Source organism: Pseudodesulfovibrio sediminis (genome assembly GCF_020886695.1).
GTDB lineage: Bacteria > Desulfobacterota > Desulfovibrionia > Desulfovibrionales > Desulfovibrionaceae > Pseudodesulfovibrio > Pseudodesulfovibrio sediminis.
Map to the genome: position 1 here is coordinate 2,037,497 of NZ_AP024485.1, position 114,697 is coordinate 2,152,193.

At 53.8% G+C, this 114,697-nt stretch carries 113 protein-coding genes, 3 pseudogenes and 1 riboswitch (1 of these 117 only partly in view); of the genes and pseudogenes, 64 read left to right on the forward strand and 52 right to left on the reverse strand.

Annotation, left to right across the window (positions count from 1 at the left end):
* Positions 1 to 99 precede the first annotated feature (99 nt).
* The 9 genes from SRBAKS_RS09795 to argJ form a co-directional block, all read right to left on the reverse strand.
* The gene (locus SRBAKS_RS09795) at positions 100 to 579 is read right to left on the reverse strand and encodes a metallophosphoesterase family protein (RefSeq protein ID WP_229590695.1); all 480 of its coding nucleotides are present in this window, start codon (positions 577 to 579) and stop codon (positions 100 to 102) included.
* A 26-nt stretch (positions 580 to 605) separates the two neighbouring features.
* Positions 606 to 1,391, reverse strand: a complete 786-nt coding sequence (locus SRBAKS_RS09800; RefSeq protein ID WP_229590696.1) for an MlaA family lipoprotein — start codon at positions 1,389 to 1,391, stop codon at positions 606 to 608.
* A 34-nt stretch (positions 1,392 to 1,425) separates the two neighbouring features.
* Entirely contained in the window at positions 1,426 to 2,052 is a 627-nt protein-coding gene (locus SRBAKS_RS09805) for a Tgt2/MlaC family protein (protein ID WP_229590697.1), read from the reverse strand.
* A gap of 27 nt (positions 2,053 to 2,079) precedes the next feature.
* Positions 2,080 to 2,517 (reverse strand): outer membrane lipid asymmetry maintenance protein MlaD, encoded by a 438-nt coding sequence (mlaD, locus tag SRBAKS_RS09810; RefSeq protein ID WP_430708870.1) that lies wholly within the window; start codon positions 2,515 to 2,517, stop codon positions 2,080 to 2,082.
* Positions 2,514 to 3,374, reverse strand: coding sequence for an ABC transporter ATP-binding protein (locus tag SRBAKS_RS09815; protein ID WP_229590699.1), 861 nt, complete (start codon positions 3,372 to 3,374; stop codon positions 2,514 to 2,516). The genes mlaD and SRBAKS_RS09815 overlap by 4 nt, the downstream gene beginning before the upstream one ends.
* 9 nt (positions 3,375 to 3,383) lie before the next feature.
* The gene (locus SRBAKS_RS09820; protein WP_229590700.1) at positions 3,384 to 4,190 is read right to left on the reverse strand and encodes an MlaE family ABC transporter permease; all 807 of its coding nucleotides are present in this window, start codon (positions 4,188 to 4,190) and stop codon (positions 3,384 to 3,386) included.
* Positions 4,191 to 4,339: 149 nt separating this feature from the next.
* Positions 4,340 to 4,954 carry an HD domain-containing protein gene (locus SRBAKS_RS09825; protein WP_229590701.1) on the reverse strand — a complete coding sequence of 205 codons (615 nt, stop codon included), beginning with the start codon at positions 4,952 to 4,954 and terminating at the stop codon, positions 4,340 to 4,342.
* 11 nt (positions 4,955 to 4,965) lie between these two features.
* Positions 4,966 to 5,163 (reverse strand): 4-oxalocrotonate tautomerase DmpI, encoded by a 198-nt coding sequence (gene dmpI, locus SRBAKS_RS09830; protein WP_229590702.1) that lies wholly within the window; start codon positions 5,161 to 5,163, stop codon positions 4,966 to 4,968.
* A gap of 9 nt (positions 5,164 to 5,172) precedes the next feature.
* The gene (gene argJ, locus SRBAKS_RS09835) at positions 5,173 to 6,354 is read right to left on the reverse strand and encodes a bifunctional glutamate N-acetyltransferase/amino-acid acetyltransferase ArgJ (protein WP_229590703.1); all 1,182 of its coding nucleotides are present in this window, start codon (positions 6,352 to 6,354) and stop codon (positions 5,173 to 5,175) included.
* A gap of 119 nt (positions 6,355 to 6,473) precedes the next feature.
* On the opposite strand from argJ, the gene SRBAKS_RS09840 reads away from it, so the two are divergent.
* Together SRBAKS_RS09840 and SRBAKS_RS09845 are read left to right on the forward strand one after the other, a co-directional pair.
* Entirely contained in the window at positions 6,474 to 7,208 is a 735-nt protein-coding gene (locus SRBAKS_RS09840; protein WP_229590704.1) for a sulfite exporter TauE/SafE family protein, read from the forward strand.
* Between the two features lie 63 nt (positions 7,209 to 7,271).
* Positions 7,272 to 7,748, forward strand: a complete 477-nt coding sequence (locus tag SRBAKS_RS09845) for a DUF3124 domain-containing protein (RefSeq protein ID WP_229590705.1) — start codon at positions 7,272 to 7,274, stop codon at positions 7,746 to 7,748.
* A gap of 51 nt (positions 7,749 to 7,799) precedes the next feature.
* Here the strand turns inward: SRBAKS_RS09845 and SRBAKS_RS09850 are convergent, their stop codons facing one another.
* The 3 genes from SRBAKS_RS09850 to SRBAKS_RS09860 form a co-directional block, all read right to left on the reverse strand.
* The gene (locus SRBAKS_RS09850) at positions 7,800 to 8,678 is read right to left on the reverse strand and encodes a carbohydrate kinase family protein (protein WP_229590706.1); all 879 of its coding nucleotides are present in this window, start codon (positions 8,676 to 8,678) and stop codon (positions 7,800 to 7,802) included.
* Positions 8,679 to 8,682: 4 nt separating this feature from the next.
* Entirely contained in the window at positions 8,683 to 10,038 is a 1,356-nt protein-coding gene (locus SRBAKS_RS09855; protein ID WP_229590707.1) for a tetratricopeptide repeat protein, read from the reverse strand.
* Positions 10,039 to 10,194: 156 nt separating this feature from the next.
* Positions 10,195 to 11,820 (reverse strand): flagellar hook protein FlgE, encoded by a 1,626-nt coding sequence (locus tag SRBAKS_RS09860; protein WP_229590708.1) that lies wholly within the window; start codon positions 11,818 to 11,820, stop codon positions 10,195 to 10,197.
* Positions 11,821 to 12,137: 317 nt separating this feature from the next.
* Between SRBAKS_RS09860 and SRBAKS_RS09865 the strand changes: the two genes are divergently transcribed.
* Positions 12,138 to 12,713: an OmpH/Skp family outer membrane protein gene (locus SRBAKS_RS09865; protein ID WP_229590709.1), complete on the forward strand. Its 576-nt coding sequence runs from the start codon at positions 12,138 to 12,140 to the stop codon at positions 12,711 to 12,713.
* 69 nt (positions 12,714 to 12,782) lie between these two features.
* Here SRBAKS_RS09865 and SRBAKS_RS09870 read toward each other — a convergent pair whose 3' ends face one another.
* Together SRBAKS_RS09870 and SRBAKS_RS09875 are read right to left on the reverse strand one after the other, a co-directional pair.
* On the reverse strand, positions 12,783 to 13,127 hold the full coding sequence (locus tag SRBAKS_RS09870; RefSeq protein ID WP_229590710.1) for an Hpt domain-containing protein: 345 nt from the start codon (positions 13,125 to 13,127) through the stop codon (positions 12,783 to 12,785).
* Between the two features lie 111 nt (positions 13,128 to 13,238).
* The gene (locus SRBAKS_RS09875) at positions 13,239 to 14,378 is read right to left on the reverse strand and encodes a hypothetical protein (protein ID WP_229590711.1); all 1,140 of its coding nucleotides are present in this window, start codon (positions 14,376 to 14,378) and stop codon (positions 13,239 to 13,241) included.
* Positions 14,379 to 14,810: 432 nt separating this feature from the next.
* Here SRBAKS_RS09875 and SRBAKS_RS09880 point away from each other — a divergent pair, with 432 nt between their 5' ends.
* Positions 14,811 to 15,302, forward strand: coding sequence for a 3D domain-containing protein (locus SRBAKS_RS09880; protein WP_229590712.1), 492 nt, complete (start codon positions 14,811 to 14,813; stop codon positions 15,300 to 15,302).
* A 421-nt stretch (positions 15,303 to 15,723) separates the two neighbouring features.
* Entirely contained in the window at positions 15,724 to 16,305 is a 582-nt protein-coding gene (locus SRBAKS_RS09885; RefSeq protein WP_229590713.1) for a hypothetical protein, read from the forward strand.
* Between the two features lie 79 nt (positions 16,306 to 16,384).
* On the opposite strand, the gene SRBAKS_RS09890 is transcribed toward SRBAKS_RS09885, so the two are convergent.
* The 3 genes from SRBAKS_RS09890 to SRBAKS_RS09900 are packed head-to-tail and all read right to left on the reverse strand — an operon-like array spanning position 16,385 to position 18,234.
* Positions 16,385 to 17,188 carry a nitroreductase family protein gene (locus SRBAKS_RS09890; RefSeq protein ID WP_229590714.1) on the reverse strand — a complete coding sequence of 268 codons (804 nt, stop codon included), beginning with the start codon at positions 17,186 to 17,188 and terminating at the stop codon, positions 16,385 to 16,387.
* A gap of 33 nt (positions 17,189 to 17,221) precedes the next feature.
* Positions 17,222 to 17,788, reverse strand: coding sequence for a hypothetical protein (locus tag SRBAKS_RS09895; protein WP_229590715.1), 567 nt, complete (start codon positions 17,786 to 17,788; stop codon positions 17,222 to 17,224).
* 14 nt (positions 17,789 to 17,802) lie between these two features.
* Complete coding sequence (locus tag SRBAKS_RS09900) at positions 17,803 to 18,234, reverse strand: hypothetical protein (protein ID WP_229590716.1); 432 nt, start codon at positions 18,232 to 18,234, stop codon at positions 17,803 to 17,805.
* Positions 18,235 to 18,398: 164 nt separating this feature from the next.
* Between SRBAKS_RS09900 and SRBAKS_RS09905 the strand changes: the two genes are divergently transcribed.
* The 3 genes from SRBAKS_RS09905 to SRBAKS_RS09915 all read left to right on the forward strand — a co-directional run bounded on the left by SRBAKS_RS09905 (position 18,399) and on the right by SRBAKS_RS09915 (position 22,279).
* Positions 18,399 to 18,857 (forward strand): hypothetical protein, encoded by a 459-nt coding sequence (locus tag SRBAKS_RS09905; RefSeq protein ID WP_229590717.1) that lies wholly within the window; start codon positions 18,399 to 18,401, stop codon positions 18,855 to 18,857.
* Between the two features lie 20 nt (positions 18,858 to 18,877).
* A complete protein-coding gene (locus tag SRBAKS_RS09910; protein ID WP_229590718.1) occupies positions 18,878 to 19,669 on the forward strand; it encodes a GGDEF domain-containing protein in 792 nt (263 codons plus the stop codon).
* A gap of 192 nt (positions 19,670 to 19,861) precedes the next feature.
* Positions 19,862 to 22,279, forward strand: coding sequence for an EAL domain-containing protein (locus tag SRBAKS_RS09915; RefSeq protein WP_229590719.1), 2,418 nt, complete (start codon positions 19,862 to 19,864; stop codon positions 22,277 to 22,279).
* 32 nt (positions 22,280 to 22,311) lie between these two features.
* Here SRBAKS_RS09915 and SRBAKS_RS09920 read toward each other — a convergent pair whose 3' ends face one another.
* Positions 22,312 to 23,070 carry an RNA methyltransferase gene (locus SRBAKS_RS09920; RefSeq protein WP_229590720.1) on the reverse strand — a complete coding sequence of 253 codons (759 nt, stop codon included), beginning with the start codon at positions 23,068 to 23,070 and terminating at the stop codon, positions 22,312 to 22,314.
* Between the two features lie 371 nt (positions 23,071 to 23,441).
* On the opposite strand from SRBAKS_RS09920, the gene SRBAKS_RS09925 reads away from it, so the two are divergent.
* From SRBAKS_RS09925 to SRBAKS_RS09935, 3 genes are all read left to right on the forward strand, one after another.
* Positions 23,442 to 24,410, forward strand: coding sequence for a TAXI family TRAP transporter solute-binding subunit (locus SRBAKS_RS09925; protein ID WP_229590721.1), 969 nt, complete (start codon positions 23,442 to 23,444; stop codon positions 24,408 to 24,410).
* A 216-nt stretch (positions 24,411 to 24,626) separates the two neighbouring features.
* The gene (locus SRBAKS_RS09930; RefSeq protein ID WP_229590722.1) at positions 24,627 to 26,831 is read left to right on the forward strand and encodes a TRAP transporter permease; all 2,205 of its coding nucleotides are present in this window, start codon (positions 24,627 to 24,629) and stop codon (positions 26,829 to 26,831) included.
* Positions 26,832 to 27,029: 198 nt separating this feature from the next.
* Positions 27,030 to 28,094: a TAXI family TRAP transporter solute-binding subunit gene (locus SRBAKS_RS09935; RefSeq protein ID WP_229590723.1), complete on the forward strand. Its 1,065-nt coding sequence runs from the start codon at positions 27,030 to 27,032 to the stop codon at positions 28,092 to 28,094.
* Positions 28,095 to 28,147: 53 nt separating this feature from the next.
* Here the strand turns inward: SRBAKS_RS09935 and SRBAKS_RS09940 are convergent, their stop codons facing one another.
* Complete coding sequence (locus tag SRBAKS_RS09940) at positions 28,148 to 29,071, reverse strand: sensor domain-containing diguanylate cyclase (RefSeq protein WP_229590724.1); 924 nt, start codon at positions 29,069 to 29,071, stop codon at positions 28,148 to 28,150.
* A 356-nt stretch (positions 29,072 to 29,427) separates the two neighbouring features.
* Between SRBAKS_RS09940 and SRBAKS_RS09945 the strand changes: the two genes are divergently transcribed.
* From SRBAKS_RS09945 to thpR, 3 genes are all read left to right on the forward strand, one after another.
* Positions 29,428 to 30,747 (forward strand): malic enzyme-like NAD(P)-binding protein, encoded by a 1,320-nt coding sequence (locus tag SRBAKS_RS09945; RefSeq protein WP_283816448.1) that lies wholly within the window; start codon positions 29,428 to 29,430, stop codon positions 30,745 to 30,747.
* A 101-nt stretch (positions 30,748 to 30,848) separates the two neighbouring features.
* Entirely contained in the window at positions 30,849 to 31,028 is a 180-nt protein-coding gene (locus tag SRBAKS_RS09950; protein ID WP_229590725.1) for a hypothetical protein, read from the forward strand.
* 2 nt (positions 31,029 to 31,030) lie between these two features.
* On the forward strand, positions 31,031 to 31,588 hold the full coding sequence (gene thpR, locus SRBAKS_RS09955) for an RNA 2',3'-cyclic phosphodiesterase (RefSeq protein ID WP_229590726.1): 558 nt from the start codon (positions 31,031 to 31,033) through the stop codon (positions 31,586 to 31,588).
* 95 nt (positions 31,589 to 31,683) lie between these two features.
* Here the strand turns inward: thpR and rimO are convergent, their stop codons facing one another.
* Positions 31,684 to 32,979: a 30S ribosomal protein S12 methylthiotransferase RimO gene (gene rimO / locus SRBAKS_RS09960; RefSeq protein ID WP_229590727.1), complete on the reverse strand. Its 1,296-nt coding sequence runs from the start codon at positions 32,977 to 32,979 to the stop codon at positions 31,684 to 31,686.
* Positions 32,980 to 33,101: 122 nt separating this feature from the next.
* Here rimO and SRBAKS_RS09965 point away from each other — a divergent pair, with 122 nt between their 5' ends.
* Positions 33,102 to 34,583, forward strand: coding sequence for a two-component system sensor histidine kinase NtrB (locus SRBAKS_RS09965; protein ID WP_229590728.1), 1,482 nt, complete (start codon positions 33,102 to 33,104; stop codon positions 34,581 to 34,583).
* A 44-nt stretch (positions 34,584 to 34,627) separates the two neighbouring features.
* A complete protein-coding gene (rdgB, locus tag SRBAKS_RS09970; RefSeq protein WP_229590729.1) occupies positions 34,628 to 35,236 on the forward strand; it encodes an RdgB/HAM1 family non-canonical purine NTP pyrophosphatase in 609 nt (202 codons plus the stop codon).
* 319 nt (positions 35,237 to 35,555) lie between these two features.
* Here the strand turns inward: rdgB and SRBAKS_RS09975 are convergent, their stop codons facing one another.
* Positions 35,556 to 36,725, reverse strand: coding sequence for a BaiN/RdsA family NAD(P)/FAD-dependent oxidoreductase (locus SRBAKS_RS09975; RefSeq protein WP_229590730.1), 1,170 nt, complete (start codon positions 36,723 to 36,725; stop codon positions 35,556 to 35,558).
* Positions 36,726 to 36,836: 111 nt separating this feature from the next.
* On the opposite strand from SRBAKS_RS09975, the gene SRBAKS_RS09980 reads away from it, so the two are divergent.
* The 3 genes from SRBAKS_RS09980 (at position 36,837) to SRBAKS_RS09990 (ending at position 38,763) form a co-directional block, all read left to right on the forward strand.
* Positions 36,837 to 37,019, forward strand: a complete 183-nt coding sequence (locus SRBAKS_RS09980) for a hypothetical protein (protein WP_229590731.1) — start codon at positions 36,837 to 36,839, stop codon at positions 37,017 to 37,019.
* A 122-nt stretch (positions 37,020 to 37,141) separates the two neighbouring features.
* The gene (locus SRBAKS_RS09985; protein WP_229590732.1) at positions 37,142 to 37,729 is read left to right on the forward strand and encodes a DJ-1/PfpI family protein; all 588 of its coding nucleotides are present in this window, start codon (positions 37,142 to 37,144) and stop codon (positions 37,727 to 37,729) included.
* 266 nt (positions 37,730 to 37,995) lie between these two features.
* Positions 37,996 to 38,763: an exodeoxyribonuclease III gene (locus tag SRBAKS_RS09990; RefSeq protein ID WP_229590733.1), complete on the forward strand. Its 768-nt coding sequence runs from the start codon at positions 37,996 to 37,998 to the stop codon at positions 38,761 to 38,763.
* A gap of 96 nt (positions 38,764 to 38,859) precedes the next feature.
* Here the strand turns inward: SRBAKS_RS09990 and SRBAKS_RS09995 are convergent, their stop codons facing one another.
* Positions 38,860 to 39,333 carry a hypothetical protein gene (locus SRBAKS_RS09995; protein ID WP_229590734.1) on the reverse strand — a complete coding sequence of 158 codons (474 nt, stop codon included), beginning with the start codon at positions 39,331 to 39,333 and terminating at the stop codon, positions 38,860 to 38,862.
* Between the two features lie 272 nt (positions 39,334 to 39,605).
* Here SRBAKS_RS09995 and SRBAKS_RS10000 point away from each other — a divergent pair, with 272 nt between their 5' ends.
* The 4 genes from SRBAKS_RS10000 to serS all read left to right on the forward strand — a co-directional run bounded on the left by SRBAKS_RS10000 (position 39,606) and on the right by serS (position 43,177).
* Positions 39,606 to 40,046, forward strand: a complete 441-nt coding sequence (locus tag SRBAKS_RS10000; RefSeq protein ID WP_229590735.1) for a universal stress protein — start codon at positions 39,606 to 39,608, stop codon at positions 40,044 to 40,046.
* A gap of 72 nt (positions 40,047 to 40,118) precedes the next feature.
* The gene (gene hisC, locus SRBAKS_RS10005; protein WP_229590736.1) at positions 40,119 to 41,219 is read left to right on the forward strand and encodes a histidinol-phosphate transaminase; all 1,101 of its coding nucleotides are present in this window, start codon (positions 40,119 to 40,121) and stop codon (positions 41,217 to 41,219) included.
* Positions 41,212 to 41,907: a (d)CMP kinase gene (gene cmk, locus SRBAKS_RS10010; protein WP_229590737.1), complete on the forward strand. Its 696-nt coding sequence runs from the start codon at positions 41,212 to 41,214 to the stop codon at positions 41,905 to 41,907. The genes hisC and cmk overlap by 8 nt, the downstream gene beginning before the upstream one ends.
* Complete coding sequence (gene serS, locus SRBAKS_RS10015; protein WP_229590738.1) at positions 41,900 to 43,177, forward strand: serine--tRNA ligase; 1,278 nt, start codon at positions 41,900 to 41,902, stop codon at positions 43,175 to 43,177. The genes cmk and serS overlap by 8 nt, the downstream gene beginning before the upstream one ends.
* Before the next feature lie 87 nt (positions 43,178 to 43,264).
* Here the strand turns inward: serS and SRBAKS_RS10020 are convergent, their stop codons facing one another.
* Positions 43,265 to 43,816 carry a hypothetical protein gene (locus SRBAKS_RS10020; RefSeq protein WP_229590739.1) on the reverse strand — a complete coding sequence of 184 codons (552 nt, stop codon included), beginning with the start codon at positions 43,814 to 43,816 and terminating at the stop codon, positions 43,265 to 43,267.
* Between the two features lie 308 nt (positions 43,817 to 44,124).
* Between SRBAKS_RS10020 and SRBAKS_RS10025 the strand changes: the two genes are divergently transcribed.
* The 4 genes from SRBAKS_RS10025 to SRBAKS_RS10040 all read left to right on the forward strand — a co-directional run bounded on the left by SRBAKS_RS10025 (position 44,125) and on the right by SRBAKS_RS10040 (position 49,144).
* The gene (locus tag SRBAKS_RS10025; protein WP_229590740.1) at positions 44,125 to 45,390 is read left to right on the forward strand and encodes a hypothetical protein; all 1,266 of its coding nucleotides are present in this window, start codon (positions 44,125 to 44,127) and stop codon (positions 45,388 to 45,390) included.
* Between the two features lie 12 nt (positions 45,391 to 45,402).
* Positions 45,403 to 46,593, forward strand: a complete 1,191-nt coding sequence (locus SRBAKS_RS10030; RefSeq protein ID WP_229590741.1) for a THUMP domain-containing class I SAM-dependent RNA methyltransferase — start codon at positions 45,403 to 45,405, stop codon at positions 46,591 to 46,593.
* Positions 46,594 to 46,707: 114 nt separating this feature from the next.
* Positions 46,708 to 48,069: a protoporphyrinogen/coproporphyrinogen oxidase gene (locus tag SRBAKS_RS10035; protein ID WP_229590742.1), complete on the forward strand. Its 1,362-nt coding sequence runs from the start codon at positions 46,708 to 46,710 to the stop codon at positions 48,067 to 48,069.
* A gap of 7 nt (positions 48,070 to 48,076) precedes the next feature.
* Positions 48,077 to 49,144, forward strand: coding sequence for a M24 family metallopeptidase (locus SRBAKS_RS10040; protein WP_229590743.1), 1,068 nt, complete (start codon positions 48,077 to 48,079; stop codon positions 49,142 to 49,144).
* A gap of 150 nt (positions 49,145 to 49,294) precedes the next feature.
* Here the strand turns inward: SRBAKS_RS10040 and SRBAKS_RS10045 are convergent, their stop codons facing one another.
* The 4 genes from SRBAKS_RS10045 to SRBAKS_RS10060 form a co-directional block, all read right to left on the reverse strand.
* Positions 49,295 to 50,206: a DMT family transporter gene (locus SRBAKS_RS10045; RefSeq protein ID WP_229590744.1), complete on the reverse strand. Its 912-nt coding sequence runs from the start codon at positions 50,204 to 50,206 to the stop codon at positions 49,295 to 49,297.
* 69 nt (positions 50,207 to 50,275) lie between these two features.
* Positions 50,276 to 50,863, reverse strand: coding sequence for a WbuC family cupin fold metalloprotein (locus SRBAKS_RS10050; protein ID WP_229590745.1), 588 nt, complete (start codon positions 50,861 to 50,863; stop codon positions 50,276 to 50,278).
* 43 nt (positions 50,864 to 50,906) lie between these two features.
* On the reverse strand, positions 50,907 to 51,779 hold the full coding sequence (locus SRBAKS_RS10055) for a GNAT family N-acetyltransferase (protein WP_229590746.1): 873 nt from the start codon (positions 51,777 to 51,779) through the stop codon (positions 50,907 to 50,909).
* A 97-nt stretch (positions 51,780 to 51,876) separates the two neighbouring features.
* Positions 51,877 to 52,647, reverse strand: coding sequence for a polysaccharide deacetylase family protein (locus SRBAKS_RS10060; RefSeq protein WP_229590747.1), 771 nt, complete (start codon positions 52,645 to 52,647; stop codon positions 51,877 to 51,879).
* 104 nt (positions 52,648 to 52,751) lie between these two features.
* Here SRBAKS_RS10060 and SRBAKS_RS10065 point away from each other — a divergent pair, with 104 nt between their 5' ends.
* The 3 genes from SRBAKS_RS10065 (at position 52,752) to SRBAKS_RS10075 (ending at position 56,402) form a co-directional block, all read left to right on the forward strand.
* On the forward strand, positions 52,752 to 53,858 hold the full coding sequence (locus tag SRBAKS_RS10065) for a radical SAM protein (protein WP_229590748.1): 1,107 nt from the start codon (positions 52,752 to 52,754) through the stop codon (positions 53,856 to 53,858).
* A gap of 106 nt (positions 53,859 to 53,964) precedes the next feature.
* The gene (locus SRBAKS_RS10070) at positions 53,965 to 55,134 is read left to right on the forward strand and encodes a glycosyltransferase family protein (RefSeq protein ID WP_229590749.1); all 1,170 of its coding nucleotides are present in this window, start codon (positions 53,965 to 53,967) and stop codon (positions 55,132 to 55,134) included.
* Positions 55,131 to 56,402: a glycosyltransferase gene (locus SRBAKS_RS10075; RefSeq protein ID WP_229590750.1), complete on the forward strand. Its 1,272-nt coding sequence runs from the start codon at positions 55,131 to 55,133 to the stop codon at positions 56,400 to 56,402. The genes SRBAKS_RS10070 and SRBAKS_RS10075 overlap by 4 nt, the downstream gene beginning before the upstream one ends.
* Before the next feature lie 320 nt (positions 56,403 to 56,722).
* Here SRBAKS_RS10075 and SRBAKS_RS17860 read toward each other — a convergent pair whose 3' ends face one another.
* Positions 56,723 to 57,037: a transposase gene (locus tag SRBAKS_RS17860; protein ID WP_347339469.1), complete on the reverse strand. Its 315-nt coding sequence runs from the start codon at positions 57,035 to 57,037 to the stop codon at positions 56,723 to 56,725.
* 118 nt (positions 57,038 to 57,155) lie between these two features.
* Here SRBAKS_RS17860 and SRBAKS_RS17900 point away from each other — a divergent pair, with 118 nt between their 5' ends.
* On the forward strand, positions 57,156 to 57,458 hold the full coding sequence (locus SRBAKS_RS17900) for a hypothetical protein (protein ID WP_347339428.1): 303 nt from the start codon (positions 57,156 to 57,158) through the stop codon (positions 57,456 to 57,458).
* Positions 57,459 to 57,464: 6 nt separating this feature from the next.
* Positions 57,465 to 57,770 (forward strand): GyrI-like domain-containing protein, encoded by a 306-nt coding sequence (locus tag SRBAKS_RS17905; RefSeq protein WP_347339429.1) that lies wholly within the window; start codon positions 57,465 to 57,467, stop codon positions 57,768 to 57,770.
* A 458-nt stretch (positions 57,771 to 58,228) separates the two neighbouring features.
* Here SRBAKS_RS17905 and metW read toward each other — a convergent pair whose 3' ends face one another.
* From metW to SRBAKS_RS10130, 9 genes are all read right to left on the reverse strand, one after another.
* Positions 58,229 to 58,831 carry a methionine biosynthesis protein MetW gene (gene metW, locus SRBAKS_RS10090; RefSeq protein WP_229590752.1) on the reverse strand — a complete coding sequence of 201 codons (603 nt, stop codon included), beginning with the start codon at positions 58,829 to 58,831 and terminating at the stop codon, positions 58,229 to 58,231.
* Positions 58,828 to 60,012 (reverse strand): homoserine O-acetyltransferase MetX, encoded by a 1,185-nt coding sequence (gene metX, locus SRBAKS_RS10095; RefSeq protein ID WP_229590753.1) that lies wholly within the window; start codon positions 60,010 to 60,012, stop codon positions 58,828 to 58,830. The genes metW and metX overlap by 4 nt, the downstream gene beginning before the upstream one ends.
* A gap of 80 nt (positions 60,013 to 60,092) precedes the next feature.
* Positions 60,093 to 60,503 carry a MarR family winged helix-turn-helix transcriptional regulator gene (locus SRBAKS_RS10100; RefSeq protein WP_229590754.1) on the reverse strand — a complete coding sequence of 137 codons (411 nt, stop codon included), beginning with the start codon at positions 60,501 to 60,503 and terminating at the stop codon, positions 60,093 to 60,095.
* A 12-nt stretch (positions 60,504 to 60,515) separates the two neighbouring features.
* The gene (locus SRBAKS_RS10105) at positions 60,516 to 61,301 is read right to left on the reverse strand and encodes a HoxN/HupN/NixA family nickel/cobalt transporter (protein ID WP_229590755.1); all 786 of its coding nucleotides are present in this window, start codon (positions 61,299 to 61,301) and stop codon (positions 60,516 to 60,518) included.
* A 106-nt stretch (positions 61,302 to 61,407) separates the two neighbouring features.
* The gene (fosX, locus tag SRBAKS_RS10110; protein WP_229590756.1) at positions 61,408 to 61,818 is read right to left on the reverse strand and encodes a FosX/FosE/FosI family fosfomycin resistance hydrolase; all 411 of its coding nucleotides are present in this window, start codon (positions 61,816 to 61,818) and stop codon (positions 61,408 to 61,410) included.
* Entirely contained in the window at positions 61,815 to 62,216 is a 402-nt protein-coding gene (locus tag SRBAKS_RS10115; RefSeq protein WP_229590757.1) for a rhodanese-like domain-containing protein, read from the reverse strand. The genes fosX and SRBAKS_RS10115 overlap by 4 nt, the downstream gene beginning before the upstream one ends.
* Positions 62,217 to 62,219: 3 nt before the next feature.
* Positions 62,220 to 63,059 carry a GNAT family N-acetyltransferase gene (locus tag SRBAKS_RS10120; protein ID WP_229590758.1) on the reverse strand — a complete coding sequence of 280 codons (840 nt, stop codon included), beginning with the start codon at positions 63,057 to 63,059 and terminating at the stop codon, positions 62,220 to 62,222.
* 32 nt (positions 63,060 to 63,091) lie between these two features.
* Positions 63,092 to 63,958 carry a UbiA-like polyprenyltransferase gene (locus tag SRBAKS_RS10125; RefSeq protein WP_229590759.1) on the reverse strand — a complete coding sequence of 289 codons (867 nt, stop codon included), beginning with the start codon at positions 63,956 to 63,958 and terminating at the stop codon, positions 63,092 to 63,094.
* Positions 63,959 to 64,004: 46 nt separating this feature from the next.
* A complete protein-coding gene (locus SRBAKS_RS10130) occupies positions 64,005 to 64,448 on the reverse strand; it encodes a DMT family transporter (protein WP_229590760.1) in 444 nt (147 codons plus the stop codon).
* Between the two features lie 227 nt (positions 64,449 to 64,675).
* On the opposite strand from SRBAKS_RS10130, the gene SRBAKS_RS10135 reads away from it, so the two are divergent.
* Positions 64,676 to 65,023: a TraR/DksA family transcriptional regulator gene (locus SRBAKS_RS10135; protein WP_229590761.1), complete on the forward strand. Its 348-nt coding sequence runs from the start codon at positions 64,676 to 64,678 to the stop codon at positions 65,021 to 65,023.
* A 27-nt stretch (positions 65,024 to 65,050) separates the two neighbouring features.
* Positions 65,051 to 67,480 carry a glycosyltransferase gene (locus SRBAKS_RS10140; RefSeq protein ID WP_229590762.1) on the forward strand — a complete coding sequence of 810 codons (2,430 nt, stop codon included), beginning with the start codon at positions 65,051 to 65,053 and terminating at the stop codon, positions 67,478 to 67,480.
* Between the two features lie 318 nt (positions 67,481 to 67,798).
* Here the strand turns inward: SRBAKS_RS10140 and rfaE2 are convergent, their stop codons facing one another.
* Both rfaE2 and SRBAKS_RS10150 read right to left on the reverse strand, forming a co-directional pair.
* On the reverse strand, positions 67,799 to 68,281 hold the full coding sequence (gene rfaE2, locus SRBAKS_RS10145) for a D-glycero-beta-D-manno-heptose 1-phosphate adenylyltransferase (protein WP_229590763.1): 483 nt from the start codon (positions 68,279 to 68,281) through the stop codon (positions 67,799 to 67,801).
* A 12-nt stretch (positions 68,282 to 68,293) separates the two neighbouring features.
* A complete protein-coding gene (locus SRBAKS_RS10150) occupies positions 68,294 to 69,088 on the reverse strand; it encodes a YkgJ family cysteine cluster protein (RefSeq protein WP_229590764.1) in 795 nt (264 codons plus the stop codon).
* Positions 69,089 to 69,982: 894 nt separating this feature from the next.
* Between SRBAKS_RS10150 and SRBAKS_RS10155 the strand changes: the two are divergent.
* Positions 69,983 to 70,967: pseudogene (locus SRBAKS_RS10155) on the forward strand (IS1595 family transposase).
* Positions 70,968 to 70,977: 10 nt separating this feature from the next.
* Here SRBAKS_RS10155 and SRBAKS_RS10160 read toward each other — a convergent pair.
* From SRBAKS_RS10160 to SRBAKS_RS10175, 4 genes are all read right to left on the reverse strand, one after another.
* Positions 70,978 to 71,349, reverse strand: coding sequence for a hypothetical protein (locus SRBAKS_RS10160; RefSeq protein ID WP_229590766.1), 372 nt, complete (start codon positions 71,347 to 71,349; stop codon positions 70,978 to 70,980).
* Positions 71,350 to 71,604: 255 nt separating this feature from the next.
* On the reverse strand, positions 71,605 to 72,483 hold the full coding sequence (gene hisG / locus SRBAKS_RS10165) for an ATP phosphoribosyltransferase (protein WP_229590767.1): 879 nt from the start codon (positions 72,481 to 72,483) through the stop codon (positions 71,605 to 71,607).
* A complete protein-coding gene (hisI, locus tag SRBAKS_RS10170) occupies positions 72,483 to 72,833 on the reverse strand; it encodes a phosphoribosyl-AMP cyclohydrolase (RefSeq protein ID WP_229596949.1) in 351 nt (116 codons plus the stop codon). The genes hisG and hisI overlap by 1 nt, the downstream gene beginning before the upstream one ends.
* A gap of 169 nt (positions 72,834 to 73,002) precedes the next feature.
* Positions 73,003 to 73,635, reverse strand: a complete 633-nt coding sequence (locus SRBAKS_RS10175; RefSeq protein ID WP_229590768.1) for a hypothetical protein — start codon at positions 73,633 to 73,635, stop codon at positions 73,003 to 73,005.
* A 217-nt stretch (positions 73,636 to 73,852) separates the two neighbouring features.
* Here SRBAKS_RS10175 and SRBAKS_RS10180 point away from each other — a divergent pair, with 217 nt between their 5' ends.
* Both SRBAKS_RS10180 and SRBAKS_RS10185 read left to right on the forward strand, forming a co-directional pair.
* Entirely contained in the window at positions 73,853 to 75,016 is a 1,164-nt protein-coding gene (locus SRBAKS_RS10180) for a DegT/DnrJ/EryC1/StrS family aminotransferase (RefSeq protein WP_229590769.1), read from the forward strand.
* Positions 75,009 to 76,019 carry a DUF3089 domain-containing protein gene (locus tag SRBAKS_RS10185; protein WP_229590770.1) on the forward strand — a complete coding sequence of 337 codons (1,011 nt, stop codon included), beginning with the start codon at positions 75,009 to 75,011 and terminating at the stop codon, positions 76,017 to 76,019. The genes SRBAKS_RS10180 and SRBAKS_RS10185 overlap by 8 nt, the downstream gene beginning before the upstream one ends.
* 7 nt (positions 76,020 to 76,026) lie before the next feature.
* Here the strand turns inward: SRBAKS_RS10185 and SRBAKS_RS10190 are convergent, their stop codons facing one another.
* Positions 76,027 to 77,172: a GGDEF domain-containing protein gene (locus SRBAKS_RS10190; protein WP_229590771.1), complete on the reverse strand. Its 1,146-nt coding sequence runs from the start codon at positions 77,170 to 77,172 to the stop codon at positions 76,027 to 76,029.
* A gap of 679 nt (positions 77,173 to 77,851) precedes the next feature.
* A riboswitch (cyclic di-GMP riboswitch) is annotated at positions 77,852 to 77,930 on the forward strand.
* A gap of 91 nt (positions 77,931 to 78,021) precedes the next feature.
* Between SRBAKS_RS10190 and SRBAKS_RS10195 the strand changes: the two genes are divergently transcribed.
* From SRBAKS_RS10195 to SRBAKS_RS10295, 23 genes and pseudogenes are all read left to right on the forward strand, one after another.
* Positions 78,022 to 79,800, forward strand: a complete 1,779-nt coding sequence (locus SRBAKS_RS10195) for a ShlB/FhaC/HecB family hemolysin secretion/activation protein (protein WP_229590772.1) — start codon at positions 78,022 to 78,024, stop codon at positions 79,798 to 79,800.
* A 9-nt stretch (positions 79,801 to 79,809) separates the two neighbouring features.
* Positions 79,810 to 86,829, forward strand: coding sequence for a hemagglutinin repeat-containing protein (locus tag SRBAKS_RS10200; RefSeq protein ID WP_229590773.1), 7,020 nt, complete (start codon positions 79,810 to 79,812; stop codon positions 86,827 to 86,829).
* Positions 86,830 to 86,832: 3 nt separating this feature from the next.
* On the forward strand, positions 86,833 to 87,156 hold the full coding sequence (locus SRBAKS_RS10205) for a hypothetical protein (RefSeq protein WP_229590774.1): 324 nt from the start codon (positions 86,833 to 86,835) through the stop codon (positions 87,154 to 87,156).
* A 174-nt stretch (positions 87,157 to 87,330) separates the two neighbouring features.
* Positions 87,331 to 89,196 (forward strand): DUF637 domain-containing protein, encoded by a 1,866-nt coding sequence (locus tag SRBAKS_RS10210; protein WP_229590775.1) that lies wholly within the window; start codon positions 87,331 to 87,333, stop codon positions 89,194 to 89,196.
* A 10-nt stretch (positions 89,197 to 89,206) separates the two neighbouring features.
* Positions 89,207 to 89,416, forward strand: coding sequence for a DUF4926 domain-containing protein (locus SRBAKS_RS10215; protein ID WP_229590776.1), 210 nt, complete (start codon positions 89,207 to 89,209; stop codon positions 89,414 to 89,416).
* A gap of 239 nt (positions 89,417 to 89,655) precedes the next feature.
* Positions 89,656 to 92,625 carry a hemagglutinin repeat-containing protein gene (locus SRBAKS_RS10220; RefSeq protein WP_283816560.1) on the forward strand — a complete coding sequence of 990 codons (2,970 nt, stop codon included), beginning with the start codon at positions 89,656 to 89,658 and terminating at the stop codon, positions 92,623 to 92,625.
* A complete protein-coding gene (locus SRBAKS_RS10225) occupies positions 92,622 to 93,674 on the forward strand; it encodes an Imm42 family immunity protein (protein ID WP_229590777.1) in 1,053 nt (350 codons plus the stop codon). The genes SRBAKS_RS10220 and SRBAKS_RS10225 overlap by 4 nt, the downstream gene beginning before the upstream one ends.
* 173 nt (positions 93,675 to 93,847) lie before the next feature.
* On the forward strand, positions 93,848 to 94,900 hold the full coding sequence (locus SRBAKS_RS10230) for a DUF637 domain-containing protein (protein ID WP_229590778.1): 1,053 nt from the start codon (positions 93,848 to 93,850) through the stop codon (positions 94,898 to 94,900).
* Positions 94,901 to 94,963: 63 nt separating this feature from the next.
* Positions 94,964 to 96,123 (forward strand): IS3 family transposase gene (locus tag SRBAKS_RS10235; protein WP_229590779.1). Its coding sequence is split into 2 segments (ribosomal slippage): positions 94,964 to 95,234 and positions 95,234 to 96,123, totalling 1,161 coding nucleotides; the frame shifts between segments, so codons are not numbered across the junction.
* A 42-nt stretch (positions 96,124 to 96,165) separates the two neighbouring features.
* Positions 96,166 to 97,332: a hypothetical protein gene (locus tag SRBAKS_RS10240; protein WP_229590780.1), complete on the forward strand. Its 1,167-nt coding sequence runs from the start codon at positions 96,166 to 96,168 to the stop codon at positions 97,330 to 97,332.
* Between the two features lie 13 nt (positions 97,333 to 97,345).
* Complete coding sequence (locus tag SRBAKS_RS10245) at positions 97,346 to 97,735, forward strand: hypothetical protein (RefSeq protein ID WP_229590781.1); 390 nt, start codon at positions 97,346 to 97,348, stop codon at positions 97,733 to 97,735.
* A 101-nt stretch (positions 97,736 to 97,836) separates the two neighbouring features.
* Positions 97,837 to 99,624, forward strand: a complete 1,788-nt coding sequence (locus SRBAKS_RS10250; RefSeq protein ID WP_229590782.1) for a DUF637 domain-containing protein — start codon at positions 97,837 to 97,839, stop codon at positions 99,622 to 99,624.
* Between the two features lie 27 nt (positions 99,625 to 99,651).
* The gene (locus SRBAKS_RS10255) at positions 99,652 to 100,071 is read left to right on the forward strand and encodes a hypothetical protein (protein WP_229590783.1); all 420 of its coding nucleotides are present in this window, start codon (positions 99,652 to 99,654) and stop codon (positions 100,069 to 100,071) included.
* Between the two features lie 106 nt (positions 100,072 to 100,177).
* Complete coding sequence (locus tag SRBAKS_RS10260; RefSeq protein ID WP_229590784.1) at positions 100,178 to 101,293, forward strand: hypothetical protein; 1,116 nt, start codon at positions 100,178 to 100,180, stop codon at positions 101,291 to 101,293.
* A gap of 9 nt (positions 101,294 to 101,302) precedes the next feature.
* Complete coding sequence (locus SRBAKS_RS10265) at positions 101,303 to 101,536, forward strand: hypothetical protein (protein WP_229590785.1); 234 nt, start codon at positions 101,303 to 101,305, stop codon at positions 101,534 to 101,536.
* A 249-nt stretch (positions 101,537 to 101,785) separates the two neighbouring features.
* Complete coding sequence (locus SRBAKS_RS10270) at positions 101,786 to 102,529, forward strand: REP-associated tyrosine transposase (RefSeq protein ID WP_229590786.1); 744 nt, start codon at positions 101,786 to 101,788, stop codon at positions 102,527 to 102,529.
* A gap of 251 nt (positions 102,530 to 102,780) precedes the next feature.
* A complete protein-coding gene (locus SRBAKS_RS10275; RefSeq protein ID WP_229590787.1) occupies positions 102,781 to 103,191 on the forward strand; it encodes a hypothetical protein in 411 nt (136 codons plus the stop codon).
* 2 nt (positions 103,192 to 103,193) lie between these two features.
* On the forward strand, positions 103,194 to 104,165 hold the full coding sequence (locus SRBAKS_RS10280) for a hypothetical protein (protein WP_229590788.1): 972 nt from the start codon (positions 103,194 to 103,196) through the stop codon (positions 104,163 to 104,165).
* 152 nt (positions 104,166 to 104,317) lie between these two features.
* The gene (locus SRBAKS_RS10285; protein ID WP_229590789.1) at positions 104,318 to 104,554 is read left to right on the forward strand and encodes a tRNA (adenosine(37)-N6)-threonylcarbamoyltransferase complex ATPase subunit type 1 TsaE; all 237 of its coding nucleotides are present in this window, start codon (positions 104,318 to 104,320) and stop codon (positions 104,552 to 104,554) included.
* A 42-nt stretch (positions 104,555 to 104,596) separates the two neighbouring features.
* The gene (locus SRBAKS_RS17955) at positions 104,597 to 104,938 is read left to right on the forward strand and encodes a hypothetical protein (RefSeq protein ID WP_430709123.1); all 342 of its coding nucleotides are present in this window, start codon (positions 104,597 to 104,599) and stop codon (positions 104,936 to 104,938) included.
* A 10-nt stretch (positions 104,939 to 104,948) separates the two neighbouring features.
* Positions 104,949 to 105,188, forward strand: coding sequence for a hypothetical protein (locus SRBAKS_RS10290; protein ID WP_229590790.1), 240 nt, complete (start codon positions 104,949 to 104,951; stop codon positions 105,186 to 105,188).
* A 210-nt stretch (positions 105,189 to 105,398) separates the two neighbouring features.
* Positions 105,399 to 105,596, forward strand: a pseudogene (locus SRBAKS_RS17960) (colicin immunity domain-containing protein); the annotation flags it as partial.
* Between the two features lie 640 nt (positions 105,597 to 106,236).
* Positions 106,237 to 106,518, forward strand: a pseudogene (locus SRBAKS_RS10295) (integrase core domain-containing protein); the annotation flags it as partial.
* A gap of 109 nt (positions 106,519 to 106,627) precedes the next feature.
* On the opposite strand, the gene SRBAKS_RS10300 reads toward SRBAKS_RS10295, so the two are convergent.
* Complete coding sequence (locus SRBAKS_RS10300) at positions 106,628 to 106,843, reverse strand: hypothetical protein (protein WP_229590791.1); 216 nt, start codon at positions 106,841 to 106,843, stop codon at positions 106,628 to 106,630.
* Between the two features lie 288 nt (positions 106,844 to 107,131).
* On the opposite strand from SRBAKS_RS10300, the gene SRBAKS_RS10305 reads away from it, so the two are divergent.
* The 4 genes from SRBAKS_RS10305 to SRBAKS_RS17965 all read left to right on the forward strand — a co-directional run bounded on the left by SRBAKS_RS10305 (position 107,132) and on the right by SRBAKS_RS17965 (position 109,651).
* Complete coding sequence (locus SRBAKS_RS10305) at positions 107,132 to 107,818, forward strand: response regulator (RefSeq protein WP_229590792.1); 687 nt, start codon at positions 107,132 to 107,134, stop codon at positions 107,816 to 107,818.
* A 378-nt stretch (positions 107,819 to 108,196) separates the two neighbouring features.
* Positions 108,197 to 108,571: a tetratricopeptide repeat protein gene (locus tag SRBAKS_RS10310; RefSeq protein WP_229590793.1), complete on the forward strand. Its 375-nt coding sequence runs from the start codon at positions 108,197 to 108,199 to the stop codon at positions 108,569 to 108,571.
* A 76-nt stretch (positions 108,572 to 108,647) separates the two neighbouring features.
* Entirely contained in the window at positions 108,648 to 109,232 is a 585-nt protein-coding gene (locus SRBAKS_RS10315; RefSeq protein WP_229590794.1) for a tetratricopeptide repeat protein, read from the forward strand.
* A gap of 173 nt (positions 109,233 to 109,405) precedes the next feature.
* A complete protein-coding gene (locus tag SRBAKS_RS17965; RefSeq protein ID WP_430709125.1) occupies positions 109,406 to 109,651 on the forward strand; it encodes a tetratricopeptide repeat protein in 246 nt (81 codons plus the stop codon).
* 331 nt (positions 109,652 to 109,982) lie between these two features.
* On the opposite strand, the gene SRBAKS_RS10320 is transcribed toward SRBAKS_RS17965, so the two are convergent.
* From SRBAKS_RS10320 to hpt, 7 genes are all read right to left on the reverse strand, one after another.
* Positions 109,983 to 110,615: a redox-sensing transcriptional repressor Rex gene (locus SRBAKS_RS10320; RefSeq protein WP_229590795.1), complete on the reverse strand. Its 633-nt coding sequence runs from the start codon at positions 110,613 to 110,615 to the stop codon at positions 109,983 to 109,985.
* 115 nt (positions 110,616 to 110,730) lie between these two features.
* A complete protein-coding gene (locus SRBAKS_RS10325) occupies positions 110,731 to 111,039 on the reverse strand; it encodes an ATP synthase F0 subunit C (protein ID WP_229590796.1) in 309 nt (102 codons plus the stop codon).
* Positions 111,040 to 111,114: 75 nt separating this feature from the next.
* Complete coding sequence (gene atpB, locus SRBAKS_RS10330; protein ID WP_229590797.1) at positions 111,115 to 111,837, reverse strand: F0F1 ATP synthase subunit A; 723 nt, start codon at positions 111,835 to 111,837, stop codon at positions 111,115 to 111,117.
* 27 nt (positions 111,838 to 111,864) lie between these two features.
* A complete protein-coding gene (locus SRBAKS_RS10335; protein ID WP_229590798.1) occupies positions 111,865 to 112,278 on the reverse strand; it encodes an ATP synthase subunit I in 414 nt (137 codons plus the stop codon).
* The gene (locus tag SRBAKS_RS10340; protein WP_229590799.1) at positions 112,262 to 112,555 is read right to left on the reverse strand and encodes an AtpZ/AtpI family protein; all 294 of its coding nucleotides are present in this window, start codon (positions 112,553 to 112,555) and stop codon (positions 112,262 to 112,264) included. The genes SRBAKS_RS10335 and SRBAKS_RS10340 overlap by 17 nt, the downstream gene beginning before the upstream one ends.
* 315 nt (positions 112,556 to 112,870) lie before the next feature.
* Positions 112,871 to 114,241, reverse strand: a complete 1,371-nt coding sequence (locus SRBAKS_RS10345) for a DUF3426 domain-containing protein (protein ID WP_229590800.1) — start codon at positions 114,239 to 114,241, stop codon at positions 112,871 to 112,873.
* Between the two features lie 37 nt (positions 114,242 to 114,278).
* Positions 114,279 to 114,697, reverse strand: partial view of a hypoxanthine phosphoribosyltransferase gene (hpt, locus tag SRBAKS_RS10350; RefSeq protein WP_229590801.1) — the 3' portion only. 109 nt of this gene lie beyond the right edge of the window; the window shows 419 of its 528 coding nt (coding positions 110–528); its start codon lies off the right edge, out of view; it ends in the stop codon at positions 114,279 to 114,281.

Sequence of the window (114,697 nt, forward strand, 5' to 3'; positions counted from 1 at the left end):
CAACCGGGCACATATGTTGCGTGGCGGAGACAGGCGGGAAACAAAGAGAAGAAGGGAAATAAATACAAAGAAACAGACGGAACCGAGGAAAAGATACAATCAGTTGGCGTCCACGAAGGAACAGTCCATTGCGCCATCGCCGTCCACAGAGACAATGGCCAGCGAACCGAACTCGCCAAGAGAGCCGGGGTTGAGCAGTTGCACGCCATTGCGAACGGACCAATCACGGGCATGGGTATGCCCATAGCAAACCAGATTGAACTCCGGGCCAAACGCTTCGGCCACTTTGACAGGTACCTGAGAGCGTGATCCCCAACCATGGGTGACGCCGAGACGCACCGGGCCAAGCTCCGCACTCAGCATGGGTTCCAACTGATCCACAAGCTGCGGGTCCCAGTCGCAGTTACCGCGCACACACAGAAAATTGTGGTGCTGCATAAAGTAGGACCATGTTTCAAAGGAGGTGATGTCCCCACAGTGAACCAGCGCATCAGCGGGTTCGAGCCATGTGCGATAGACCTGATCAAGCCAGGCTGGAGGCGCCCCCATATGAGTGTCGGAGATAACGGCGATCTTCATTGAGGCAGCCCCGGGGGCAGAGAGAACTACTCTTCGACCTTTTTGGCCCTGTAGCGGATGTACGCGTCACGGACGGCTGCGTACTTGTCCACAGCGCCTTCGGTCAAAGCTTCATACTCGTTGCCCTGAAGCTGAAGAGAAAGGGTGTTCAGGTTGCTGTAGGCTCTGATGGCGACAAATTCGAGGAAGGTGAACCGACCGTAGGTCAAGGGGTCCATATAGGCGTCACCAACCCAACCCACGGACTCGCGGATGGAGCTGGGACCGATCAACGGCCAGTACAGATACACGCCATGGCCAATACCGGCCTTGCCAAGAGTCTGGCCGAGACCGTCCGCTGTGGGCCGTTCCGGCTCCCAGTTTCGCGGCATGCCCCCGGTCACGTCACCGAAACCGAGCACACCGAACGAGGTATTGGCGATAAACTTGGACGTCTCCATATAGGCGGCGTCGAATTTACCTGTCAGTATGTTGTTGACGAACCGAACAGGGAAAAGCAGATTGGTAAAGAAATTGTCCACCCAGCGGCGAGGTCTGACCGGAATCAGCCACGCGTACCCTTCGGCCACTGGTTTGAAGGCATTGAAATACAGGAAGTCGTTGATGTTGAACCAGGTCAGGTTCCAATAGTAAAGAGGATCGGCAACCAACTCTTCGTCGCTGTAGTCCGAGTCAAAGTCATCAAACTCGTCACCGCCCTCTCCGGTATCAACCGTCTGGGCCAGAAGAATCTGTTTCGGCGCGGTATCAGCAGCAAAAGAAGCCCCCGTCATTCCCAGAAGGAAGACGAGCACCAAGAGCGCTGCTGCCAATCGACAATCTGTTGAGATGCCTGTTTTCAAGAAATTACTGCCCCTCGCTCTTCTGAACTTCATCAATTTTTTCAACTTTTTCGTTGATCAAACGAAGCAAATCTTCCGGAGTGCCACTGTCCAGGACAGCGGAAAATTGGCTTCGATAATTCATCACCAGGCTCACACCTTCGGCGACGACATCGTATATCATCCACCTTCCATCTACGATTCTCAAGCGAAATTCAACAATTATTTTCTTATCTTTGTCAAAAATTTCGGTCAACACCTTAGCTTTTTTACCGGAAACGACCTCATTTTTGTACTCGATCCGCTGTCCTTCGTAGGCTGGAATCCTCTTCAGATAGGAACGTTCAAGCAGTCGAACAAAGGCGTTGGTCAAGTCCGTGCGCATCTGCGGACTCATGTCGAGCCAGGGTCTGCCAACGGCAAATTTCGTGACCAGGCCGAAATCAATAAACTGCTCAGCCACTTTCCTGAGTTCGGCAATGGCTTCGTCATGATGTTCGGGTTCCTGCATTTTCGGATCGGACAACATGGCAATGAGGTTGTCCATTCCTTCCTGAATCCTGGCTTTCGGGGTCTGCGCATCCTGTTCCTGTGCGGCAGCAGCGCCGACTAGGAGACACACCAAAACAAGAGTCAGTATCAGTTTCTTCATATGCATATATCTTCCTTAAATTCCAACTTATATTTCACCAAAAGCAAACTTACTGATCAAGGCTTCCAGATCAATTGCCGGCTGCGTGTCAAAGAGGGTATCACCGGGTTTGACCGGATCTCCCAGGCCGCCGGGCACGAGCTTCAGATATTTGTCACCGATCAGACCATTGGTCTTGATGGCTGCAATGGCGTCATCCGTGAGCTCCACCTCTTTGGAAACCATCATGGACACGACGGCCATGCCTTTCTTCTGATCCAGCCCGATATCACTGACAAACCCGATTTCAACACCATACATCTGAACCGGAGCATTGACCTTGAGGCCGGTAATATCCGAAAAACCCGCTTTGACAAGATAGTATTTGTCCGAGAAGAGCTGCACATTGCCCAGTTTAACGGACATGTACACCACGGCCAACAGGCCCATAATCACAAAAATACCTACAGCGGTCTCTTTCTTCATTTTGAACACCTGTTATCCTTTCGGATCGTGGTTTTCACGTCAAGTACCTTATTGCAGTCGATTTTCATCATGGACGGGTCCAATGGAGGCAGGGTCAGCCTGGGGGCATCCCGCTCATCAGTGGTCCTGTCCAGGAAATTGCGCAGGTACGGATCGGTCGTTACTTCAAGCTCTTCCAGCGATCCCTGAAACAGGCATTTCGCCTCACCCAGGATGACCACATGATCAGCCAATGCGCGCATGCTCGCAAGGTCATGGGTGACGACGACCATAGTCATGTCAAAATGACACATCATTTCAAGCAAGAGTTGGTCCAACTCTGCGGACATGACCGGATCCAGCCCGGAAGTGGGTTCGTCGCAATAGAGCACCTGCGGGTCCATGACCAGCGCGCGGGCCAATCCGGCCCGTTTCCGCATGCCCCCGGAAAGTTCGTTGGGATAGAGTTCCATGGCGTGTCCCAGCCCCACCAGCTCAAGGCGATCCTGCACAATGTGCATAATCTGCTCATCACCGAGCCGTGTATGCTCACGCAGAGGCAGAGCCACGTTGTCCTTGACCTTCAGAGACCCGAGCATGGCACCATCCTGAAAAAGCACGCCGGTACGCTGACGAATGCAGTGCATCTTCTTGCGCGACATCTGGCTGAGATCATTCTCACCCACGAAAATCTTACCGGAAATAGGCGGCTGGAGTTGCAGGATGTGCTTGATCACGGTGGACTTGCCGCAGCCGGAACCACCAACAATCATGGACAACTCTCCACCCGGAAAAGTAATATTCAGATCACTGATAATGGGTTTGCCGCCATAGCCCACAGTCAGATTCTCAAGTCGTATACCCGGTGCAGATCCCATAGTTCACCATTACCACAGCAAGGAGGTCAAAAGATAATCCGCAGCAAGGATGGCAACACACGACTTGACCACGGCATTGGTCGTGGACTGGCTGACGCCCTCGGGACCGGCATGCCCGGAACGGAGGTGCGTGTAATATCCTTCAAAGCAGCAGATGGTGCAGACCACCAGGCCGAACACAATGGACTTGATAAACCCGCCTTCGATGTCGCTCCAATTCAGCGAACCATCCACGCGGGCCCAGTACACACCGGCATTGGCTCCCAGCAGTTTGACACCGGTCAGCCACCCGCCCCACAGGGCGATAAGATTGAAAAATGCGGTCAGCAACGGAAAGCTGATGATACAGGCGGCCAACTTCGGAGCCACCAGATAGCGCATGGGGTTGATGTCCATAATGGTCAGGGCATCGATCTGCTCCGAGATGCGCATGACCCCGATCTCGGCGGTCATGGCCGAACCGGCCCGACCGGTGAGCATGATGGCGGAGAGCACCGGCGCAAGCTCGCGAACCATGGACAAGGCAACGCCAGCGCCCAAAAAGCCGTCCGCACCAAAGGCGGACAGGGCAAAATAGAGCTGCATGCCCATGACCATGCCGGAGAACAGCCCGATGAGAGCGATGACCGAGATGGACTGGACACCGATAAAATATATCTGCCGGACGATCTTGTGGAACTGGCCCCATCCGGCAAACACCAGACGCAAGGCATCGAGGAAAAAGAGGAAGAGACCTCCCGCTTCGTCCACAACGTTCCTGCATATCTTGCAGGGGAAAATTTTCGGCATCGCTATTTCACGAACTTTTTCTGCCATCGTCTCCCCGCTCCAGCGGATTGAGTTACCTATTAAAGATTAAAAAATATAAGCTTCCGCTATGTACTCAATTCATACTTCTTCTGCAAGTAGGTTACCATTACTGATAGATAGAATGAATCGTTTTCTGTCCTTTGTCGGCAAAAAATCTATTTTTTCTTGTTCTTGCCATTTTTCCGAATCCACCACTCAGGGTCCGGCCCCAGAAACCACCAATCCTTGTGGTCCGTTTTGGTAATGGCTTCAGCTATTTCCTGCCCCCACTGGGTACGAACCCGCTGCACGGCGCTTTCCAGCCATTGTCCGGCATAGGCGTTGCCCATGTCGAACTCTTCCTTGAGAATAAGGATGAAATCGAGTTGATCCGCATCCTGAGCCAACCGGGCTTCCAGAGTCACGGTCTCTTCCAGCTCATCCCAGTACCCCAGGATATCCTCTTCCAATCCCGTCCCGCCCGTGGCGTGTTTGAGCGCCTGAACCCGGTCGGAGTTGTTGTAGATACGGTTCACGTAATTGAAATCGCCGGTACGCGCCTCGTGCAGATCATGAAACAGACACATGTACGTGGTCCTGGCCACATCCGCGTCCGCCATCAACGCCAGAACGTGACCGATGACCGCTGTTCGAAAGGAATGCTCTGCCACTGTCTCGCTGCCGGTCCCCAAAAACTGGTATCCCGTGCGCGGTGTTTTTCGCAGCATGCCGCATTCATTAAAAAAATCCACAATGCGCGTCAGTTTGTCGCGCCCTTTCATATTTTCCATCAGGTCCTCGGTTACGTGTCTGGAAACCGCTCGGAACAGAGTTCTCCTGCGGCGCCCCAGTTTTCCTTGGGGACTTCTTCTATAATGACTGTCACGGCTTCGGGCGGGCAGTCGAGGATACGCACGGACTCGCGGGTCAGGACCTCGACAAAGTCGCGCTTCTGTTCCCTGGATATCCCGGCCCAGGTTTCCACTCTGAGTATGGGCATGCCTTTCTCCTAGCTCCGATAGTCCGCATTGATGCTGATATATTCTCTGGTCAGATCGCTGGCCAGCAGGCGGCACGCGCCGGGACCGGTGCCCAGCTCGATACCGATGACGATGTCCCGCTTGCGCATTATGGGACCGAGCAGATCATCCATATCGCCGGGTTCGGGGGTACCATTCTGGAAGACAAGCACACCGCCGATCTCAAGCTTGAGGTCCTCGGCCGCAAACTCCGCACCCGAGTAACCGGCCGCGCAGATGATCCGGCCCCAGTTGGGGTCCGAGCCGAAGAGCGCGGTCTTGACCAGCGGCGAATTGCCCACGGCCCGCGCCACCAGCTCGGCGTCCGCATCCGACTGAGCGCCGGAGACTTCGATAAAGGCGACCTTGGTACCGCCTTCCGCATCCATGACGATCTTGTATGCCAGCTCTTCAAGGACCGTATGCAGCGCACCGCGCAACAGTTCACGATCTTCATCGGTAGCGACGTCCACACCGGAGGCACCGTTGGCCAGGGCAATGACAGAATCATTGGTGGAGGTGTCGCCGTCAATGGTCACGCGGTTGATGGTCCGATCCACACAATCCACCAGCATGGCTTTCCAGGCAGCGGCGTCAATGGCGGCATCACAGGTAATGAAAGACAGCATGGTCGCCATTTTCGGGGAAATCATGCCCGCGCCTTTGCACATGCCGAGCAGGCGCACATCGCCCCCTGCCAGCGAGACCGTCACACCGGCCAGCTTGTGCACCGTGTCCGTAGTCATGATCGCCTTGGCCGTGTTTTCGGCAGAGTCTACGGTCATGGACTGGGCCAGACCGGGCATGGCCGCCTCCCACTTGTCCATATCAAACTGTGCGCCGATAACCCCTGTGGAGGCGGGCAGCAGTTCGTCAGCCGGGACATCAAGCGCCTTGGCAGCCAGATTCAGGGTCTCGCGACAATTGGCGCGTCCCAGGTCGCCGGTGCAGGCATTGGCCTGTCCCGAGTTGATCAGAAAGCCGGAAAATTTTCGGCCCGTATTCAGCATTTCCTGACATTGCAGGACCGGTGCTGCCTTGAATTTATTGGTGGTGAACACGCCTGCGGCCACAGCCGGGGTGTCGCTGACGATGGCTCCCAGATCAAGCTTGCCCTGCTTCTTGAAGGAAGCAGCCACGGCGCCGAACCGGTATCCCTTGGGTATATTCATTGTCGGTACTCCAAAACAGGTATTTCTCTACAGTGCCCATGCCATACCGCAGAGTTGCCCAAGTGGAAAGAGGGAATCCGTTGCCAGGATCCCGACCAGGGTGTACTGACTCAATTGAAATGGAACCACTCATCATCGCCTGCATCCTTGCCACCTTTTTCTTCGCCGCCTTTCTCAAAGGCACGGCAGGTCTCGGTTTCGCCACCACCTGCCTGGGCATCATGGCCACCTATATCGACCTGCGGCTGGCCATCCCGCTGGTCATCATCCCTTCCCTGATCTCCAACACGATGGTCATGATAGACGCGGGCGGCTTCGTGACCATCTTCAAGCGCTTCCGGATTCTGTACGCCACCTGCATCCCCGGACTCATACTCGGTCTCTGGATACTCGGCAGCGGAGACACCGTCCTGCCCCGGACCGTGCTTGGTGTGTCCATGGTCCTCTACGGAAGCTGGGGCCTGTGGGGCGGTACCGCGCGCCTTGAGCACTCGCCACTGCTGGATTCGACGATCGGGCTGCTGACCGGACTGGTCAACGGCCTGACCGGCTCACAGATCATGCCCATCCTGCCCTACCTCATGTCACTGGACATCACCAAGGACGAGCTGGTTCAGGCCATCAACACCTCGTTCACCATCTCAAGCCTGATCATGCTGTTGGGGCTTGGCAAACTGGGGCTGGTCAACACCGAAGTCATGCTCATCTCCGCAGTGGGCACTCTCCCTGTCGGAGCGGGCATATGGCTTGGCGGTCGCGTGCGACGCATCCTGCCCGAAGCCGTCTTTCGCAAAGTGATGCTGACCATGATCACCCTGCTCGGCCTCGGCCTCGTGGTTCGTGCCATACTGTAACTCTTGCAATAAGAACACTGACAGTGCATTCTTGTGCTGAATTCGAACTCCAAGGAGCTTCCCATGCGCCTCTCAAATCTTCGCCTTTTTCTGGCCCTGGCCCTCAGCCTCTGTCTGGTCATGCCCGCTTTTGCAGGACGCCAGCTGAACAAGGCCAACGGCCAGACCGTATATGTTCCGGTGTATTCGCACATCTACCAGGGCATCAAAGGCAGACCGTACAACCTGTCCGCCCTGCTCTCCATCCGCAATGTGGACGCAATGCATTCCATCGTGGTGACGTCTGTCAAATATTACGATTCCCAAGGCGTGGTCGTGAAGGAACATATTGTTGAACCGATGGTCATCGGTCCCATGTCTACAGGGGAATTCCATGTCCCGGAACGCGACATTTCCGGTGGCTCCGGCGCAAACTTCACGGTCAAGTGGAAAGGCACAGACACGGTCACGACTCCCATCATCCAGGCCGTCATGATCGGCACGGCCTCCACGCTGGGCATCTCTTTTGTCTGCGACGGTGTGGTCGTCGAAGAAGATTAATCCTTACAGTGCGAGCATACGGACTCGGGCTGACCGGACGGAACGAACTCGCTAGAGAATGCGCAGGTTTTCAGGCATTTCCGGCATGGCGCCGGGCTGACCGCAGACAAAGGCCGCCACGTCCGTGGCCCTTCGATTGATCGCATCCAATGACCAGCCGGAGAGATATCCCAGCACCAGCGCAGCGGTAAAGGCATCCCCCGCCCCGATGGTGTCCACCACCCTGGTGGGCTGGCCCGGCAGATCAGACACGCCTTCACGAGAAAGAAGCAGGCTCCCCTTCTCCCCACGGGTCAAGACGGCCAGACGCAGATCATAGGTCTCCCGCAACGCCGCCAGCGCATCCTGCTCATCCGCAGGCAGTGCGAACATTTCCGCAACGAGGGAGAGTTCGTCATCATTGATTTTGAGGACATCGGCCAGCCCGAGGGAAGACTCGATGATCTCCCTTGAATAAAAGTGCTGCCGCAGATTGATGTCATACACCTTGAGCGCACCCTGTGCGGCGTCAAGAAATGTCTGCACGGCAGAGCGGGATGTGGCAGAACGCTGGGCCAGCGTACCAAAACAGACCGCATCCGCCTTGGCGGCCAACGACAGGGCCAGGTCATCCATGCCCATGAAATCCCAGGCCACGTCATCCGGAAAAACATAGGTGGCCACGCCCTTGTCATCCACCAGCGCATCCACCGTGCCGGTGGGGTGCTCCGGGTCCACGGCAACCGCGTCGACGATCACCCCTTTTGCGACCAGAATGGAGAGCGCTTCACGACCCAGGGCGTCATCACCCAATCGGGAAACAGGCACCCCTGCGCCGCCGAGCGCATTGACCTGATAGGCGAAGTTGGCGGGCGCACCGCCGAGCAGCCGTGTGTCGGGCAACACATCCCAGAGAATCTCGCCGAGACCGATGGCAAGGAAATGTTTCATTCGATCACCCCCCCCGTTCCACGATCTGTTGCAACCGGGCCTCTGCACGTTCGCGGAAGGCATCGCTGCCCGGCGTGGCAACCACGGTTTCAAGAAGTGCGATGAAATTATCCAGAGCGGATTCCATGAGCGGATGGTTCGGGCCCAGCGCGGATTCGTAAGCGGCCAACCCCTTGTCATAGTAATCAAAGGCTTCGTCCCGACGCTCTCCCGAGGCCAGGAGCAATGCCAGATTGCACAGGGCCTGAGCGGTCTCCGGGTGCTGGGAGCCGAAGACCTGTTCGCGAATATGCAGGCTGGCGCGGAAGTGTTCTTCGGCACCGGCGCTATCTCCCAGACGATCGAGCAACAGGGCAACAGTGGTACAATCTTCAGCCACATCAGGGTGCATGTCGCCAAACAGCGCCCGATTAATGCCAAGGGATTTCCTGGCCAGCTCAAGGGCTTCATCAAGACGGTCCATGGCCTCGTACAACAACGCCATGTTGGATAGACAGGATGCGATGGCCGGGTGCGCGTCATCATGCGCCAACCGCAGGATGCGCAGACACTCCTCAAAGGTCGCCTCTGCACCGGAATAATCGCCCAGCCCCTGACGTACCACGGCCAGACTGTTGAGCACCGGGGCCGTGGCCGGATTGTCTTCGGTAAAAATCGTCTTCTGCAATTCAAGGCAGGCGGCAAAGGTCTGTTCGGCGCGGGTCAGGTCACCGGCTGCCCAGTGCACCGTGCCCAGCCCCTCCATGTCGGCGACGATATCCGGGTGCTGCTCCCCCTTGAACGCCACGTCCACGGCCATGGCCGCCTCCAGAAATCCGATGGCGTCCTGATACCGCTCCTGGTGATACAGGGAAAAACCGGTCTGATGGAGCACACGGTTGGCCGCGGCGGTGTTCACATCGAGTTCGGTCACCAGCGCGCGGCAGACCTCGATATGGGGCATGAGCCACTGCACCGTGTTCCAATGCTGTGGTTCGGCATCGGGCAACACGAGGTTCATGGCGTAAAGGGCGCGACTCGCCCATTCTCGGGCCTGCGCATCGTCCATGGCGTTGCGCAGGGTCGTCCTGACATCCTCTTTGAGCTGAAAAATCTGACTGTCCGCATCCACAACGATCAGATCGCGAGTAACCAGCGGATCAATGGTGGCCGTAGCCGCGAAAAACGCGGCGGCCGGGTTGATCAGGGAGGGATTGTGAGCCGTGCCGTCAATGGACAGGGCAAAATCGTATGGCAGCGGAGAATCCGCCAGCATGGCGGCCATGTACAGGGCCTCGGCCCCGCCGGGAGCTTCGTTCTCCACTGCGGAAATGGCGCTCATGATAGTCGCCTGGCTACGGTGTTCACTGGGGTCTGTCACGGATACGCTCCTTGGGTTACCTGACGTTCCCGTGTCTCTATCCGGTTTGACAGGGGAATTCAAGAAACGGAACGGGGGTGACAGGCACCCCAAACACACGCGACCGCCGCCGGGAATGTCCCGACGGCGGTCGTATGCGTTTACTGTTCCTGTCGGCTATCGCTTGGTGGAAATGGCGGTGTTCAGCAGCCCGTCCGCCGTGGTAATGATCTTGGTATTGGCCTGGAACCCGCGCTGGGTAATGATCATCTTGGCAAATTCCTCGGCCATGTCGACGTTGCTTTCCTCCAGGGTGTTCTGGTTGATGACACCCCGGCCACGATCCCCGGCCGTTCCTTCGATGGCGTTGCCTGAGGCGGCCGTTTCCACGAAGTTGGTATTGCCCGAACGCCTCAGCCCCCACGGGCTGTTGAACCGATATATGGCCAACTGGTAGATCTGCTCTTCCTGACCATTGGTAAAATGACCGTTGAGAAAGCCGTCCCGGTCCACACTGACGTTCTGCAGATACCCTTCTGCGTAGCCGTCCTGGGTATGAAACATGGTGGACGAGGGCAGATCGTAACTGGTGGTCACACGCGCATCGCGCTGCATGCCGCTCATCTCCTGAAGGTTGTTCACGTTCAACCCCACCGAAGCGGCTGTTCCCGCACTGGACCCGACCCATGAGGCATCACCTGAGTTGAGGCCGAAATCATAGGATATGGTCTGCGCGTCGCCGATGGCCGAGCCATTACTGCCAAAGGTCGCTGTCACCTGCGGCAGGCCGTCTTCGTCAAAGGTGGCGGGTATCCACGACCCGAGGCTCTTGCCTCCGCCGCTGGCAGTCTCATTAAGGGAAAACGCCGCTTGCCCGATCATCTCGCCCTGATCATTGAATGTCAGGACGCCCATTCCGGCCAACCCGGCGGCGGAGGTGCCATAGGCAGCCGACCCGTCCTCGGTTCCGGGGAAGGCGACAAGATATTCCCAATAGGAATAGCCCGGCACGGCATTGGACAGCGTGTCCGAACTGACCGGATCAAAATAGACTGTCATGTCGTGCCCGTTGCCATCTTCATCATAAACAAGAATGCTGGAAGAATATTGCGGCAGCGTGTCTCCGAAAGGCGTGGAGGCGTTGCTCAGCGAGGAGTCATAGGCCTCGTGCATGGCGAAAAATGGATTGTTGATGCTTGTGAACGTGTCCGTACCGGAGGCGTCAAGGTTGGTGACCATCTCCATGGATGTGGTGGCTCGCGGCTCCGACCGGACCAGCCGGTAGTCCTCGCCGTCTATGGTCAGGTCCTCGTAGGGCAACTGGATGGCAGACACGGTGGTGGCGATCTCCCCGGTCTCTCGGTCCACTGCATACCCTTGCAACTGATACCCGCTGGCGTCCACCAGATAGGCATCGCGGTCAAAACGGAACGCACCGGCTCGCGTGTAGTTGGTGGGACCGGACCCACTGCCGGAGGACGCGGTATTATAGACCCCGAAGAACCCTTCGCCCGTGATGGCGAGATCAGTGGCGGTGTTCGTATTGGCCAGACTGCCCTCTTTGAAGATCGTCCGAATCTCGGAAATGCCGACACCCTTTCCGATCTGACTCATGGACACACTGCCGGACTGGTACTGCGCGCCACCCGTTGCGAGCTGTTGACTCATGAGGGTGCCAAACTGCATATCCGCCTTTTTGTACCCGTTGGTACTCACATTGGCGAGGTTGTTGGCAACGACCTGCATATTTTCATTGTGGGCGACCACACCCGTGGCCCCGACATACAATGCGCTAAAACTCATACGTCCTCCAATCCGACTCTGCCGGATATGGCGGGAACTTCCAGGAGACCCATTCCCGGAAAAAAATTCCCGATTCCTTCTCACCTAGTAACTGAGCAAGTGGCATGCCATATAGATACACTTTACATTTCAATTAGATATGGATAACAATCGCTCGGCACAAGCTGCCGAACACACCGTTTTGGCCTTGAATATGCGCAACAACCTGCACCGAATCAGATTATTCATGTTTCCCCTTGCAAGGAAGTGGCGGCGCGTATAGGCTTGCGCGACTTTTACATGTTAGAATCAAAACGAAACAATGGAGAAATATCATTATGAAAAGAATCATCCCCTTGCTGACAGCTCTGGCTTTGTGCCTTGTCCTTATTGCCGGTTGCAACCAGCAGGAACCAGGCGTCAAGATCGGCATTGTGGACGAAGCTGCTGCTTTCAAGGACAACCAGGTTGCCAAGAAAGCCATGGACTATCTCAAGGAAGTAGGAACCCCGTTGCAGACCAAAGCCGAGGCAGCATACAAGGCCATGCAGGCTAATCAGACTGAAGAGACCGTGGCCGCATACAAAGCCGCCATGGGTGAACTGCAGAACACCATGAACCAGGAACAGCAGCGCGTTGTCGCTCTGGTCGAGGCCAAGTTCAATGATGTGCTGAACACCTACCGCTCCGAGAAAGGCCTGACCGTCATCCTGAGCAAGCAGTCCGTCATCTCCATGAGCGACGCTGTTGATATCACCGCCGACATCGTGGCCGCCATGGACGCTGTCGATCTGGAAATCACTCCCGCCGCACCGGCCGAAGAAGCAGTGGAAACACCTGCCGAAGCACCGGCCGAGACGCCGGCTGAAGCACCGGCCGAGACCCCTGCAGAAGCTCCGACCGACGCAGAATAAGTTCCATACAAACGACAAAAAAAGGCCTGTCCACTGTTGTGGACAGGCCTTTTTCATTGCATAATCCGGTTAGTTCTCAAGATAGTCGTGCATCAAGCCGTACACCTCATCAATGAGCTGCACGAACTGAGCGAATTGAACGCGCACCTTTTCCAGGTCCCCGTTCCTCGCTGTCAGTTCCATGCTCAGCGCCAGATTTGAAAGATCGGAAGAGCGCACGACGCCGCACATACCCTTGAGGGAATGGGCCAACTTGGACACCAACAAGGCGTCACCGGCTTCAAGAGCGGCCTCTATGCTTCCGGTTCGAAGCGGTCCGTCCTCAAGGAAGGCATCAAGAAGATCGCGAGCCAACTCGTCATCATTGGCCAGACTCGCTAAAAACTCGGCCTTGTCAAAAAGATTGTCAGACATGCGCTTCTCTCCATACTGGGTGTTGCATAGTTAGCACGATGTACCATCTGTCTAATTGGTTGGAAAGGAATATCACACCTTCAAAAGTGCTTGCTCACGATCTCCCGTCTGTCAGGAACAGACACACCCTCCACCTGCCAGACATGTCCAGCGTCCATCGTGAAAAACGAGGAGGATTTCATTCACGGTGCGGTGCATGCAATTATGCAGGCAGACCGTATTCTGCTGTGCCCTGAACAAATTCGAGACACGCCTCTTATAAGAGTAATGGGTGCGCACCCAGATATCCTTTTCAGGCTGCCTGGACACGATGCGCCCATAGGCCGCCTCCATGGCTATCCCTCCCTGCTTTGGGGCGGTGATGACCGTGGGCCTGTCCAGCACCAACGCTGTGCCCCTCTTCAGAAAAGCCATTCTGGCGTGCCCGCCGAACAACACCCCGCATTCCGCCGTGCCGTACTGATACACCAGCCCTTCATCGTCATTAGAGATCTTTTTGACCTCCACGGCCATGGCCGCAGGCGTCATCGTGCGCGATAAAGGCTGAGGCAAGGGGACTTCCATCCCGTTGAGACATTTGAAAGGGTGATTGGCAATGAACTGGTTTTCGCGCTTTCCGGTCTGACGGAAAAACCGCACACGGGCTGCGCATCGCAGGCTCTGCAACGCGGTCATGGCCGCCAGGGCCAGACTCTGTACCACCATCCTGCGCCCACTCATCTCCTGGATGGGCATGGATGCCGCCTCGGCATACAGCATTCGTCCGCACACCATCCCCAGCTCCAGTTGGTCGCCCCCACTGGGAAGCACCCGACACAGGGCGTGCATGCCGTGACTCACCGACTCCGCGCCATGCCCCCAACGCCCGGCAACGCGGACAGCGACCTCCTCGAAAAGATGCAGCATAAGCTCCAAGGGATCATGCATGATCTCGTTTTCTGGAACCCAGCCAAAGGCCGCCCCCATGCCCAACCCCAGCAACATGGCCGCGCCCTGTGCGCTCCGGTCAGACGAAGACGCTTCTGTTTCCCAAAGGGCAGGAGCGGGGGTGCGTGCCGGCACCGACCAGCCCCACCGGGCACACCAGCCAGCCCAGTCGCCATTGAAAGCCCGGGCATGCTCCGTCATGACCGCGAGGCTCTCCGGAAGCCAGTATTCAGACACATGATGCCCGGATTCCATGAGGTCCACGACCCCACCCAGGCGCTCCGGGGACGGAAAAGTACACACCACCGCACGTAATTTGCGCACCTGCCGTTCTCGCAACAGTGCAGGCAGAAACCCGGAAAGTACCCCACCATCCAGCAGGTAACTTCCCCGTTTGCTCCTGAGTAAATATGCGTCTCCCTGTGGTGTCGGAAGTACTCTGAACTGCGTCAACCCTACCTAATCCTTACATAGTTGGATGAGAAAGGATGAATTAGGTCATATTATATTTATTCTGTCAATCTATATTGAATTACACTAAATAACACTTGGTACAGATTCCTGAAAACTGACAGCATTTCAACAACATGCATATTCGCATTTAAGGGCGAAAAGCCATCCACCCACAAAATAAAGCATAAATTCAACAAGATACCATGTCATGGTCTGCGCTTTGCAGAGCACAGGGAACAAGTTGACAAGGTTTAAATCGACGCCTATATGCCACCGAGTCAAAAACAAAGGGAGCAATCCATAATGAAAATACTCATCAACTACACCCTCACTCCGGTCCTCTGTGCGGTCCTCGTGATCATGGCTGTGGTTGTGGTCGTCAAGGATCAGAAGATCGACGATCTCACGCATAAACTCGTGCTGGTCCAAAAGACCGCCGAGGCTCGCAAGGAACTGGTGGAAGAAGCCCGCCTGTTGCAAAAAGCCGTATCAACGCCAGTCCGTGACGTTACTGTCACCGCATACAACCCCCAGACCGACCAGTGTGACGATGATCCGCTCATCGCGGCATCCATGCGCAAGGTTCGCAGCGGCACCATCGCCGTATCACGCGATCTGTTCAACCAGGGCTGGGTTTTCGGACGCAAGGTCCGCATCGAAGGCTATGGCATCTTTGAAATCAACGACCTCATGAACAAGCGCTTTACCAAGCGCATCGATATCTTCATGTGGGACGAGGGCGAAGCGCGTCAGTTCGGCTCAAAGAGCATCAAGGCCGCACTCCTCGAAATATAACAACAGACACTTGACTGATTCAAAGGCTCCGCATCTGTGCGGGGCCTTTTTTTGTTATCCCCCCAATCCGACTTGTACAGTCGGCTTTCAACAGCACCCTCACGCACAGCACCTGGCGAACAGCATATAGAGTGGATACCATTGTAAACAGTGATTGCTCTACAGGTTCTTACCGTATACTGATTTTAACATTACAGAGTATGTACTACAGAGACTTTTCTCTGACAGACGAACCATCACAACATCAGCATGTACAATCAACGAAAGATTTACCCTGTAATGTGGGTGATTAACGCGACAAGGAGTATCCATGTTTATCCGTACTGTACTAGTATTGCTTCTTATTCTTCTTTGTGGCTGCATAGGCCAGAAAGCGAACAATAACGCCTCCACCACATACACTTCAAAAGATGATGTGAGCATGTTCTCACACCCTACCGACAAAGAGGAACTATCAAAGCGGATTGTCGATGAACAGCAACTGGAAAAAGTGTTGAATGCGCAAATAGCAAAAGGAAACTACAACCTGACAGCAAGAATTGCCGCAGGCGCTCCACAGCAATATGATGCATTCATCATGACATGGATTCAACAGAACATCACCGAACTCCCAGCTCCATTTTTTTATGTCATGTCCAGAAAGCTGGATGCTACAGACAACAAGGCAGCCCTGCGCTGGTACACTCGGGGATATGTGCTGGCCATGGTTGATCGAAAACTGTGTATCGACAAGAGTGCCCGTCAGGGCATCGAGTACCTCAACTATATCCTCGGAGACGAGTTGAAACAGAATATCGGCTCGTACCAGGAAAGCGGCCTGATCTATCAGGAACGGGTCGCGGCCATAGAGTATGCCGGCACACTGAAACAGAACTACGATCCCATGTGGATTTGCTCCCATGGAGTCAGTACGTTTACAGAAGAGGGGAACAGTGGATTCGAGCCGTTGGAAAAACGCAAGGACAAACTCGATGAGCTGGCTCAATCCCTGCCAAAGAAGTAGTCTTTAATAAATGAGCACACCATAAGAAAGGCCGCCTGTTGGCGGCCTTTCTGCATAGCAACAATTTACAATCACCGGCCTAATCCAGCCAGGTGATTTCGACATCCCTGCGGGTGGGAATGCGTCTGTACCGGTATTTGGGATAGCCCAGCATGAGAGCGGCGTAGACGCCATGGCCTTCGGGGATGCCGAGCATCTCGCGGATGGCGCAACACCCTTCGGCCACTTCCATGAGGAACCCGGCCCAGCAGGCACCGATGCCGTGGGCATGGGCGGCCAGTTCAAGATAGGCGGCTGCCAGGGAACAGTCCTCTGCCGGGTTGAAGCCGTCTTCGGGAGCGTGGGCCACGGCCACATGCGGTGCGCCGTGCAGAATCTTGTCGATGCCCTTTTCCCAGTTCCTGACCACGCCGGGCAGGACCGAGTTGGTGGCCATGTATTCCACGGTCAACCCTGCCAGCCGACGCGTGGCCAAAGGCGTACGAGTGACGATCCAACGGGCGGGCTGGCCGTTCTTGGCGCTGGGCGCAAAAGTCGCAACGTCCATAAGGTGGGCCAGTTCATCCTCGGACACCACCTTGTCCTTGTAGGAGCGGATGGACCGACGACCGCGCAGAAACTGCTCTGCCTGCTCAGTGGATATCTTCAAATCCTTTGCCAGCGGCAGGCAGTGCTCCGGGGCCAACTGTTCGGCCACGGGCATCTCTGGTAACGTAATGGCGGACACCGGGCACACGGCCACGCAATGGCCGCAGGCGATGCAGGTCTTCTTGGCCGCCAGCCGGAGCTTGGGAAAGCCTTCCCTGTCCTCGACAACGAGGTCAAAGGGGCATTCATCCTGACAGGCGCCGCACCGTTTACAGAGAGTTTTGTCTGCGAACATGGGTTCCTTCAAAAAAGCAATACGAATCAGGCCCTACATGGGGTTGGAGCCAAGGGCCGCGATCACGGGCACGGCTTCCGTCATGATGCCACGCAGGGTCTCGGCCATGAGGTCCGCCTCATTGGCGTACCCGAGCACAACCACGTCATCCACCTGGCTGGCATATTTCTGTACATGAATCCGCTGACCGGCCCGGGTGATGACGATCTTGACCGTGACCTTGCCTGTATAAGTGGTGGTTCCGGTCTGGTTCAGCTCCACGCTGAGCACTTCGCCAGTGACGAGCATGGCGTCACCCGGAGACACGGAGGATGTCCGATACCGGGGTTTGCACCCGGCTTTTTCCAACTCGTCAAACAAGGCCCACCCCACCCAGTCAGCCACGTTGGTGCCGGTGGTAATGCGTGTCCCGTCCGAATATTTACCGAGTGCCATGGTTGGGCGATTATCCGCAAACTGCAAAATAACAATATCCCCGGAACAGGAAGCACCCACGCCGACATTAGGATAGGTGAGTGTAATACCTGTGTTTTTAGCACAACCAACAGCAAAAAGCAGAATCAGGCACAAGGGCAGAATCCCTTTCATATATTTTTTCATTGTGTTGAACTCCATCAAATTTCATCCCCCTGCTGGGGCGTTGGGGTATTCAGTTTATCCATCTGTTCATCCAGCTCCTTTTCCATCGAATCGAGCATCTGCCGGGTCAAATCCATGAGCCGGTCGAGGTTCTCGTTCACAAAGGATTTGGCCTTGGCATCCAGCTCTTCATCCGAGGTCGACTCCCCGGACTGCTCACCTTCCTTGATCTCGGTCCTTTTCTTATCTATCTTGAGCAACGATTCGATCCCTTCAAGGTTCTTGCGAATCCGAACAAGCTCGGCCTTGAATTCATCGTTCCGGGCCGCCATCTCGCTCTTGAGCGACGCGACTTCGGCTTCCAGAGCGGCCAGACGTTTGGACTCGTCATCCCCCTTGCAGGCCGACAACCCGAGCAGGATAAGGAGGGCCAATATGAGAGTAGTGAGGAAGGTTTCGTTCTTCATGCGGATTCCTAGCATACCGGGGAGGTCCATGACAAACAAAAGGCAAAGGGTTGCACATGTGCTATTTTTCCCACTCCACCGTCTTGATTTTAGCGCAAGAGTCCGTACAATATACATCTCTTGAACAGTTTCACTCCCCTGATGCCAACAAGGAAAAAACGATCATGAAAACGCTCCACGCCCTGATATTGACGATCATCCTGACAGCACTCATCAGTCCGGCAATGGCTTCCGACTATGTGGAGACACCGCCCCCCACAGGCTTTCGCGGCTTTACCTGGGGGATGGAACTGAGTGACGCCAAAGGGCTGAGCCCGGTGGCCGAAGCCGGCTTCAAGAACACCTACTTCCGCCAGGACGAAAAACTCACCCTTGGCGAAGCAAAGATCAAATCCGTGGCCTACTATTTCAAAAAGGGCAAACTCTACAGAGTGGGCGTGGCCTTCGAAGGTCGCGTAAACCAGTTTTTCCTCAAGGACATGCTCATGCGGACCTACGGCCCCGGCCGTGGAGTGGGCATACGCTACGGCTGGATGTGGTCCGATTTTTCCATTGACCTGAATTACAATGAAGAAATGAAGACCGGCGGGCTCTTCTACACCTACGAGGCGCCGCTGGAATAACCTCGCCAGACAGACACAGCATGACACGAGACAACCGATCTTCACGTGCCGAACAGACACGGTATAAGACCCTATACATCCTGAGCATACTCGGGCTGACAGCGCTGTTGTGCGTCAACTTCGGCGTTGTCTACACCCTGCTCATCACCCCGCCTGAAAATCCTGAAAACATGATGCGCCTGGTCTACCTTTCCATGGTGGCGGGCTTCTTTATCCTGGCGGCCCAGGCGCTGCTGATGCTCAAGAAAGTCCTGGCCAATCTGGGCCGCGACGCAGAGGAGCTGGAACAACTCAACACCCGGCTTGAACGGCTGACCATTTTCGACGAGCTGACCAAGGCGTATAACCGCAGCAAGTTCGAGACAGTGGCGGATCGGGAGTTGGGCAATGTCCGCCGATACGGCCACCAGCTCTCCGGCATCATTTTCGACGTGGACGACTTCAAGCAGATCAACGAGACACACGGATACAGCGCCGGGGACAAACTGCTGGCCAACCTTGCCTATTTTGTTGACACGAAGTTGCGCAACAACGACTTCCTGTTTCGTTGGCGTGGCGGCAAATTCGTCATTCTCGCGCCGCACACGGAAGAAGACAAAGCCGCCATGGTAGCCGAGAAACTCCGCCAATTGGTCGGACACAAGATTTTCGGAGGCAAAATCCGTTTCTCCATCTCATTGGGGGTTGCCCAGGCCGCCCCAGACGATACGGCCGACACATTCATGCAGCGGCTCCAAACCGCCCTTGCCGGAGCAAAAAACGGGGGCAAGAACATGGTCGTGATCGACCGCTCTGACGCCCCGGTGACATGATCCGCCCCAGTCAATGGCCCCACCCCCGAAAACAAAAAACCCTTTTTTTCTGATCCCCTTTTCTTTTCCCCGGCTTCTGCGTTATCATCAGAGCATTGGTTCTCTCAAAGCCGAGTGGAAAAAATGCACCTGAAACGATTTTCCAGTATAGTTAAACATACGCCCTTTCGAGTCCTCCTTCCTTCTGTACTGATGCTTTTGCTCTTTGCAGGTTCACTCTTCCTGTACCTGCTGCCCAGCATGGAAAACGCCATCCTGGACTCGCGCAAACGAAACATCATGGAGATGACCAATGCGGTCATGGGCACACTGCAACTGCTCCAGACCAAAGTGGAAAGCGGGGAAACCACTGAAGAGGCCGCGCGCCTGTCGGCCAAGGAATTCATACGCGCCATGCGATATGGATATATGGGCAGGCACTATTTCTGGATCTCCGACCACAACTCCCGCATGGTCATGCACCCCTATCGCCCGGAGCTGGAAGGGCAGAACCTCGCAGAATTCGCGGACACCGAAGGGAAACGCATTTTTTCGGAATTCACCAAAATCGCTCACTCAACAGGGAGCGGCTATCTGCGCTACTACTGGCAGTGGAACGACCAGTCGGATTCCAACAGTGAAAAGATCGGCTATGTCAGTGAGTTCAAACCCTGGGGATGGATCGTCGGCACAGGACTCTATGTGGACGATATCAAAGATGAAATCGCCATGTACCGCAACCGGGTGGCTGGTATCTGCCTCGGCATCCTGCTGTTCATCTCCCTGCTCTCTTTCTATGTGCTCAGACAGGCGGCCATTACCGAAAAAAAGAATATCCACATACAGTCTCAACGGGAAAAACTGGTTCGTGTGCTGCGAGAGAGCGAAGAACGCTACCGGACCATCGCGGATTTCGCCTATGACTGGGAGGCCTGGGTCAGCCCGGAAAAAACCGTCCTGTACAGCTCGCCTGCCTGTCTGCGTATCACGGGGCACCCGCCGGAGCGGTTCTTTGAAAACCCCGACCTGCTTCGAGAAATCATCATCCCCGAAGATCAGAACTCCTGGGATACCTACATAATCAAGGCCAACTCCGACAGGGGGGAAACCCTTGATTTTCGCATCAACTCCGCTGACGGCAAAACCCGATGGATCAATGTGGTGGGCCGCTCCGTATCCGGTATCGGCGACAAGCCGCTGGGCATCCGCTTCTCCTTCCGCGACATCACCGACCGCAAAATCATGGAAGAGCAACTCAGGCACCAGGCGTTGCACGATCCGCTGACCAGCGTCGCCAATCGCACCCTCTGCCTTGACCGTGTCAGTCAGGCCATGCGCCGGGCCAGACGCCGTGAGAATTATTTCTTTGCCGTGGTCTTTCTCGATCTCGACAGGTTCAAGATCGTCAACGATTCACTGGGGCATCACTATGGAGATATGGTCCTCACCGAGACCGCCATCCGGCTGTCAAAGGAAATGCGCGGACTGGACACCGTGTCCCGATTCGGTGGAGACGAGTTCGTGTTGCTGCTGGATGAACTCTCCAGCCCAGGCGAAGCCCTGCGCATAGTCAAACGCATCCGTCTGAAACTCTCCGAGCCTTTTCGACTCCTTGGCAAGGAGGTCAAGACGACCGCCAGCTTCGGCATTGTCCTGAGTCCCGTACCAAACACCAAAGCCGCGGATATCCTGCAACACGCCAATATCGCCATGCACCGCGCCAAGGAGGCGGGGCGCAACCGGTTCAAGGTCTTTACCAACCGCATGCTCGAAACCGCAGTGGATCAGCTGACCATGGAAAACGACATGCGCCATGGGTTGGAGGAAGGCGACTTCCATGTGGCATACCAGCCCATCATGCAGCTCGGCGGATCGGATATTATCGGGTTCGAAGCCCTCGCCAGATGGAAGCACCCGGACCGGGGCAACATCCCGCCTGCGGAATTCATCCCCATGGCCGAAGAATCCGGCCTCATCAGCCAGATTGGTAAGTGGATACTGTTCGAATCGCTCCGCACGCTGGCTCAGTGGCAAAAACAGACCCCTGACGCAAAGGGCCTGTTCATGTCCGTAAATCTCTCCAGCAAACAATTTGCCCGCATTGATCTGGACTCGATGATACTCAACGCCCTGACAGAACAGGGGCTTTCCCCCGACAGCCTCAAGCTGGAAATCACCGAATCCGCCATCATGGAAAACCCGGAATCCGCCATCCGCATCCTGAACCGGCTGCGCGCCAAAGGCATCCGTTTCTCCATCGACGACTTCGGCACAGGGTATTCATCCCTGTCCCAGCTCCAGCAGCTGCCCGTGGACACCCTCAAGGTCGACCGCTCTTTCATCTCCCGCATGAAAACAGACCCGGAAAACATGGAGATCGTGAAGGCTGTCATTGCCCTGGCCCACTCACTGGACCTCAGCGTCATTGCAGAAGGCGTGGAAAAACCGGACCAACTCCACTCGCTCATGCAACTGAAATGCGAATGCGTGCAAGGATTCTATTTCCATGAACCCATGTCATCGGAGAATGCGTTGGAGCTGGTCCTGCGGCGCACCACTTCAACCAGGGATCAAACAGAACAGAAGATGACCCGGGCGCAAGCAGAACGCAGGGTCGACGAAGACGAATAAACCAACCGGGGCAGGGACACCCGCCCTTCCCATTATTTATCCGCGTTTTTCTTGTCAGGACCGTAGGCATTGACGAACCACTTCACCTGCCGGCACACGCCCATGAGCAGGTTGAATTCGTTGCGTCTGAGATTGATCTTGGAAAAAAAACGTCTGACGGGCAGCATCCAGTAGTCAGGATTGTCATCCTTGAGAAAATCAATAGCCAGCAGGGTTTCCTGGAGATTGTCAAACAAGGTCGCCTGTTCCTGTACAGTGGTCGGCCGCTCCTCAGGAGGACCGTCAGGAACAAACGGCGCATCCAGAGACCGCTTGAAACATTCATACAACACCACGACCACGGCCTGAGCCAGGTTGAGCGAGGTGCCTTCCCGACTAGTGGGGATGGTCATCAGGCCGGAACAGATGCTCGTCTCCTCATTGGTCAGCCCCTTGTCTTCGGGGCCGAAAACCACGGCGACCCGACCGCCGCCTCGCAGCCGCTCGTCCACCACCCCGGCAAGCGCGTCCGGGTTCATGATCCCCTTGCGCCACCCCCCGGTGCGCGCCGTGGTGCCATACACCGCAGTACATCCGTCCACGGCCTGTTCCAGCGTATCCACGATGGGAGCGGTCTCCAACACATGCCGAGCATGCGCCGTTGCCAGGGGCAACGCCTTGTCCATATTGAAATTGTATGGGTCCACGATGACCAGATCCGACACGCCCATGTTCAGACATGCGCGCGCCACGGACCCGATGTTTTCCGGATATTTGGGGCGAAAGAGAACCACTCTGAGTTGGTCGAGCATTGCTAACTCCTGTGCTGCAAGGACCGGAGGCATGTAGCACATCGCCGGATGAAGTCAAAGACCACAGCGACCGGGCGCTTGGGCAGGGAAGAGGCCGGGCCTGACAAGCGCGACACGTGGAAGAGCGGCATTCCTTCCCCGCTTCACTGACTGGTCAGTCAAAAAGGTCAATGATATTAATTCTGTAATAAATTCAACATGTGAGAGACCGCGCAAGAGATAAAATATCGTTGAATAAATTGTCATCCTATGCCACAACAAGCTATCGGTCGAAATATTTTGACCGAGGTGTCTTTTTACCTCGTTACCCATTCGACGGTAAAAATAGTTGCGGTCCACACTAACTGTTGCGGTTCCTTAGGAGGGAAAAAATGAAACGAATTCTCATTCTGGCCTTGGCGCTTGCCGTTGTTCTCGGCATGTCCTTTTCTGCCCAGGCCAAAAAACGGTACGTATTTGGTGGCGGCCCCGCTGGCGGCACCTTTCAGGTCGTGGCCAATGGTGTGCAGGTCTTCGGCCCTATCAAAAACAGCCCCAACTTCGCCATCAAAGCCCAGTCTTCCGGCGGCTCTGTTGAAAACCTCCGCACCACCAACGCCGGTCGCGTGGCTTTCTCCACCGTGTACGCCGGCCATGTCTTCCTCGGCCGCACCGGTCAGATGAAGAATGACCCCAACAAATACAAGAATGTCATGGCCGTTGGCTACCTCTACGGTGCCCCAGCCCAGTTGGTCGTTCGCAAAGGCTCCGGCATCAAGTCCACCAAGGACCTGGCCGGCAAAAAAGTCGGTGTCGGCAATGCCGGTTCCGGCGCATTCGCCAACTGCGAACTCTTCTTCACGCACATGGGCGTCTGGGACAAGATCGAACGCAACGCCATGGGCTACAACGACGCGGCCCAGGCTTTCGGTAACGAACAGCTCGACGCGTTCTGGCTGTTCACCGCCTTCCCGTCCGGCGCTGTCATCATGGCCGCCCAGACCAACGACATCGAACTCGTCGACCTGGCCGCCGATGCCCAGGCATCCGGCTATTTCGAAAAATATCCCTACTTCGGCAAACTGTCCGTGCCCGCCGGTACCTACCGCGGCGTGGAAGCCGACGTGCCTTCCTTCTTCGACTCCGCCCTGCTGGTGGCCAACGCCAAGGTGTCCGCAGACCACGTCTACGAACTCATGAGCGCCATCTGGTCAGATGCAGGTCTCAAGCACATGCTTGAGCAGAAGAAGACCTTCAAGGACATGTCCGTTGCCAACGGCATCAAGGGCATCGACCCCAACGTCATCCCCCTGCACCCCGGTGCAATCAAGTTCTGGAAGGAAAAGGGCGTCCTCAAGTAGGCCGCACTCGCATATAACTCTGACAACCGGGCGGGTCTCGATCCGCCCGGTTTCAATGACCTTCGGGTTTGTTTGACCAACCAGTTACAATGGAAAACTTTACGCTTTCCCGCGTGAGCGCCATGCTATTACAGATTCGGCAGGGCTTCCGATCTTGGACACGGTGGGAGACGGAGTGTTTCAAACTGCTGCCATCAGGGCAGTCGCGAGTGCATAATGTACGACAAGCTGAATAAGATTGAACAATTCCTTTTTGACTTTCTGGCAGTAGGCATGGTGCTGTTCTATTCCTGGTCCGCCATTTTCGAACCTGCCGCCACCCAGTTTCACCGGGGAATTTACGTTATCATAACCTACGTTCTGGTCTTCCTCATCTACAAGGCCCGGCCGAGAACAACACAATTTTACGATTATCTCATCATCCCGCTGGCGATCATCCCGCTGGCCATCATGCTCGCCGAATTCGATTTCATCTACACCACCTTCGGCATTGAAAAGATGTACACAGAAATCACCAGCTCGGGCTGGAGTTCACACTTTGTCGCCCTGCTCGGCAACAGTGAAGAACTGGACGAAGGCGTCTGGCTGGTCCCCATCAACACCGTCGCCATATACCTGTGGGGCGGGCTCACTGTCGCAACCCTGGTCATCCAGCGGCTGCTGAAAAACGGCGCCGGTCGCATCTACGACATGCTGTTTATCCTCTTTTCACTGCTGACGGTGGGCTACTGGATCCTGAACTTCGAAGCCATTAACTACCGTACCGGCATTGAAACATTCCTCGACCGATGGATGGCCATGGTCGGCGTGCTCATCGGCGTGGAGCTGGCCCGCCGCGTGGTCGGCAATGTCTTTGTCATCATCGGCCTCGCCATGATCCTGTTTGGAGTCTACGGCGATCAGGCACCGGAGCTCATCGCCCATGCCGGAGCAACGTTCCCGGAGCTGTGCACCTCCATCTTCTACCGCTCGGACGGCGTGTTCGGCATCATGGCCAACGTGCTGGCAACCTATATCATCCTGTTTGTCCTGTTCGGCTCCTTTCTGGAGAAATGCGGCGCACAGAAGTTCTTCATCGACTTCCCGCTGGCGGCTGTCGGACACAAGATCGGCGGACCGGCCAAGGTGTCGGTCATCGCATCCGGCCTGTTCGGGTCCATCTCAGGCTCGGCCATCGCCAACACCGTGTCCACCGGCGCATTCACCATCCCCATGATGAAAAAGGCGGGGTTCAAGCCCCATATCGCGGGCGGCATCGAGCCTGCGGCCTCCATCGGCGGCATGTTCATGCCCCCCATCATGGGAGCGGGCGGTTTCATCATGGCCGAAATGACCGGCCTGCCCTATTCGCACATCATGCTGGTGGCGATCTTCCCGGCCTTCATGTACTTCTTCTCGGTCTTTGTCATGGTCCATTACGAAGCCAAGAAGAACCAGATCGTTGGCGAACGGTACAAACATAGCGCCATGGAGATCTTCAAGAAGGAGTGGCTCTACACTCTGCCCCTGATCCTCATCACCTTCTTCATGCTCACAGGGTATTCACCGGGCTACTCGGCCATCGTCGGCCTGGCTGCCTGCATCGGTCTCTCGTTCAAGGACAAGGGCCACCATATCGACCCCACACTCCTGTGCATAATGGGCCTCATGGTCATCTTCCCCTGGATTATCAAAGGCATCGGCCTGGTAGGTGGACAAGAGGCTGCCGCGGCTATCAAACCTTACATGTCTGGCCGTATCCTGCTGCTCTATGGTCTGATCGTTGCCGCCGCTCTCTTTGCCTATCGCAGGCAGACTGTCTCCGGTCTCAAAGACGAGCTGGGGGGATTTGTTGACGCGGCCCGCATGGGAACCATCAACTCACTCAAGATCGGCGCCACTGTCGGCGTCATCGGCATCATCATCGGCGTACTGACCTACTCCGGCCTGGTGCTGACCTTTGCCGACATCGTCATTGAGCTGGCTCACGGCAACCTGGTCATGACCATTCTGCTCATCGCGTTCGCCTCGCTGATTCTCGGCATGGGTGTCCCGGTGACCGCAGCCTACCTGATCACCGCGGTCGTGGCCGTGCCCGCCCTGACCCACCTCGGCGTCAACGAAGTGGCCGCCCACATGATCGTATACTGGCTCTCCCAGGACTCCAATATCACACCGCCCGTGTGTATTGCGGCCTTTGCCGGAGCCACCATTGCCAAGGCCAACATGTGGCGAACAGCGTTCTCCGCGTTCAAATTCGCCAAGTTCCTCTACCTGGCTCCTTTCCTGTTCGCGTACGTTCCGGCCTTTTCCCTGGATGCCGCGCCCCTGGAAATCGTGGTCTGGTTCTCCATCATCATGGCCTGCGTCTTTGTCTACTCCTGGTTCATGTCCGGCATCTGGTTCGGTCCGCTCAAGCGCAGACTTTTCAGTGCCGCCTGATCCATTACTAGACACCACTGACAAGGGGGGGCCGGAGCTATCCGGCCCCCCTTTTTTTATGAACTTTGAAGGAAACGGCTCCACATGAACACGCCTCATCTGATGAAAAGCAGGCCGGGTGACGTGAGTCTGGTTATAACTTGCACAACTTTGTCTCTGACTCGTTGAAAAAACGTATCCCGTATGGCATACTGAGGCATGAAAATCTCTTCTCTGAAATCGCCTTGTTCTCGCGTCGGCCGAGGCTCACAGATCATCCTTGCACTCTTGCTTGGAGGCGTGTTGCTGCTCGCAAACGGATGCTCTTCAGAACCCGATATTACTCCCGCCAAACACCACGCTGATTCACCCCAGAAACACCTTGCCTTGACGTTCAACGGCGGCCCCAGAGGCGGTACTTTCAACTATTTTGCCAACAAGATGTCGGCCGTCATGAGTAAACATGTTCACTGGCTCGAAATGTTCCCCAGGGAATCAGGGGGATCGCTGGACAACATCTGCGCCCTAAACACCCAAACAGCCGACATGGCCATCCTGTATGCGGGCGATGCATTCCTCGCCCGCCACAACAAACTCACCTGCAAATACACCGATTTGAACAGAGTCCGCGCAATCGCGTTCCTGTACAGCGCACCGGCCCAATTGGTCGTTCGCAAGAATGGCACCATCAGAAATGTCCAGGATCTCAAAGGCAGGATCGTCGCCATCGGCAATGTCGGCTCAGGCGCGGCCTTGTCAGCCGAACGGTTTTTCAAGCACCTCAACCTCTGGGATTCCATCGACCATCGGAACCTGGGCTATTCCCAGGCCGCGACCAGTTTCCTTGAAGGCAAAATCGACGCATTCTGGACGCTGGTGGGGTATCCGAACACCTCCATCATCGAAGCGGCTTCGCAGGAGGACATAGCCTTCATCAACCTGCATCAGCCGGCGCAGGACTCCGGTTTCTACGACGTCTATCCGTTCTACACCAGTGCCATTATCCCCAACGGCGTTTACGAGGACCAGACAGCGCCGATCTCCACCTTTCAGGATTCGGCCTTGTGGTGCACACGCAAGGGAATTGATGATGACGCGATCTACTCGAGTCTGCGATTGATCTTCGGCGGAAAGGGGCTCGACATAATGCTCAAGGCGCACAAGGCCGCACAAGAGATGTCACTGGAAAACGGACTCAAGTCCATCTCCATCCCCCTGCACCCGGGAGCTGTCCGCTTCTGGACGGAAAACAACATCGAAATTCCGCCCATTCTGCTTCAATAAAAAAAGGACACACCCGGTCGGGCGTGTCCTTTTTATTAAGACAGCATACGGGGTCAGGCCAACTCTGCCCCGATACAGATATTATTGATAAAAATACAGTTGCGACCAGCCTTCTTGCTCAAATACGTCTGTTTATCCGCTCGCTCCAGCACCGCGCCCGCAGGCTCGCCACTCTCTGCCAGCGCACCTCCAATGGAGACCGTCACAAAAATCTTCTGCCCCTCATGGTTCAGCCAGGCGTTCTCAACAAGCATACGGAGCCGTTCCGCCATCCTGGCCAGTCCGTCTTTTGTCGTATTGGACACCAGAACCACAAACTCCTCGCCACCCCAGCGACACGCCACATCCAGAGGACGCAGCACCGCCTTCAGGGTCTTGGCGACAATGCCAAGGACCTTGTCCCCCACAGCGTGCCCATAGGTGTCATTCACCTTTTTGAAATGATCAATGTCGAGGAAAAGCACACCAAACGGGACATCGCTTTGACTCATGACACGGTCCAAGCGTTCCATACTGATATCAGCGTATCTGCGATTGCCTATGCCTGTCAGCGTATCAGTCAGCGCTTCCTTGCGCAGTGCTTCCATTTCCTTAAGCAGGTCAACACCCTCGCCGTTCGGCGAAAACACCTCTACGGCACCAATGATCTTGCCGGATTGGTCCCGTATGGGTGACGCGCGAACAAAGACTGGCACCCGGTGCCCGAATTTATGATGCATGAAGACATTGGCTTCGCGAACAACTCCATCAAGCATGGTGGCCGCCATAGGGCAACCGGTCAGACACAGGTTGTTACCGTCGCCGTCAACATGCCGCAACACATTGTCCGCACAGCTTTTGCCTATGACTTCATCTGCAGAATACCCGCTTAACCGTTCCGCAGCCTTGTTCCAGAATGTAACATTGTGGTCCGCATCAAGAAAATAAACTCCATCCGTCATGGAGTCGAGCAACCCTCTATAAAAAGCATTGTCCATATGAGCCTCTCTATAGTCCCTATACTTTGCATCACCCTCCAAATCAACTGCAACCTTAATTATGCACACTCCCCCTCAACCATGACTAAAGAGAACGCTCAAACCCCGGAAGAGCATAACATGTTGAATTGACTGAACGATCAACCACCTTCCTGTATGATTTGCAAAAAACACACCCAACATATTGTCGCATAAGGAAAAATTCTACTTGACGGAAACTGAAAAACCCACTTAGGACTGGAACATCTGAAAATGAGGAATGCCCTTTATCTGCACAATAATGGCAATTCCAAAGCGACCAACGCACATTTCCACGTAATCGACGTTCATCTCTCAACAGCCGGGGAGGCCGGATCATGGCACTGTTCACCAAGCAAGAGGCACTGGATTATCACTCCGACAAACGCAAAGGTAAGCTGGAAGTTCTTTCCATCAAGCCGTGCGACAACCAGAAGCACCTGTCCATGGCTTACAGCCCCGGCGTAGCCGAGGCCTGCCGCGAAGTCGCAGCGGATACCGAAAAGGTGTACCAGTACACCAACAAGGGCAACCTTGTCGCTGTCGTCTCCAACGGTACAGCAGTCCTCGGCCTTGGTAACATCGGCCCTGAAGCAGGCAAGCCGGTCATGGAAGGCAAGGGCGTTCTGTTCAAGATTTTTTCCGACATCGATGTCTACGATCTCAACATCAATGCCAAAACCCCGGATGAGGTGGTCGCCTTCTGCAAGATGCTCGAACCCACTTTCGGCGGCATCAACCTGGAAGACATCAAGGCTCCCGAATGCTTTGAAATCGAAACCCGCCTCAAAGAGGAAATGGGCATCCCCGTCTTCCATGACGACCAGCACGGCACGGCCATCATCTCCGCCGCAGGCATCATCAACGCCCTTGAAATCTCCGGCAAGAAGATCGAAGAAATCAAGATCGTGGTCTCCGGTGCCGGCGCTGCCGCCATCGCCTGCTCCAACCTCTATGTCCACATGGGCGTCAAACGCGAGAACATCTTCATGTTCGACTCACGCGGTCTGATCCATGCCGGACGTGACGGGCTGAACGAATTCAAACAGGCCTATGCGCAGGCCGAAGACAAAGGCTCCCTGGCCGACTGCATGGTCGGTGCGGACATGTTCCTCGGACTGTCCGTCAAGGACGCCATCAATCAGGACATGGTCAAGACCATGGCTGACAATGCCATCATCTTTGCCTGTGCCAACCCGGACCCGGAGATCCCCTACCCGGACGTCAAGGAAGTACGCCCTGACATCATCATGGGCACGGGTCGCTCCGACTTCCCCAATCAGGTCAACAACGTACTCGGCTTTCCCTTCATCTTCCGCGGTGCGCTCGACTCCCGGGCCACCACCATCAATGAGGAGATGAAGATCGCCGCAGCCGAAGCCCTGGCCAAGCTGGCCAAGGAACCGGTTGGAAAGGAAATCTGCGATGCTTTCGGTGTGGACAAGCTGGAATTCGGCATCGACTATATCATCCCCAAGCCGCTTGATCCCCGCGTGCTCACCTGGCTGGCTCCGGCCGTGGCCAAGGCAGCCATGGACACCGGCGTGGCCAAAATCCAGCTCGATCTGGACCAGTACGCCAAGGACCTGGAAGCCCGGATGACCGCTTCCAAGGCCCGCACCAAGGCTGTGGTGGACACCTTCGGATACGACATGTAATCCCCCCTGCCGACTCGAATACAAACGCCCTGCCCCGTCATACGGAGCAGGGCGTTTTCATTGCCATTGCCTGGAGCGGCAATGTCTTTTATGGTTGGTCCATGGACGACACTACCGCTGACCTCATACGCGCACTGGCCGAAAAGAACGGACTGGACCCCGATACCATCCTGGCTATCGAGACAGCCGACGGCCTACCCGAAGAATTACGGGATGCCATGGCCGCCGTGTTGGGCGACCTGACGATGTTTGGTCAGGCCCTGGACGCGCTGGACGAATAGGCATGCCCCGTCTCTTCATCGGCATAGAACTGCCTGCACGCTATCAACTCCAAGTGACACCGTTCACGCAGACACTCGGCACCGACCTGCACAGCTCGGTGCGCTGGTCCAAACCCGGCAACTGGCACCTGACGCTCAAATTTCTGGGCGAGATCGATGAATCCCGCCTTCCACGCATCATTGAAGCCCTCACTGCCATACGTTTTGATCCCTTTGTTCTACAGGCCGGTGGAGCAGGCGTGTTCCCTCGCACACAGCACCCCAGAGTTGTCTGGCTCGGTCTGAAAGAAGGGGCCAAGGCATGCACCGCCCTGGCGCTCCAAATCGAAGACGCTTTGGCCCCCCTCGACATCCCGCAGGAAAAGAAACAGTTCCGCCCCCATCTGACTCTTGGTCGAATACGGCGGCTTGGCCGGGACAACTGGGCGGACGTCATCAAGCGGGCGGCGGCACACTCCTGGCCGCAATTCACCGTCGACAGATTCATTCTCTGGCACAGTGCATTACAGCCGGAAGGAGCGGTCCATACGCGGCTGCAGGAATGTGTCTGTTCTGGCTGAAAAGCCATAGGCACGAACATTCCGCACAAGGCAAAACAAAAGGCCACCCAGAAGGGCGGCCTTTACGTGTCTGCGAAAGTCTGTTGTCCGAGCCGCTACACGAGCCCGGACAGGTCGTAGGTGTCGGCCTTTTCAATCTCCACTTCGACAATGGAACCAAGGGCCAGCTCGACATCGGGCGGCGCGCTCACATAGGTCACCCCATCCACTTCAGGGGCCTGAAACCAGGTCCGGCCGATATACAGACCGGGCCACTCATCAGATGCCTTCTCAATGAGGACGGGCAGTGTTTCCCCGACATAGCCTTCCATTATTTCGGCGCTGATGGCAGCCTGCAGTTCCATCAGGGTATCCCGACGGGCCGTCTTGATCTCGTCAGGCACCTGATTGTCCATGGCCGCGGCCGGGGTGCCGTCTTCCGGCCAGTACGGAAACACGCCGAGATGGTGGAAGCGGGCCTCTTTCACGAAATCCAGAAGCGCTTCGAAATGTTCATCCGTCTCGCCCGGATAGCCCACGATAAAGGTCGTGCGCAGGGCCGCCTCAGGGAAAAAGGAGCGAACGCGATCAACCACCTTTTTCGGATTCCTGGCAAAAGGACGCCCCATGCTCGCCAGCACGTCCGGATGCGCGTGCTGGAGCGGAATATCGAAGTACGGCAGAAACGGCTCGCCGGTCTCCCTGAGAAGCGTGAGCAGAGATTCGGTCAGTCCGGCCGGATAGAGATACATGATCCGCAGCCACTTGAGCGCCGGGATTCCGGCCAGCCCCTTGAAAAGCGTGGGCAGATCGTGGCCGTCGCCAAGGTCGGAACCATAGGCCGTGGAATCCTGACCGACCACGATGATCTCCGGGACCTTTTCGGCGAGCTGCCGGGCCTCGTCGACCAGATAGTCCACGGTCCAGCTTTTGTGTGGCCCGCGAATGGACGGGATGGTACAGAACCGACAGTCATGGGAACACCCCTCGGACACCTTGAGGTAGGCATAGGACGGCGCCGTGGAGAGATTGCGCGGCGCGTCATCCTCCACCTGTGTGGACAGGGCGAGAGCGGCCATGCCGGGCCACAGCTCTATCTCTTCCGTGTTGAGCCAGAGGTCCACCTCGGGCAGGCCGTCCTTGAGATCCTGGCCGTAACGGGAAACCAGACATCCGGCCACGCCTATGAGCGGTTTTGTCCCCGGGGCCTCGGCTGCGTCCTTGATGGCTTCCAGTATGGTGGTAATGGATTCCTCCACCGCAGGCTGGATGAAACCACAGGTATTGATAAGCACCAGATCGGCCTCCTGCACTGACTCCACAGGCTGCATTGCCGGTCCAAAAGTACCCAGCAATCGCTCGGTATCAACCCGGTTTTTGGGGCATCCCAAACTGACTGTATATATTTTCATTGAAGTTCCAAGTGGTTGGGGCACGTCATTTCCTTTGATATGGATTCCCACATGGGATACCATATGAGTCCCACAGGTTGGATGACCGGCCTGAGTTTGCACGGGTAAAGGGTGGAGGTCAAATGCAGTACAAAAAACATATTGAGAACAAACGCTATGTCATCGGCGTGATCGGAGATATTCCGGCCCTGCTTTCCTTTTGGCAGGTATTCAAGGACCAGTCCAACGAGCAGGTCCTGAAAGAGATTGGTGTTGTGGCCGCGGCCCTGCCCGGTGAGTCCGTGCTGCCGCAAGCCTATGACGAAGAGCGTGCCATCCCCACCTATTCCGGATTTCGCACCATGCTGGAAGAGCACCCGGAAATAAACATGGTGATCGAATCCACAGGGCGCATCGGCCTGATTCATGAACTGCGGAACTATCTGCCTCCGTCCGTTACCCTTGTGGAACGCCACGCTGCCAACTTTTTCATCAACCTGCTGACGTCCGACAAAATCTGGGTGGCTGCCAAGCTGGACCTCCTGCACACCCAGAACATGCTGAAGACCATCATTGACCAGATGAACAACGAGATGCTGTTCCTTGACTACGAAGGAAAGATCGTCGACATGAACAAGGCCGTGCTCGACCGGACTGGACTGCCCAAAAAAGCGATAATGGGCAACCATTATTGCGAAGTTTTCTCCACTTCGGGGGACTACGAATGTGAAGGCGGAACAGACGCATTCGAAAAAACCATCGAGACGAGCCAACCCGCCGATATGCTGATCAGCCATGTCGACGGTGAAGGGCGAGTGAAATATTTCCGGGTGGACACCACCCCCATCACCGATGAAGACGGCACGGTCAGCCATGTGGTGGCCGTGCGCCGTGACATCACCCGCCGCCGGGCCATGGAACATCGGCTCCAACAGGCGGAGAAGCTCGCCTCCATCGGCGAACTCTCGACGTATATGGCCCATGAAATCCGCAATCCGCTCTTTTCCATCAGCGGATTCGCCAATGCATTGATGCGCAGCGACGGCGTGGATTACAAGGCAAGGGAAAAGCTGGCCATCATCCTGGATGAATCCCGGCGACTGGATGAAATCCTCAAAAGCCTCATGAACTTCACCCGCCCGACCGGTGCGCAGGTGACCGAAGTAGACCTGAACGAATTGGTCAGCGTGACCATGAGCATCATGCGGTTGCCGTGTACCAACCAATCCGTCGACCAGGTGCTGAACCTCGACAAGGATCTGGCCAAGGTGAACGCCAACCCCGATCTCATCAAGCAATGCCTGATCAATGTCATCAAGAATTCCCTGGAGGCCATGGAAAACGGCGGCACGCTGATCGTCTCGACCATCATGGACAAGGAACATGTCATCCTCACTGTAGAAGACACGGGTGAGGGTATACCGCTCGACCTGCGGGACAAGATTTTCAGCCCGTTCTTCTCGTCCAAGGGAAAAGGGTCCGGCCTTGGACTGGCACAGACCCGAAAGATCGTTGACGAGATCGGAGGCACCGTTGATCTGACTTCCGTGGAAGGTTCCGGCACCAAGGTGACCTTCTTTTTGCCGCCCATTTTGGCAGTTGCAGAAGAGAAAAAGACCGAGTAGCTTGCTCCCCTTGAAGAACAGCCACCTCAAGGGGAATACACCATATGGATACAATAGTTCTCGCCACCAACAACAAGGGTAAAATCAAGGAACTCTCCACCATGCTGGAACCATTCGGCGTGCAGGTGAAGTCCCTGTCCGAGTTTCCGGAGATCGGGGAAATTCCCGAGACCGGCGATACATTTCTGGAAAACGCCTTTATCAAGGCGCGCACCGTGGCCAAGATCACTGGACTGGTGGCTGTGGCCGATGATTCCGGCATTGAGATCGACGCGCTTGATGGCCGCCCCGGCGTCTACTCCGCCCGCTATGCAGGCGAAGCATGCGACGACCACGCCAACAACGAAAAAATGCTCGAAGAGATGCAGGGGCTGCCGGACGAACAGCGCTCCGGCCGCTACCGTTGCGTGATGGCGGCCAGCGCCCCCAACGGCGAAGAGATCGACACGGACGGCGCCTACGAGATTCAGGTAGGCCACGGATATAAGGGCGAAGGCGGCTTTGGCTATGACGTCATCGTCATCGACCCGGAATTCGACTGCCACGTGGCCGAACTCGACGCTGCCGTGAAAAACCAACGCTCCCACCGGGGCAAGGCCATGCAGAAGCTCCTCAAACTCTGGCCCGACTTCTGGGAAAAGGCCACCGCCTAAACAGCACCACACAGACCAATAAAAAGGGGAGAGACGCCTGCGTCTCTCCCCTTTTCATATCGTAATAAGTGAGTCAGCAAAGCGCTACGAACGCCCCCTCAATTCAACGCATCTCACCACCCCGCTCTCGACACGTATACCTATCTTCAAAAAGTGAGTCAGCGAAGCGACACGAACTCCCCCCAAGCCCCGTGAGGCTTTGGAGAGTAGTGTAGCTGTGCGTTTTTCGGGTGCGGTGTAACCGGAGGCGTAGCCTAGCTACGGTGAGGATTACACCGTGCCCGGAAAACGTGCAGATGCGCCGCTATCCAAAGCCGGACTAGAGAGCGTCACCACAGGCTGCACCGGAGGCAAACGCCCAGTGGAGGTTGTAGCCACCGAGATGGCCGGTGACGTCCAGCGCCTCACCAATGATATGCAGGCCTGGCACGGAGAGACATTCCATGGTCTTGGACGAGATTTGATCCGTGTCCACACCGCCGACCGTGACTTCCGCCTTCTTATACCCTTCGGTGGAGGCCGGGGTGACCCTGAAACGGTGTATCCGGTTTTCCGCGGCCTCGATCTGCTTGTTCGAGAGCTGACTGACCGGGGTTTCGGTCAGGTTGTCGGCCAGAATCAGGCCGGGCAGGCGTTTGGGCAGGACTCGGGAGAGCAGGTTGCCGAACTGAATATTCGAGCGACGGTGTTCCTCGATATATCCGGCCAGCGGGGTCTCCGGCAAAAAATCGATCATGACGGACTGACCGTCCTGCCAGTAGTTGGAGGCCTGGAGTGTGGCCGGACCGGAAATACCCTTGTGGGTGAAAAGCAGCGGGTCGGTAAACGCGGCATCGCCCGTGGACACCGTGGCAGGCAGGGCATTGCCCGCCATTTCCTCGCACATGTGACGCAGATGTCGGGGAAAGACCAACCCCACCAGCCCTGGATGGGGTCTGACTATATCCAGCTCGAATTGTTTGGCCATGCGGAATCCGAGATCAGTGGCCCCGATCTGCGGCCAGGACGGACCGCCCAGCGCCACCACCAGCTTGTCAGCCGTAAACTGCTCGTCACCGGTCTCTACGGAGAACGGCCCTGTGCCGGAAACGAACTTGATCTCCCGGTTCATACAGATTTCCACGCCCGCCTTCTTGGAACGATCCATGAGCGCGCCAGCCACCTTGCCTGCCCCCTGATCGGTGAAGAGCTGGCCATGCTCCCGCTCCTCGTAGGTGATGCCGTCTTCGGCCAGAAAGGCGATGACATCCCAGGGCGAGAGCCGCGCCAAGGCGGATTTCACGAAATGGGGGTTGGAGCAGAGATAGTTGTCCGCAGTGACGTTCAGGTTGGTAAAGTTGCACTTGCCGCCGCCGGACACGCGCACCTTGCGGGCGGTCTTTGCACCGTGATCAAGTACAACCACGGAGCGGCCGCGCCGGGCTGCCGTCATTGCACAGAAAAGGCCGGAAGCACCGGCACCGAGTATGATGATGTCGTAATTTGCCATGGGCCGGTTGTATAGGGATATGACTTGGAGGGAAAGTATTAATAGAGTCTCGCGGTAAGGGGGCGCATGATGTATACAGGGCTCTAAACCAAAAAAAATTTGAGGGTTTTCATGAAAAAAGCAATGCAGGACAAACTGAATACATTGAAACGACTCAGCGCTGAAATCAGCCTCCTGTTCGACGAAGACAAAAGGGAACAGGGACTTGCCAACATTTGTCCTGAAAAAACCTTAACCGCCCCACATTGCTTCATGCGCACGGTCAGAAGACGCACGGGACAACGTGCAGCGTAAGATCGAAGACCAGTATTTTCACTGTGAACCACAGGCAACGCTCTTTGTCACACAACCGTGTTGACAAAAACACGCCTCAGGCTCACCTTTGACAATCAAACAATCATGCCTAGGAGGATATAATGGCAGCAAAGAAAATCATGCTTCTGGTTGGTGACTTCGTGGAAGACTACGAGGCCATGGTGCCGTTTCAGATGTTGTTGATGGTGGGCCACGAGGTCCATTCGGTCTGCCCCGGCAAGAAGGCAGGCGAGACCGTGGCCACGGCAGTGCACGACTTTGAAGGCCACCAGACCTATTCCGAAAAACCGGGCCACAATTTCATGATCACCACGACCTTTGAAGAGGTAAAGGCCGAGGACTACGACGGCCTGGTCATCCCCGGCGGCCGCTCGCCCGAGTATCTGCGCCTGAACCCGGCAGTGATCGAGTGCGTGCAGCATTTTGCCAAGGCGAACAAGCCCATTGCCGCGGTCTGCCACGGCCAGCAGGTGCTGACCGCCGCCGATGTGATCAAGGGCAAGACCTGCACGGCCTACCCCGCGGTGCAGCCGGACATCGAAGCCGCCGGAGCCACCTGGTGCGCGGTGAACGAGACCGCATCCAATGCCTGCGTGTCGGACAACATCGTCACCGGCCCTGCCTGGCCCGCCCACCCCGAGTGGATGCGCGCGTTCATGAAGCTCCTTGGCTCGACCATTGAACCCTAGCACAGAGTGAGCGAACGGCCACTGGCTGTTCGCCACTTCCCATTCGCGAATCTTTCTGCTAAAAAAATGCTCACTTAACGAGTTTTTAGGAGGACGTAGCTATGATGGGTTATTTCTGGTTTTTTCTCGGATTGTGCATGACCATCACCGCTCTGGTGATGCTCAAGATCAGCTCGCCGAACGAGGCGTAGTTTTCGCCGCACATGCGGCACCATAAGGGGAATCGGTGTGTGAGCCGGTTCCCCTTCATCTTTTGAGGAGACGCGATGCTCATTTACTCTTGGAATGTGAACGGCTATCGGGCCGTGCTCAAAAAGGATTTCCGCGACTGGCTCGATGGATGCGGCGGCGATGTGGTCATGCTGCAGGAGACCAAGGCGCACCCGGACCAGATCGACGAAGAGGACCGCGAACCGGACTCCTATTCCAATCACTACTGGAACTGGTCCAAAAAAAAGAAAGGCTACTCCGGCGTGGCCTGCTTCACCAACCCCGAACCCATCAGCGTGACCATGGGCCTGCCCGATCCCGCGTACCGGGATGAAGGCCGCGTGATCCACCTCGAATACCCGGACTTCCATCTGTTCAACATATACTTCCCCAACGGAGGGATGTCGGATGAACGCCTTGATTTCAAGATGGGCTTCTACGACTGCTTCCTGAACCACGCCGAGACCCTGCGCAAGGACAAACCCATCGTGGTGGGCGGCGACTTCAACACGGCCCACACCGAGATCGATCTCAAGAATCCCAAGCCCAATTCAGACAAATCCGGGTTCCTGCCCATCGAACGGGCCTGGATCGACACGTTCATCGACGCCGGATACGTGGACACCTTCCGTCTCTTCGAGGACGGCCCGCACCATTACTCGTGGTGGTCCTATCGGTTCAACGCCCGCAAGAACAACGCAGGGTGGCGTATCGATTATTTCTTTGTTTCAGAGGAATTGAAAGACAAGGTCGTTGGCGCGTGGATCGAACCCGACGTCATGGGATCGGACCACTGCCCTGTGGCACTGGAACTTGATATCTGATTTTCAGATTGCTGCTGGTTCGGACCGGAAAATACGAAAAAAGGGCGGTCCGGGCCGCTGATGCGGCCCGGACTCGAAATGCTGGCGGTTCAATGATTACACATAATCGCCACGGTTGAACTTGAACTGCTCGGTTGCAGTCAATGTCTCCAACTCATCGACAATGGACTTCAAATCCGGGTGAGACGTCCCCAGGTTCGGCTGCTCTTCCTTGAGAGCGGCCACCTGTCCCGCGATCTCGTCCAGGGTGCCGTAAGCGGACTTCAATCCGCTCTCGGACCCCGCAAGGCTCGCTGCATAACTATCCCACTTGTCGAGGATGGATTCCACCTGTCCAGCGACCTGAGCTCCTTCGGCATCAACGCTTTGTACGCTGGAGACCGCTTCGGTTGCGATCAGGGGGTTCACTATCGGAGGTGGCATGACACCGCTGGCAGTAGCGGATGTGTCTCCCCGCGCCACTTCCTGATTCAGGATATCCCCAAAACCGTTTCCAGGCTGCTGGGCCTTGTCCTGCCGTCGCTTCTGCTCCGTCTGGACGCCCTCGATCTGATCAGGACGGATCTTCATGGTACTACTCCTATCCTGTGGTTTGCAGTAATTTGTGCAAAGACCTTGCCAAGGGCTTCAACTTGACAACTGTCCGAAAAATCTTACTATTTTTTATATATGCAGTGGGCAAAATATGCCGCCTGCCAAAGTCTGACCGGTATTTTTTACACTTTTACTGTAAAGCAGAAGAAAATGGTTGTCTATCAGATGCGAGAAAGGCATAAAGAAAGAGAGGATATACCCTTTTCCACTGGAGAAAAGGATGTGAATATACGCCAGGAGGTATCGTTATGGCAGAAGTCAAGAAGGTTCTGTGTGCTGTAGATTTTTCGGACTATAGTCCGATTGTAGCCGAGTATGCCAGCATGATTGCCAAGTGCGCTGGAGCGCAGGTGATTGTGTTGTATGTTGCCCCATCCTTGAGCCAGTATGTCGGTTTCCATGTACCGCCCAGCTCCATCGAAAGCTTCGTGGGCGAAATCGTGACCGGCGCCGAAGACACCATGAACGCTTTTGTAAAGGAAAACTTCGAGGAGCTGGATACGGTCGGCAAGGTCGTCACCGGATATCCCGCCGAGGAGATCCTGACCATCGCGGAAGACGAGAAGTGCGACATGATCGTCATGGGCACTCATGGCCGCAAGGGAATTGACCGCATCCTGTTCGGCTCAGTGGCCGAAAAGGTCGTCAAGAGCTCCGCTGCCCCCGTACTGACCGTTCGTCCCAAGTAAACTTTACCTTCAACCATAAAAAATATAAGGAACGGCTTACTCAAGCCGTTTCTTTTTTTTATGAGGGATACAATGAAAGATTTCACCGTCCGCCCGGAAATCGAGGACTTCGCGCCCTATGTTCCGGGAATGACCATCGAACAGATACAGGAACTCTATGGCCTCAACTCGGTCATCAAACTCGCCAGCAATGAAAATCCGCTGGGCACGTCACCTATTGTCCAGAAAGTGATCTGCCAGAATGCGGCCCGCGCTTTCCGGTACCCGGAGAACCATACGCCCCGTCTGGCCGCCACAATAGCCAGGTCCGAAGGCGTGCCCGAAGAGTGCGTGCTGGTGGGCAACGGGTCGGACGAAATCATCGACATGCTCTTTCGCATGAAGGGCATTCCCGGCAAGTCCAACGTGATCTTCTACGAGAACGCCTTTGCCATGTACCGCATGTGCGCCAAGCTGGCCGGGCTTGAATACCGCGAAGTGAAACGGGATGCCGAATACGCCCTCCCTCTGGCCGCAATGGCCGAGGCCGCGGACGAAAACACCTGCATGGTCATCGTCACCAGCCCGGACAACCCAACCGGGTTGGCCGCCACCGTGGATGACCTGGCCACCCTGTCCGGCGTGCTTCCCGCAGACTGCCTGCTGGTGGTGGACGAGGCCTATATCGACTTTGCCTGGCCGCCGGAGTCCTACACCCCGGTGCAGGCCTTTGACCAGTTCGAAAACATCGTCGCCCTGCGCACCTTTTCCAAGGCCTACGGCCTGGCCGGACTGCGTGTCGGCTATGGCATTTTGCCGCACAAGCTGGCCGCTCTTGTCAAGAACGCCCGCATTCCGTTCACCGTGAACCTGCTGGCCGAAGAGGCCGCCATTGCCGCGCTGGAGGACGAGGTCTTCTACAACGAGACCCTGTCACTGGTCATGCGTGGCCGTGAATATTTCACTGACGAGCTGACCAAACTCGGCTGCAAGGTCTGGCCGAGCCAGTCCAATTTCGTCATGTTCCAGCCGCCCAAGGACCCGGCGGAAATATTCGAGGAGCTGCTGAAAAAAGGCATCATCATCCGTCCGCTCAAGTCCTTTGGCCTACCGCAATGCATGCGCGTCAACGTGGGTACGGACACTGAAAATGCGACCTTCATCAAGACCCTCGGCGAGGTTCTCAATGGCTGACCTGCTCATCGTGACCATTGACGGTCCGGCGGGCGTGGGAAAATCCACCATGGCCAAGCAGCTCGCACGCCATCTCTCCATCCCCTACCTCGACACCGGCGCCATGTTCCGATCCGTGGCCTGGAAGCTGGGCGAGGGGTCATGGGAGTGGGACGAAGGCCGGATTCAGGCCGAACTGGACACGTTCGAATACGCGCTTTCCGGCATTGGCGAAGACTCGGTCCTGTCCCTCAACGGCACGCCCATCGGCAACGAGATCCGCACCGAAGAGGTGGGCATGTGGGCCTCCAATGTCGCCACCCTGCCCGTGGTCCGCTCCTTCCTCAAGAAGGCGCAGCAGGATCTGGGCGCTCGCTTTTCGCTGGTAGCGGAAGGACGCGACATGGGCACGGTCATCTTCCCGGATGCGCCCCACAAGTTTTTTCTGGACGCCACCGTGGACGAACGCGCCCACCGTCGGTTCAAGCAGCTTCAGGCCATGAACAAGCCTGCGGACCTCAATGAACTGAAGGAACAGATCGCCAAACGGGATCATCAGGACAGGAACCGCGCCGTGGCTCCGCTCAAGGCAGCCGACGACGCCACCACCATCGACACGACAGACATGAACAAGGAGCAGGTCTTCGTCGCCTTGAAAGAAGGCGTGGCCTGCGATACTACGGGGAACGAAGGAGTTACCCATGCTTGATTTGAAAATGATGCAGAAGAACCCGGACGTGGTTCGCGAAGCCCTGAAAAAACGGAACGCGAAAATAGACGTTCAGGAATTTATCGACCTCGACACCCGGCGCAAGGCGCTGATCGGCGAAGTCGAAGCCCTCAAGGCCGAAAAGAACGCTGTCGGCCCTGAAATAGCCAAGCGCAAAAAGGCTGGCGAAGACGCCTCTGATCTGCTCAAGAAGATGGGTGAGGTCTCCAACCGGACCAAAGAGCTGGACCGGGAACTGACCGACATTCAGGCCGCCCAGAAGGAATGGATGATGTCCGTGCCCAACATCCCGCACGAATCCGTTCCATACGGCGAATCCGAAGACGACAATCCGGTCCTGCGCACCTGGGGCGAAGTGCCCACGTTCGATTTCACCCCCAAGGAGCATTGGGAACTCGGCACCGCGCTCGGCGGTCTTGATTTCGAGTGCGCGGCCAAACTGACCGGCTCCCGCTTTTCAGTCAGCTTCGACTGGTGCGCCCGCATGGAGCGCGCCCTGGCCCAGCTGATGCTCAACACGCACACCGAGCAGCATGGCTACACCGAGGTCAACCCGCCGACCATCGTGAACAGGGCGACCATGACCGGAACCGGCCAGCTGCCCAAGTTCGAGGAAGACCTCTTCAAGCTGACCGATGACCGCGAGTTTTACCTCATCCCCACGGCCGAAGTCCCGCTGACCAACATCTACGCAGGTGAAGTCATTGACGAGGACGCGCTGCCCATCAAGTTCTGCGCCCATACCCCCTGCTATCGTTCCGAGGCAGGCTCGTACGGCAAGGACACCAAAGGGCTGATCCGCCAGCACCAGTTCTACAAGGTGGAGATGGTCAACTTTGCCCATCCCGATCATTCGTATGAGGCGCTGGAAGCGATGACCCGTTCGGCAGAGCGGATTCTGGAGCTGCTTGAGCTGCCCTACCGCACCATCACCCTGTGTACCGGGGATATGGGCTTTGGCGCGACCAAGACCTACGATATCGAGGTCTGGCTGCCCGGACAGAACACCTACCGCGAAATCTCCTCCTGCTCCAACTGCGAAGATTTCCAGGGACGCAGGGCCAACATCAAGTTCCAGCCCAAGGACTCCAAGAAAAAGGCCTTTGCCCATACGCTCAATGGGTCGGGACTGGCCGTAGGCCGCTGCCTAGTGGCCGTCATGGAGAACTACCAACAGGCAGACGGTTCCATCGTGGTGCCCGAAGCGCTCAAGCCCTACATGGGCGGGCTGGAAGAGATCAAGCCGTAACAGGCTGGGATACGACAACAGAACAGGCCGGAAGGATGCGCTCCTTCCGGCCTATTTTCGTTGAAATGGTTGTATCGCGAACGACCGCTAATCCAGGGAGACTTCGTCCACCGCTCCCTGATACAAATCCAACTCGGTGTTGGAGGATACGCGCAGGCTCAGCCTGTCATTCTGCTTGGCGTCGAGAAAGGCCATGCGTCTGAATTCGAGACGTTCGAACTGCTGATCGCGGTTGCCGAGAATGGCAGCGATGCGCTTCTGCCGCACCTCATCAGAAAAAGACAGCGTCTCGGAATCCACATCCTTTTCAGCCACCATGGTGGAAGAAGTGGGGGTTTCCACACCGTCAGGCGTTGACAGCATGTAGTCAGGCAGCTCAAAGGCCTCACCCGACAACACAGCGTCGATCTTGTGCTCGATCACCTCGTCCGGCGTTGCGTCGTTGGCGGCATATTCGTAGGAAAATTCACCAACGGTATAGGCAGTGGAGATATACGACAGCGGTCCGATTCCGGCCAAACCGCCAATGCTCAGGACCGGACCGACAATGGCACATCCCGAGAGCTGGCCGACAAAAAGCGTGACGGCCAAAACAAAAAGAACAGCTTTTCCAACAGAGGTCTGTGCAACCTTTCTCATGGACGCTCCGTGCGAGTAACGTAGTCCACTCATGCCCCCCCAGGCTCAGTAACACGATGTTACTGTATACTATTTTTATTTATCGGACAATAATTTCAAATTATTTAGGGCAGTTGCAAAAAAGACCTCGCAAACGACACGCCTATCCTTTTAATTTCAGCTGTTTATGCTCTGAATTACCTCCTGACGAAAACGCCAATTTATTCAAATTATTAAAAATCCTCATGTTGAAATCATTGCACATATCATTTTACGACCCCGGAAAGAACCTTTACCTGCGCCAGTCAAAGAGGTAATTGGAAAGCGGTATGCAGCAGGAACACTCCCCAATCAAGGCCGCGTCAAAAATGACAGCTGTTCCCCTTGGCGTAGCCTATGTGGCCGTGCCATTGGGTGCGCTACTGGTACGGTATGCGAACCTGACTCCCGACATGTCCCCGTTTCCGCCATGGGCCCTGCTGGCAGCTCTCGGCACCGCCTTTGCCATGCTTTTTCGCCGCTCGGGCGTGCGGGTCAAGAAACGGTTCATATTCGAATTGACCATGTTCCTCGGGCTGGTGACCATCCTGACCCTCTATCATCACAACATTTTCCAGCAACTGACCGACGTTTCTGCGGCCCTGCCCGAATTCACCCCACTCATCATGCTCGGTTTCGGCTGGCTCTGGACCATTACGTTCGGCACGCCGAACAGGCGGGACTTCCAGCGATACGGCGCCCTGCTCGGCGTCATCTGCATGCTGGATCTGGCTGCGGAAGCGTATGTATACCATGCCGCCCCGGCGCTCCGGTGGGTCGGCAACAGCGATGTCCTGGCCGGGCTGCTGCTGGTGTCGCTGTGTGCCAGCCTGAAACCCGACGGCACAGGCGAGCCGGATCAGGGGTCACCGATATGGCGCTGGCTCATACTGGCCGGGCTGGCCTCCACACTGTCGCACACAGGTCTGTTCTGCGCAGCCTGGGTCTTCCTCTGCTTCGGACGCGGATCATTGCTCCCCCGAACACTTGTCACCCTCTGTTTTTTCGCTCTCATCGGCGCCACATTCCTGCTGCCGATCACGGCCTCCGAGTCCATCCGATACATGGACTACTGGCTGTGGGCCAAATCCATAGCCCTGTTCGCCAACGCCCCCGACATACTCGTAACCGGCCTGCCGCTGACATCAGCCCTGCCCATGTCCATTCCGCCGGAGCTGACCAGAGTCTGGGAGACCGCCACAGGTTCATCCGCGGTCATGGGGATATACCTGCCCCATGTCCAGTCGTTCTGGCTCAGGCTCGTTCTGGGCTGGGGCGCTTTCATCTCCGGTGCGCTTCTGGTCGCCTTCTTCGTGCTGCTCTTCAAACGGATTACCCACATGGGCGCGGGATTGGCCATGGTCCTGTTCACTCAGGGCATGTCCACGCCACTGCTCTACGACCCGACCCTGGGTGCGATTCTCGCCCTGGCGTTCATGCTCGCCCTGGCACCGCCCGTATCCAGTCTCAATGTTCGCACGGCCCGTCCCTCAACCGCCCCCGCGCACACCCCGGAAGTCGATCCGACCAAAGAATGGAACATGCGCCCACTCTAACCAAAGATATCCATGACTATATTTACCCAAAAAGCTCCCATCCTCGTCACCTGTCCCAAGGACATCCCTCCCTATCTGGAAGAGGAACTCCACGGACTCGGTTTCGACAGAACCCACGCCCTTGATGCAGGAGTCGAAACATACGGCACCCTCAAGGACTGCATGCACCTCAACCTGTGGGTGCGCACAGGCCATCGAGTTTTCCACGAGCTGAAACGATTCCGTGCCTTTGACGCTGACGAACTCTACCGGGAAGTCCTCGGACTGCCCTGGGAAGACTACATAGCCAAAGACGGCTATTTCCGCGTGGACGCCGCCATCCGCGACACCACGGTGACCGATTCCCGGTTCGCCGGGCTGCGGGTCAAGGATGCGGTGGCCGATCGATTCATGGAACAATTCGGGGAGCGCCCCGACTCGGGACCGGACACGTCCGGCGTCTGCCTGTTTCTGCACTGGAACCGCAACCAGGCCACCCTCTATCTCGACACCACCGGCGATCCGCTGCCCCGGCGCGGCTACCGCAAACGGCCTCACAAGGCGCCCATGCAGGAGACCCTGGCGGCGGCCTGCATCCTCTCGTCCGGCTGGCCCGAACTGGCCAAAAAAGGCGGCCATTTCATCGCCCCCATGTGCGGCGCGGGCACCCTGGCCATCGAGGCCGCTCTCATGGCCCTGAACGGCGCGCCCGGCCTGTTGCGCGACAACTTCTCTTTCATGCACCTGCCCGGATTCGATGCAGATGCCTGGGACGACATGCTTGGCGCGGCCGAGGATGCCGAGAACCCGGAGATCACCGGACGCATCATCGCCACGGACCACGACCCCGAGGCAGTGGAAGCGGCCCGGGACAATGCACGGCTGGCCGGGGTGGGCGACTTCATCGAGTTCGCGGTCTGCGACTACTCCGAGACCGAAATCCCCGAAGGGCCGGGCATTGTCATGCTCAACCCGGAATACGGCGAACGGCTGGGCGAAATGGACAAACTCGAAAGTGTGTACAAAGGGATCGGCGACTTTTTCAAAAAGGAATGCGGCGGTAAAACGGGCTTCATCTTCACCGGCAACTCCCGACTCGCCAAGCGCGTGGGACTGCGTACCAAGAGCCGCAAGATCTTCTGGAACGCCAAGATCGAATGCCGACTGCTGGAATACGAACTGTACGCAGGGTCCAAAAAGGCCATAAGCGCCCCTGAATCCTGATCGCTTCTCCGGTTTTCTTCACAGGACCGGACCCGGCAAGTATGGCCTTGGCACCAAACTTGATATGTTGCTTCAATTGGAAAGAACTTCCCCCGAAGGACATAAGGACCGAACGTGAAGACGAAATACCTGATTATCGGCGCAGGCCCCACCGGGCTGGGTGCGGCTCACCGTCTCAATGAGATGGGCATGGATGATTTCCTGGTGCTCGAACGCTTTGACCATGCGGGCGGGCTGGCCTCCAGTTTCACCGACGACGCAGGGTTCACCTGGGACATCGGCGGACACGTGGTCTTTTCCCACTACGACTATTTCGACGATCTCATGGACTCCCTGCTGGGCGATGACCGGTTGGAGCACGAGCGCGAATCCTGGGTGCGCTCAAACAACACATGGGTTCCCTATCCGTTTCAGAACAATATCCGCCACCTGCCAAAAGAGGCGCGCTGGGAATGCGTCAAGGGACTCCTGCCCGGTAACCGCACCACGGTCTCGCCCAAAAATTTCGGTCAGTGGATTGAGTATATCTTTGGCGCGGGTATCGCCCGGCACTTCATGAATCCGTACAACTTCAAGGTCTGGGCCACGCCGCCCGAGATGATGCAGTTCGACTGGATTGGCGAGCGCGTGTCCGTGGTGGACCTCAAGAAAGTCCTCAAGAACATCATTCTGGAGCAGGACGATGTGGCCTGGGGCCCCAACAACACCTTCAAATTTCCCCTGCACGGCGGCACCGGAGAAATCTTCCGTCGCATGGCAGGACGGCTCAAAAGCAAGGTGCAGTATGGTCAATCCGTGGTCTCCATCGACGCCACGGCCAAGACCGTGACCACGAACACGGGGCTGACCGTGGAATACGACACCCTGCTCAACACCGCCCCCATTGACCGGCTTTCACGGGACTGGCTGACGGATAAAAACGACGCCATGATCGACGCGGCCAACCAGCTCACCCACAACTCGGTGTTCGTGGCCGGTGTCGGTCTGGATATCAAGGACCCTGCCGAGGTCGATTCGCGTTGCTGGATGTACTACCCGGAGTCGGATTCGCCGTTTTACCGCGTCACCAATTTTCACAATTATTCTCCCAATAACGTGGCCCGCCCCGGCACGCAGCTTGCCTACATGTGCGAGTCTTCCTTCTCCGAACACAAGCCCGAAAAAGTGGATGAACTCATGGACCGGACCATAGAGGGTCTGGTAAACACGTCCATGGTGGACGCGACCAGAGTGGACGACGTCATCACCAAGTGGAGCATCGACGTCGACTACGGGTATCCCGTACCCTGCCTGAAACGCGACGGCGCGCTGTCTGTTCTGCACCCCCGGCTGGAAGCCATGGATATCTACTCCCGCGGCCGTTTCGGCGGCTGGAAGTATGAAGTCTCCAACATGGACCATTCGGTCATGCAGGGAGTGGAATGGGCCGAGCGCATGATGCTCGACACCCCTGAACGTACTTACACAATGGATTAAGCTCGATATGAATACCGCTGTTTTCGAAAAACGACGCCAGGATCTCAAGGAAGAGATGGAGGCCCGCAACCTGCCCGCCATGCTCGTCTCTCTTGCTGCCAACCGCTATTACCTGTCCGGCTTTGAACTGCACGACGCCCAGTGCAACGAGTCCTCTGGCTGGATCGTGGTCACTCCGGACGAGGACTACCTCTTCACCGACCCCCGCTATACCGATGCGGCAAAAAAAGTCTGGAAAGAGGAGAACATCTGCGTATACAGCGCCAGCAAGCACAAACAAGTCTCGGATTTTCTCAAGGGCAAAGGGGTCAAGGCCATGGGCTTTGAACCCAAGGCACTCCATCTTTTCGACTACGACAAGCTGGCCGACCACATGGACCTGAAGGTCACCGAGAATATCGTGGAGGCCTTGCGTATCTACAAGGATGCCGATGAAATCCATAGAATGGAAGAGTCCATCCGCATCAACCATGAGCTGTTCGAATACATTGAGGGCGAGCTCATCCCCGGACGAACCGAGGCTGACATCTCCTGGCTCATCGAAAAATACTTCCGCGAACACGGAGCCGAAGGCATGGCCTTCCCCTCCATCGTGGGCGTGGGTCCCAATGCGGCCCTGCCGCACGCCATTCCCGGCGAGACCAAACTCCGCGAGAACGAGCTGGTGCTCATCGACACCGGCTGCCGGTACCTCGACTACAACTCGGACCAGACCCGCACCTTCTGGGTGGGCGACAAGCCATCCGACCGGTTCCGCAAGACCATGGATCAGGTCCGCGCAGCCCAGCAGGCGGCCATCGACATCATCAAGCCGGGCCTGACCTACGTGGAAGCCTATGAAGCCGCCTATGCGGTTTTTGCCAAAGAGGGCGTGGAAGCCATGTTCACCCACGGCCTGGGCCATGGCGTCGGCCTGGAAACCCATGAACCGCCGAGCCTGAGCAAGGCCGCGCAAGGCACGCTCAAGCCCGACATGGTCGTGACCGTGGAACCCGGACTGTACGACCCCGCATGGGGCGGTATCCGTTGGGAATACGAAGTGCTCGTCACCGAAGACGGCTGCCGGGTGTTGTAGAGCCACTCCGTCAGACCGCACTGAAAACATGAAGGCCGTCCTGTGGGCGGCCTTTTTTAGTGGAAAAACAGGACAAAATAAATCAGGGAAAAAGCCACCTTGCGGCTGGACCGGGCGGGAGAGTTCGTCTCCGGCGACAAGGAACAGGCGTTATGGACGGAGCTGGCTCAGGAGCATGCCGACCAGCATGAGACCGCAGCCGATCATGGCCCGCACGGTCAATATTTCACCCAGCATGAGGCAGCCGCCGATAGCGGCAAAAACCGCTTCCAGACTGAGAATGATGGCTGCGTGGGCCGGTTCTGCATCCCGCTGCGCGATCACCTGAAGGGTGTAGGCGACTCCCACGGACATCAGCCCGCCATAGGCGATGGCCGGGGCCGCGCCCATGAGGCCGGTCATGGTGAACTCTTCCGTCACAGCAGCCCCTATAAGCGAAAGCACGGCACACGCGGCAAACTGCACAGTGGACAGCTTGATGGCGTCCACCGCGTCGAGTCCGGGCGACAACTTGCCGATAAGCAGGACGTGACCGGCCCAGAAGAGCGCGCCGACGAGAATGAGCAGGTCGCCAAAGGAAATGGTCAGATCAGCGGTCACGGACAGGAGATACATGCCCACCACGGCCAGTGTCGCGCCGATCCAGGTGCCCCATCCGGGACGCTGCGCCAGGGCCAGTCCGAAAATGGGAACAAGGACGACGTACAGTCCGGTGATGAATCCCGCCTTGCCGGCCGTGGAGGCCTCAAAGCCCAGCGCGGCCAACTGCGGACCGGCCAGCCCGATCTGTTGCAGCGAGGCACCGGCAAACAGCGCCAGCCCGAGCAACAGCCCTCCGAGAGCCATCTTTTTCTTGTCTGTGCCGTGATTGTCCGGCGTGCGCCGTTTCTCCAGAGTCAGGATGAGCGGAGTCAGGGCAAGCGCCCCAAGAGCGAACCGGATGCCGTTGAAGGTCAACGGTCCCACGTGCTCCATGCCCACACGCTGGGCCACAAAGGCAAGCCCCCAGATGGCGGCAGTGATGAAAAGCAGTATATCGGCTCTGAGCGTACGTGAATTCACAATGATCTCCTGATGAAAGATCATCTCATGTACGTGATTCGCCCGATATCGGCAAGCAGACCGAACCGGCTACTGCTTGGTCTCTTTGCCCTTGTCCTCGTCTGCCTTGGCCTGCTCTGCGGCGACGCTGGCCTGTTCGGCCAGGACCTTGATCAGGTTCAGCAGATACGGCTCAGCCTCGGGGCTGCCTTCTCTCGGTGCCCAATCCGGGACATTCTTGTCCGTTTCAGCGACATACGGCCCGGTCTTGCACTCGAAAATCAGCGTATCCGGCTTGAGGGGGATATAGGTATGATAGACATGGGGAGCCACGTCGACACCGAATATTTCAGTGCCTGGCTGAAGCAGGATGTTCCGGGCTATCTCGCCTTCATCGGTAAATTCGATGAACATCATGGCCCCGGCCATGACAAGAATGGTCTCATCCTTGATCGGGTCAAGATGCCGGTGCGGCATGAAATAGGTGCCGGGCTGCAGCGCATTGAACATGCGGTGGACCGAAGCCTCGTCGCTCTTATGCAGCTTTTGCAGCATCCGGCGGCGCCCACTCTCGCGGGAAAGGCTCAGAAGCTGGCCGAGCAGGCTCAACGTGAGCGGGGTGACGTCAGTGTCTGGCGCATCCAGGGCCGTGGGAATATGTATTTTTTCTTCAGTCATGAGGTCATAATACCCTGCCACAGACTTTTCGGCAAGGCTGGACCTAATCCAACTTGAGGCCAAGCAGTGGAATTTCGGAGTACGCGAGGTCTATGTCGCCAGGCTGCACCCGGGCCGACTTGTAAAAACGGGGCGACCTGATCACTTCCACCTCGCCACCGGCGTTATCGCCGTCCACGAATCGACGGTCAGCGGCCAGCACGAAATTCTCGTCAGGCAGAAGCAGTTCGGCTATGTGCCGCGCACGGGTGGAGAACAGGCCAGGATTACTGCGGAAAAGTACGTCGTAGTAAGTCACGCCATCCGCCTTCACTGCCTTGGAGAGCAGCAGCAGACATTGCGCACACAGGGTGGTGGCGATGACCGGGATGACCGGCATGTTCTTGTGATCTTCCAGAATCTGCACGTCCTGCAAATCCACGCTGTAGCGGATTTTCTCCGGGTCGGTGACCAGCTCCAGATTGTCGACAGGCGCGCCCTGTTTACGCCACAGAAGCCGCTCCTCTTCCAGCACGGACAATCCCAGTGTCTTGAAAAAGTCGATGCGTTTGGGCGAAAGGGAAAAGACCGTGCAGGTGGTTTCGGGATCGGCAGTGGCCATCTCGAGCATTCTGGAACCCAGACCGATCTTCCGGTATTCCTTGAGGATATACCAGGACGTGAAGTTCAGAAAACGCTCGGTCCTGCCGTTGATGGTCCGCTCTGCACAGACATGTCCATGAAAGCCGACAATCCGCCCTGCATCTTCGGCCACGATGCCCAGATCGGGCTGGGAACAGGGGGCCGTCTTCCACCAACCATGAGAAAAAAGCGCACGCCAGCGATCAACGGAAATATCAGGATTCATATTGTCGTGCAAAAACTGACAAAGTGCCGGAATATCTCCGGCAATTACTGGACGTAAAGTAGCGGTCATATGCTCCTCGCATTCATATTCTGACGGGTTGCGGAGGAGGATACGGCGATACTTCATGCGATGCAAGGGTGAAAAACATCCCAATAATCCGACCCGGTTACTCTTTGGAAGGCCAGATATCCGCCGGGCTGAGCCAGGTTGCTGCGGGATGATCGCCGGTCAGGGAAAAAAGCTCTTCCATGAAAGTCCAGGCGTCCTCATCCATGACAAGGTGGTGGGTCAACACACAGGTCGGCTCAGAGGCATCGGCCAGGCTGAGACGTTTGTTCCTGAGGTGCTCCACAATGAACTGCACGCTTTTTTCCGTGCCCGTAAAACGGACCTTGGGCTTGTCCTTCCAGTACAACACGTCGCAATGGCAGTCTGCCACGCGCAGGTCGTCGGGCGGCACCGGACGATCTTTCTTGTAGCTTGCGGACAGGCCGCGGAAGCCCAGGACAGGCAGATAGGGCAGCAGCTCGGGGTCGATGCGGTTCCACGGCGGTACAAGGCAGGGGATGAACCGGCCCTTGTACAGCTGCGTGAATTTGCGCATGCCCTCGCGCAATTCCTCCAACACGATGGACTGGGATCGGTGCAGCCCGAGTTCCCAGGCGCCAGTGCCGGATCCGGGGGTCGCATGGTTGGTGTGCGCGTAGCCGTGCTGGAGAATCCAGATACCAGCGGCATCGGAGATGGTCTTCCTGAGCGGCTCGCCCGCCTTGGCCGGGATGGCAGCCAGACCACAGGGAACACCGAATCGATCACTGATCCGAATAAGTCGATCCAGCTCCACCGTGGGCTCCACGGCATCATCGTCACGCCACCACAGCTCAGCGGTCAAACCGACCGACTGCCATGCGTCAAGTTCTGTAAGTAATGCATTCATAGTCATAGGACCGGTATACTAGCAGAGGTCACTGACAATTGCCAATATCGCTGCTGGATATTTTGCGCGATACATGGCAGACCATCCACGGAGGCTCAATACCAATGAATCCACCTGTGAACACCATCATCTGGAACATGACCAGAAAGTGCAATTTCCGTTGTGACTATTGTTACTTTCCGCATGACAATACCCCCGTGACGGAAACCCTTGATGCCAACCGCATCAAAGAGGTCCTGGACAGTACGGGACAAACCTGGAAAATCGGATTGACCGGCGGGGAACCTTTCATCTACCCGGATTTTGTGGATGTCTGCGAGACCCTGACCTCCTCCCATGTCATCGGCATAGATACCAACCTGTCCATCCCGTCCAAAGTCAAAGAGTTTGCCCGGCGCATCGACCCGAAACGGGTCCACAATCTCTATGTCGCCCTGCACATCGAGGAGCGCGAACGGCTCAAGGGCGTGGAAGCCTTCATCAGGAACGCGCGGCTTCTCATCGACTCCGGGTTCACGATCATCGTCAATTACGTGGTCCACCCCAACCTTGAAAAACGATTCCACATCGACCGAAAGTTCTATGCCAGTCACGGCATCGTCATCACGCCACGTCCCTTCCGCGGCGAGTTCAATGGCCGCCGCTACCCCGAGGCCTACGGCGAACGGGCCAGGGACATCTTCCTGGATCACCCGGAACAGGGCAAGAAGGTGGCCTTCAATTTCTACGACGTACCCTGCACCGCAGGCAAAACACTGTTGCGCATGGAGGCCGACGGCACCATCTTCCGCTGCCCCGGCGACAAGACCGTGCTCGGCAACATCCTGGACACGGTCAACTTTCTGCAAAAAGCCGAACCCTGCATCAAGAAGCGGTGTCCCTGCCAGGGGCTGGCCCATGTCCAGCTCTCACCGGCCCAGAAACATCTGGTGGACGGCGTACAATATGCGGTGGTCGCGGAAAACATCACCTCACGAACCTCCTTTGAGGCTGCCATGGAGGCCGACCCCGGACACCCCTGCGCCGAGAACAACCTTGGCGTGCTCGACTGGCGCAAAGGCGACTTCGCCAACGCCATCGCCCATTTCAAGACAGCCCTCGAATGCATGCCCGAAAACGAACGGTACGCTCGCAACCTTGCCGGGGCGCAAGCCGGCGATCAGAACTTTGACCCGGAGATATGCCTGGACGTGAATCCCGACCTCTCGTAGTCGGGGCTGCGCGACCTTTTCTGGACAGAACAGACACAAGCCGTTACCTTTCTCTGGTTGCCGGGGAAGGGATTCAAACCGGCGTTTTTATTTTACACGGACCTACATGGAAAAAAAAGCATACAACATATTGATGTACTCCCACGACACCTATGGTCTGGGACACATTCGCCGCACCATGGCCATTGCTCGCAACCTGGTAGGCCCGGAGGTTAACATCCTCATTGTTACGGGGTCGCCCATTGTGGGGCGGTACACCATGCCCAGAGGTATCGACTTCGTGCGCATGCCTGGCATGATCAAGAAAACCAACGTCATCTACGTGCCCCACTCCATCAAGGTGGACCCGAAGATCGCCATCTCCATCCGCACGAACATCATTTCGGCCACAGCCAAGACCTTCAAGCCCGACCTCTTTATCGTGGACAAGGTGCCCACCGGACTCAAGGGCGAAGTGCTGCCCACCCTCAAGTGGATCAAGAAGAACCTGCCGTGCACCCGCGTCGTCCTCGGCCTGCGCGACATCCTCGATGACGCCGCGTCCACCCAGGCAGACTGGAACCGCAAGAAATTTCCCGAGGTCCTGCGCAACCTCTATTCCGAAATCTGGGTCTACGGCTACAAGGCCATGTATGACCCCATCACGGAGTATGCCTTTCCCGAAGACATCGCGGAAAAAACCGTGTTCACCGGCTACATCCCGCGCAAGATCCCCCGCACCCGCAAGACCAAACGCAAGCACAAGCAGGTGGTGGTCACCATCGGCGGCGGCGGTGACGGCTATTCCGTGCTCGACACCTATCTCAAGATGCTCGAGACCAACGGCTCCGTGGATTTCAAGACGCTCATGATCACCGGTCCCTTCCTTTCCCCGGACCGTCTGGACGAGCTGGCCGACCGCGCCCGCGCACTCAAGGTGCAGATCAAGCCCTTTGTGCGCAACATGGAAAAACGCATGGCCAAGGCCGACCTCGTGGTCTCCATGGGCGGCTACAACTCCATGTGCGAAATCCTGTCGCTCAAGAAGCCGGCGCTCATCATCCCGCGAGACAACCCGCGTCAGGAACAGCTCATCCGTGCCCAGGTCTTCAAGGAGCGCTGTTTGTGCGACTTCATCAAATGGGATGAGGTCTCCCCCGAAACCATGCGTGAAAAAGTCAACGCCCTGCTGGACGACCCCAGCGTCTACGAGGCTGAACTGGAAACCTTTGCCATGACCGGCCTGGAAGTCATGCGCAACCGTCTCGAATATTTCAGAGAGAATTGCAACTCATGAGTACCGCCCCAAAAAAAACAACCCTTGGCATGGTGCTCAAGGGGTATCCGCGCATTTCCGAGACCTTCATTTCCAACGAAATCAGATTGCTCGAAGAGATGGGATTCATCATCCACATCTACTCCATGCGCGCCCCGCGTGAAAATTTCTCCCACGACTCCATCAAACAGATCAAGGCCAAGGTCACCTATCTGCCGTCTTCCATGTTCTTCGGCTTGCCCGCTTTCCTGTGGCACAATATCCGCCTCTTCCTGCGCATGCCCGCACGGTACCGCGAGTGCCTCAAGCTCATGAAAAAACGGTATGCGCTCGCTCCCAAGAAATACACCTGGATCAAGCACATGCTGCAGGCCGGCTACATCATGCAGAAATCCGTCATCGACGATGGCGTGGACCTCGGCCATTTGCACGGTCACTTCGCGCACACGCCGACAACGGTCACCATGTACGCCGCCAAGCTCGCCGATGTCCCCTTCTCCTTCACGGCCCATGCCAAGGATATCTACACACAGGACCCGCGCCGTATTGAAGACAAGGTCGACCTCGCCAAATTCGTGGTCACCTGCACCAAATACAATGAACAGTATCTCAAAAAAACCGTTGCCAACGGCAACCCCATTCACTGCGTGTACCACGGCATCAACCTCGATCTTTTCTCGCCAAACGGCCGAACCACCACCGCAAAGCCACCCTACAAAATCCTGACCGTGGCCCGGTTCGTCGAAAAGAAAGGGCTTGATACCGTCCTGCGCGCGCTCGCCAAACTCCGGGCCGAGGGGCTTGAGTTCCACTACACCCTGGTGGGCGAAGGCAAAGCCAAGTTCAACAGGAAGATCGAGAATCTCATCAAGGAACTCTGCCTCGACGACGTGACCACCCTCACCGGGACCATCACCCACGACGAGGTCATCGACCTGCTCGGCTCAGCCGATTGTTTCACCCTCGGCTGCCGCGAAGCCCAGGACGGCGACCGCGACGGCATCCCCAACGTCGTGGCCGAATCCATGGCCACCGGCGTCCCCGTCGCCGCCACAGACGTGTCCGGCGTGCCCGAACTTGTCACCCACGAAGAAACCGGCATGCTCTGCCCGTCCAACGACGTCAACGCACTGGCCGATATCCTGCGTCGCATCCTGACCGACAACGAGCTGCGAGCAAAAATCATCCCCGCAGCACGCGAGCAGGTGCTCAAGCTCTTCGACAACAAGAAACTCATCCACGATCTGGGCGAAATCTATAAGTCGCACGGTGTCCCCTGCGGCAAGTAGACGCGAGGGATGCCTCCGGCGGCTCCTTCGGAGAGACCAGGGCGCAGCCCTGGACCCGCTCAAGGCCTAGGGCCTTAAGAATCCCCTAGCTCGCTTCGCTCGGGGGCGTACGTTAGCCTGCTGTGCCGGTTGGCGAATTGGGAAAAAGAAAACGAATAAACAACGCGTCATGTATCAACATGATGCGTCGTTTTCTTTTTTCAGGTAATTATATAAAAACATTTGATATATAGCAGAGAGTTGTATTGACTCCCTGTTTCCAGGGAACTATCAAATAGGCACGCTTGAACGGGAAAAATATTTGGAAACATATTAGCCAGTTAGCCAAAAAGTTCAATCCGACAGAGCAAGACGAACCCGCAAAACAGGGGGTTGTCGATCTGACGCTTTTCGAAACCAACCTTGGTGGAATGCAGCCAGTTGTCACTGGTCACTGAATAGGTATGTCCACAATCCTTGCATCGCCACTGCTTCCTTGCCTTGATGAAATAGTGATCCACGCTACCGCATGTCGGACAATACGGCTCACCCTCTGTTTTCGGCCACCGCAGTTGCTGGAACTTGGCGCGAACCGTTTCGTCATCCCATTCCGCGACTTCCGGAAGGGATATTTTGCGTGCCTGCGCTTCAAGCAGGAAGTGGAATACTAATCAATTGAGTGAAATTTTATAAAAATGATGATAAATATCAAGCAAAGCAAATTGCCCTGTTGCAATATGGCAGCGGTAAACCTTTTAATAGCCCGAGAAACCAATGTCAGATAAAGTCGACTACCAGAAACAGTTTCCAGATATTTATAGGCCATCTGCAAAAAAATGCAGTGTCGTCAAGGTACCAGCCATGAACTACCTTATGGTCGATGGCCACGGAAATCCCAATGAATGTGCGAAATTTCAAAGTGCGTGCGAAATGTTATTCTCAGTTTCATATGCGTTGAAATTTGCTATTAAGAAAAGCCAACTCCAAATCGATTACCGTGTTTACCCACTGGAAGGCCTGTGGTGGACAGACAATATGGATGACTTCAATGTCAAGAATAAGGATATTTGGAAGTGAACACTGATGATAGCTCAACCCGAGTGGATAGATGAGGAGCTAGTCGGAACACATATATCTATTGTTGAGAAAAAGAAGAAAATTCGTCTGGAACAACTTCGATTTGAAGAATTCCATGAAGGGGATACAGCTCAAATTATGCATATAGGACCATTTTCTGAAGAAGGCCCTACAATTCAAAAGCTACATGATTTCATCCGCAGCATGGATGGAGTTCGTACCGGCTTGCATCACGAAGTATATTTAAGTGATATTCGACGCGCTAAACCTGAAAACTGGAAAACAATCATTAGACAACCATTTCAGAAATAAGCATTTCAATGTGCGATTTTTCCTCAATATCGAATATTGTAAAAGAGCCCCGGTAACAATCCGGGGCTCTTTTACAATATTTATGGAAAATGCCTTGCGCGTTAAGTGTCCTTTCTTCTTTCTCGCTCGACTCTATCTGTTAGTCGACTTATGTTCGGTTCCATGTGTATAAATAACAAAAAATTGCAGCAACTTGCTGTCATCATTGATTTGTGCAAACCCTACAGAATACCGATAAAAAAATACTAAATGCTCTTCACTTCAGCCAACGTCACAGTACGCTGACAACGATTCCCAGCATCCTCAATCATGCTCTGGCTCTGCGTGCATTCGACAGCAAACTTTCTCGCCCTCACACACCCTCGCCGAAGGCGCGATACAAAGTTTTGGAGAGTCCAGAGACCCTTTTTCAAAAGGTTCTCTGGTCCCGCTGAAAGCGACCGCCGGTAGGCCCCTCCTTATTCAGGCTGCCCCAGCATGAAGATGCCGAAGGTGGCGAACAGGTTGGGCAGGAAGGTGATGACCCGCCCTTTTTCGTCGTGGTGGTGTGTGGAGATGGCCACTTCCTTGACGATCGGCACGTTCATGGCGCGGCAGAAGCGGCGGAAATCGATGATGGGGATGACGCGGATGTTCGGGGAATTGTGCCACTCGTAGGGCAGCTCCTTGGACATGGGCGCACGTCCGGTGAAGAACATCTGAAACCGATTTTTATAGTGGGTGAAATTCGGGAAGGAGACAATGCCGAGCTTGCCGACCCGGAGCATTTCACGAATGAGCGTCTCGGGATCAAGCACCTGCATGAGCGCCTGTGAAAGGATGACGTAATCAAAGGCGTTGTCCGGGTAATCTTCGATCTCTTCGTAAATATCACCGTGAATGACGGAGAGACCTTTGGAGATGGCTTCTCCGGCTGCGTTTTCGTCAATTTCGATGCCAGTGCCGTAAATCTGCTTTTCCCTGGTCAGATAGGCGAGCAGGGAACCGGTCCGACAGCCGAGGTCGAGCACTTTGGACTCAGGTTCAATCCAGGACGCAATGACTTGCAGATCAAATCTCATTGGGCGCCTCCGATGCCGCAATCGGCAGTCACGCGATCAAGGAACCCGGTCAGCAGACCGTTGAGACGGTCATTGGGCAGGAGAAAGGCGTCGTGCCCCCACGGGGCTTCGATCTCGCAGAAACTGACATTCAACCCATTCTTCTTCATGGCCTTGACCATGGTCTTGGACTGATAGGTCGGGTACAGCCAGTCCGAGGTAAAGGAGATGACCAGATACCGACAGCTGGCGCGGGAGAACGCAGCCACCAGCGAGCCGTCGCCATAGGTGTTTTCGAGGTTGAAATAGTCGGCGGCCTTGGTCAGATAGAGAAAGGAGTTGGCGTCAAATCGGTCCACGAACTTGTTGCCCTGATAGCGCAGATAGCTTTCGACCTGAAAATCGGCCTCGAAATCAAAGGAAAGCTCCACGCGATCCTGCAGCCGGCGGTCGAACTTGTGCCGCATGGACTCGTCGGAAAGATAGGTGATGTGACCGACCATACGGGCCACGGCCAATCCGTGCTCCGGACGGCCTGATTCGTAGTAATCGCCCTTGTTCCACTTGGGGTCGGCCATGATGGCCTGACGGGCGACCTCGTTGAAGGCGATGGCCTGGGCCGAATGCTTGGTGGTGGTGGCCAGGGGCAGGGCCGCGCGGACACGCTCAGGATAGCGCACGGACCATTCGAGAACCTGCATGCCGCCCACAGACCCGCCGACCACGGCCAGCAGCTTGTCGATGCCCAAATGATCAATGAGATGCCGCTGGCACTGCACCATGTCGCCGATGGTGACCACGGGAAAGGCCGTGCCGTAGGGCTTGTCGGTCTCGGGGTTGGTGGAGACCGGACCGGTCGACCCCATGCACCCGCCGATTACATTGGAGCAGATGAAAAAATATTTGTCAGTATCGAGCGGCTTGCCCGGCCCGACCATGATGTCCCACCAGCCGGGCTTGGGGTCATCTTCCGAGTAATAACCGGCCATGTGGGAATCGCCGGTCAGGGCGTGGCAGATCAGAATGGCGTTGGACTTGTCGCTGTTAAGGGTGCCACAGGTCTCATAGGCCAATTTCACCGGCCCGAGGGACCGCCCGGAATCAAGGGAAATGCCCTGCCCGGACTCGCCAAAGGTGAAGGTATGCTTCGTGACCAGCCCGATGGACTGGCCGGTGCTGTCGTGATCGATGTATTCACTCATACAGGCAAAGGTACGGCAGGTAAGGGGCCGTGGTCAATGGCCGGATGCTCCCGAGCCATTGCGATTTTTGATCGTGGGAATCAGAATTCCTCATTCATGACGGACAGACAGCGGAGCAATGCGGCACGATCATCCTTGGGACAGGCCGCGACCAGATCCTCGGTAAGCCGCAGATGCAGCCGGTCATGTTCTTCAAAAAGCTCGCGGCCGGATTCAGTCAGGTCCACGTTGATGGACCGACGATCGGTTTCGTGGGGGATGCGGCGCAGGTAGCCCTTGGCCTCCAGCCTGTCCACCTGCACGGTCAGAGTTCCGGTGGTGATGCCCATGGCCGCGGCCAGTTCCTTCATCCGCATGGCGCCATGGATGCCTAGCACCTCCAGAGTGTGCATCTGCGGCAGGGTCATGCCTTTTTCACGCACGACGTCCTGTTCCCAGGACGAGAGCTTTTCGAAGAACTCAATAAGGGCATGATTGATTTTTTTGATCATGAAAAGTCCTTGTTATACAGACAGGTACAGACTGTACGCCCCAAAGGCGATGGTCAACGCGCCTGCCGTCCGCATGACCATGGGCTCGATCCACTCCTGTTTCAGCGCGCGCACAAAGCTGGTCGCCTTGTAGATGGCATAGATGACACCGGCCAAGGCAATGGCCGTACCAAGGGCATAGGACGCAAAGACCATGGTCCCCTTGAACACGCTGCCGGAATCCAACGCATAGGTATACATGATCGCCACTGTGGGGCAGGGCACGATCATGTTGATGAACCCGATGGAAAAGAGCCCCCAGAGCGTGATGGTTTTGGTCTTGGACGGAGTACCGTGGCAGTGGGCGCACGCCGCATGGTCGTGCTCGTGGTCGTCATGGTGATGCTCGTGGTCATGATGGTCGTGACTGTCATGGTGCTGATGGTCATGTGTATGATCATGCCCGTGCGCATGATCGTGGTCGTGGTCATGGTCGTGGTTATGCAACAAGGACGGTTTAACGATGAGAATGGACCCCAGCGCCATGAGAATCACAAAGGTCGCCAGGTCCACATAAAAGGTTAACGAAGCCGGGATGGCCAACGAAATGGACCCCAGGGTCAAGCCGATGATCAGACATCCCAAGGTAGTGCCCATGATGAAAGCCGAGGTCAGGGAAAAGACCCGCCGCCCCTGTTTTTCTCCATACACAAACGGCGCAAGCACCAGCCACGAATGCCCGCAGGGGTTGATACCATGGACCAGCCCAAGGACAAGACTGCTCTGCAATGCCACCCAGAATATTGAATCGAGTTCCATACTGTTCTCTTCTTTGTTTGAAAAACATATTGTTTGAACTTCAAAGCATCTATCCGCAAACTAGTTTGATTGTCAAGCGACTTTGCATGGCGTCACTTACACAGAATTATTTGACGGCAGCCGCATACGCAGCCAATCGATCATCAAGCGTCCCGGTATGCAGTTCAAAGAGATGATTGTCGTGGTCATGAAAATAGAGAGAACGCCCTTCTCCACCTATTCGAGAACGGCTGGCACGAACCTCGACGCCATATTCGTGGACACGCTTTTCATAGGCGTCAAATTCCGCATCAGGGATTTTGAAGGCAAGATGATTGTAGGTCTTGTCGCGCAGCGCGTCTCCTTTCATGATCGCCAGCCAGACATCACAGATACGGAAGAATCGTTCAGGAGAAAGAGAATGGTGGGCATCGCCGCTGTCGTAGACCTGCTCGGCGTCAAAAATCGTTGTCAAAAAATCAGTCATACGGTCAAGATCATGGACGATCAGGGTTATATGACTCAGCCCTTGGATCATTGCCCTGACACGCTTTCGCCGCCAAAGAGTTTCCACGCCAGCATGCCCCAGGTCAGATTATGAACGTCCGTGTAGCCGCCCTGCATGAGTTGGCGGGCCACCGGCGGTGAACGGTGACCGGTCATGCAGACCACGACCACGGGCTTGAGGGGATCAGGCGAAACCATGGCCAGCTCCGCCAGGGTAGCGGGATACGGCACATTGACTGCGCCGGGAATATGAAAATACGCGTATTCAGCAGGACTGCGCACATCAATGATGACCGGCCCGGCCCCCTGTTCCCGGACGGCCTTGAGCGACCACGGGGCCATGGGAGGGACACCGGCCACATACCACCAGCCGAGATCCCACGCCACCAGTATGAACAGAAGGAAAAGAACGAAGCGAAGTCCCCTCATGTCTCACCCCAACTCAAAAGAGGTGATGCCGTACACCTTTTTCAGGGCCACGTCTGGCGCGCCACCGGTATACATGCGTACGGTAGCAAAGATTTCGTGCAGGCCATGTCGTTTGACCAGTTCAAGCGCGGCCTTGTTGGGCGAGATGACATCAAGATACACGGGTTCATCGGGCACCGATGCTTTGAGCGCCCTGTAGAGCATCTCTGCGACTCCGGCACTGTCAGCAAACAGCGGTCCGATTTTGTACCCCGACTTGCAGGGACGAATAACGCCGAATCCAGTCAGCCTGTCCCTGTCCACAACGCCAAACGCCGTGACGACCGACGGCGACAGCCACGCTTGCAAAAAGGCATCCCGTGCAGCCGGAAAGCACTGGCGGTCATATTCGGCGACCATAGCCATATCGAGCTGTTGCAACGGGGTCACGCCATCCGGTTTGGTGCCGCCGCCCACGCCCTCATATCGAGCTGATCTGTAAAAAGTAGTGAATCCGGCTTTCTTGTACGTCTGCTCCTGCTCGATAACGGCATCCAGCCCGACATTGCGCCCTTCAAGGTAGGTCATGGCGTGGTTCCACAGATCCAGCCCATACCCTTTGCCCCGCATGGCAGGGACCACGATATACAACCCGATAAATCCGAAACCGCTGCCGTATCGCACAGCGGAGATGGTGCCGACAGGCTCACCGTTCAGCTCGGAGATGAAAAAGCCATCGGGATCAGCGGCATAAAAACTCGCACCGTCAGTCAGGCCCGGATTCCACCCTTCCGCGGCTGCCAATGTAATGGCAACATCCATATCCTCACGGGTCATTGTCCGGATTATCGGTCTGTCTGCCATGATCGCCTCCTGTGCGAACTCGCTGTATCTGCTTAGTGCCCCAATAAAGACAAATCGAGTAACGTCCCGAAAAAGAGCACCACGGAAATCACGCCGTTCATGGTAAAGAATGCCACGTTGACGCGACTCATGTCATCCTCTTTGACCAGCAGATGCTCTGCCGTGAGGATCACGCCCACAATGGCTGCCACGGTAACATAGATTGCCCCCAGCCCGGCGGCCCAGCCTGCCAGCAGGAACAGGACGGCGGTGAGCACGTGGCTCAGGGTGGAGATGCCAAGTGCGGCGGCCACGCCCAGCTGTGAGGGGATGGAGTGCAGGCCGCGCTCCCGATCAAAGTCAGCATCCTGACAGGCATAGAGCAGGTCGAACCCGGCAACCCACATGGTCACGCCGCAGAAAAGCAGCGCCGCGGGCAGCGTGACCTGCGGGTCCACGCACAGCCAGCCGGCCACAGGGGCCAGCCCCAGCACCATGCCCAGCACGAAGTGACACCAATAGGTGAACCGCTTGCAAAAGGAATAAAAGGCGGACAGTCCGAGCGCGACAGGTGACAGCATGAAGCAGAGCGGGTTCATCATGGCACAGGCCACGATAAAGACCACAGCCATGGCCACGATAAAGACCAGCGTAAACCCGGTGGACAGCTCGCCGGTAACCAGTTCGCGTTTCTGGGTACGCGGATTCTCCCGGTCAATATCCAGATCCGCATACCGGTTGAAGGCCATGGCAAAGGAACGGACCGACACCATGGCGATGGTCAACACGACAAGGTTGTAAAGCCCCGGCCAGCCGTCGGCGGCCAGAAATGCGCCCATATAGGCAAAAGGCAAGGCAAAAATCGAGTGCTCGATCTTTATCATACGGCAGATGGTATTGAGGTTTTTGAGTATACTCACGTAATGCCTCCGGCGGCTGAGAAAGTAGAGAGCGCGCTGCGCCCGATTAATATTTATTGACCATCAAGGCTCCTGCCACAAGCAGGATCACGCCCAGAATACGTTGCCATGAGATCATGCGTACATCAAATGTGATCAATCCGAAATGATCCAGAATCAATGCTGCCAGGAACTGTCCGGCCAGCAGCCATGCCATCATGGTGGCCGCGCCCAGTTGCCCGGCAAGGACAATGGTCGAGAACACGAAAAACGCGCCGAAACAACCACCTATCCACGCCCACGCCGGAGCGGTCCCGACCATGGTCAGGGTCGGCAGCGGCGATCGGGTGATCAACCCATATGCCAGCAGAGCGAGCGTGCCGACGCCAAAGGAAACCGTGGCAGCCCATATGGGATCCCCCAGCGACCCACGCAACCGCAGATTGACTCCGGCCTGAATGGGCAACAACGCCCCGGCCAACAGGGCGTAACAGACATAGATCCATTTCATGCAAATCTCCGCCAAACAAGTCTTGATATTCTCTAGAGTTAACAGGCCCATTTTTTTCAGAGCGTTTTCCAAAGTATCGAGAGTACCCGTGTTTGCTGCCTTCGTCCATGAATTAAGAAGGCGACCCCCCACACAAAATTGTCGAATGCTTGTAACTCAAGTGCCATTCACTCTGTACGAGGAAGCCGTAGGAAAGGACAACACACAATCCACATCAGGAGGCATCCATGACCCAGCATCAACTGAAAGAAATCAAGACGCATCTGATTCAAGGACTTCACGCCGTGACGGAACAGGCAAAGTCGACCGTGCTGACGGTCGAGAACTGCCCGGACGAAACCGACTTCGCCACCCAACTGACCCAGCAGGGGGTGAACGTGGCCATACAGCATCGCAGGTCGGTCCGTATCCTCGAACTGGAAACCGCCCTCAAACGTCTGTCCGAGACCGAGTACGGCGTGTGCGAAGAATGTGGTGACGATATCGGCGTAGCCCGGCTCAAGGCCAATCCGTCGACCAGACTGTGCGTCTGCTGCCAGTCCGCCATCGAAGACGGCCTGACACGCTGCGCTTAACCTCAGCGCCTCACGCGGAGAACATCAATGGCTGATTTCACATTCAAAGTGGACATGCACGTCCATTCCAGGTTTTCCACCCGTCCTTCACAGTGGCTGCTGCAAAAGATCGGATGCCCGGAAAGCTTCACGGAGCCTATCGCCCTCTACAACAGGGCGTGCGCACGCGGCATGGACATGGTCACCATCACCGACCACAACACCATTGCCGGTTCGCTTGAAATTGCGCATCTGCCGAACTCCTTCATCTCCGAAGAGATCACCACCTACTTCCCGGAAGACAAATGCAAGCTCCATGTGCTCGCCTACAACATAACCGAGGCGCAGCATGAGGATATCCAGCACTACCGCGACAACGTGTTCGAGCTGGTCCCCTACCTGCGTGAAACCCGCATCACACATGTCCTGGCCCATCCGCTCTTCGGAGTGAATGACCGACTGACGCCCGCTCACTTCGAGCAGGCGCTTCTCCTCTTTGACGTGTTCGAGGAGAACGGCACCCGTGATGCACGCCAGAACCAGACCCTGCGCAGCATCCTCACCCGCCTGACCCCGGTGGACATGGAGCGGCTCGCCAACACCTACGACATCGCGCCTCATGGCGAGACCCCGTGGGAAAAAGGGCTTACCGGCGGTTCGGACGACCACAGCTCCCTCAACATCGCGCGCATGTATACCCGATTCACAGGCAAAACAAACGTGACCTCCGTCATCAACGGCATCCGCACGCACACCTGCGCCCCCGGCGGCACGGCAGCCACGCCCAGAACCATGGCGCACAACCTCTACGGCATCGGCTACCAGTTCTACCGTTCGCGCATGGGCACACTGCGCCCGGAAGCCACCGAACACCTCTGCTTCCGGTTCATCAAATCCGTACTCTCTCCGGGGAAGGAGGAAAAACCCTCCATCACCTCGCTCTTCCAGCGCATCATCGGGCGCGGCAAGGCCACCCTGCACCGCGAACTCGGCCCCAACGACTCCGTCCAGGAGATGCTGCTCAAGGAGGCCGGGGACATTATCGCCCACGACCCCACGCTCATGAAAATCGCGCGTGGCAAGATCGACGATGTCATCGTCCTCGAAAAGGAATGGGCGCGGTTCGTTTCCATGGCCGCCAACCGGGTGCTCGCCCAGTTCGCGGACCGTATTCTCAACTCCGTACTCGGTGCCAATCTCTTTGACGTCTTCCATTCCATAGGCTCTGCCGGGTCGCTCTACACGCTCCTGGCCCCCTACTTCGTGGGCTATGATCTCTTCTCCACGGAACGAAAATTCTCCCGCGACTGCCTTGCCCGGTTTCGCAAAAAGGACGACCGCTCATCGCAGGACCTCAAGATCGCCCACTTCACCGACACCTTTGACGAGATCAATGGCGTGGCCCGGACCATACGCCAGCAGCTCGCCATGGTCGCGCGCCACGGAAAGGACATGACCGTCATTACCTGCGGAGCCTCGGCAGACGTGCCAGGCGCCGTCTCTTTTGAACCGGTAGGCCGATTCACCATCCCGGATTACCCCGAAATCGTCCTCTCCTATCCGCCCTTTCTCGACATGCTCACACATTGCTTCGAGCAGGAATACGATTGCATCCTGGCCGCCACCCCCGGCCCGGTCGGACTGGCCGCCCTGGCGATTGCCCAAATCCTGAAGCTGCCCTTCCACGGCACCTATCACACTGCCTTCCCGGAATACGTGGGCGCGATAACCGAAGACGCCACCCTCGAAGACGGTTGCTGGCGCTACATGAGCTGGTTCTACAACCAGATGCAGGTCATCTACGCCCCCTCGGAAGCCACCAAGTTCGAGCTGGCTGATCGCGGTATCGACCCGGAAAAGATCGTCACCTATCCCCGCGGCGTGGACACCGAACGGTTCCATCCGAACAAACGGAACGGCTTTTACAACACCTTCAATGTCGGCTCCCGCATCAAGCTCCTCTACGTGGGCCGCGTGTCACAGGAAAAAGGGCTTGATGTGCTCACCGAAGCCTTCAAAAAAGTCTCCAAAATGCGCAACTCGCTCCAGCTCATCGTGGTCGGAGACGGTCCCTATCTCAAGACCATGCAGCGGCAACTCAGGAACGCGCCCGTGACCTTCACCGGCGTGCTCAAAGGTGAAGCGCTCACCCAGGCATACGCCTCCGCAGACCTGTTCGTGTTCCCGTCCGCAACCGACACCTTCGGCAACGTGGTCCTCGAAGCACAGGCCTCGGGACTGCCTGTCATCGTCACAGACAAGGGCGGCCCCGCCGAGAACGTCCTGCCCAATGAGACCGGACTCATCATCCCCGCAAACAACCCCGACTCGCTGCTCCGCGCCATCATCCACATGGTCGATACGCCGGAACGCATCGAATACATGCGGCTCAAGGCGCGGGCACATGTCGAGAACCGCACCTTTGACGCCACCTTTCTGAAAACCTGGGAAATATTCGGCGATCACGTCGCGGCGTAAGCGTGCAAAAGGAGAAGATGCCTCCGGCGGCGTAAGAACCTTTTGAAAAGGGTCTTACGAATCTCCAAAACTGTTTGGTGCGCCGTAGGCGAGGATGTGGGAGAGCGGGAAGGTTTGTTGTCGAAGGTCCGGCGGAAGTAAAAAACTTTCGTATTCACGGAGATAAAAAAAGGCGCATCATGACTTAGCATGATGCGCCGAATAGTTGTATTCCGTTTCCCGATTTGCCAACCGGCTTGTGGCTGACGGGCTGCCTTGTCAAAGGCGTACCGGGAGGCTCAGGCCCTCGGCCTTGAGCGGGTTCAGGGCTGGTCGCTCCTAGCCCCGGATTTTCTCCAGAAAGCCTGTTGTGGAGTAGCCTTCAAGCAGCGGCAGGCTGTGCACCTGGCCACCGGCTTTTTCAACGACATCCGCGCCAACGATGGCATCGACCGCCCAGTCTCCGCCTTTGACGAGGACTTGCGGGCGGCACGCCTTGATCAGCTCAAGGGGCGTGGATTCGTGAAAGATGACGATATAATCCACGCAGGTCAGACCAGCGAGGACAAAAGCGCGTTCTTCCTGGCTGTTGAGAGGGCGGTCATCGCCTTTGCCGAGCATCTTGACGGACTCGTCGGAGTTGAGGCCGAGAATGAGGCTGTCGCCAAGGGCGCGGGCGCGCGTGAGCAGGTCCACGTGACCGGCATGCAGGATATCAAAGCAGCCATTGGTGAACACGAGCTTGTGGCCGGGCATGAAATCCGCCTTCCTTTTGAGGAAGGTACGGATGGACATGAGTTTGGAGTTTTCCGGTAAGGACATGATAGTTTCCTGTTATTTGCCGCAGGCCGTGCGAGTGGGCACGTTCTTGGGTTTGAGCTTACTGGTGTCGTGGAAGAGCATCAGCTCGAACCAGTCCATGGCGAACGAGAGACAGACGAACTCGTCTTCAAGTATGGCTTTCTGACGTTTTTCATCCACTTCGACACGGGCGAAGAGCTGCATTTTTTCGATGAACCGCTGAAACTCGTCGATTTTATACATGGCAAGAGTCGCCATGTGGCTCATCTTGTCGGACACGGGATGGCCACCCTGTTTGACGCGGGAGAGGATGTTCATATAGCGGTCATTGCTGGCCGTATACTCTCTGAATCCCTGATCTTCTTTCCATGAAGCACCGGTCCATTCGTCCTTTTCGAGAAAACCGCGACAGTGGTCTTCCTTGACGATGAAGAATTGTTCGCTAACGCCGCCTTTGCCATCGGGCTTGGTGGCGCGACCCAGCGGGTACATGCGACAGGCACCGGGACGATCTTCGTAGATACGACAGCCCTGTTCAGTGACAAATGCGCAGGTGCGGGCGGCGCTATCGGTCATACGGAACTTGAACACCGGAAAGTTGGTGTCAGGTGCGCGATGGCCGGTGGTGTGGACGCGCAGAAAATCGATGCTGGACATCTTGAGTGCCGAGCGCATACGCAGGATATCGTAGGGCGTCAGAATCATGTCGAGATCGGAGCAGCAGGCATTGAAGCACTCGATTCCGGGGTAGCATTTGAAGCAATATGTCTTGCCTTCCTCAAGCTCCGGCAGGGAGTCGAGGAATTCCTTGGTTTCATCACTGTGCATGGTGTATTCTCCGGGGCGCTCGCCCCAATTCTTTTCCGGTGAGGATATCCGCCATCAGCCGGTGGCTTTTCCTAGCACCAGAGCGGACAGAACGCAAAGGGAGCGTTCTGCCTGGGTTGCTTCGGACAGCGGGCCTTTTTGATATATGGAAGCTGACCTTGGCAGCGATGAAGAATGAAGAAGCGCACCTGCGGTGCGAGAGCCATTGTTGGGTGGCAGACGCCACCCAAATCATTCCATGCCCTTCGCGGGCGGCGGTCTCTTTGTGAGGAGCAAAAAGAGACGCAAAAAGCTCCATGCTGGAGTAATAATAGGTTGTCCTTCCCGTAACTCGCCGGGGTGAGTTGATGCATTCGAATAGCCTAACCGGAGCCGCTGCCCTTTCGTTGTCAACTTCTAAGCCTTACAAACAGGGCTATGTTAGAACGAATTGAGCAAAAAACATTCGGTTTCCAAGGCTGCCCACTAGGCTACCGACAGCTTAAAAATCTACGCCACACACACCAAAAAAGAACCTTCTTCAGTGACGAGCAATCGGAAGCGAACCTTAGAGCCTGTCTCGGGCGACGCAGCGCAGCCCGACTGCGTTTGCGGCGGCAGACATCCTGTCGGGCAGTGGAGTCGCCTACAGGCTCTTGGGTCACTTCCTCGATCACAGACAAAAAAAGCGCTTTTTGCCTCCTTTTTGCCGCTTAGCAAAAAGCAGGTCGCCGTAAAGGCGAAACCTTTTAAATAAATTTAGTTTGAACTATCACCGCGTAGCGCGCATACCATAATAAAAACGAAATCCTCCTTCCCCATAAAGAAAGGCGGTTTTAAAATATACTGTTGCTTTTTACGTAAACGGTCTTAAGTCTTAAGCATCCGGCTCATTGTAACTGTAGGGGGTATACGATGCAGCAAAAGGAAATATCAGGACTTATTCAGATTTTTGAAAGGCTGAATACTGAGGGGCAGCGGGATTTCTTTAACTACATCAGACGAATGCTTGGTGAATTGCTTCCCATTTCTGACCATTTGAAAGCCATACGCGAAACAAGATTCGCGGAAGGCTTCACCTGCCCTCACTGCGGTGGCGAGAAGGTTAAGCGCAACGGGACTTACAATAACCGGCAACGTTACCTTTGTTATAGCTGTAGGAAAACCTTCAATGATTGGACCGGCACACCCATGGCTGGCACTCACTACCCAGAGCGCTGGATGGAATATATCCAGTTGATGCTCGAAGGGAAGACCCTGAAGCAGTGCGCCAAAGCACTTGAAATCAGCATCCCGACAGCCTTTTACTGGCGGCACAAGGTGCTGAACGCCTTGCTGCGATTGGGGGATGGCAATTTGCTTTCAGGTATCGTTGAGGCCGACGAGACCTACTTTCTTGAATCCTTCAAGGGCAAACGCAATCTGACCATCAGAAAACCACGTAAGCGTGGTGGCAAGGCCTCAAAGCGAGGAATCTCCAATGAGCAGGTAGCCGTAATGGTAGCCATCTCAAGGGATGGCGGAATAGTATGCAGGACGTCGGGCCAAGGCGGGACAACGCCTCCCAAAATTCATGCCTCTGTGGGGCACAGCCCTGGATAGCAATGCGATCCTTGTCACTGAGAGCATGTTGCAATCAATCCGAACAAGGGAATTCGCAAAATTGGGAATCTATCATATCCATAGGGCCAACGGCTATCACTCTCGGCTCAAGAAATGGATGCGTCGTTTCAACGGGGTGGCAACCAAGTACCTGAATCATTATTTGTTTTGGTTCAAGCTGTTGGAGCAAAGCAAAGACTTGGGAGACAGGAGTAGGCGAGAGAAACTATTATTGACAGCTTGTCGCAAGCCACAGAAATTACACACAAGTGACTTTCCAATGTCAGCTGCGGCTTAGTTAATCACTGTTAAAGATAAATCGGCTCTCTTACTCCACCAGAATTATACCTAAAGTTAGCCTTGTTTGTCTCTTCATAGCTTATTTCAGATTTGATCACTATAATCCCTGTTGTTAAGACTGTTCCAACTAATCTCCCATTGAAAAAACAGTCCCATGTATGCCCATGACTAGGAATCAAAACCCCATTTTCGTGATAACTAACTGAGGGTAAATAGCCTGAAGCTAAAGAATAAATGAAAGGAATGGGCTCTGTATATGACGGCTGTGTAATCCTTTTGGTGTGAGGAGCATCACAATCATCTCCAGCGCAGACAGAGTCTCGAGTAAGCTCAATACGAACTGTTGGCCTATCTTTTAATGTTGAAAATTGTTTCTCCATATACAATCCTTTGGTTTTCCGAGTCGAATGAGGCACTAATCTAAGGCTTTGTATGAAAGCATGGCACCACCACATGATTTTCGACTTCATATCCACCGCATGAGTTCTTGATTTCATCTTACTAAAAGCACATTATTCATAGCGATTAATAAAGCAACATTTTTCTTAAAAACCGCCTAAAGAAAAGACCGGAAGGACACTATCCTCCCGGTCTTTTCTTTTATTCTTTCTATTCAGAAAACAGGGTCAATCCACTTAGATGACTTTGTTCAAAGGATACTCGATGATACCCTCAGCACCAAACTCGACCAGTCTGGGGATCAGATCGCGAACGATCATCTCCTCAACCATGATCTCGACGGACAACCAGTTGGGGTCCTGCAACTCGGCCACGGTGGGGGAGTTGAGAGACGGCAGGGAACCGTTGAGGTCAGCCAGCTTGTCCTTGGGCAGGTTCATCTTGAGGCCGACCATCTTGCCAGCACGCAGGGCGCCCTGAAGCAACATGTTGATCTCTTCGATGAGCTTGCGCTTCTTGGGATCGGCCCAGGCTTCCTTGTTGGCGATGATCTGGGTGTTGGTCTGCATCAGCTCTGCGATGATACGCAGGCCATTTGCCTTGATGGTGGTGCCGGTCTCTGTGATCTCGACGATACCGTCGCACAATCCCTCAATGACCTTGGCCTCGGTGGTGCCCCAGGAGAAGGACACATCAACGTCGATGTCCTGGGAGGCAAAGTATTCCTTGGTAAAGCCCATGAGCTCAGTGGAGATCTTCTTTCCGTTCAGGTCCTCGGGACGCTGGTACGGGGAGTCTCCATTGACGCAGAGCACCCAGCGGGCTTTGCGATTACTGACCTTGGAATAGATCAGATCATCCACAACCACGACATCGGACTTGTTTTCCCGGATCCAGTCCAGGCCGGTCAGACCGACATCAAAGGTGCCGTTCTCGACATACATGGACATTTCCTGGGCGCGTGCCAGGGAGCATTTGATACGGTCGTCGTCGATGTCCGGGAAGTAGTTGCGATTGTGCAGCTTGATTTTCCAGCCCGCTTTTTCGAAAAGCTTGATGGTTGCATCCTGGAGAGAACCTTTGGGGACACCGAGTCGAAGAAATTGTTCAGACATTATTTATATACCTCTTTGGGGTCGAAGACGTAGGGCGAACATTCTTTCACTTCGCCGTCTTTGAGTTCGCGATAGAAACAGGAGCGGTAGCCCTTGTGACAGGCTGCGCCGCCGATCTGGTCAATGAGAATCACCAAGGTGTCGTCATCGCAATCAATGCGGATGGACTTCACCTTCTGCGTATGGCCAGAGGTACCGCCCTTATGCCATAGCGTCTTGCGGCTGCGGCTCCAGTAATGGACCTCGCCGGTTTCAAGGGTCTTATCCCAGGATTCTTCATTCATGTAGGCCATCATCAGGACTTCGCCGGTTTCGGCGTCCTGTGCAATGGCGGGAACCAATCCGTCCATTTTGTCAAAATCTGGTCTGATCACAGCGGTACCTCGTATCAGATGTATAATGCTCGGCCCGAGATTGGGCCGGGGTGGGTATATAGCTAATGAAATGCCAAAGCGCAACTGTGGCCCGGCAATGTCACCGGATTGACGCAGCCTGAAAGGGTTCTGCAATAAAAAAGGACTAATCCAACTCCGCTTCATTTTTAAGAGAGGCAGCGATCAGCTTGATATTTTTCCATGCGTACCAGCCAAAAAAACCCATCAGCACGAATGTCCAAAACTGCAACTCCTTCACACGGTCACCGAACAATATGCTGAGAATAAAACAAACGATGGCAAGTATTGTCGATCCAACTGCCGCGACAAGCGGCTTGAGAGAGAGTTTTTTTTCATCACCCTTCTGATTCTTCGCCTTGTCCTTTTTGCGTTTCAGGATACGGGTAAGACTCATATCTTCGAATACAAACTCTGTCGAAACGGGTTCCTGTTCAGGAGGAGCTACCGCATCGGTCCCAATTGTCGACTCAGAAGCGAGCGGCTCCTGTTCATACGACCGAGACATGGCGACTTCGATACGCTCCCGGGGTTTCCGCGTTGCGTTTGGTGTTATCCGAGGCTTGCTGTGCATCACCTTGTAGCTGCGGACGCGTAATTTCGCGGCATCGTTCTTGGCCTGATAGCCAGTCGCCCGCCCCACCCCTTTGCCGGAGTAATCCGAAGCCCGCCGCCCATCTCGGGCTATGATAAAAGCAAGAATCAGGACCGCGAGAACGATCATTCCGAAAATGACGGCACCAGACAGCATCGAATCCATTGTATTCCCTTGGTATTAAAGTGATAGCAGCTTTTCACATGTTGGATGTCGGCCCCAGACCGCCGACCCTATGAGAAGAGTACCGAATGAATTTGGATACGCAATCAGAAATATGCAACTTTCGTATCTGACTTTTCACTCCACGGTCAACATTTACCCCCTCCACATTATCTGATAAATCTCGCTTCACATAACCTCTTACAGGAGCACTGCGAACATGCCCGTTCGTTCAAAAGATACTTTTCTGGTTTTCGGATCGCCCCTTATCGAGCAGGCGGAGATAGATGAAGTCGTGGCGTCCATGGAGTCAGGCTGGCTTGGCACCGGCCCAAAGGTGGCACAGTTCGAAAAAGATTTTTCCGCCTATCTGGGCGATGGACATTCCGCTGCCTGCAACTCGTGCACGGCCGCGCTGCACCTCTCTCTGGTGGCCCTCGGGCTGCAACCCGGCGATGAAGTCATCACCACCCCGCTGACCTTCTGCGCGTCCGTAAACGCAATCATCCATGCCGGATGCACCCCGGTGCTTGCGGATGTGAACCCGGTCACCCAGAACATTGACCCGGCCTCCATCCGCGAGAAGATCACGGATCGCACCCGCGCCATCCTGCCCGTCCACTTTGCCGGCCGTTCCTGCGACATGGACGACATCATGGCCATTGCCCGCGAATTCAATCTGAAGGTCGTGGAGGATTGCGCGCACGCCATTGAAACCACCTACAAGGGGCAGCATGCCGGGACATTCGGTGATTTCGGTTGCTTCTCCTTCTACGTAACCAAAAACGTCTGCACCGGTGAGGGCGGCATGGTCGTGGCCAAGGCCGAGGAGGACATCAAAAACGTCAAGATTCTCGGCCTGCACGGCATGTCCGCCGACGCCTGGAAACGGTTCTCGGACGAAGGCTACAAGCATTATCAGGTTGTTCATGCCGGATTCAAATACAACATGATGGACATCCAGGCCGCCATCGGCATCCATCAGCTTGCACGGGTGGAGGAAAACTTCAAACGCCGCTGCGAGATATGGGACATGTATCAGGAAGCCTTTGCCCCTATGCCAGTCGGTACTCCTGCTCCCGAAGAACCGGACACCCGCCACGCACGGCACCTGTATACGCTCATGGTTGACCCGGTATACGCCGGTATTGATCGCGATCAGCTTCTGGTTCGCCTGAACAAGGAAAACATCGGCGCTGGTGTGCACTACCTGGCTATCCCCGAGCATCCATACTATCAAGAGCGTTTCGGCTGGAAGCTTGAGGACACTCCGCAGGCAGTCGCCCTGGGGCGTCAAACCATCAGCCTGCCCCTGTCCCCCAAACTCACCGATGACGATGTAAATGACGTCATCACAGCCGTAAAGGAATGTCTTGATGCGTAACCTCCAGTCTCGTCTGCTCCCGACTCTGGCCATCGTTCTCGCACTTCTGCTGACTGGCACACTCTGCTTTGCTGATTCCGAACTGCCACCCTTTGGCCCTGACTCTGTTCCCGCTCAACCAGACTATGCACAGGATGCAAGCTGGCTCGCCAAGGCTTCTTCAATACAGCATCCAGTGGATGTCTTCTGGGTGTACCCCACTGTTCTGCACGACTCCGAGCACTGGCTCATGGATTTCACCCTCCCGGAAATGCAGCAGGCCTCACACAACACCATTACCAAACAGGCCAGTGTTTTCCTGGATCAGGCCAATCTCTTTGCTCCCTACTATCGCCAGATGAATATGGCAGCGCTCACCCTGCCTGAAGCAGACCAGGATGCTCTGAAGAAATACGGCGTCAATGACATATGGCAGGCTTTCACCTATTATATGCAGAACCTGAATCAGGGGCGACCGTTCATCCTTGCCGGACACAGCCAGGGATCCAAAGTCCTGCTGGAGCTGATGCTCAAGCACTGGGGTGCACTCGGTTATGAAAACAAAATGATTGCCGGATACTTCCTCGGCTGGTCCATCACCCATGGTGACCTCAAGGCCAATCCTGCCCTGAAAATGTGCGAGAACGCGAGTCAGATCAATTGCTTTATCTCATACAATACCGTTGCTGAAGGACGGCAAAAGGTCGCGCCCAGCATTCGCCAGGACGCCATCGTGACCAATCCGCTCACGTGGACCACTGACGACGCGTTTGCGCCAGCCTCGCTCAATCTGGGGGCAAAGTTCTTCAACGCGGATGGGACCACCACTGAGGTCGCCCACTTTTCCTCGGCACAGGGCAAGGACTCCGGTCTGGTGGTACAACCCATACAGCCCGAATTCGTCAACAGCTCACCGCCGCCCTTCCCGGCCGGGGTGTACCATGTGTACGACTTCTCCATCTTCTATGAAAACCTGAAACAGAACGCCGCCCGACGCATCAAGGCCATGGGTAACGGGAAGTAGGCTGGGGCTAGCCCTTCACAAGCCGATTTCTGCCCTCTGATTTGGCTTGATACAGCAACTTGTCAGCCTGTGAAATCATGGAACTGACAGATCCGAGAATCGTGGCATCGCATAACCCCATGGAAAGTGTCACCTTGAGATCGGGATGATATTCCTCCCACGGATATGCTTCAATGGCCTGCCGAATATTCTCGCAGGACACTGCGGCATGTTCCTTGTTGGTATGAGCAAAGAGCACCACGAACTCTTCGCCGCCATACCGGGCCACGACATCACTCTTGCGGGTATTCTTTTCAAACAGTTCGGCCACTTTTTCCAGAACCAGATCGCCGATCTCGTGCGAAAATGTATCATTGATCTGCTTGAAATGATCCAGATCACCGACCATGACTGACAGGGGTTGTTCATACCGGGTTGCGCTTTCGTAGTAGTGCATGGCCTGTTCATCAAAATGACGACGATTGTACAGGCCGGTGAGCGGGTCCTTGATCGCCAGCTCCCGCAACTCCGTATGCGCCCGGGCCAACTCCACATTCATTTCGTTAAATGACTCCGCCAGCTCGCCCAACTCGTCATTGGAAGTGACCTCCACCTGCCAGACCTCTTCACGATGTTCATGCATGAGCTTGACCGCGGTCGTCAGGTCGGTGACGGCCTTGCTCAAACGTCGGCCAAACACCACTCCAAGGACCAACGACAGCCCTATCGCTATAAGGGCGCCCCGAATCAGTGATTGCTTCACCGCGCCGAGATAGCGCATGTCCTGAGGGGTAAAGACCTCATCTCCGATAGTTGAACCAAGCGCGACAACCTCTCCCTTCAACTCGATGGGAACGGCTTCCTCCATGACGGCAGCCGACACCTTTTCTCCCACCTTCAGCCCTCCGGCGGGCATGACGACCACACCGTCCGCATCCAGAAGCAGGAGTTTGAATGGAGGCTGCTCCCACCTGTCCACCAAAGGCGGTGTCCCCTTCGCAGGGGGCCGTTTGTCCTGTTGCAGTCGATGATTTCGACGCACATAGGTGTCAAATTCTTCGGATGCCAACGCTTCTTTCAAGCCGCCGTACAGTCCGATGTACCCGAGTACATCCTCCTGAAACGATGCGAAAACACGAGTTCTGGAGACCTCCTGAAAATCGCTTTTCACCATATAATAGTCGATGTACCCGACAATACCGCAACTGAATAAGCCTATAAAAACAAACGCCAAAATGAGTTTCGTCTGCATCCGCATGGAATGTTCCCTTTTTCAGAGGTGAAGAGTGAACATGGGTATCTTTTTCACATCATACAAGGAGAAATTTATCTGTCAATGAGTATGCTTGGTTATCCATGACAGAGGCCCGAAGGACACCCCCCCCCCGGGCCTCTTGTGGGCGAGTAATAAAGTTTTTAACTTGAGCAACCAGTATCTCTTTTATTTCGGGAGTTGTGGAAGGGATAAATTAATAAAGTCTTTAAATCATGAGGCTGTGAACATGGATTGCCCACAGTTTTCAAAGTAATAAAGTTTTTAATTGGAAGTAGGCTTGGTGTTACCAATAGGAGCTATGCAAAAAAAATAGTCTCGTTGTATTGGAGCGGCACTATATCAGACAGAACCGCATATTCAAGAATTAATGATAGGGGATTGTAACTCTGATCGTGATCAGCGTATACTTCTGAGTTTTTTTTCACAAAGAAATATTCAACATATCAAAGCATTATATTGATTCGCTGACAATTCCACAGAAAAGTTACTAAAAACAGGTTGACTATTGGCTTTATCCAAACATAGTAATCACTCCTTGAAAGATGGTTGTTCCGGGGTGGAGTTGCCCATCTGATACCAGTAAAAAAGCCAAATTCGTCGTGAGGCGGAGACGGAAAGCCACGGGTCTTCTGATTGAAGACAGCCGGGTTGCCGCAGAGAAGTTGCGTCATAGCTTCTATTCTCCTTTCATACTCTAAATTTTGGCCTAACCGAGCTTGCCATGCGGCAAGCGGCGAGGATATTGCTGTGGTCAAAGAGCGGGGATTTGTTTTTTCTCACAAGAGAAAGCACGGTGGAGGCACTCGCTGCAGCCGACAACTTGCATTCTATCTTCTTTTGTGTATCGCGCTGTTTGCCCCCAGCCTTTGCTGCGGTGCCCCCATTGACGACGCCATCCGGCAGCAACAGCAGATTCAGCAGCGGGAAGAACAACGACGACGCCTGCAGCAGGAACAACTCGAACAACAAACCAAGCAACCTCCTTCAGGTCTTGATCTCAAGCAAGAGCCACCTGTGCCCCCCTTGGACAGTACGACTTGTTTCGATATCCGTTCAATCAATGTGACCGGCGTAACGTTGATCCCATCCAGTACCATTGATGATTTGACCAGTGAATACAAAGGGCGCTGTCTGGGCTTGGCGGATATTAATGAATTGCTCAGAGCCATTACCAATGAATATGTTGGACGTGGATATGTAACCTCCCGGGCCTATCTGCCGGAACAGGACATTTCTAGCGGCGAACTTGAGCTCAAGGTTATTGAGGGACGAATTGAAGATATCCGTTTAAACGACGGTAAGGCCAGGCAATATCAACTTCTAGGCCCATTCATGGGGCTTAAAGGAGATCCACTCAATCTTCGCGACCTTGAGCAGGGATTGGATCAGTTCAATCGTTTGTCTTCAAACAACGCAACAATGAAACTCGTGCCTGGTAGCAATCCAGGGCTAAGTATAGTTGCCATTACCAATGAGCCCGCCAAGAGCTGGCGGATATCATTTGGCTGGGATGATTCCGGCATGGATTCCACGGGTAGGAACCAATATTCCCTACAATTTGACAAGGATAACTTCATCGGAATTAGCGATATGCTTTCCCTGAACTATTCGGCCACGCCTATGCCTTGGGAAGACTCCAAACAAGCAAAGAACAGCAATAGTATTTTTGCTTCTTGGTCTGTGCCCCTCGGCTATTGGACAATTAATACATTCGTCAGCAAATTCAATTATGCCACCAGTCTTATGGGCACGACACAGGAATTTTCAAATGATGGTGAGACCAACTTTCAATCCGTGGGAATTGACCGCGTCATTCATCGCGACGCTGACAGCAAGACGTCTTTGGGAATCGGCGTGGAGCATCGTGAGGTGGAGAGCAGGATTGAAGGCGTCCGTCTGGTGGCCAGCAGCTACGAAACCACCGATGTCGGCCTCAAAGCCAGTCACGCCCGCCGTCTGCTGGGCGGATCGCTAAGCGTTGGCCTCGAATATCACTGGGGCGCAGACTTCTTGGGTTCCTCTGAGCCGCTTGCTGGTGACGATGTTCCCACCCCAAAATACGAGAAATGGGAAGGGACTCTGAGCTATTACCATCCCATTTATTTCGCCGGTCAATCCTTGATGTGGAGTTCGACCCTTCGTACCCAATACAGTGGCGACACTTTGTACAGCGCAGAAAGAATGTCTATCGGTAGCCGCTATACGGTTCGAGGATTTTCGACCGACAGCCTGAGTGGGGATAGCGGGGGTTACATACGCAACGATCTCTCTTGGCGATTGCCCTTGCAGAGCTACGGCACCGACAAGATATCGGCTTGTGATTTATTTGCTGGATACGACTACGGGATGATCCTCCACGACAAGAACGATCCATACGAGCGCGGCCACTTGCAAGGGGTTGCCTTGGGCTTGAGGACTTTGGGGGAATTGAGCGCCCATGTGACTTTCGCCAAGGCGATAGCCGCACCCAATTTTCTAGAAAAAGAAGACCTTGAAATTTATAGTGCCTTGACCGTGATGTTTTAGGAGAAACAGATGAAAGCCAATATAGTTGTTCGCCAGCTGCTTAGTATTGTCCTGTCATGTCTGATCGTTTTTCAGCCAGGTTTTATCGCTATGGCTGGCGATCTCCCGATTGTGGTTGATCCGGCCGCTCCAGATGGAAAGAAACCGACCATGGATCAATCCGGAAACGGGGTTCCTATCGAGCAGATTGCGACGCCGGGAAAAGGTGGGATTTCGCATAACCTGTTTACCGATTTCAATGTTAATAAAATTGGTTTAATTATTAACAATAGCAAGTCCATGGCAAAGTCTCAATTAGGCGGCTTTATCGCAGGCAATCCCAACCTTAAGGGAGGAGAAGCTCGATTAATTTTGAACGAGGTTACAGGTGCCAATCGTTCATATCTTGAGGGATACACAGAGCTGCATGGAGCCAAAGCGGATTATATTTTGGCGAACCCCAATGGCATCACCATCAATGGTGGCGGATTTGTCAATTTCCCTCGAGTTACTCTGACCACGGGCACTTCCCGCTTCGGTGCAGGAGGACTCGAAGGCATCGACGTTCGTTCTGGAGATATTTTGGTTGAGGGCGAAGGTGTAAACGCCACCGAGATTGACGCCTTTACATTGCTCGCCCAAGCGACTCGAATCAATGCAAACATCTACGCCAAGACCCTGACCATCGCAGCTGGACAGAACTCTTACAATCCCACCAACGGTTCCATTGCCTCTTTGGCTCACGATGGCACGCCCACTCCCTCTGTTGCCATCGATTCGAGCGCCTTGGGCGGCATGTATGCGGGACGCATCGTGCTCCAGGGCACCGAGGCCGGAGTCGGGGTTAACCTTGAAGGCGTCATCCAGTCTGCGGATTCATTGGAGCTGACGGCAGATGGACAGATTCGCCTGAGAAACAAGACGACCGCCGGAACCGACATCAAGATTCACTCCCACAACGGTGATGTAGCCATCGAAGATACGGTTTACGCCGGAACCACTGCGAGTGTGAGCGCCGCAGACGATCTCACTATAAATCCGGGTGCTTCCGGTAAAGGCATTGTGGTAGGAGCCGCTGAACAGCTCAAGTTGGCCGCCGCCATCGTTAATACGACAGATGCAAAGATTACCGCAGGACTTCAGGCTGACGGGACAGTTTCCGGCGGTTCCTTGTCCGTAACTGCAATGAACCAATTGACCACAAAGGACACTGAACTCGTTTCTGGCGACAGTTTGTCCATCGTGTCACCTAAAATTGCCATCAACGGTGGCAAAATTACAGCCGTTAGCAAGCTCGGTGTCCAGGGCTCTAATTCCGGCGATGTCACCATGACTGGTGCGGCAGAGTTGTCTTCTTTGAATGCCTTGGAAATAGAAGCGCGGTCCTTGACTGCGGCCGATGGTTTGCTGAAAGCCGATGATCTGACCTTGTCGTTGGCTGGTGATTTCGATTTGGGTAATGCCACTCTGAGTTCCACTGGTGCATTGGCCTTGAATGCCAATTCGCTGAAAAGCGATGCAGGGACTTCTATCACCAGTTTCACTGATATGTTTCTGACCTTGGATACCCTGCAAAACGATGGAGGTTTGATCTACGCAGGCAATATATTGGACTTGAATGTTCGAGAGTTGAGCAACACCTCTGAGGGCTATATCGTTGGTGTCAAAGGTGTGGCCATTGAAGGTCTCACGACAGGTTCTCGAGCGGATTTGATCAACAACAACCAGTCTGTGATTGAAAGCAGTGATGGCTACATGAATATCGCGGCTGACATAATTGAGAATATATCCGGGGCCGCAACAGTCACTACCAAAGACGTCGGTTGGGAATATTGGCATCTGGGTTTCCAGACCGACATCCCCGGTTTCAATGACGACGGCACCAGAAATATTTACAGCGAACGTACGGGGCTGAGACAAAACAAAGGTGGGGTCAACGCGCACCTCCAATTGATCCTGGAAGAATATGGTCTCGCCTGGAACCGTCCTTATGACGGACGAGTCTTGCAGGAATGGATTCACCGCAGCAAGGATGTTGTCACGGGTCCGGCAGTGACGGCCGAAATCCTGTCCGCCTCGGACATGACCATCAATGCAGACAGCATCCTCAACGATCGTGGTCTCATCTCCGGAGGCGGAAACATTACCGTCAATGCCAACTCGCTGGAGAACCGGGGACTTGAGCTAAGCAGTCATCTCGATTTCTATCGTAATTTTCTCCAGGTCCATGACTCGGGAAAGAACGCATACGGGCAGGTCCAACAACATTTTGAGACCTCCCAAGTTATAGATTCCGTTCCCGCCGTTATAGCCGCTGCTGGAACGCTGGATATCAATGTGCCGGGGCATGTGAACAACGAAAGTTTCAAGGAAGGCGAACAATATTCAGGTAGGTTTGCGGGAAATGCAGCATATTCCGACCTGGAGGTCACCGGTCCAATAAAGGATCCCAACACAGGAGAGCCCGTCAACACGGTCAGCGTGTCATTGCCGACGGGAGTGGGGTCTCTGTATGTCGTCAATAAAGACCCGGGGCAAACGTATCTCATTGAGACCAACCCTGCTTTGACCAATGTCGGTGGATTCTATGGTTCTCAGTACTTTTTTGACGAAGTCGGGGTAAACGTTACCGATTTGGATACTCAAATTTTAGGTGACGCATTCTTCGAAACCAACATGATCCGCAAGCAGGTGCTCCAGGCAACTGGCAAACGTTACCTGAGTCCCACTTATGCCAGCGACGCCGATCAGTTCCGCCAACTCATGGACAATGCGGCACAGACTCGGGAAGACCTCGGACTGGAGATCGGAGTGGCTCTGACCGCCGATCAGCTGACAGACCTGACCTCGGATATCGTCTGGTACGAAACTCGCGAGGTCATGGGCAAGGAAGTCCTTGTACCTGTCGTGTATCTGGGCTCCGTATCCCAGGCCAACCTGAATCTCACCCGCGGGGCCATGCTCACCGGAACCACGGTGAACATCCAGACCGCAGAGCTTAACAACAGCGGTGCCATCGTGGGCAAAAACGTGACCATCGATGCTGACAACGTCCGAAATCATGGCGGTGATTTGACCGGCCAGACTCTCGGCGTCACCGCCAGCAACGACATCGTCAACAAAAGCGGTTCGATCAGCGGCGGGGATGTCTCGCTCTCAGCCGGCCACAACGTCGTTATTGAAACCAAGACCGAAGAACGTAGTGAGGGAAAGGACTCTCATGGCTACATTCATCAGACCGCCGATGTATCCGCCAGTGGCAATCTGAATATATCCTCTGGTGGCGACACTTCCCTACTTGCCGCCAAGCTGTCCGCCGATGGCGCAGCCAATATTACTGCCGCTGGCGATGTGGCTGTTGGCACCAAAGTGGTGACCGAACATATTGAAGCCACGGATTACAAAGCCGACCAGGTCGGACACATGGGATCCAGCGTCAAGGCAGGGAATTTGAGCATCTCCTCCGGAAACGACGTGGCCGTGGTGGGCAGTGATCTTTCCGCTTCCGGCAATGCCGTCATTGAGGCCGTGCGCGACGTGAACGTCACAGGCGTAACCAACTCCGCCACGTCTGATTACGAGCATTCCAGCTCCGGTGGAGTATTCGGTGGCGGGGGCTCCAGCGAGGAACATACGAAACAAACCACGGTCACCCGGTCCTCAATCACTGCGGACGGCGATCTCGCCATCAAAGCCGGTACGGATACTGAGGGCAGTCTGTCCGTGGTCGGCAGTAAGATCAGCGCAAAAGGTGATGTTTCGCTGAAGGCCGCCGATATGATTCTCATATCTTCCGCTGAAGAAGAAAAACACCGAAGTAGCGACAAAAGCAGTTCCGGTTTATTATCGTCAAAATCATCCAAATCCGCTTCCGGCTCTGTGACCCAGGTTGCCAGTGAGGTGAAATCCAACAATTCGGTGGATATTCAGGCCAATTCTGATGTCACCGTTTCAGCCAGTAATATTCATGGAGACCAAGGGGTTGCCATTAAGAGTGAGACCGGCGATGTCCGTATCGTCGGAGGCCAGAATCAGGGATACTCGGAACGCGAAGAAAAGAAGAGTGGCATCGGCCTGTTCGTGTCAAAAGGCCGTCTCGACGTAGCCAAATTCACTGAAGAGAGTGTGAAATCAAAGGAAAGCGGTAATGTCGCCTCTCAAATTACATCGGGCACAGACACCACTATCACCGCTGCCAACGATGCGACCATTATCGGCTCAACCGTGGCGGCCGAAAAAGATGTGAATATCGCCGCTGATCGCGATGTGAATATTATTCCGGGTCGCAATTCCCAGTCTTCCCAGAAAAGCAGCAAGGAAGGCGGTATTGGTATCGGCCTGACGCTGTCTGAAAATGAAGTCAGCATAAGCGCCGGATACAAAGGCGTTGAGACAAAGACCAACTCATCCGGCAAATACAATGCAGGTTCCCTGATCAGCGCGGGCAATGATGTAAAAATAGACGCCGGGCGCAACATCAATCAGGTTTCCTCGGAAATAGAAGCCGGTCAGGATGTGAACATGAAGGCCGGTGAAGACCTCAACGTCACGGCCGCGCAGGATGTTGAACATCTCGATGAATACGTCAAGTCCGTTGAGGTAGGATTAAAGCTGGCTGCCAAGCAGTCGGTCTCGACCGCCATAAGAACACTCGTTGACACACCGAAAAACATGACCTCCGGAGAAGGCGGTGTCGGGGCCAAGGCTGTTACGGCTGGCAGTGGCGCGCTTCAGGCGGTTTCTGCCGCCCAGCAGGTGTCCAATCCGAGTGCTTCTGTATCGCTGACAGCTGGTCTGTCCATGACCGAAAGCCGGTTCAGCAGCGACTCGGCAACCTCTGTAAGTTCGCAGACCTCTGCAGGACGTGACGCCAATATTGAGGCCGGGAAAAACCTGACCATTGAAGGTGCCACTGTTCTGGCCAATGAAGATGTCGCTCTGACCGCCGGAGAGGATATTGCCATTTCTTCGGCCGCCAACAATCGGGAGACCTCGTCGAGTTCCAGTTCCATTTCTGCAAGCGCAGGCATTGGAGCCACCGTCAGCGCGGCCAACGGCGCGGCTGCTGGCGTGCAGGTATCCGGTGCGGCCTCCGGGTCCGACAGCGACTACCGCTCCGACTCCAACACCAATGCCCAAGTTGTGGCGGGTCAGGATCTGACCGTGAAATCCGGCCAGGATACCACTGTTGCCGGGGCGAACCTTGAAGGCAACAAGGTCAACATGGACGTTGGTGACAATCTGGTTGTCGCCAGCAAGCAGGACACCAGCAAATCCAAAAGTTCAAATTGGAGCATCGGCGGCAGCGCCACCATCGGCATGGGAGCGTCCGTGGCCGCGGACGCCGCAGGCGTGGTGGGCATGGACGCCGACAGCCAGACCGGTGACTCCGCCAATATCGGCATGGGCAAAGGCTCCGGCTCATCCGCCTGGGTGAACAACCAGACCTCGATTGTCGGCAAGGAGCAGGTCGATATCCGCGTGGAAAACAACACCCACGTGGAAGGCGCGGTCATTGCCGCCGAAAATGGCAACCTCAAGCTCGATACCAACACCCTCACCTACAAGGACATCTACGACCACGACAAGGCTTCGAGCTATCAGGCCAGCCTGTCTGGATCGGTGAGTGCGGAGAATGAAAAGGACAGCGAAACGCGCAAAGACGGAGAAGAGGGCAACCCCTATGCAGGAACGCTGGAAGGCAGCTCCTCCTCCCACGACCGCCGCCAGATCAACCGCGCCACCATCGGCGAGGGCGAGATCATCATCCGCTCCGACCCCGCAGCCGGGCTGGAGGGCCTGAATCGCGACCTCGCCAAAGCGCAAGAGATTACCAAGAACGAGAAGACCTCGGTCACGGTGTATATTGATAGCGCCGCGATTGAAGAGGTTATGAGTGGCGGTGAGGGAATCAAAAACAACTTTAATAAAATTGCCGAGAAGATCAAAGAGCTACTGCCTGAAGATGCGGAACGCATGCGTGAAGTCATTCAATCTCAACAAGACTTTCGGGATCAATTGGAAAAAGACGGAATAGATTCCGATGAAGCAGACAGAATTCTTGGTGAAAACGCTGTGGCTGCTGTTTTGAAAGAAAAACTGGATAAATACGTAACAGAAACCGGTGAATTGAATATAACTGAGGAGCAAGCGGAAGATTTATTGAAGGAGCTTAGAGATGATCCAACAGTAGTACTTCAGGTGGCAAGCACCTGGGACTACGATTTGCAAACTGAGCGAGCCAGATTGCAACGTCAGTTATTTTCTATTGTGGGCATTGCCAAGAGTGCTGGCGCAACTGCTAAAGGCGCTTTGATGTTTCTCAATGATTATTCTGGTGAGATCTTTTATTTCGCGACAGGAGGTGCCTTATTCAAAGCCGAACATGAAAGCTTCCATAAGGCCGTCAATGAACTTGCTACCTCTATTGGAAAGCTGGCTACTGATCCTGTTGGGAGCCTGAAGGCCGTCGGCCAGGAATACCAGGGCCGACTCGATCAGTATTATAAATTTGTTGAGGAAGGAAAGCAGGATGAGGCGGGCTTAGTCATGGGCACGCTCATTTATGATGTTGGAGAGTTTCTGGTTGGTGCTGGTGCTGCTGGTGCGGGGATTTTGAAGGGGACGAAGAAGCTTGCCGGGATGGTGAAAGGGGTTAGCAAGGGAGCGGTATATGCTGCCAAGGTTGATTCTTCACTACTTATCGAGTTAATCCAAAAGGGTGTTAAGGTTACAGCTGATGATGTACTTTTCACGCAGAGGATGCCAGATGGGAAGATCGCTTTTCTTGAAAAGGGCAACTCGGCAGCAGGGTTGACTCATATTATTGAAAGACACGCAAGCCAATTTGTGGCCAAAGGTATTCCCGAAAATGAGATACTAGACGCCATTTACCAAGCAATTAAAGAAAACAATATCATAGGGTATCAAGGTAAAGGCACAGGTAGACCAATCTTTGAATATACATACAACGGTAAACGTCAGAGAATTGCGATAACAGTTTCTGAAAATGGATTTGTCGTAGGAGCTAACCCAAAATCAATCGAGTAGAGTATGCCAAGAGAATTGCGCTTTTTTTTAGAATATATGTGTTTCCCACTATGGATTAGCGATGAAGAGGGAGTTGTAGGCACTATCGACCCAGAATCACTATCAATAAGCGATGACCTAAAACATGATATAAAGGAGTGGGATAGAATATTCCAAGCCACATTGGATCAAAGATATCCACCTGATTCTGGGTTCTCTTCAAAGTATGCAAATGAGTTGTTATGGAAAGCTTTTGATGAAGAAGGGAAAAGCCTTTTTGTTCGTCTTAAGCAAGAGCTAAATGGGATTTATAAGATTACATCAGAAAAATATGACAATGGAAATTAATTCGCCACAAACATGAAAACGATCTGGACACGCTACTCATCAATCAGGTTGAGGAGCGCAATTAGTAAGTATTAAGCGACATCATACGTATTTTTCAACTTAAAGGCCCGACTCAACCGGGCCTTTTCTTTTGCTCTTTGACATAGCCTGTTCATCACCACTGCCGACGGCGTGGTGGTCGAGTACAAGGAAACCGGCAACGTTCAGGAGGATATTGCCCAGCTCGCTCAGGCTCCTGGTCTGGAATGGATGGCCGAGATCGCCAATCGCGACGACGTCAACTGGCAGGCCGTGCAGGAAGTCCATGATCAATGGAAGGAGACCAACGGCGGCGTAGGCGGTCCCGGCATGCAGCTCCTGTCCCTTGCCATGGCCGTGGCCTTGTCCTTTACCGGAGTGGGCGCCGCTGCGGGTACAGCCATTGCCGACACTGTGGGGATGGCAGGCAATGCAGCCATGACCGCCGCATTCTCCGCTGGTTTCAACTCTCTGGTCATCCAGGCAAGTATGCAGGTCGTGGGTAACGGCGGCGACATCGGGGCCGCGCTCGAGGCTTTGGCCTCCATCGACACGGTCCGCGCACTGGCAACAGCCATGCTGACCGCCGGACTGAGCAAGGGAATCATTGATTATGTAAACGGTGATGAAGTGACCGCGGCCACCGGAGCAGCCACTGAAGCGGCCAAAACTGCCGAAGAAGCCTCCTTCATCGCCGACCTCGCCCAGAGCCTTCAGGATAGCGCCATCCAAGCCGGAGTCAGTGCCGGAGTAGACACCGCCATCAACGGCGGCAACCTGGGCGAAAATCTGCTGGCAAATATGCGCAGTGCAGCGGTCTCAACGCTGGGAGCGACACTGGCCAACGAAATTGGCGAGGCCTACCACAAAGGCGACCTCGATTACGTCACCCACAAGATCGCCCATGCAGCCCTCGGTGCGGCCATGGACCTCGCAATGGGCGGCGATGGCGTCTCAGGAGCCATCGGCGGTGCCGTGGGTGAGATCACCGGTGAGGCTCTGGCGGGCGAAATCAAGCAGGCGCTGAAAGACGGCAATATTGATCCGACTCAGGTGCAGGACTGGATGGCGGCGGGAGTTGATGTGTCAAAACTCGCGGCAGGTCTTGTTGCGGCGGCTGCGGATCAAGACATAGGGACAGCCGCGGAAGCAGCGGGCAATGCTGCCGAAAACAATGCCTTCTTTGTCGCGGCAGCTATTATTCTCGAAATTGCCGATAAAATAATGATGGCCGCAGATATCGCTGAGTTTGGCGAAGCTGTTATCATAGGTGATAAAGAGAAGCAGGAAGAATTGATACTTGGCTTCCTCATCGGGATGGGAATTGAGAATACGATAGGCAATTTGGTGCCTGGCAGTTACGTTGCTCTCCGCACAGCCCTCAAGGCTGGTAAGCTGGATGTCGTATTGAAATTATTGCCCGACAGTGCGATAAAATGGATGGTCAATCATGCAGATGAGGCATTTAGCAAGCTCCAAAAAAAGCTCATTGACGAATATCCGGACCTGCAAGATGCACTGACGCATTTTGACTTCGACAGCCTCAAGAGTAGCGACGAACTGGAAACGCTCGTTGCCAAGAGGATGGATGAAATCAATGTCCCAGCCAGCGGTGCGGGTACGGATGTTGCCAAAGTTGCTGATGAGGTCGCAAGTGATGCATTGAAAGTATTCAAGGCGGATGGAGCAGGTAAACTTATTGGCGCAGAGAATGCCTATATTGACTCTCGAAAATTTACAGAATACGCTTTAAATCCAAACCATGCATCCGGGGGAAATAAAGCTAGAGTTTTTAATTCTGTTTTAGGATATAATCAATCGAACTATGATAGTTTAATTGCACAAATACAACGTGGGATAAAAGATAATATAGCAATTTCTGGGAAAATAGATAATTTTGGCACTAGGTTTACAGTTGACATTCCAGTTACAGGTCCAAAAGGCAGTGCTGTCGTCAGAACTGGGTGGATTTACAAGCCAGGAGAAAACATCCCCTCACTAACAACACTATTTGTCAAGTAGAGGTAAGGTTATGATGTTAAAAATATTTGACGTCGTTGTGATAGTTAGAGATATGCCATTGTTTGGGTTAATTGAAGGCATGATTGGAACTGTCGTTGAAGTGTTTACTAATCCAGCAGATGCATATGAAATTGAATTTTGTGACAAAGATGGAAAGACAATAAAACTATGTACAATTGAAGAGAATCAACTACGTGATCATATTTTACTAATCCAATGAGCACAAGATTGTTGTATAAGAAGACTGGGGTCAGGTCTTGAATTATAAGTTTCTTTGTCCGCATGCTGTAAGCATGGCACATCCTCTCCGCATACAGTAACATGGGGAAATATGGGGACACAATACTGATTTGAACCTTAAGAATTAAAATATCAGGCCCGGTTCCACCGGGTCTTTGTTTTGCTCTTTGACATCCCCCTCCCTCTATCACCTCCATCATCGGTAATGTCGCCTCTCAAATTACATCGGGCACAGACACCACTATCACCGCTGCCAATGATGCCACTATTATTGGCTCAACCGTGGCGGCCGAAAAAGATGTGAATATCGCCGCTGATCGCGATGTGAATATTATTCCGGGTCGCAATTCCCAGTCTTCCCAGAAAAGCAGCAAGGAAGGCGGTATTGGTATCGGCCTGACGCTGTCTGAAAATGAAGTCAGCATAAGCGCCGGATACAAAGGCGTTGAGACAAAGACCAACTCATCCGGCAAATACAATGCAGGTTCCCTGATCAGCGCGGGCAATGATGTAAAAATAGACGCCGGGCGCAACATCAATCAGGTTTCCTCGGAAATAGAAGCCGGTCAGGATGTGAACATGAAGGCCGGTGAAGACCTCAACGTCACGGCCGCGCAGGATGTTGAACATCTCGATGAATACGTCAAGTCCGTTGAGGTAGGATTAAAGCTGGCTGCCAAGCAGTCGGTCTCGACCGCCATAAGAACACTCGTTGACACACCGAAAAACATGACCTCCGGAGAAGGCGGTGTCGGGGCCAAGGCTGTTACGGCTGGCAGTGGCGCGCTTCAGGCGGTTTCTGCCGCCCAGCAGGTGTCCAATCCGAGTGCTTCTGTATCGCTGACAGCTGGTCTGTCCATGACCGAAAGCCGGTTCAGCAGCGACTCGGCAACCTCTGTAAGTTCGCAGACCTCTGCAGGACGTGACGCCAATATTGAGGCCGGGAAAAACCTGACCATTGAAGGTGCCACTGTTCTGGCCAATGAAGATGTCGCTCTGACCGCCGGAGAGGATATTGCCATTTCTTCGGCCGCCAACAATCGGGAGACCTCGTCGAGTTCCAGTTCCATTTCTGCAAGCGCAGGCATTGGAGCCACCGTCAGCGCGGCCAACGGCGCGGCTGCTGGCGTGCAGGTATCCGGTGCGGCCTCCGGGTCCGACAGCGACTACCGCTCCGACTCCAACACCAATGCCCAAGTTGTGGCGGGTCAGGATCTGACCGTGAAATCCGGCCAGGATACCACTGTTGCCGGGGCGAACCTTGAAGGCAACAAGGTCAACATGGACGTTGGTGACAATCTGGTTGTCGCCAGCAAGCAGGACACCAGCAAATCCAAAAGTTCAAATTGGAGCATCGGCGGCAGCGCCACCATCGGCATGGGAGCGTCCGTGGCCGCGGACGCCGCAGGCGTGGTGGGCATGGACGCCGACAGCCAGACCGGTGACTCCGCCAATATCGGCATGGGCAAAGGCTCCGGCTCATCCGCCTGGGTGAACAACCAGACCTCGATTGTCGGCAAGGAGCAGGTCGATATCCGCGTGGAAAACAACACCCACGTGGAAGGCGCGGTCATTGCCGCCGAAAATGGCAACCTCAAGCTCGATACCGACACCCTCACCTACAAGGACATCTACGACCACAACAAGGCTTCGAGCTATCAGGCCAGCCTGTCTGGATCGGTGAGTGCGGAGAATGAAAAGGACAGCGAAACGCGCAAAGACGGAGAAGAGGGCAACCCCTATGCAGGAACGCTGGAAGGCAGCGCCTCCTCCCACGACCGCCGCCAGATCAACCGCGCCACCATCGGCGAGGGCGAGATCATCATCCGCTCCGACCCCGCAGCCGGGCTGGAGGGCCTGAACCGCGACCTCGCCAAAGCACAGGAGATCACCAAGAACGAGAAGACCTCGGTCACGGTGTACATTGATAGTGCCGCGATTGAGGAAATCGCGGGCGGGTTTAAGGGGATTCAGGAGAATGCGAAGAAGACGACCACTGCAATCAGTGATCTTATTGCGGACTTGAAAGGCAAGGCTCAACTGACGCCTGCTGAAATGACGTGGTTGAAAGATGGGATTTTAGAGGAGCTAAAAAAGTCAAATATTTGTGGCTCAGAAGTCTTGGCCGAAGAAATCGGCGGGGCAATCGGTGATAGCGTTGCGAATGTCTACAATAAATTAAGGGAAATGGGATATTCGAACTCTAAGGCATTGGCTGAAATTGAAAAAAGCTTTCAGACTGTTGGGAAATGGGCAGAAGAGAGTGTTGCGAAAGGAGTTGCCATCAACTCAGTTGATGGGCGCAACTATGTCAAGCTTCCCGACAGCAATGGCATTGTAGGTGTAGTCGCCGGGATAGATGATGGGGCTATTGTCCTTGCTGCCTTAGCAACTCTCACAACGATTGCTATTCTATCCCAAACGAACCCAGAGCTGGCCCGGCAGTTGGGAGAGGGGCTTGCAAACACCGTTGACGCCATCGCACCAATCGTCAACGAAAAGCTGATCGCCGTTTCCGATTCGTATGCTTCATTGACGAATCAGACCCTTGTCCAAATAGATTTTGGAGATGGATATTTTCATGATGTTTCTATGGACGTCTTGGAATATGATCAGGCAACAGGGCATCCCTCTCTTGTTAAGGTTAAAGATTCCAATGCCGTCTACGAGGTGACATATGACCCCAGCACGGATACGTTGTATCCTACCTACGGTCAAAAGGAGCTAGTCTATAAGGACGGGATTGTTGTTGAAGCATCTAATACTGTAGGCAATGGCAGTGGAAGCAGTTCGGGAAGCGGCATTAGCAGTTCTGAATCCACCCCAGGTGATCCCAATCAGCATGGAAATGGGGATGACGATGATCCTGATAAAAAACCTGAATACAAAAGTAATCAGGCTCATAAGCCCGGTGGAAACGGATTTAGACCCAATAAAACTGTTGAACCCAAAGATGCTGCACAAGCCTATAAAAATGCGGTTCCAAAGGGCGATGGAAAGACTTGGTACTCTTGGAGCACAGATGGCAAACAGATATATAGATATAGTGCAGATAATGCTGGCACAGCTCATTTTAATGGTGTCGTTGACAAAAGGCTGGTAGAAAAAATGGGTGATAAGGCTTTTAATAATCTAGGAACGGATTATAAATCAGTATTACGGCTGATCAGAAAGACGGGGAAACAATGATTATTGGGAATAAACAAAAATTTGCATTAGATATTAGATTATTCTTTAAAGATGATAACTCAATTTATTTTCAATCAAGTTTATGGATTGGTGGACGGCAAATATCTGGAGGAAATGATGAGGTGGTCTTGTTCCAGTTGATTTGTGATTTGGAAGCAGCCATTTCTTTTAATGGGAAGAGATCGTTTGATACTTTAGACGAATTAGATGCTGATTATTTCTACCCCAATTTTTTAGATGCAGTTTTTATGGAAGATAGTAATCATAAGTACTATAGTATATCTCAAGAAGAGAAATGGATAAATGCACATATAGATGTCCCCCCAATCACTAATTTTGGTTTTATGTGGCTTATTGATGGATATCAAAAGTCAACTGTGATTACCCATGATGATAAAATTGGAACTTGTAGAGATTTTCTCCCCAAAGGATATATAGATAATGTATTGGTTGAGTTGAAAAAAAATGTTAACATTTGGTTAAAAAATAACGAGGTCCCTCCCATCTCTGTGTCGGTCGGAAGCTCTGAGCTAATTGGAGATAAAAAGAGGTTTGCAACGGAAATCGCACTTGGAATGCCGTACGAAGGGAGGTTGGCTGGAAAATTTTGTTACTGGGTAAACGGTGTTAAATTCGGAGATTTTACCTTTACATGGGTGAACGAAATTAAGGAGGAATTGCTACAAATTATTAAGAACACCAATTCCCGAGCGAAGAATGCTTTGTTTTCATATAATGCACACGATTTATATTACAACTTCAGCCATACGGTTTTTATGGGAGACAAATTCCATCCCTGCTGGGAAAAATCTCTTGAAGAGCTTTGGGAAAAGTCTGATATAACACCAAATATTATTCCTCAATTTGATGGTGTAACAGTTGTTTCGGTTGACAATGAAAACAAGTCAAAAGTTGTTGCATATGATTTCGATAAATCGCTTGTTGAATGTATTATAGAACGTGGACAGGTTGATAAAATTCTAACTGATACTATTCTTGTCATTGAGAATTGGGAAAAATCTACAAGAGGAACTAAGAAGAAAAATTAGTATAATAGGGACGTCTCCCTTTAACCTGCCCCACTGTCCTAGCTTATGGGCGTTACTCCAACTAGTTATCGAGCCTCTCCCCCTCCTCCCACGACCGCCGCCAGATCAACCGCGCCACCATCGGCGAGGGCAATACCTCCATATACGGCAGCACGCTCAAGGCCGGACAGGATGTGGCCGTCAAATCTACCGGAACGCTGGATATCACAGCGGCCCAGGTTGAGAATTCCCGGAAAATTCAGGAGGAAAGCTCGGGCTTCATGGGCACAGGCTCCATGGAACTCGGCGAGAAGGACACAATTACCAACGTCCGTAGCCAGATCGAAGGCAATGGCAAGGTCACTCTCGAAGCCAAGGATGACGTCACCCTCCAGGCCGCCACCCTCACCTCCGGCGCTGAGACCGAGATCACCAGCACCCAAGGCCAGGTAGCCATGCTGGTGGCCAAGGACAGGGAGTATGAACACTCGGTGAAGTCGGATACCGGGTTCTTTGCGTGGTCCTCCACGGACGCAGGCACCGTGGACGAGACTATTCAGCACACCAATATCACCGCCGGGGGCGGCCTGTTCATCACCACTGCCGACGGCGTGGTGGTCGAGTACAAGGAAACCGGCAACGTTCAAGAGGACATCGCCCAGCTGGCCCAGGCCCCTGGCTTGGAGTGGATGGCCGAGATCGCCAATCGCGACGACGTCAACTGGCAGGCCGTGCAGGAAGTCCATGATCAATGGAAGGAGACCAACGGCGGCGTAGGCGGTCCCGGCATGCAGCTCCTGTCCCTTGCCATGGCCGTGGCCTTGTCCTTTACCGGGGTGGGTGCGGCTGCGGGTGCAGCCATTGCCGACACTGTGGGGATGGCAGGCAATGCAGCCATGACCGCCGCATTCTCCGCTGGTTTCAACTCTCTGGTCATCCAGGCAAGTATGCAGGTCGTGGGTAACGGCGGCGACATCGGGGCCGCGCTCGAGGCTTTGGCCTCCATCGACACGGTCCGCGCACTGGCAACAGCCATGCTGACCGCCGGACTGAGCAAGGGAATCATTGATTATGTAAACGGTGATGAAGTGACCGCGGCCACCGGAGCAGCCACTGAAGCAGCCTCCGAAGCGGCCAAAACTGCCGAAGAAGCCTCCTTCATCGCCGACCTCGCCCAGAGCCTTCAGGATAGCGCCATCCAAGCCGGAGTCAGTGCCGGAGTAGACACCGCCATCAACGGCGGCTGACCTGCCCCCCGAAAACTGGCCCACCTCGAATGTTAGTAGTATGGGCCATGAAGGAGGCAAGACATGGCCATCAAACGACACACCCCCGAACAGATTATCTTCAAGCTCAGAGAAGCTGACGTTGCCTTGGCTCAAGGTGCGCGAGTTGCGGATGTCTGCCGTCAATTGGGCATAACCGAGCAGACGTATTATCGCTGGCGCAAAGAGTACGGCGGTTTGAGGACGAGTCAGGCCAGGCAGCTTAAGTTGTTGGAGCGAGAGAACACCAGGCTCAAGAAGTTGGTTGCTGATTTGAGTTTGGATAAGCAGATCCTTTCAGAGGCGCTCAAGGGAAACTTCTAAGCCCTGAACGTCGTCGCAAATGTGTGAAGCATGTTCAGGCTGTCCTTCATGTGTCCGAGCGTCGGGCATGCAAGGTCGTCGGACAACCTCGAACCAGTCAGCGGTACCAGAAGCGTGTGGCTGACGACGAAGAGGCATTGACCAACGCCATCATTTCGTTTGCCAGCGAGTATGGACGATATGGATACAGGCGAATTACGGCATTGCTCCGAAATGAAGGCTGGCATGTGAATCACAAACGAGTCGAACGCATATGGCGGCGTGAAGGGCTGAAAGTCCCACAGAAGCAACCAAAGAAAGGACGATTGTGGCTGAATGATGGTTCATGCATTCGCCTTCGTCCTTGCTGGCCAAATCATGTCTGGGCTTATGACTTCGTCATGGGTCGAACGCATGATGGTAAGGCGTTTCGTATGCTGACCATCATCGACGAGTTCACCCGCGAATGCCTTGGGATACCTGTTGCGAGGAGCATGAAGAATGAGGATGTGATGCATGTCCTTGCGGACCTGTTTGTCAGCAGAGGGCAACCAGACTTCATCAGATCAGACAACGGTTCTGAATTCACAGCAAAGGCGATTAGGAAGTGGCTCAAATATGTCGGAGTCAGTACGGCTTACATCGAACCTGGTAGCCCATGGGAGAATGGGTACAGCGAAAGCTTCAACGGGAAGCTACGAGATGAATTGTTGAACGGAGAGATTTTCTATTCGTTGAAAGAAGCGCAGGTAGTGATCGAGAATTGGCGGCAGGAATACAATACCATCAGGCCTCACAGCTCATTAGGATACAAGCCGCCTGCGCCGGCCGCGCGGCTCCCCCTAGGGGGAGCTATCCTGGGGACTGGACAACCTCAGCAGGAAGAGTGCAGACTAACATAAGCCCGGAACATAAACTGGGGGCAGGTCAATCTGCCAGAAGATGTGAAGCAAAGGCTTGAAGAGAAAGTTGTTGGTCTGGGCGATTCTGCTGAAGAAAATATGAAGGAGATGATTCGGCAAGGCGTTGATCCTGAAGTCGCTCAAGAGTTACTGAATGACGAACAATATCAAGAATATCTTGTAAGAACTGCCAAATTGGAAGCTGAGTATCATGACAACCCAAAACAATTTTTGGAAAAGTTGGGGATCCCAATCAAGGATGGCGAAACGGCAGAAGATATAGAACAAAAAGCAGATCTATATCTTCGATGGTTGTCCTCCCTGTCAGACAATGAAATTGAATCTGAGGATCCTACGAATACAGTTGAGCACGATAACGACTTACTTGAAGGGCTTACCTATAAACTCCAGCCAAATGGTGCAGGAAAGATTGAATTAAAGATTGGTGCCTCGGAAACTGATTTTACTTCTCACGAGAGTATTGGCATTTTATTATCTCAGATCGATAGTAATAACGATCTTGAATATAATGACTCCAGCCTAAAAGCCGGAATCATGCAATGTTTGCTGAACGGGCGGAGGTTTATAGACAGTATTCCAGCCGATGACATGAACAAAGCTCAAGCAGCCCTATTGGGTATGCAACTTGCCTCAGGTGGACCTGTAAAAGTAATGATTGGCTATTCGGTTGCCATGGCTTTCGAAGCGGTGGCCGGAGATTCCATTGAGCAGGGCAAGGACTACATTGCTCAGGAAGTCGCAATACTTTTGCTGGCTGGAGATTTGACAAACGAAGAATTTAAACAAATCAACTGCCCGGATGGTGACTGCTCTGATAAATCAGCCTCCACAGGCAGCTATCTTGTTGATTTTAATAAAGATAATGTTAAATTTGGGGTTAACATTATTGCTGGCACTGTCGGGAGTATTATTAGTAAGAAGGTCTCGGTAAAGTTACATAAGAACCCGTTGACTGCCAAGATAGGGGATGTAATTGCTACTCCTAAGAGTCACAGGGAATTGTTTAACAAACTTCCTGGCGGCAGGTGGCAGCATAAAAAGTCTGGGGCAATATATAAAAAAAGTACCTCAGCCCATACAGGTAAGAGTGGAGAGTGGAAAATTAGTCTGAAGAAAGGCCAAGGCTCTAGAAAGAGCAAGAAGATAACTATTGATCTTGATGGGACTGTGTTGGGAATTGACAAGTAAAGGAGAAAGACAAATGCGCTTGACACAGATGTTTGAAGAGATAAAACAACAATGGCCAAAAGAAATCTTAATTGGTGATTGTATTTTATGGGATGACCAGGAAGGACTGAACTGCGAATGGTTGGATAGTTTATTTTGGGAAATAGATACAAGTTGTGTCCATGGCGAGTGGGGAAAATTAATGAATTGGGGAATTGTGTGCGGTCTCGATAAGTATATCAGATCACTACAGCCTCCATATCCAGAAAAAATTAACATTGAATGCCTAGATATTAATCGTGCAGTTGAAGCAATAAAGGACAGTCTAGCTACTCCTGACTCTGGCTATTATCCAGAAGGCTACAAATATGAAAACGATCTGGACACGCTGCTCATTAATCAGGAAGGAGAACTCAATTCGTAAGTAGTAAATGACACCATACGAATTTTTCAGTTTAAAGGCCCGACACACCGGGCCTTTGTTTTGCTCTTTGACATAGCCTGTTCATCACCACCGCCGACGGCGTGGTGGTCGAGTACAAGGAAACCGGCAACATTCAGGAGGATATCGCTCAGCTGGCCCAGGCCCCTGGTCTGGAATGGATGGCCGAAATCGCCAATCGCGACGACGTCAACTGGCAGGCCGTGCAGGAAGTCCATGATCAATGGAAGGAGACCAACGGCGGCGTAGGCGGTCCCGGCATGCAGCTCCTGTCCCTTGCCATGGCCGTGGCCTTGTCCTTTACCGGGGTGGGTGCGGCTGCGGGTGCAGCCATTGCCGACACTGTGGGGATGGCAGGCAATGCAGCCATGACCGCCGCATTCTCCGCTGGTTTCAACTCTCTGGTCATCCAGGCAAGTATGCAGGTCGTGGGTAACGGCGGCGACATCGGGGCCGCGCTCGAGGCTTTGGCCTCCATCGACACGGTCCGCGCACTGGCAACAGCCATGCCGACCGCCGGACTGAGCAAGGGAATCATTGACTATGTAAACGGTGATGAAGTGACCGCGGCCACCGGAGCAGCCACTGAAGCAGCCTCCGAAGCGGCCAAAACTGCCGAAGAAGCCTCCTTCATCGCCGACCTCGCCCAGAGCCTTCAGAATAGCGCCATCCAAGCCGGAGTCAGTGCCGGAGTAGACACCGCCATCAACGGCGGCAACCTGGGCGAAAATCTGCTGGCAAACATGCGCAGTGCAGCGGTCTCAACGCTGGGAGCGACACTGGCCAACGAAATTGGCGAGGCCTACCACAAAGGCGACCTCGATTACGTTACCCACAAGATCGCCCATGCCGCCCTCGGTGGGGCCATGGACCTCGCAATGGGCGGCGATGGCGTCTCAGGAGCCATCGGCGGTGCCGTGGGTGAGATCACCGGCGAGGCTCTGGCGGGCGAAATTAAGCAGGCGCTGAAAGACGGCAATATTGATCCGACTCAGGTGCAGGACTGGATGGCGGCGGGAGTTGATGTGTCAAAACTCGCGGCAGGTCTTGTTGCGGCGGCTGCGGGTCAAGACATAGGAACAGCAGCGGAAGCAGCGGGCAATGCTGCCGAAAACAATGCCTTCTTTGTCGCGGCAGCTATTATTCTCGAAATTGCCGATAAAATAATGATGGCCGCAGATATCGCTGAGTTTGGCGAAGCTGTTATCATAGGTGATAAAGAGAAGCAGGAAGAATTGATACTTGGCTTCCTTATCGGGATGGGAATTGAGAATACGATAGGCAATTTGGTGCCTGGCAGTTACGTTGCTCTCCGCACAGCCCTCAAGGCTGGTAAGCTGGATGTCGTATTGAAATTATTGCCCGACAGTGCGATAAAATGGATGGTCAATCATGCAGATGAGGCATTTAGCAAGCTCCAAAAAAAGCTCATTGACGAATATCCGGACCTGCAAGATGCACTGGCGCATTTTGACTTCGACAGCCTCAAGAGTAGCGACGAACTGGAAACGCTCGTTGCCAAGAGGATGGATGAAATCAATGTCCCAAGCAGCGGAACGAGTACGGATGTTGCCAAAATTGCTGATAAGACCGAAAATGTCGTCGATTCAGTATCGAAGGTGGATAAATGGAGTCGACTGCCTAAGACCCTCCAAGATGAGATGGCGCTTAAGGCCGCGATGAGAGGAGAAGGAACCCCGATAGTTCAGGGATTAAATGATTCGAGGTATAAAGGAATGTGGAAAATGGAATACAAGGTAAAGTCAAAGGCTGGCAGAGATTCAGTAGTACATTATGTTCTTGACCCTAAGACGGGAAAGACGATGGATTTTAAATTCAAAAAACACAGCGACGGAACAATTATTCATTAACTTTTCGAAATACAGAGGAAAGTAGTTGTGATAGTGAAATGCATAGGGAATGCTCGCGAGCACCTCTCAAGTAAACGTTCAAAGCAGGCGTGGGATAAATACTGTAATATAGAGGAAACATGTTGCGAAATAGGCGAAAAATACATTGTTTATGGTATAATTTTTTTCGACTTTGACGTGCCTCAATTCTTAATTTGCACCTCTGAAGATGATCAATACCCGGTACCGCACTTTGCAGAGCACTTCAAAATATTAGAAGGAGATATCCCAGAAGGCTGGGTTTTTAAGTCAGAGACCCCAGATTATGAGGGGCCAGTAATTTTGCCCAAACGAATCGCAAATGAATATATTTTTATGGAAAAGCTATATGATGGTGACCCTGATGCCGTTCAATGTTTTCTTCAATTGAAAGAGGAAATGAAAGAAAAGTACAAGGACAAGCTTTAGGATTTGAAGGTCCAAGTGCCCTACTCAGCCCAATGCTGCTAGGGACTGGTCGGAGGTCCTTTTTTCACTAGGAAGGCCCGGTCCAACCGGGCCTTTGTTGTGCTCTTTGATATCCCCTCCCACTATCACCTCCACTATCGGCGGTGTCGTTGGTGAGATCACCGGCGAGGCTCTGGCGGACGAAATCAAGCAGGCGCTGAAAGACGGCGATATTGATCCGACTCAGGTGCAGGACTGGATGGCGGCGGGAGTTGATGTGTCAAAACTCGCGGCAGGTCTTGTTGCGCAAAACATAGGAACAGCAGCGGAAGCAGCGGGCAATGCTGCCGAAAACAATGCCTTCTTTGTCGCGGCAGCTATTATTCTCGAAATTGCCGATAAAATAATGATGGCCGCAGATATCGCTGAGTTTGGCGAAGCTGTTATCATAGGTGATAAAGAGAAGCAGGAAGAATTGATACTTGGCTTCCTCATCGGGATGGGAATTGAGAATACGATAGGCAATTGGGTGCCTGGCAGTTACGTTGCTCTCCGCACAGCCCTCAAGGCTGGTAAGCTGAATGTCGTATTGAAATTATTGCCCGACAGTGCGATAAAATGGATGGTCAATCATGCAGATGAGGCATTTAGCAAGCTCCAAAAAAAGCTCATTGACGAATATCCGGACCTGCAAGATGCACTGGCGCATTTTGACTTCGACAGCCTCAAGAGTAGCGACGAACTGGAAACGCTCGTTGCCAAGAGGATGGATGAAATCAATGTCCCAGCCAGCGGTGCGGGTAAGACGAATCTACCAGAACTGCCAGGATGGGAAGGTTCGCTCTCTGCCCGTAGATTGGCCCCCGGAGCGGCTTCGCACGGCAGCGATCTGCCCAGAATCATCGAGGGACAGACATGGCTTAAAGGAACCGCAGGCAATGCCGGTAAAGTCCCTGCTCAAATAGCCGAAAAGTTGAATGGAAAAGAGTTTGCCTCATTTAATGACTTCCGAAAATCTTTTTGGCAAGAGGTCGCAGCGGATCCTGTGTTAAGTAAGCAATTTAGTAAGTCGAATCAGCAATTGATGAGCGACGGTTATGCTCCATACGCTTCTGCGTCAGAACAGGTTGGTGGAAGAGTCAAGTGCGAATTAGACCATGTTCAAGAGTTGCAACATGGAGGTAATGTTTACGATATGAACAATATTGTGATTAGAACTCCATACAACCATATAAAAAAGTAGTTGGTGTATATGAAAAAAAGAAAAGCAAGTATCCTGTTGAAAGAACTTATTGAGAGACCGTTCCCTAGTGAGGAAAGACAGTCTGAAATTGTTTTAGAACTGAAACAAATAATACCAGATCCGATGTTCATGGACCATATCTATTATTCTGATGATTTTGTTAACAAGGATGGAACATTTGATTACGAGGGATTGATTAAAAAGTGTTTTGACGATTATGAGCCAAACATTATTGCTCTTTAGAACAAAAGAAATACCCTGATAAGGGAGTGTCTGTTCTCTCTTATTATTGCTGCATTAGTTAGATCATTTGAAACCTGCCGTAAGCTTATATACATTACTATACATTTAAGACCATTAGGCCCGGTACAATTACCCCTTAAAATTGCAAAGCCAAAAGGAGAAAGCACTATGCTCTTGGAGTGTATTGGTAATAACAATGAAAAGGGGTCAGGTCTTGAATTATAAGGTTTTTGTCTGTATGCCTTCTGCATGGCAAGACCACTACGCATAGAATATCCTGATGCATTTTATCATGTGATAGCGCGCGGAAATGCGCGATTACCGATTTTTGAAGACGATTCGGACCGAGAGTGCTTCCTTGCTCTTTTAGGAACCGTATCTGATAGATTTAATTTTGTTTTCCATTCGTTTGTTTTGATGGGCAATCATTATCATTTGCTTCTTGAGACCCCGGATGCAAATCTCTCCGCAGGAATGCGGCATATCAACGGCGTGTATACACAGTCCTTCAATCGCCGCCATGGCCGTTCAGGGCATGTGTTTCAAGGACGATATAAGGCAATACTTGTAGATGCCGAAGAGTACCTCGTTCAGTTGAGTCGCTATGTCGTTCTGAACCCTGTCCGCGCAGGCATGGTCGAGAAAGCTGAAGAATACCCATGGAGTAATTATGGGTATATGGCCGGACTTGCCGCCCCTCCCGAATGGTTGTTGGTTTCCACCGTACTTTCGTGTTTCGGGGAAAATCGACAACAGGCACATACAGAGTATCAACGATTTGTAAATGCCCCGCATGAGTGTGATGATTTCAGGGAGAAGCTATCAGGAGGGGTTTTTCTGGGTTCCCAGTGCTTCAAAGAGTCCATTTCGGCAAAGTTGAATAAAAGCCGAAAGATAAAAGAAATCTCATCATCAGCTCGTTTCGCAAGCCGTCCGCCATTAGAAAAACTGGTGCCTCGAAATGGGTTTGCTAATAGAGAAGAGCGTAATTGAGCTATTGTCAAGGCAAGCCAAAAGTATGGATATTCCTATACGGCTATTAGCAAAGCATTTTCACTTCACTACTCGAGTGTCAGCATTATTGTGAAAAAGATGACGCCTGAAACCTTATAATTCAAGACCTGACCCCATTCCCCACGTGACCCCATTCCCCAGCGTCGGATGCAGCTAAGCTTGCTGATCGAATCAAAAAAGCGACTGAGGCAGCTGAGGATGCAGCTAAAATTGCTGATAAGACCGAGGATGTGGTCGATGCTGCTACGAATGTTGCCAAAGTTACTGATGAGATCGGAGATATATGGGCAAAAGCTCCTATTGAGCGAGGTAAGCAAATTGAAGACTATCTGGCAGGAACAGAATATAAAGATTGGTATAGAATTGGTCAGGAACAGGGGGGCTATTTCCCTTTAGTTGATTTTCAAAAAGGAAATGAACTAAGAAGTCTTAAAACCGTCGACACGACTGGTAGTACTTGGATAAAACGAATGACGGACCATATTGAAGACCTCGGCGCTCGTGGAGCAACGATTGAAGGGAACTCAGCCAATATGACACTCGACCTTCGGGTTCCACGAGGTCAAAGAAGTACAGCGCTCAAAGCGTTGAAGAACGCTGCTGATGACAGTGGTGTAAATCTTATCGTCAAGGAATTTTAACTATGTGTCATGATAGATTAAACATCATATTCAAACTTAAAAGCGTATTATCTGAAACTTTATTAAACCGTTTTTACGATGTATTGCGGAAGTTTGAACTTTTACCGAAACAGGTTCACACGCTTAACGGTAATCTTACATTGAATAAGTCCCTTCAATTCGCAAAAAGAAGAGGCGCTAGGGGGCTTCATATTTCTACGAAGACAATGGAAATTAGAACAGGAAATGTAGCCAACTGGGATCATCAATTCCTGTCCATTAAGCACCATACTAACCCTAACGCAGTACCTTGGTCCGATTGGATAAAAGCGTTCAGTGCTTTTGAAGGGTTTCTCCAAGGATGGATTGTCAATTGTGAGTACAACAAATGGCAGAATTGCGAAGACCTTGAAGAGCATGCAAGAGTAGGTCGTGACCTTTCTCTATTTTCGATCATCCCAAACTCTCTACACCAGCCAGCTCCTCCGTTAATCATCGACATCACTAAAAATCCCGGACGTCGTACAATTCGGAAAGGACTTGTGGAGTCCGTGGGAGCCGAAATGTGGTTTGGTTCGGAATTCTGGGAAAGATCCGGGGCTAATAAGGACGAGGTGTTGGGGATTGATTGGGCTGATGTTAATAAAGAGACGGATGGGATCGTGCACATTAAAGCGGCTGACACACCTTTCACTGATGAATCTCCAGTAGCAATTCAACATCGTCTCCGAAAACTTCTTTTCCCAACAACGTGGAATATCCCTGTCCAGTGGAGTAAGTGGGACGGTTGGAAACCAGTAGATCTGCCCACGGAAAAGACCGATGACGGGTATTATCTTGTTTCGCCACAAGCCGAAATGAATGAATCCTTCCCGATAGTCATAGAGATCGCTGGAGAAAAGGGCGGAAAACAAGGCCGATTCCGTATCACTCGAACGTCTCAAACGGACTCTGAAACAATTTTCATCCCTAATAAACAAAATATGGATACATAATACCAACTTGAGCCCTATGATTTGAAACATAAGATCCGGGTCAACCGTGCTTAGTTTTATTCTTTGGTATAGTTCTTTCCCTCCGCACGGCCCTCAAGGCTGGCAAGCTGGATGTCGTACTGAAGCTACTGCCAGACAGTGCGATAAAATGGATGGTCAGTCACGCTGACGAGGCATTTAGCAAGCTCCAAAAAAAGCTTATTAATGAATACCCGGACCTCCAAGATGCACTGGCGCATTTTGACTTCGACAGCCTCAAGAGTAGCGACGAACTGGAAACGCTCGTTGCCAAGAGGATGGATGAAATCAATGTCCCAGCCAGCGGTGCGGGTAAGACGAATCTACCAGAACTGCCAGGATGGGAAGGTTCGCTCTCTGCCCGTAGATAGGCCCCAGGTGCGGCTTCGCACGGCAGCGATCTGCCCAGAATCATCGAGGGACAGACATGGCTTAAAGGAACCGCAGGCAATGCCGGTAAAGTCCCTGCTCAAATAGCCGAAAAGTTGAATGGAAAAGAGTTTGCCTCATTTAATGACTTCCGAAAATCTTTTTGGCAAGAGGTCGCAGCGGATCCTGTGTTAAGTAAGCAATTTAGTGCGGGCAATAGGACCATAATGAAGAAAGGAAACGCTCCATACGCCTCCATTGATGAACAGGTTGGCGGAAGAGTCAAATACGAATTGGACCATGTTCAAGAGTTGCAACATGGAGGTAATGTTTACGATATGAACAATATAGTGATCAAGACTCCATTTAACCATATCAACAAATAGGAACTAATATATGAATATCGACATCAAGAATAGGGTTATACTTCTTATCCAAGAGCTGCTTGAGACTGACACAACTGAAGAAAGGGATGTTGAAATAGCGATTGAATTGAAGAGTATTGTTCCTGACCCTTACTGTATGGACTATATATTTCATTCCGATGAATTTGTTAACAGCAATGGTAGTTTTGATTACGAGGGATTGATTAAAAAGTGTTTTGACGATTATGAGCCAAACATTATTGCGTTATAACGAGATAAAAAAACAATAAGAAGGGCTTTTTAAATTCTTTAGTGGCTGGAAATTGAATTCAAAACAATTTGAAAACGTCATAACTAGAGGTAGTCTTTAATGATAACTCCCGAAGAGTGGTACAGTAAACATTACTCAAAAAATGTTTACACTATACTTATTAATGGGTATCTTAAAAATAGTTTATCATCACGATAGTTTGAAGTATACTTCTTATTGCTTTTTAAAAATGAGCATTCAGATATACCTGAGAATGACTTTAATATTTTAAACAGGTTGTTCCAAGCTGTGGATGCTTTTTGCCCTTTTGATAATATCCGCAGCAAGGATGATTTGGATGGAGCGGGACTTCGTCAAAAGTGTTTGGAGACAGTCCTTGCTCTTACCGAGTCACAGAATTTGAGTTAAGATGCTCCTTTAAAATCATTAGAAAAGGCCCGATCCCACCGGGCCTTTTCTTTTGCTCTATGCCATAGCCTGACCCAGCCTCGGCAAAGGCTCCGGCTCCTCGGCCTGGGTGAACAACCAGACCTCGATTGTCGGCAAGGAGCAGGTCGATATTCGCGTGGAGAAGAACACCCACGTGGAAGGCGCGGTCATTGCCGCTGAAAACGACAACATCAAGCTCGATACCAACACCCTCACCTACAAGGACATCTACGACCACGACAAGGCTTCGAGCTATCAGGCCAGCCTGTCTGGATCGCTGAGTGCGGAGAATGAAAAGGACAGCGAAACGCGCAAAGACGGAGAAGAGGGCAACCCGTATTCAGGAACGCTGGAAGGCAACTCCTCCTCCCACGACCGCCGCCAGATCAACCGCGCCACCATCGGCGAGGGCGAGATCATCATCCGCTCCGACCCCGTAGCCGGGCTGGAGGGCCTGAACCGCGACCTCGCCAAAGCACAGGAGATCACCAGGAACGAGAAGACCTCGGTCACGGTGTACATTGATAGTGCCGCGATTGAGGTGGTGATCAATGGTGGTGAGGGAATCAAAAATAACTTCAAAAACACGGTCGATGCAATCAAGAAGCTCTTACCGCATAAAGCGATCAGGAAGTGGCTTGAGGATGTCGGAGTGAATACGGCTTACATCGAACCAGGTAGCCCCTGGGAGAACGGATACAGCGAAAGCTTCAATGAGGATGAATTGCTGAATGGAGAGATATTCTATTCGTTGAAAAAAGCACAGGGTGTGATCGAAAACTGGCGGCAGGAATACAATACGATCAGACCTCATCGCTCGATGGGATACAAGCCGCCTGCGCCGGTCGCGCGGCTCCCCCTAGGGAGACGGAAAACCTCAGCACAAAGAGTGCTAGACTAACATAAGCCCGGAACACAAACTGGGGGCAGGTCACAGAAGCGACTTCGCTTAACAACTTTATTCCTCAGCCACACCTCTTGCAAAATGGATATGAGAACAAACATGCCGACTAGCAGTCGTGAAAATCCTTGTTGATATAAAAACAGAGATCAAAGAGGTTCTGGACCATCTCATCCACAATTTCCTCGGAGTCTGCGGAGGGCGTCTCCACGCTCACGGTCTTGTTGACGATCTTTGAAAAGAGCATGCCGATGAGCTGGTCGTCATACATTGTCCAGTACTTGCTGCCTGATGGAAATTTCTTGTCGAATCCGTGGTAGTACATCTATTTCTCTCCAACTCGATTGGGTTCCGTGCGTTGCTGTTATTTACTCTATCGGCACGGCTGCCAAACCTCTTTATGGACAAGATGAAATAAACATTATTTGTCAATTCAGAGACTTAAAGATTCGAATAGGGGCACCTCAAAAAAACCTCTCCCTGCCCCTGTCGCGTCTAGATTACGCCACCTGATCAAATAGCAAAAAGTCAAATTGTTGCTCTCCTGTAACACATAATGTTACGACCTTCATGTATAGCCAGCCGAAATACACCGACTCAAAAGGAGCCAAAAGTGTCAGCTCAGAAAATACTGGTGGTCGAAGATCACAGGGACACGCGCGAATTGCTCAAATACAATCTTGTCGCCGCGGGATTTGATGTTGCTGCAGCTGAAGACGGCCAGCTTGGACTCAACCTCGCTGCGGCTTTCAAGCCCGACATCATCCTGCTCGACCTCATGATGCCCGGCATCGATGGCCTGGAGGCGTGTCGGCAGCTCAAGGGTGATCCCACTCTGGCGCGCATTCCCGTAATCATGCTCACAGCCAAGGGCGAAGAAGTGGATAAGATCGTCGGGCTGGAACTCGGCGCAGATGATTATGTGGTCAAGCCCTTTTCCCCGCGAGAACTCATCCTGCGGATCAAGGCGATCCTCCGCCGCTATGGAGCCCCTGAACCGGATGCGCCGAAGCTCTGGGAACGCGAAGGACTCAAAATTGACTTCGAGGCCCATCAGATTTCCATAGACGGCGAAGAAGCGTCGCTCACGGCCACAGAGTTCAAACTGCTCACCGTACTCATCTCCGGCGCTGGCAAGGTCCAGACCCGCGACAACCTGCTTGATACTGTCTGGGACACCCATTTTGAAGGCTATTCACGCACGGTAGACACACATGTCAGGCGACTTCGCCAGAAACTCGGCCCGTACGCCAACTGGATAGAAACCATCCGCGGCGTCGGTTACAGATTCAAAGCTTAGAAAGCCAGGAAGCACAAAACGCAGCCCGTACCGGATATCCGATGCGGGCTTTTTGCCGTATGCCTCTGTCAGGGGCGTGCAAGACATGCATCTATCTCTTTTTCAGTCGCTTTATTTCTTTATTATTTTACTATATATCTATTTTCTTCTTAATGTATAGCTCCATTGATACATTGAGGTGTTTACGTGTTGCATCGAATCAGAATTGCTAGTGTTGTGCTCATTTGTTCCCTGCTCTGTACTTCCAGCCTGACAAGGTCCTCGGAGAAGTGGCCTGGGCTCTGTCTTGATGCTTATGAATATTCAAGCGCCAAACAATACGACCACAAACGCGCAGCAACCATGTTCACGGAGAGCCTCAGCGTGTCCATGGATGATATGGCATCGCGAATACATGAGAACATTGGCAATGAACTCCATTTGTATAAAGACTATGATGGAGCGATCACAGCCTTTGGCAAAGCCATTTCTCACACCCCCAAAAGAGCCAGACTATATTTTCAACGTGGCAAATCATTCAGGGGCAAGAGTGCATATGCACAGGCAATACAGGACTTCACCAAGGCCATCAGCCTGCAACAGAGATACCCATACGCATACCTGTTCAGAGGATTTGCCAAGGACGATCAGGGGAATGTCAAAGGTGCCATAAAGGACTATACCACGGCTATCAAACTCGACCCCGAGTTCGCTTGGGCCTACAACAGCAGAAGGTTGGCAAAATGCCGAAGCATGAGTATGCCGCAGCAATAAAGGATTATACCCAGGCTATCGCCATAAACCATGACTACACATCACCATAATACAACAGAGGTCTCTCAAAACAAAGATGAAAGACTATACCGGGGCCATTGAGGACTATACATCTGCAATACATATCGATCCAAAATACTACAGAGCCTATTACAACAGAGGTTTCGCAAAATGGAAACTGAACGATTTTGACGGGGCAATTGACGACTTTGACAAAGCGATTTCCCTCGATCCCAAAGGTGCCAACAGTTTCTTTGGAAGAGGATTAGCTAAAATACTTTTCGGTCAATTGAACGATGCAGAACAGGATTTAAACAAGGCCATAGAATTGAATCCGAATTTCTCAACCGCATACAGTTGCAGAGGCCACTTAAAAATGGGTATTGGCGACATTGATGGAGCAATACAGGACTTTACCACCGCTATCAGACTCGGAGATACAGGTTCCGATAGCTTTATATTTCGCGGCTTTGCCAAACTGAATAAACACAATCAGAAGGGAGCACTTCAAGACTTGACGACCGCTCTTGAAGTAAAACAAAAATCAATTGAGGGTTGCTTGAATACGGCATTGACCAAAGCAGCCGATGGCGACCAGGGTGGAGCCATTCGTGATTTCAAAAATATACGTTGGCAGGGGATTGGTCCACTTTACGAATGACATAGGCAAATCAATCGAGGATTTGACCATGGCTGTGACTATTAACCCCAAATATGCCAAAGCCTATCAAATCAGAGCAATAGCCAAGTTTATACCCCAAAAACCTGGACGGAGCTCTGCAGGACATAGCAAAAGCGCTTGCTATCGATCCGCATGACAGCGAATCGTACAACCTGAAAGGAATCATTTATATTTATAAAGATGATTTCAGAAGAGCCCTGAAAGAATTCACCGAAGCCATCAACAATGACCCAGAAAATGCACAGGCATACGCTAACCGGGCCTTCACATACATAGCCCTCAGAAAAATATCCGAAGCCAAGGCTGATGCAAAAAAGGCCCGGGAACTGGACCCGAATGTGAAAGTACCGAACTTCGATGAACTCATCGATCGGCGATACCATGATACTGTGGCGTAGTTGATCAAGATGGCAACAACAGAATTCATCCAGGTACAGCCACTCTTGCAGCGGACCGTCACCGCTAGTTACAGGTCTAACTTGCAGACCATGACAAAGAAAACGGCGTGACCAGATCATAGGGGACACGCCGTTTTCTTTGTCACGAGCTAGAGAGCCAGCAGCAACGGACAAACGCACAGTTGATCCAATTGAGCAAGGGAATTCTTCAGGCCAACAGCCTTAAGCAAGGACGTCAGTTTCAACCGAAGTCGTGCCTCTTGGCGAAGCCGAGAACAACGACGGGATTACTTCCCCGGTCTTAACGGAGGACACTCCTACAGCGTAAAAGCTAGTCGTTGCCGAGGGTGATCTGAAATGCGATGGCGTAGAGATGATCGAAGAAGTCAACGTACTCAACAGGGATGTGACTGGGCACATTGATACGAGACGGCGCGAAATTGATGATGCCTCGGATATTGGCGTCCACCAGGTGATTGGCGGCGCGCTGTGCGCGATCCGGCGGCGTGGCGATGATGCCTATCTCAAGGTTCAGCTCGGGAGCCTGCTCCTTGAGATGCGTGGGACAGACAATTTCCATGCCTTCGAATTCGAGGCCGATCTTGTCGGGGTCACAATCAAAGGCTGCACAGATTTTGAAGCCGCGCTTCTCGAAGTCGTGATGGCGAAGCAGCGCACTGCCCATGTTGCCAACGCCGATGAGTGCGCATTTCCAGAGCCTGTCGATGCCGAGTGACTGCTTGATGGAAGTGATGAGTTCCTGAACATAGTAGCCGACACCACGGACACCAAACTCACCGAAATAGGCGAGATCTTTTCTGATCTGCGAAGAGTTAACCGAACACGCACGTGCAAGTTTCTCTGAGGAGATAACTTCGTTGCCATCTCGCAGCAGATTCTCCAGCACCTGGATATAGACCGCCAGTCTGCCGATAGTCGCTTTAGGGATGTGTTCGCTTTTCATGGATGGGATCTCTTGGTGATATGAAAGCCTGCCGGGGTAAGAAAAGAAGAGCGTGGCTAAGGCTGAAAAAGGGAGGCCGAAGCCTCCCTCTGAATAGCAAAGTCGTAAAGTGAAATTACATTACGAAGAGCAGGATCAGGTTGACGACCAGGGCGTAAATAGCGAGAGACTCGATGAATGCCAGGCCGAGAATCAGAGTGGTGGAAATCTGGCCACCAGCTTCGGGGTTGCGAGCGATACCTTCAGCAGCACCCTTGACGCCCATGCCCTGACCGATGCCGCAGAGACCGGCAGCGATGCCCATGCCCAGTGCGGTTGCGTAAGCTTTAGCGGACATGACGTCGCCGCCAGCTTCGGAAGCGAAAGCAACGGAAGCAACCAGAACCATAGCCAGGGTAGTGAACAGAATCTTAGCGATTTTCATTTTAATCCTCCAAATGGATTACGTAATATAATTGTGGTCCAAGGACCATTTCCCCAAAATTGGATCGAACAGGCTCTAGTGAGCGTGATCGGTAGCGCCTTGCAGGTAGAGCATTGTCAGCATGAAGAAAATAAATGCCTGAATGGTCTTTGCAAGGATGAACAGAAAGTACATGGGCAGCGAACCGGCGACCGGTGCGAGCATGAACATCAGGATAAGAACGATTTCCTCACCGCGAATGTTACCGAACAGACGAAGAGTCAGGCTGAGCGGACGAGCGAGGTGGGAAATAAATTCGATGATGAGCATGAGCGGAGCCAGAGCGGCGACAGGACCCATGAAGTGCTTGATGTAACCGGCACCCCATTTTTTGATACCAACGACGTTGTAGTACACGAACACGATGATAGCCATGGCGGACGGCGTGTTGATGTTCGCGGAAGGAGCATCACAGCCGGGGACCAGACCAATCCAGTTCATGCACAATACCAGGAAAAAGATGGTGCACAGAATCGGCATGAACTGGCGACATTCTTTACCTGCGTTGGAAACAACGAAATCTTCCAGACCACCGATGATGGTTTCGAAAAGATTCTGAAGGCCGCCGGGGACCAACTGCAAACGGCTGCGGACCAGCAGTCCGAGGGTAAGCAGAATAGCCATGACCAGCCACATGTACAAGACGTGGTTGATGCTTTCGACACCGAGTGCATGTTCAACAGTTGCACCCCAATGGCCGATGCTTTTCAGCATGTCCATGTACAACAACGGGTGGAGTAATCCTCCTGAAAAACCCATATCCGAGCCTCCTTAAAAGCAGCTTGGCTATTTTTCCCTCATCTGACTCAGTCCTGTTGCCGTGATGTTGATCACCACGGTCCCCAATCCTGATATCAACCCCCAGTGAGGGACACGTTCGACTCCGATCAGCCACCAGAGGACCAGCCCGCTCAGAGTCATCTTACCAATGAATATAACAAACAGTAAAAACGGTGCTCGCTTTCCGTCGTACACCAACACCTGAGTCACGCGGGCAAGCGTCCAGAAGTTGATCAGGGCAAGTAATGCCCCCGCCAGATAAGCAAACGACCATTGAGAAAACAGTGTTACCAGCATGATCACTAGAGAGGTCCCCAGCGACACATAAATCTGATTGCGGACAATAATTCGAACATCAGTGATCGAAAACCCGCTCTTTACGAGCCAGCGTTCGATCCCTTGGTTAATCTTGCCCAGCACTCTCTTCTCCATCCTGTTTCAAAGAACTTGCGTCTTGCGCCTTTACTTGCCTTTGTATCTTCTTAAAATCCTGAAAAACCATCTTGAACCCTGCCACGACCCCCAAAAGGAAGAAGATCATGATAAACCAGGGCTTGGTTCCGAAGTGATCATCAAGAAAATACCCGATGGCCAATCCGACAATAATGGATGATACCAAATGCATCCCGATCTGCGATGCCGGCCCAGCCAGTTTGGTTAAATTCCCAAACCTGTTATTGCCTTTTGAAAAGAGCATGTTCACACCCTGTGAAAGTTGTTTTCAAATACATTGAAATGAATCCTCAGCCGCAATCGGCAATTCGTGCAATCCTTCACAAGTGGAGGAGAAGTAGCACAGGCCCTCAATTCTCGTCAATGCCTTTTTCGGAAAATCAGTCCAGTTCGCCCATTTTTGTGTCACCGACAAACCCCCTGGCATTCAAGGATTTTCATGCATTCTGATCCGAGCATGTGAAATTTGGCCCAACTTTGTTTTGTCGTAAAAAAAAGCGGGAGAATCAAACCGTCCTCCCGCTGAATTTCGTGTTGTCAGACCTTTGGACCGGGCCGGTTAATCGGCGTCGCCCACATCCACCACCTTGACCACAAACTCCTTCACCCCTGTCGGCGGGTCGAAGAATACGGCCATGAACGGGGTGGCCGCTCCGGAACGCACAAACGTGTTGTTGGACAGGATGCCGACTTCACTGGCCAGACCATCCTCGATCTCCTTCTCCGTCTGCACCTGCAACTGGAACTGCGAAAGCACATTGCCGCAGAGGAATGCCTTTGATGTCAGGACCTTGCCGTCCTTGTCATAGAGAATGACCTCAACCTTGATCTGTTCCTTGGGCGTGGGGAACGTATTGACCGCCTTGCCTTCGACCACAAACAGGTTGCCCACCTTTTCATTGGGTACATAATACTGTTTGACGTTCTTGAGCTCGATCTTGCGCACGCGGTCTGCCGGAAGTTCACCAGGAGCGGCAGCCTCATCACCGCCCGTCTCTTCCATGAACATCTGGCCCACAAACGGCACATCCTTGAGTGTATCGGCCAGATCAAGCCCCATAAGGGTCCAGGCCTTGAAATAGATGGCTGCACCGAGTGCAAGCGCGACGACCACAATGATGATCAGGCAACCCAGCGACTTCTTGCCGCTGCCCTTCTCGGGCTTGTCGTCAAGGGTCAGATCATCGCCTTCTTCAAACAGTGAGCTGTCCATATCGCTGTCGTCGGATGCTTCGGCTTCATCGGCTTCATCGGCCTCATCGTCTTCATCATCCTCATCAAACAGTCCGCCAGCGTCGTCGTCACTGTCTTCATCTTCGTCGTCATCGTCGCCAAAAAGATCATCCGCGTCCGACTCGTCGTCATCCGCGCCCTCAAACATGGAATCGTCCTCGACATCCGAATCCGACGGCTTCGCCCCTTCGTCCGCGTCCGGCGTCTCATCGGTATCATCGAAGAGGTCATCCATGTCGGCCATGTCCTCTTCGACCACCTCGTCAGCGGGATCGGAAGCAAAATCATCGCCCAGATCATCGGATGCAGCGTCCGTCTTGGCTTCGTCCTCGTCCGCGAACAGGTCGTCCTCAGCGTCATCGCCTGCAGCGTCGAAATCGTCCTCTTCGGCATTTTTCTGCGCTGCCGCAGCCTGTTCAAAGGCGTCATCTTCGGACACCTCTGCAGCACCGTCATCAGCGGCTACGGCCGCGGCCACGTCTTCAAAGGCGTCATCAAATTCATCGCCAGCCGGAACATCGCCGCCCTTGGCTTCTTCTTCGAGCAATGCGTCGAACTCTTCTTCCGGCGGTGCCGGAGGATGCTCGGCCTTGAATATCTGTGAGCACTTGGAGCATTTGACCTTGGCACCGCCTGCCGGGACTTTGTCGTCAGGCAGGTTGTAACGGGTCTCGCAATTCGGGCAGGTGACGATCATATTTCGATCTCCAAAAAAACCGGTTAGTTAGCTCTTTCTATTCTGTGGACAGTTCGTAAATTCCATCCAGTTCCCTGTAGCGTTCATCATAGTCAAGACCGTATCCGACGATGAACCCTTCATTCAACTTGAAACCGGCGAATTCGACATGGACGTCCTTTTGACGTCGCTCTTGCTTATCAATAAGTGCACAAATTTTCAAACTCTTTGGATTTCTTCTGCGCAATACGTGTAAAAGAAAATCCATGGAATGACCTGTATCGACGATATCTTCGATAACAAGCACATCCTTGCCCTCAATGGAAATCTCCAGATCCTTGGAAAAAACAATGTCCTCGGAGCGGGATGTGGCCGAACCATAGCTGGCCAGACGGACAAAATCCACTTCGATCTCACGATCTATTTTCCGTATGATATCAGCAAAAAAAAGGAATGCGCCCTTGAGGACACAGATGC

Bases quoted from the DNA above. Each gene is read 5' to 3' on its own strand.
- mlaD (WP_430708870.1), bottom strand. From the start codon at position 2,517: ATGAAGAAAGAGACCGCTGTAGGTATTTTTGTGATTATGGGCCTGTTG.
- SRBAKS_RS10315 (WP_229590794.1), top strand. From the start codon at position 108,648: ATGAAAGACTATACCGGGGCCATTGAGGACTATACATCTGCAATACAT.
- argJ (WP_229590703.1), bottom strand. From the start codon at position 6,354: ATGAATATACCCAAGGGATACCGGTTCGGCGCCGTGGCTGCTTCCTTC.
- SRBAKS_RS10325 (WP_229590796.1), bottom strand. From the start codon at position 111,039: ATGAAAATCGCTAAGATTCTGTTCACTACCCTGGCTATGGTTCTGGTT.
- SRBAKS_RS10175 (WP_229590768.1), bottom strand. From the start codon at position 73,635: ATGGATTCGATGCTGTCTGGTGCCGTCATTTTCGGAATGATCGTTCTC.
- SRBAKS_RS09915 (WP_229590719.1), top strand. From the start codon at position 19,862: ATGCTTTTGCTCTTTGCAGGTTCACTCTTCCTGTACCTGCTGCCCAGC.
- SRBAKS_RS09975 (WP_229590730.1), bottom strand. From the start codon at position 36,725: ATGGCAAATTACGACATCATCATACTCGGTGCCGGTGCTTCCGGCCTT.
- SRBAKS_RS10075 (WP_229590750.1), top strand. From the start codon at position 55,131: ATGAGTACCGCCCCAAAAAAAACAACCCTTGGCATGGTGCTCAAGGGG.
- SRBAKS_RS10270 (WP_229590786.1), top strand. From the start codon at position 101,786: ATGGCAAGACCACTACGCATAGAATATCCTGATGCATTTTATCATGTG.
- SRBAKS_RS09825 (WP_229590701.1), bottom strand. From the start codon at position 4,954: ATGGAAAATATGAAAGGGCGCGACAAACTGACGCGCATTGTGGATTTT.
- SRBAKS_RS09805 (WP_229590697.1), bottom strand. From the start codon at position 2,052: ATGAAGAAACTGATACTGACTCTTGTTTTGGTGTGTCTCCTAGTCGGC.
- SRBAKS_RS09845 (WP_229590705.1), top strand. From the start codon at position 7,272: ATGCGCCTCTCAAATCTTCGCCTTTTTCTGGCCCTGGCCCTCAGCCTC.
- metX (WP_229590753.1), bottom strand. From the start codon at position 60,012: ATGAGTGAATACATCGATCACGACAGCACCGGCCAGTCCATCGGGCTG.
- SRBAKS_RS09895 (WP_229590715.1), bottom strand. From the start codon at position 17,788: ATGAAAAAATATATGAAAGGGATTCTGCCCTTGTGCCTGATTCTGCTT.
- SRBAKS_RS10215 (WP_229590776.1), top strand. From the start codon at position 89,207: ATGATGTTAAAAATATTTGACGTCGTTGTGATAGTTAGAGATATGCCA.
- SRBAKS_RS10000 (WP_229590735.1), top strand. From the start codon at position 39,606: ATGGCAGAAGTCAAGAAGGTTCTGTGTGCTGTAGATTTTTCGGACTAT.
- SRBAKS_RS09880 (WP_229590712.1), top strand. From the start codon at position 14,811: ATGAAAATACTCATCAACTACACCCTCACTCCGGTCCTCTGTGCGGTC.
- SRBAKS_RS09910 (WP_229590718.1), top strand. From the start codon at position 18,878: ATGACACGAGACAACCGATCTTCACGTGCCGAACAGACACGGTATAAG.
- SRBAKS_RS10115 (WP_229590757.1), bottom strand. From the start codon at position 62,216: ATGAGGGGACTTCGCTTCGTTCTTTTCCTTCTGTTCATACTGGTGGCG.
- thpR (WP_229590726.1), top strand. From the start codon at position 31,031: ATGCCCCGTCTCTTCATCGGCATAGAACTGCCTGCACGCTATCAACTC.
- SRBAKS_RS10050 (WP_229590745.1), bottom strand. From the start codon at position 50,863: ATGACTGAAGAAAAAATACATATTCCCACGGCCCTGGATGCGCCAGAC.
- SRBAKS_RS10290 (WP_229590790.1), top strand. From the start codon at position 104,949: ATGAATATCGACATCAAGAATAGGGTTATACTTCTTATCCAAGAGCTG.
- SRBAKS_RS10180 (WP_229590769.1), top strand. From the start codon at position 73,853: ATGCCCGTTCGTTCAAAAGATACTTTTCTGGTTTTCGGATCGCCCCTT.
- SRBAKS_RS10265 (WP_229590785.1), top strand. From the start codon at position 101,303: ATGAAAAAAAGAAAAGCAAGTATCCTGTTGAAAGAACTTATTGAGAGA.
- SRBAKS_RS10150 (WP_229590764.1), bottom strand. From the start codon at position 69,088: ATGCACAGTGATGAAACCAAGGAATTCCTCGACTCCCTGCCGGAGCTT.
- SRBAKS_RS09870 (WP_229590710.1), bottom strand. From the start codon at position 13,127: ATGTCTGACAATCTTTTTGACAAGGCCGAGTTTTTAGCGAGTCTGGCC.
- SRBAKS_RS09930 (WP_229590722.1), top strand. From the start codon at position 24,627: ATGTACGACAAGCTGAATAAGATTGAACAATTCCTTTTTGACTTTCTG.
- SRBAKS_RS09905 (WP_229590717.1), top strand. From the start codon at position 18,399: ATGAAAACGCTCCACGCCCTGATATTGACGATCATCCTGACAGCACTC.
- SRBAKS_RS09925 (WP_229590721.1), top strand. From the start codon at position 23,442: ATGAAACGAATTCTCATTCTGGCCTTGGCGCTTGCCGTTGTTCTCGGC.
- SRBAKS_RS09820 (WP_229590700.1), bottom strand. From the start codon at position 4,190: ATGGCAGAAAAAGTTCGTGAAATAGCGATGCCGAAAATTTTCCCCTGC.
- SRBAKS_RS09890 (WP_229590714.1), bottom strand. From the start codon at position 17,188: ATGTTCGCAGACAAAACTCTCTGTAAACGGTGCGGCGCCTGTCAGGAT.
- serS (WP_229590738.1), top strand. From the start codon at position 41,900: ATGCTTGATTTGAAAATGATGCAGAAGAACCCGGACGTGGTTCGCGAA.
- SRBAKS_RS09885 (WP_229590713.1), top strand. From the start codon at position 15,724: ATGTTCTCACACCCTACCGACAAAGAGGAACTATCAAAGCGGATTGTC.
- SRBAKS_RS10245 (WP_229590781.1), top strand. From the start codon at position 97,346: ATGCGCTTGACACAGATGTTTGAAGAGATAAAACAACAATGGCCAAAA.
- SRBAKS_RS09945 (WP_283816448.1), top strand. From the start codon at position 29,428: ATGGCACTGTTCACCAAGCAAGAGGCACTGGATTATCACTCCGACAAA.
- SRBAKS_RS09980 (WP_229590731.1), top strand. From the start codon at position 36,837: ATGAAAAAAGCAATGCAGGACAAACTGAATACATTGAAACGACTCAGC.
- SRBAKS_RS09900 (WP_229590716.1), bottom strand. From the start codon at position 18,234: ATGAAGAACGAAACCTTCCTCACTACTCTCATATTGGCCCTCCTTATC.
- SRBAKS_RS10065 (WP_229590748.1), top strand. From the start codon at position 52,752: ATGAATCCACCTGTGAACACCATCATCTGGAACATGACCAGAAAGTGC.
- SRBAKS_RS09985 (WP_229590732.1), top strand. From the start codon at position 37,142: ATGGCAGCAAAGAAAATCATGCTTCTGGTTGGTGACTTCGTGGAAGAC.
- rfaE2 (WP_229590763.1), bottom strand. From the start codon at position 68,281: ATGTCCTTACCGGAAAACTCCAAACTCATGTCCATCCGTACCTTCCTC.
- SRBAKS_RS09935 (WP_229590723.1), top strand. From the start codon at position 27,030: ATGAAAATCTCTTCTCTGAAATCGCCTTGTTCTCGCGTCGGCCGAGGC.
- SRBAKS_RS10160 (WP_229590766.1), bottom strand. From the start codon at position 71,349: ATGGAGAAACAATTTTCAACATTAAAAGATAGGCCAACAGTTCGTATT.
- SRBAKS_RS10345 (WP_229590800.1), bottom strand. From the start codon at position 114,241: ATGATCGTCACCTGCCCGAATTGCGAGACCCGTTACAACCTGCCTGAC.
- SRBAKS_RS10025 (WP_229590740.1), top strand. From the start codon at position 44,125: ATGCAGCAGGAACACTCCCCAATCAAGGCCGCGTCAAAAATGACAGCT.
- SRBAKS_RS09850 (WP_229590706.1), bottom strand. From the start codon at position 8,678: ATGAAACATTTCCTTGCCATCGGTCTCGGCGAGATTCTCTGGGATGTG.
- cmk (WP_229590737.1), top strand. From the start codon at position 41,212: ATGGCTGACCTGCTCATCGTGACCATTGACGGTCCGGCGGGCGTGGGA.
- SRBAKS_RS10100 (WP_229590754.1), bottom strand. From the start codon at position 60,503: ATGATCAAAAAAATCAATCATGCCCTTATTGAGTTCTTCGAAAAGCTC.
- SRBAKS_RS09950 (WP_229590725.1), top strand. From the start codon at position 30,849: ATGGACGACACTACCGCTGACCTCATACGCGCACTGGCCGAAAAGAAC.
- SRBAKS_RS10320 (WP_229590795.1), bottom strand. From the start codon at position 110,615: ATGAAAAGCGAACACATCCCTAAAGCGACTATCGGCAGACTGGCGGTC.
- SRBAKS_RS10200 (WP_229590773.1), top strand. From the start codon at position 79,810: ATGAAAGCCAATATAGTTGTTCGCCAGCTGCTTAGTATTGTCCTGTCA.
- SRBAKS_RS10185 (WP_229590770.1), top strand. From the start codon at position 75,009: ATGCGTAACCTCCAGTCTCGTCTGCTCCCGACTCTGGCCATCGTTCTC.
- SRBAKS_RS10190 (WP_229590771.1), bottom strand. From the start codon at position 77,172: ATGGTGAAAAGCGATTTTCAGGAGGTCTCCAGAACTCGTGTTTTCGCA.
- SRBAKS_RS10300 (WP_229590791.1), bottom strand. From the start codon at position 106,843: ATGTACTACCACGGATTCGACAAGAAATTTCCATCAGGCAGCAAGTAC.
- hisC (WP_229590736.1), top strand. From the start codon at position 40,119: ATGAAAGATTTCACCGTCCGCCCGGAAATCGAGGACTTCGCGCCCTAT.
- SRBAKS_RS09920 (WP_229590720.1), bottom strand. From the start codon at position 23,070: ATGCTCGACCAACTCAGAGTGGTTCTCTTTCGCCCCAAATATCCGGAA.
- atpB (WP_229590797.1), bottom strand. From the start codon at position 111,837: ATGGGTTTTTCAGGAGGATTACTCCACCCGTTGTTGTACATGGACATG.
- SRBAKS_RS10140 (WP_229590762.1), top strand. From the start codon at position 65,051: ATGGCTGATTTCACATTCAAAGTGGACATGCACGTCCATTCCAGGTTT.
- hisG (WP_229590767.1), bottom strand. From the start codon at position 72,483: ATGTCTGAACAATTTCTTCGACTCGGTGTCCCCAAAGGTTCTCTCCAG.
- SRBAKS_RS09860 (WP_229590708.1), bottom strand. From the start codon at position 11,820: ATGAGTTTTAGCGCATTGTATGTCGGGGCCACGGGTGTGGTCGCCCAC.
- SRBAKS_RS10070 (WP_229590749.1), top strand. From the start codon at position 53,965: ATGGAAAAAAAAGCATACAACATATTGATGTACTCCCACGACACCTAT.
- rimO (WP_229590727.1), bottom strand. From the start codon at position 32,979: ATGAAAATATATACAGTCAGTTTGGGATGCCCCAAAAACCGGGTTGAT.
- SRBAKS_RS09840 (WP_229590704.1), top strand. From the start codon at position 6,474: ATGGAACCACTCATCATCGCCTGCATCCTTGCCACCTTTTTCTTCGCC.
- SRBAKS_RS10310 (WP_229590793.1), top strand. From the start codon at position 108,197: ATGGCATCGCGAATACATGAGAACATTGGCAATGAACTCCATTTGTAT.
- SRBAKS_RS09815 (WP_229590699.1), bottom strand. From the start codon at position 3,374: ATGGGATCTGCACCGGGTATACGACTTGAGAATCTGACTGTGGGCTAT.
- SRBAKS_RS10030 (WP_229590741.1), top strand. From the start codon at position 45,403: ATGACTATATTTACCCAAAAAGCTCCCATCCTCGTCACCTGTCCCAAG.
- SRBAKS_RS10105 (WP_229590755.1), bottom strand. From the start codon at position 61,301: ATGGAACTCGATTCAATATTCTGGGTGGCATTGCAGAGCAGTCTTGTC.
- SRBAKS_RS10205 (WP_229590774.1), top strand. From the start codon at position 86,833: ATGCCAAGAGAATTGCGCTTTTTTTTAGAATATATGTGTTTCCCACTA.
- SRBAKS_RS09990 (WP_229590733.1), top strand. From the start codon at position 37,996: ATGCTCATTTACTCTTGGAATGTGAACGGCTATCGGGCCGTGCTCAAA.
- SRBAKS_RS09795 (WP_229590695.1), bottom strand. From the start codon at position 579: ATGAAGATCGCCGTTATCTCCGACACTCATATGGGGGCGCCTCCAGCC.
- SRBAKS_RS10285 (WP_229590789.1), top strand. From the start codon at position 104,318: ATGGTCAGTCACGCTGACGAGGCATTTAGCAAGCTCCAAAAAAAGCTT.
- hisI (WP_229596949.1), bottom strand. From the start codon at position 72,833: ATGGACGGATTGGTTCCCGCCATTGCACAGGACGCCGAAACCGGCGAA.
- SRBAKS_RS09940 (WP_229590724.1), bottom strand. From the start codon at position 29,071: ATGGACAATGCTTTTTATAGAGGGTTGCTCGACTCCATGACGGATGGA.
- SRBAKS_RS09865 (WP_229590709.1), top strand. From the start codon at position 12,138: ATGAAAAGAATCATCCCCTTGCTGACAGCTCTGGCTTTGTGCCTTGTC.
- metW (WP_229590752.1), bottom strand. From the start codon at position 58,831: ATGAGATTTGATCTGCAAGTCATTGCGTCCTGGATTGAACCTGAGTCC.
- SRBAKS_RS10055 (WP_229590746.1), bottom strand. From the start codon at position 51,779: ATGACCGCTACTTTACGTCCAGTAATTGCCGGAGATATTCCGGCACTT.
- SRBAKS_RS10225 (WP_229590777.1), top strand. From the start codon at position 92,622: ATGATTATTGGGAATAAACAAAAATTTGCATTAGATATTAGATTATTC.
- SRBAKS_RS17905 (WP_347339429.1), top strand. From the start codon at position 57,465: ATGATAGCTCAACCCGAGTGGATAGATGAGGAGCTAGTCGGAACACAT.
- SRBAKS_RS10040 (WP_229590743.1), top strand. From the start codon at position 48,077: ATGAATACCGCTGTTTTCGAAAAACGACGCCAGGATCTCAAGGAAGAG.
- fosX (WP_229590756.1), bottom strand. From the start codon at position 61,818: ATGATCCAAGGGCTGAGTCATATAACCCTGATCGTCCATGATCTTGAC.
- SRBAKS_RS10120 (WP_229590758.1), bottom strand. From the start codon at position 63,059: ATGGCAGACAGACCGATAATCCGGACAATGACCCGTGAGGATATGGAT.
- SRBAKS_RS10340 (WP_229590799.1), bottom strand. From the start codon at position 112,555: ATGCTCTTTTCAAAAGGCAATAACAGGTTTGGGAATTTAACCAAACTG.
- dmpI (WP_229590702.1), bottom strand. From the start codon at position 5,163: ATGCCCATACTCAGAGTGGAAACCTGGGCCGGGATATCCAGGGAACAG.
- SRBAKS_RS10280 (WP_229590788.1), top strand. From the start codon at position 103,194: ATGTGTCATGATAGATTAAACATCATATTCAAACTTAAAAGCGTATTA.
- rdgB (WP_229590729.1), top strand. From the start codon at position 34,628: ATGGATACAATAGTTCTCGCCACCAACAACAAGGGTAAAATCAAGGAA.
- SRBAKS_RS10060 (WP_229590747.1), bottom strand. From the start codon at position 52,647: ATGAATGCATTACTTACAGAACTTGACGCATGGCAGTCGGTCGGTTTG.
- SRBAKS_RS09995 (WP_229590734.1), bottom strand. From the start codon at position 39,333: ATGAAGATCCGTCCTGATCAGATCGAGGGCGTCCAGACGGAGCAGAAG.
- SRBAKS_RS10135 (WP_229590761.1), top strand. From the start codon at position 64,676: ATGACCCAGCATCAACTGAAAGAAATCAAGACGCATCTGATTCAAGGA.
- SRBAKS_RS09965 (WP_229590728.1), top strand. From the start codon at position 33,102: ATGCAGTACAAAAAACATATTGAGAACAAACGCTATGTCATCGGCGTG.
- SRBAKS_RS17900 (WP_347339428.1), top strand. From the start codon at position 57,156: ATGTCAGATAAAGTCGACTACCAGAAACAGTTTCCAGATATTTATAGG.
- SRBAKS_RS10130 (WP_229590760.1), bottom strand. From the start codon at position 64,448: ATGAAATGGATCTATGTCTGTTACGCCCTGTTGGCCGGGGCGTTGTTG.
- SRBAKS_RS10020 (WP_229590739.1), bottom strand. From the start codon at position 43,816: ATGAGAAAGGTTGCACAGACCTCTGTTGGAAAAGCTGTTCTTTTTGTT.